89 protein-coding genes are annotated in these 104,919 nt (G+C 51.1%); 44 read left to right on the plus strand and 45 right to left on the minus strand.

Features of this window, described 5'->3' with window-relative positions; genetic code table 11:
- Nucleotides 1-252: 252 nt before the first annotated feature.
- The 5 genes from yqaB (at nucleotide 253) to OGV77_RS23510 (ending at nucleotide 5,257) form a co-directional block, all read left to right on the plus strand.
- Nucleotides 253-819: a fructose-1-phosphate/6-phosphogluconate phosphatase gene (gene yqaB, locus OGV77_RS23490; RefSeq protein ID WP_043017322.1), complete on the plus strand. Its 567-nt coding sequence runs from the start codon at nucleotides 253-255 to the stop codon at nucleotides 817-819.
- On the plus strand, nucleotides 816-1,244 hold the full coding sequence (locus OGV77_RS23495; protein ID WP_003825961.1) for a YqaA family protein: 429 nt from the start codon (nucleotides 816-818) through the stop codon (nucleotides 1,242-1,244). The genes yqaB and OGV77_RS23495 overlap by 4 nt, the downstream gene beginning before the upstream one ends.
- Before the next feature lie 77 nt (nucleotides 1,245-1,321).
- Entirely contained in the window at nucleotides 1,322-2,878 is a 1,557-nt protein-coding gene (gene gshA, locus OGV77_RS23500; RefSeq protein WP_016154161.1) for a glutamate--cysteine ligase, read from the plus strand.
- A gap of 149 nt (nucleotides 2,879-3,027) precedes the next feature.
- The gene (gene luxS, locus OGV77_RS23505; RefSeq protein ID WP_016154160.1) at nucleotides 3,028-3,543 is read left to right on the plus strand and encodes an S-ribosylhomocysteine lyase; all 516 of its coding nucleotides are present in this window, start codon (nucleotides 3,028-3,030) and stop codon (nucleotides 3,541-3,543) included.
- A 346-nt stretch (nucleotides 3,544-3,889) separates the two neighbouring features.
- Nucleotides 3,890-5,257 (plus strand): carbohydrate porin, encoded by a 1,368-nt coding sequence (locus OGV77_RS23510; RefSeq protein WP_047409242.1) that lies wholly within the window; start codon nucleotides 3,890-3,892, stop codon nucleotides 5,255-5,257.
- Between the two features lie 48 nt (nucleotides 5,258-5,305).
- Here OGV77_RS23510 and emrB read toward each other — a convergent pair whose 3' ends face one another.
- The 14 genes from emrB to OGV77_RS23580 form a co-directional block, all read right to left on the minus strand.
- Nucleotides 5,306-6,844, minus strand: coding sequence for a multidrug efflux MFS transporter permease subunit EmrB (gene emrB, locus OGV77_RS23515; protein ID WP_043017320.1), 1,539 nt, complete (start codon nucleotides 6,842-6,844; stop codon nucleotides 5,306-5,308).
- A gap of 15 nt (nucleotides 6,845-6,859) precedes the next feature.
- Complete coding sequence (gene emrA, locus OGV77_RS23520; RefSeq protein WP_043017319.1) at nucleotides 6,860-8,032, minus strand: multidrug efflux MFS transporter periplasmic adaptor subunit EmrA; 1,173 nt, start codon at nucleotides 8,030-8,032, stop codon at nucleotides 6,860-6,862.
- 130 nt (nucleotides 8,033-8,162) lie between these two features.
- On the minus strand, nucleotides 8,163-8,693 hold the full coding sequence (gene emrR / locus OGV77_RS23525) for a multidrug efflux transporter EmrAB transcriptional repressor EmrR (protein ID WP_003037300.1): 531 nt from the start codon (nucleotides 8,691-8,693) through the stop codon (nucleotides 8,163-8,165).
- Between the two features lie 90 nt (nucleotides 8,694-8,783).
- On the minus strand, nucleotides 8,784-9,119 hold the full coding sequence (ygaH, locus tag OGV77_RS23530; RefSeq protein ID WP_043017318.1) for an L-valine transporter subunit YgaH: 336 nt from the start codon (nucleotides 9,117-9,119) through the stop codon (nucleotides 8,784-8,786).
- Nucleotides 9,109-9,846, minus strand: a complete 738-nt coding sequence (locus OGV77_RS23535) for an AzlC family ABC transporter permease (protein WP_047409251.1) — start codon at nucleotides 9,844-9,846, stop codon at nucleotides 9,109-9,111. The genes ygaH and OGV77_RS23535 overlap by 11 nt, the downstream gene beginning before the upstream one ends.
- Before the next feature lie 122 nt (nucleotides 9,847-9,968).
- Nucleotides 9,969-11,153, minus strand: a complete 1,185-nt coding sequence (locus OGV77_RS23540; RefSeq protein WP_080626193.1) for an MFS transporter — start codon at nucleotides 11,151-11,153, stop codon at nucleotides 9,969-9,971.
- A gap of 192 nt (nucleotides 11,154-11,345) precedes the next feature.
- Nucleotides 11,346-12,341 carry a glycine betaine/L-proline ABC transporter substrate-binding protein ProX gene (gene proX / locus OGV77_RS23545; RefSeq protein WP_043017315.1) on the minus strand — a complete coding sequence of 332 codons (996 nt, stop codon included), beginning with the start codon at nucleotides 12,339-12,341 and terminating at the stop codon, nucleotides 11,346-11,348.
- A 189-nt stretch (nucleotides 12,342-12,530) separates the two neighbouring features.
- The gene (proW, locus tag OGV77_RS23550; RefSeq protein ID WP_043017314.1) at nucleotides 12,531-13,595 is read right to left on the minus strand and encodes a glycine betaine/L-proline ABC transporter permease ProW; all 1,065 of its coding nucleotides are present in this window, start codon (nucleotides 13,593-13,595) and stop codon (nucleotides 12,531-12,533) included.
- A complete protein-coding gene (gene proV, locus OGV77_RS23555; protein WP_003037282.1) occupies nucleotides 13,588-14,790 on the minus strand; it encodes a glycine betaine/L-proline ABC transporter ATP-binding protein ProV in 1,203 nt (400 codons plus the stop codon). The genes proW and proV overlap by 8 nt, the downstream gene beginning before the upstream one ends.
- Nucleotides 14,791-15,144: 354 nt before the next feature.
- Nucleotides 15,145-16,104, minus strand: a complete 960-nt coding sequence (gene nrdF / locus OGV77_RS23560; protein WP_075145744.1) for a class 1b ribonucleoside-diphosphate reductase subunit beta — start codon at nucleotides 16,102-16,104, stop codon at nucleotides 15,145-15,147.
- A 10-nt stretch (nucleotides 16,105-16,114) separates the two neighbouring features.
- Nucleotides 16,115-18,259 (minus strand): class 1b ribonucleoside-diphosphate reductase subunit alpha, encoded by a 2,145-nt coding sequence (nrdE, locus tag OGV77_RS23565; protein ID WP_087050843.1) that lies wholly within the window; start codon nucleotides 18,257-18,259, stop codon nucleotides 16,115-16,117.
- Complete coding sequence (gene nrdI, locus OGV77_RS23570; protein ID WP_047409260.1) at nucleotides 18,232-18,642, minus strand: class Ib ribonucleoside-diphosphate reductase assembly flavoprotein NrdI; 411 nt, start codon at nucleotides 18,640-18,642, stop codon at nucleotides 18,232-18,234. The genes nrdE and nrdI overlap by 28 nt, the downstream gene beginning before the upstream one ends.
- Nucleotides 18,639-18,884, minus strand: a complete 246-nt coding sequence (nrdH, locus tag OGV77_RS23575) for a glutaredoxin-like protein NrdH (RefSeq protein WP_286502987.1) — start codon at nucleotides 18,882-18,884, stop codon at nucleotides 18,639-18,641. The genes nrdI and nrdH overlap by 4 nt, the downstream gene beginning before the upstream one ends.
- Before the next feature lie 279 nt (nucleotides 18,885-19,163).
- Entirely contained in the window at nucleotides 19,164-19,595 is a 432-nt protein-coding gene (locus OGV77_RS23580) for a carboxymuconolactone decarboxylase family protein (RefSeq protein ID WP_043017309.1), read from the minus strand.
- A 90-nt stretch (nucleotides 19,596-19,685) separates the two neighbouring features.
- On the opposite strand from OGV77_RS23580, the gene pdxR reads away from it, so the two are divergent.
- Nucleotides 19,686-21,020: a MocR-like pyridoxine biosynthesis transcription factor PdxR gene (gene pdxR / locus OGV77_RS23585; RefSeq protein WP_043017308.1), complete on the plus strand. Its 1,335-nt coding sequence runs from the start codon at nucleotides 19,686-19,688 to the stop codon at nucleotides 21,018-21,020.
- Nucleotides 21,021-21,143: 123 nt separating this feature from the next.
- Nucleotides 21,144-21,494 carry a DUF2002 family protein gene (locus OGV77_RS23590; protein ID WP_016154145.1) on the plus strand — a complete coding sequence of 117 codons (351 nt, stop codon included), beginning with the start codon at nucleotides 21,144-21,146 and terminating at the stop codon, nucleotides 21,492-21,494.
- A gap of 36 nt (nucleotides 21,495-21,530) precedes the next feature.
- Here OGV77_RS23590 and alaE read toward each other — a convergent pair whose 3' ends face one another.
- Nucleotides 21,531-21,980, minus strand: a complete 450-nt coding sequence (gene alaE, locus OGV77_RS23595) for an L-alanine exporter AlaE (RefSeq protein WP_016154144.1) — start codon at nucleotides 21,978-21,980, stop codon at nucleotides 21,531-21,533.
- A gap of 547 nt (nucleotides 21,981-22,527) precedes the next feature.
- Here alaE and stpA point away from each other — a divergent pair.
- Nucleotides 22,528-22,929: a DNA-binding protein StpA gene (gene stpA / locus OGV77_RS23600; RefSeq protein ID WP_047409266.1), complete on the plus strand. Its 402-nt coding sequence runs from the start codon at nucleotides 22,528-22,530 to the stop codon at nucleotides 22,927-22,929.
- A 36-nt stretch (nucleotides 22,930-22,965) separates the two neighbouring features.
- On the opposite strand, the gene OGV77_RS23605 is transcribed toward stpA, so the two are convergent.
- The 3 genes from OGV77_RS23605 to OGV77_RS23615 all read right to left on the minus strand — a co-directional run bounded on the left by OGV77_RS23605 (nucleotide 22,966) and on the right by OGV77_RS23615 (nucleotide 24,062).
- Complete coding sequence (locus tag OGV77_RS23605) at nucleotides 22,966-23,145, minus strand: GDFGVC terminal motif YodC-like protein (protein WP_043017306.1); 180 nt, start codon at nucleotides 23,143-23,145, stop codon at nucleotides 22,966-22,968.
- A gap of 80 nt (nucleotides 23,146-23,225) precedes the next feature.
- Complete coding sequence (locus OGV77_RS23610; protein ID WP_043017305.1) at nucleotides 23,226-23,753, minus strand: rhodanese family protein; 528 nt, start codon at nucleotides 23,751-23,753, stop codon at nucleotides 23,226-23,228.
- 9 nt (nucleotides 23,754-23,762) lie between these two features.
- Entirely contained in the window at nucleotides 23,763-24,062 is a 300-nt protein-coding gene (locus tag OGV77_RS23615) for an ArsR/SmtB family transcription factor (protein ID WP_006687216.1), read from the minus strand.
- A gap of 184 nt (nucleotides 24,063-24,246) precedes the next feature.
- Here OGV77_RS23615 and OGV77_RS23620 point away from each other — a divergent pair, with 184 nt between their 5' ends.
- A complete protein-coding gene (locus tag OGV77_RS23620) occupies nucleotides 24,247-24,405 on the plus strand; it encodes a YqaE/Pmp3 family membrane protein (RefSeq protein ID WP_003037242.1) in 159 nt (52 codons plus the stop codon).
- A gap of 96 nt (nucleotides 24,406-24,501) precedes the next feature.
- Nucleotides 24,502-24,951, plus strand: coding sequence for a peptidoglycan-binding protein LysM (lysM, locus tag OGV77_RS23625; RefSeq protein ID WP_087050844.1), 450 nt, complete (start codon nucleotides 24,502-24,504; stop codon nucleotides 24,949-24,951).
- A 12-nt stretch (nucleotides 24,952-24,963) separates the two neighbouring features.
- Here the strand turns inward: lysM and csiR are convergent, their stop codons facing one another.
- From csiR to OGV77_RS23670, 9 genes are all read right to left on the minus strand, one after another.
- Nucleotides 24,964-25,650 carry a DNA-binding transcriptional regulator CsiR gene (csiR, locus tag OGV77_RS23630; protein WP_043017304.1) on the minus strand — a complete coding sequence of 229 codons (687 nt, stop codon included), beginning with the start codon at nucleotides 25,648-25,650 and terminating at the stop codon, nucleotides 24,964-24,966.
- Between the two features lie 44 nt (nucleotides 25,651-25,694).
- Nucleotides 25,695-27,095, minus strand: coding sequence for a GABA permease (gene gabP / locus OGV77_RS23635; RefSeq protein WP_043017303.1), 1,401 nt, complete (start codon nucleotides 27,093-27,095; stop codon nucleotides 25,695-25,697).
- A 144-nt stretch (nucleotides 27,096-27,239) separates the two neighbouring features.
- On the minus strand, nucleotides 27,240-28,523 hold the full coding sequence (gabT, locus tag OGV77_RS23640; protein ID WP_043017302.1) for a 4-aminobutyrate--2-oxoglutarate transaminase: 1,284 nt from the start codon (nucleotides 28,521-28,523) through the stop codon (nucleotides 27,240-27,242).
- A 25-nt stretch (nucleotides 28,524-28,548) separates the two neighbouring features.
- Nucleotides 28,549-29,997 carry an NADP-dependent succinate-semialdehyde dehydrogenase gene (gene gabD, locus OGV77_RS23645; protein ID WP_075145752.1) on the minus strand — a complete coding sequence of 483 codons (1,449 nt, stop codon included), beginning with the start codon at nucleotides 29,995-29,997 and terminating at the stop codon, nucleotides 28,549-28,551.
- A 23-nt stretch (nucleotides 29,998-30,020) separates the two neighbouring features.
- Complete coding sequence (gene lhgD / locus OGV77_RS23650; protein ID WP_075145753.1) at nucleotides 30,021-31,289, minus strand: L-2-hydroxyglutarate dehydrogenase; 1,269 nt, start codon at nucleotides 31,287-31,289, stop codon at nucleotides 30,021-30,023.
- 19 nt (nucleotides 31,290-31,308) lie between these two features.
- On the minus strand, nucleotides 31,309-32,286 hold the full coding sequence (glaH, locus tag OGV77_RS23655; protein WP_043017299.1) for a glutarate dioxygenase GlaH: 978 nt from the start codon (nucleotides 32,284-32,286) through the stop codon (nucleotides 31,309-31,311).
- Between the two features lie 240 nt (nucleotides 32,287-32,526).
- Nucleotides 32,527-33,240, minus strand: a complete 714-nt coding sequence (locus OGV77_RS23660; protein WP_043017298.1) for an MgtC/SapB family protein — start codon at nucleotides 33,238-33,240, stop codon at nucleotides 32,527-32,529.
- Between the two features lie 31 nt (nucleotides 33,241-33,271).
- Nucleotides 33,272-34,507, minus strand: coding sequence for an MFS transporter (locus OGV77_RS23665; protein WP_043017297.1), 1,236 nt, complete (start codon nucleotides 34,505-34,507; stop codon nucleotides 33,272-33,274).
- An 11-nt stretch (nucleotides 34,508-34,518) separates the two neighbouring features.
- Nucleotides 34,519-35,343: an MBL fold metallo-hydrolase gene (locus tag OGV77_RS23670; protein WP_043017296.1), complete on the minus strand. Its 825-nt coding sequence runs from the start codon at nucleotides 35,341-35,343 to the stop codon at nucleotides 34,519-34,521.
- A gap of 338 nt (nucleotides 35,344-35,681) precedes the next feature.
- Between OGV77_RS23670 and OGV77_RS23675 the strand changes: the two genes are divergently transcribed.
- Nucleotides 35,682-37,856 carry an extracellular solute-binding protein gene (locus OGV77_RS23675; RefSeq protein WP_170928014.1) on the plus strand — a complete coding sequence of 725 codons (2,175 nt, stop codon included), beginning with the start codon at nucleotides 35,682-35,684 and terminating at the stop codon, nucleotides 37,854-37,856.
- Between the two features lie 43 nt (nucleotides 37,857-37,899).
- Here OGV77_RS23675 and OGV77_RS23680 read toward each other — a convergent pair whose 3' ends face one another.
- On the minus strand, nucleotides 37,900-38,502 hold the full coding sequence (locus OGV77_RS23680; RefSeq protein ID WP_087050847.1) for a short chain dehydrogenase: 603 nt from the start codon (nucleotides 38,500-38,502) through the stop codon (nucleotides 37,900-37,902).
- 98 nt (nucleotides 38,503-38,600) lie between these two features.
- Here OGV77_RS23680 and OGV77_RS23685 point away from each other — a divergent pair, with 98 nt between their 5' ends.
- Nucleotides 38,601-39,491 carry a LysR substrate-binding domain-containing protein gene (locus OGV77_RS23685; RefSeq protein ID WP_087050848.1) on the plus strand — a complete coding sequence of 297 codons (891 nt, stop codon included), beginning with the start codon at nucleotides 38,601-38,603 and terminating at the stop codon, nucleotides 39,489-39,491.
- Nucleotides 39,492-39,532: 41 nt separating this feature from the next.
- On the opposite strand, the gene OGV77_RS23690 is transcribed toward OGV77_RS23685, so the two are convergent.
- Genes OGV77_RS23690 through OGV77_RS23700 form a run of 3 tightly spaced genes read right to left on the minus strand, consistent with a single transcriptional unit; the run spans nucleotide 39,533 to nucleotide 42,484 of the window.
- The gene (locus OGV77_RS23690; protein ID WP_043017292.1) at nucleotides 39,533-41,047 is read right to left on the minus strand and encodes a tripartite tricarboxylate transporter permease; all 1,515 of its coding nucleotides are present in this window, start codon (nucleotides 41,045-41,047) and stop codon (nucleotides 39,533-39,535) included.
- A 10-nt stretch (nucleotides 41,048-41,057) separates the two neighbouring features.
- The gene (locus OGV77_RS23695; protein ID WP_087050849.1) at nucleotides 41,058-41,492 is read right to left on the minus strand and encodes a tripartite tricarboxylate transporter TctB family protein; all 435 of its coding nucleotides are present in this window, start codon (nucleotides 41,490-41,492) and stop codon (nucleotides 41,058-41,060) included.
- Nucleotides 41,493-41,506: 14 nt separating this feature from the next.
- Nucleotides 41,507-42,484 carry a Bug family tripartite tricarboxylate transporter substrate binding protein gene (locus OGV77_RS23700; protein ID WP_087050850.1) on the minus strand — a complete coding sequence of 326 codons (978 nt, stop codon included), beginning with the start codon at nucleotides 42,482-42,484 and terminating at the stop codon, nucleotides 41,507-41,509.
- A gap of 153 nt (nucleotides 42,485-42,637) precedes the next feature.
- Between OGV77_RS23700 and tctD the strand changes: the two genes are divergently transcribed.
- From tctD to OGV77_RS23765, 13 genes are all read left to right on the plus strand, one after another.
- Entirely contained in the window at nucleotides 42,638-43,312 is a 675-nt protein-coding gene (gene tctD / locus OGV77_RS23705) for a transcriptional regulator TctD (RefSeq protein ID WP_003826032.1), read from the plus strand.
- On the plus strand, nucleotides 43,299-44,711 hold the full coding sequence (locus tag OGV77_RS23710) for a sensor histidine kinase (protein ID WP_087050851.1): 1,413 nt from the start codon (nucleotides 43,299-43,301) through the stop codon (nucleotides 44,709-44,711). The genes tctD and OGV77_RS23710 overlap by 14 nt, the downstream gene beginning before the upstream one ends.
- Before the next feature lie 441 nt (nucleotides 44,712-45,152).
- Entirely contained in the window at nucleotides 45,153-46,568 is a 1,416-nt protein-coding gene (locus OGV77_RS23715) for an undecaprenyl-phosphate glucose phosphotransferase (RefSeq protein ID WP_043017288.1), read from the plus strand.
- The gene (locus OGV77_RS23720) at nucleotides 46,558-47,844 is read left to right on the plus strand and encodes an outer membrane beta-barrel protein (RefSeq protein WP_047409304.1); all 1,287 of its coding nucleotides are present in this window, start codon (nucleotides 46,558-46,560) and stop codon (nucleotides 47,842-47,844) included. Before OGV77_RS23715 ends, OGV77_RS23720 begins: the two co-directional genes overlap by 11 nt.
- A gap of 1 nt (nucleotide 47,845) precedes the next feature.
- Nucleotides 47,846-48,403, plus strand: a complete 558-nt coding sequence (locus tag OGV77_RS23725) for a polysaccharide biosynthesis/export family protein (RefSeq protein ID WP_043017286.1) — start codon at nucleotides 47,846-47,848, stop codon at nucleotides 48,401-48,403.
- Between the two features lie 2 nt (nucleotides 48,404-48,405).
- Nucleotides 48,406-50,535, plus strand: coding sequence for a GumC family protein (locus tag OGV77_RS23730; RefSeq protein WP_087050852.1), 2,130 nt, complete (start codon nucleotides 48,406-48,408; stop codon nucleotides 50,533-50,535).
- Nucleotides 50,532-51,743 (plus strand): lipopolysaccharide biosynthesis protein, encoded by a 1,212-nt coding sequence (locus OGV77_RS23735; RefSeq protein WP_087050853.1) that lies wholly within the window; start codon nucleotides 50,532-50,534, stop codon nucleotides 51,741-51,743. Before OGV77_RS23730 ends, OGV77_RS23735 begins: the two co-directional genes overlap by 4 nt.
- Complete coding sequence (locus tag OGV77_RS23740; protein WP_043017283.1) at nucleotides 51,740-53,110, plus strand: hypothetical protein; 1,371 nt, start codon at nucleotides 51,740-51,742, stop codon at nucleotides 53,108-53,110. Before OGV77_RS23735 ends, OGV77_RS23740 begins: the two co-directional genes overlap by 4 nt.
- Nucleotides 53,111-53,114: 4 nt before the next feature.
- Entirely contained in the window at nucleotides 53,115-54,104 is a 990-nt protein-coding gene (locus tag OGV77_RS23745) for a glycosyltransferase family 2 protein (RefSeq protein WP_087050854.1), read from the plus strand.
- Between the two features lie 14 nt (nucleotides 54,105-54,118).
- Nucleotides 54,119-55,330, plus strand: coding sequence for a glycosyltransferase family 4 protein (locus OGV77_RS23750; RefSeq protein ID WP_080626199.1), 1,212 nt, complete (start codon nucleotides 54,119-54,121; stop codon nucleotides 55,328-55,330).
- A 1-nt stretch (nucleotide 55,331) separates the two neighbouring features.
- Entirely contained in the window at nucleotides 55,332-56,444 is a 1,113-nt protein-coding gene (locus OGV77_RS23755; RefSeq protein WP_087050855.1) for a glycosyltransferase family 4 protein, read from the plus strand.
- Between the two features lie 2 nt (nucleotides 56,445-56,446).
- A complete protein-coding gene (locus OGV77_RS23760; protein ID WP_043017279.1) occupies nucleotides 56,447-56,854 on the plus strand; it encodes a hypothetical protein in 408 nt (135 codons plus the stop codon).
- Between the two features lie 31 nt (nucleotides 56,855-56,885).
- The gene (locus OGV77_RS23765) at nucleotides 56,886-58,277 is read left to right on the plus strand and encodes a DUF4832 domain-containing protein (protein ID WP_080626200.1); all 1,392 of its coding nucleotides are present in this window, start codon (nucleotides 56,886-56,888) and stop codon (nucleotides 58,275-58,277) included.
- A 46-nt stretch (nucleotides 58,278-58,323) separates the two neighbouring features.
- On the opposite strand, the gene galE is transcribed toward OGV77_RS23765, so the two are convergent.
- The 6 genes from galE to melR all read right to left on the minus strand — a co-directional run bounded on the left by galE (nucleotide 58,324) and on the right by melR (nucleotide 65,226).
- A complete protein-coding gene (gene galE / locus OGV77_RS23770; RefSeq protein WP_087050856.1) occupies nucleotides 58,324-59,340 on the minus strand; it encodes a UDP-glucose 4-epimerase GalE in 1,017 nt (338 codons plus the stop codon).
- Nucleotides 59,341-59,402: 62 nt separating this feature from the next.
- Nucleotides 59,403-60,341 (minus strand): glucosamine inositolphosphorylceramide transferase family protein, encoded by a 939-nt coding sequence (locus OGV77_RS23775; RefSeq protein WP_286502993.1) that lies wholly within the window; start codon nucleotides 60,339-60,341, stop codon nucleotides 59,403-59,405.
- A gap of 207 nt (nucleotides 60,342-60,548) precedes the next feature.
- A complete protein-coding gene (locus OGV77_RS23780) occupies nucleotides 60,549-61,184 on the minus strand; it encodes a carbonic anhydrase (protein ID WP_043017275.1) in 636 nt (211 codons plus the stop codon).
- Nucleotides 61,185-61,338: 154 nt separating this feature from the next.
- A complete protein-coding gene (locus OGV77_RS23785) occupies nucleotides 61,339-62,511 on the minus strand; it encodes a MalY/PatB family protein (protein ID WP_087050857.1) in 1,173 nt (390 codons plus the stop codon).
- 122 nt (nucleotides 62,512-62,633) lie between these two features.
- The gene (gene nhaC, locus OGV77_RS23790) at nucleotides 62,634-64,094 is read right to left on the minus strand and encodes a Na+/H+ antiporter NhaC (RefSeq protein ID WP_181634378.1); all 1,461 of its coding nucleotides are present in this window, start codon (nucleotides 64,092-64,094) and stop codon (nucleotides 62,634-62,636) included.
- Nucleotides 64,095-64,287: 193 nt separating this feature from the next.
- A complete protein-coding gene (melR, locus tag OGV77_RS23795) occupies nucleotides 64,288-65,226 on the minus strand; it encodes a transcriptional regulator MelR (protein WP_043017272.1) in 939 nt (312 codons plus the stop codon).
- Between the two features lie 556 nt (nucleotides 65,227-65,782).
- Between melR and OGV77_RS23800 the strand changes: the two genes are divergently transcribed.
- The 4 genes from OGV77_RS23800 (at nucleotide 65,783) to OGV77_RS23815 (ending at nucleotide 70,358) form a co-directional block, all read left to right on the plus strand.
- On the plus strand, nucleotides 65,783-67,120 hold the full coding sequence (locus tag OGV77_RS23800) for an MFS transporter (protein ID WP_075145764.1): 1,338 nt from the start codon (nucleotides 65,783-65,785) through the stop codon (nucleotides 67,118-67,120).
- A 43-nt stretch (nucleotides 67,121-67,163) separates the two neighbouring features.
- On the plus strand, nucleotides 67,164-67,904 hold the full coding sequence (locus OGV77_RS23805) for a glucosamine-6-phosphate deaminase (RefSeq protein WP_080626204.1): 741 nt from the start codon (nucleotides 67,164-67,166) through the stop codon (nucleotides 67,902-67,904).
- A 10-nt stretch (nucleotides 67,905-67,914) separates the two neighbouring features.
- A complete protein-coding gene (locus tag OGV77_RS23810; protein WP_043017269.1) occupies nucleotides 67,915-68,943 on the plus strand; it encodes an N-acetylglucosamine-6-phosphate deacetylase in 1,029 nt (342 codons plus the stop codon).
- Between the two features lie 239 nt (nucleotides 68,944-69,182).
- Complete coding sequence (locus OGV77_RS23815; protein WP_043017268.1) at nucleotides 69,183-70,358, plus strand: ROK family transcriptional regulator; 1,176 nt, start codon at nucleotides 69,183-69,185, stop codon at nucleotides 70,356-70,358.
- A 12-nt stretch (nucleotides 70,359-70,370) separates the two neighbouring features.
- Here the strand turns inward: OGV77_RS23815 and OGV77_RS23820 are convergent, their stop codons facing one another.
- Nucleotides 70,371-70,625, minus strand: coding sequence for a hypothetical protein (locus OGV77_RS23820; protein ID WP_080626207.1), 255 nt, complete (start codon nucleotides 70,623-70,625; stop codon nucleotides 70,371-70,373).
- A 610-nt stretch (nucleotides 70,626-71,235) separates the two neighbouring features.
- Between OGV77_RS23820 and evgA the strand changes: the two genes are divergently transcribed.
- Nucleotides 71,236-71,850, plus strand: a complete 615-nt coding sequence (evgA, locus tag OGV77_RS23825) for an acid-sensing system DNA-binding response regulator EvgA (protein ID WP_043017266.1) — start codon at nucleotides 71,236-71,238, stop codon at nucleotides 71,848-71,850.
- A 4-nt stretch (nucleotides 71,851-71,854) separates the two neighbouring features.
- Nucleotides 71,855-75,097: an ATP-binding protein gene (locus tag OGV77_RS23830; protein ID WP_087050860.1), complete on the plus strand. Its 3,243-nt coding sequence runs from the start codon at nucleotides 71,855-71,857 to the stop codon at nucleotides 75,095-75,097.
- 74 nt (nucleotides 75,098-75,171) lie between these two features.
- Here the strand turns inward: OGV77_RS23830 and OGV77_RS23835 are convergent, their stop codons facing one another.
- The gene (locus OGV77_RS23835; protein WP_043017264.1) at nucleotides 75,172-75,798 is read right to left on the minus strand and encodes a YfdX family protein; all 627 of its coding nucleotides are present in this window, start codon (nucleotides 75,796-75,798) and stop codon (nucleotides 75,172-75,174) included.
- 280 nt (nucleotides 75,799-76,078) lie between these two features.
- Here OGV77_RS23835 and OGV77_RS23840 point away from each other — a divergent pair, with 280 nt between their 5' ends.
- A complete protein-coding gene (locus OGV77_RS23840) occupies nucleotides 76,079-76,675 on the plus strand; it encodes an HdeD family acid-resistance protein (protein ID WP_043017263.1) in 597 nt (198 codons plus the stop codon).
- A complete protein-coding gene (locus tag OGV77_RS23845; RefSeq protein WP_043017262.1) occupies nucleotides 76,675-77,022 on the plus strand; it encodes an HdeA/HdeB family chaperone in 348 nt (115 codons plus the stop codon). Before OGV77_RS23840 ends, OGV77_RS23845 begins: the two co-directional genes overlap by 1 nt.
- Before the next feature lie 202 nt (nucleotides 77,023-77,224).
- Here the strand turns inward: OGV77_RS23845 and OGV77_RS23850 are convergent, their stop codons facing one another.
- The 4 genes from OGV77_RS23850 to OGV77_RS23865 all read right to left on the minus strand — a co-directional run bounded on the left by OGV77_RS23850 (nucleotide 77,225) and on the right by OGV77_RS23865 (nucleotide 83,471).
- Nucleotides 77,225-80,341, minus strand: a complete 3,117-nt coding sequence (locus OGV77_RS23850) for an efflux RND transporter permease subunit (RefSeq protein WP_087050861.1) — start codon at nucleotides 80,339-80,341, stop codon at nucleotides 77,225-77,227.
- Between the two features lie 28 nt (nucleotides 80,342-80,369).
- Nucleotides 80,370-81,527: an efflux RND transporter periplasmic adaptor subunit gene (locus OGV77_RS23855; RefSeq protein WP_080626212.1), complete on the minus strand. Its 1,158-nt coding sequence runs from the start codon at nucleotides 81,525-81,527 to the stop codon at nucleotides 80,370-80,372.
- A 279-nt stretch (nucleotides 81,528-81,806) separates the two neighbouring features.
- Nucleotides 81,807-82,373, minus strand: coding sequence for a Slp family lipoprotein (locus tag OGV77_RS23860; protein WP_075145769.1), 567 nt, complete (start codon nucleotides 82,371-82,373; stop codon nucleotides 81,807-81,809).
- Nucleotides 82,374-82,616: 243 nt separating this feature from the next.
- Nucleotides 82,617-83,471: a MurR/RpiR family transcriptional regulator gene (locus tag OGV77_RS23865; RefSeq protein ID WP_043017258.1), complete on the minus strand. Its 855-nt coding sequence runs from the start codon at nucleotides 83,469-83,471 to the stop codon at nucleotides 82,617-82,619.
- A gap of 293 nt (nucleotides 83,472-83,764) precedes the next feature.
- Here OGV77_RS23865 and OGV77_RS23870 point away from each other — a divergent pair, with 293 nt between their 5' ends.
- The 10 genes from OGV77_RS23870 to iolB all read left to right on the plus strand — a co-directional run bounded on the left by OGV77_RS23870 (nucleotide 83,765) and on the right by iolB (nucleotide 96,946).
- Nucleotides 83,765-85,270 (plus strand): CoA-acylating methylmalonate-semialdehyde dehydrogenase, encoded by a 1,506-nt coding sequence (locus tag OGV77_RS23870; protein ID WP_087050862.1) that lies wholly within the window; start codon nucleotides 83,765-83,767, stop codon nucleotides 85,268-85,270.
- A gap of 11 nt (nucleotides 85,271-85,281) precedes the next feature.
- Nucleotides 85,282-87,207: a 3D-(3,5/4)-trihydroxycyclohexane-1,2-dione acylhydrolase (decyclizing) gene (gene iolD / locus OGV77_RS23875; RefSeq protein ID WP_087050863.1), complete on the plus strand. Its 1,926-nt coding sequence runs from the start codon at nucleotides 85,282-85,284 to the stop codon at nucleotides 87,205-87,207.
- A gap of 344 nt (nucleotides 87,208-87,551) precedes the next feature.
- Nucleotides 87,552-88,538 (plus strand): inositol 2-dehydrogenase, encoded by a 987-nt coding sequence (gene iolG / locus OGV77_RS23880; protein ID WP_075145772.1) that lies wholly within the window; start codon nucleotides 87,552-87,554, stop codon nucleotides 88,536-88,538.
- Between the two features lie 38 nt (nucleotides 88,539-88,576).
- Complete coding sequence (locus tag OGV77_RS23885) at nucleotides 88,577-89,506, plus strand: sugar ABC transporter substrate-binding protein (protein ID WP_043017254.1); 930 nt, start codon at nucleotides 88,577-88,579, stop codon at nucleotides 89,504-89,506.
- Between the two features lie 60 nt (nucleotides 89,507-89,566).
- Nucleotides 89,567-91,114 (plus strand): sugar ABC transporter ATP-binding protein, encoded by a 1,548-nt coding sequence (locus OGV77_RS23890; protein WP_087050864.1) that lies wholly within the window; start codon nucleotides 89,567-89,569, stop codon nucleotides 91,112-91,114.
- Between the two features lie 11 nt (nucleotides 91,115-91,125).
- Nucleotides 91,126-92,154: an ABC transporter permease gene (locus OGV77_RS23895; protein ID WP_003826102.1), complete on the plus strand. Its 1,029-nt coding sequence runs from the start codon at nucleotides 91,126-91,128 to the stop codon at nucleotides 92,152-92,154.
- Between the two features lie 8 nt (nucleotides 92,155-92,162).
- Nucleotides 92,163-93,296, plus strand: a complete 1,134-nt coding sequence (locus OGV77_RS23900; protein WP_047409368.1) for a Gfo/Idh/MocA family protein — start codon at nucleotides 92,163-92,165, stop codon at nucleotides 93,294-93,296.
- A gap of 12 nt (nucleotides 93,297-93,308) precedes the next feature.
- Complete coding sequence (locus OGV77_RS23905) at nucleotides 93,309-95,213, plus strand: bifunctional 5-dehydro-2-deoxygluconokinase/5-dehydro-2-deoxyphosphogluconate aldolase (protein ID WP_043017251.1); 1,905 nt, start codon at nucleotides 93,309-93,311, stop codon at nucleotides 95,211-95,213.
- Nucleotides 95,214-95,227: 14 nt separating this feature from the next.
- Complete coding sequence (iolE, locus tag OGV77_RS23910; RefSeq protein ID WP_043017250.1) at nucleotides 95,228-96,118, plus strand: myo-inosose-2 dehydratase; 891 nt, start codon at nucleotides 95,228-95,230, stop codon at nucleotides 96,116-96,118.
- A gap of 9 nt (nucleotides 96,119-96,127) precedes the next feature.
- Complete coding sequence (gene iolB, locus OGV77_RS23915) at nucleotides 96,128-96,946, plus strand: 5-deoxy-glucuronate isomerase (protein ID WP_043017249.1); 819 nt, start codon at nucleotides 96,128-96,130, stop codon at nucleotides 96,944-96,946.
- Between the two features lie 129 nt (nucleotides 96,947-97,075).
- Here the strand turns inward: iolB and OGV77_RS23920 are convergent, their stop codons facing one another.
- Together OGV77_RS23920 and OGV77_RS23925 are read right to left on the minus strand one after the other, a co-directional pair.
- Nucleotides 97,076-97,588 carry a hypothetical protein gene (locus tag OGV77_RS23920; protein ID WP_043017248.1) on the minus strand — a complete coding sequence of 171 codons (513 nt, stop codon included), beginning with the start codon at nucleotides 97,586-97,588 and terminating at the stop codon, nucleotides 97,076-97,078.
- Nucleotides 97,578-98,348, minus strand: coding sequence for a winged helix-turn-helix domain-containing protein (locus OGV77_RS23925; RefSeq protein WP_043017247.1), 771 nt, complete (start codon nucleotides 98,346-98,348; stop codon nucleotides 97,578-97,580). The genes OGV77_RS23920 and OGV77_RS23925 overlap by 11 nt, the downstream gene beginning before the upstream one ends.
- A 974-nt stretch (nucleotides 98,349-99,322) precedes the next feature.
- On the opposite strand from OGV77_RS23925, the gene OGV77_RS23930 reads away from it, so the two are divergent.
- A partial coding sequence (locus tag OGV77_RS23930) for an ESPR-type extended signal peptide-containing protein (protein ID WP_502873707.1) occupies nucleotides 99,323-104,919 on the plus strand: 5,597 nt, incomplete at its 3' end.

The following is a 104,919-nucleotide window of genomic DNA, read 5'->3' on the forward strand; positions in this document are numbered from 1 at the left end:
CCGTAGCTCAGCTGGATAGAGTACTCGGCTACGAACCGAGCGGTCGGAGGTTCGAATCCTCCCGGATGCACCATCTTCTCCGAGATAACAGCGAAACTGTTTTTTCATGGTCTGCGAGATAATCGCCAGCACCATCTTCCCCCTTTCGAATCATTTCCTCATACTCCCGGAACACCCCTTAATTCGCTGTCAGCGACAAAATCAATCAATTACGATAAAATAACGTCTGGTCAATCGGCTTGTGAGAAGACGATGTACGAACGTTATGCGGGTTTGATTTTTGATATGGATGGCACCATCCTGGATACCGAGCCTACGCACCGTAAGGCGTGGCATGAGGTATTGGGGCATTATGGGCTACGTTTTGATGAACAAGCCATGGTCGCCCTCAATGGCTCCCCAACGTGGCGTATTGCCCAGTCGGTAATTGAGTTGAATCATGCCGATCTTGACCCACATGCCCTGGCACGTGAAAAAACCGATAAGGTGAGAAGCATGCTGCTGGATAGCGTCCAACCTTTGCCATTGGTTGACGTCGTGAAGGCCTGGCATGGTCGCCGTCCTATGTCGGTAGGTACGGGGAGTGAAAGCGCGATTGCAGAAGCTCTGCTCGCTCATCTTGGGCTGCGTCGCTATTTTGATGCTGTAGTCGCAGCCGATCACGTTCAACGCCATAAACCTGCTCCTGATACGTTTTTGCTCTGTGCTGAACGTATGGGCGTTGTTCCGGCGCGCTGTGTGGTGTTTGAAGATGCTGATTTTGGACTGCAGGCGGCGCGTGCCGCGGGAATGGATGCTGTGGATGTCCGGTTATTGTGAGTGATGGACTATCGCTCCTGTCACTGTTTGCCAGCAGTTTTCTCAGCGCTACGCTATTACCCGGTAATTCTGAGGTTGTTTTAGTTGCTTTGCTGGTTTCTGGGGTAAGTCATCCCTGGGTCTTAGTCTTAACAGCAACAATGGGTAATAGCCTTGGAGGGTTAACTAACGTTATCCTTGGGCGTTTCTTTCCATTGCGTAAAACATCGCGCTGGCAAGAAAAAGCCACTGGCTGGCTGCGGCGCTATGGCGCTGTCACACTATTATTAAGCTGGATGCCGGTTGTGGGTGATTTACTGTGCCTGTTAGCTGGATGGATGCGCATCTCGTGGGGCCCGGTACTCTTTTTCTTATGTCTTGGCAAGGCGCTGCGCTATGTTGTTGTCGCAGCGGTTACGACGCAAGGCATTATGTGGTGGCACTAATTGTGTTGTGAGATAGCCTACAGGGTAACCAATACCATTATGCTAATTAAAACGATTTTGACAGGCGGGAGGTCAATTTGATCCCGGACGTATCACAGGCGCTGGCCTGGCTGGAAAACCATCCTCAGGCGTTAAAGGGGATTCAACGTGGGCTGGAGCGCGAAACGCTGCGCGTTAATGCAGACGGGTCATTAGCAACGACAGGTCATCCTGAGGTGTTAGGCTCAGCGCTAACGCATAAATGGATAACCACTGACTTTGCCGAAGCGCTGCTGGAGTTTATTACGCCTCCTGGCGACGATATTGAGAAAATGCTCACGTTCATGCGCGATCTGCATCGTTATACCGCCAGAAATCTGGGCGACGAGCGTATGTGGCCATTGAGCATGCCTTGCTATATTGCCGAAGGCCAGGATATCGAACTGGCGCAGTACGGTACGTCGAATACTGGTCGTCTGAAAACGCTGTACCGTGAAGGCCTCAAAAACCGCTACGGCGCGTTGATGCAAACTATCTCTGGCGTACACTACAATTTCTCGCTGCCGATGGCTTTCTGGCAGGCGAAATGCGGCGTAACGGACGGTGAAGATGCGAAAGAGAAGATCTCCGCAGGTTACTTCCGCCTGATCCGCAACTACTACCGTTTTGGTTGGGTTATCCCGTATCTGTTTGGTGCCTCTCCGGCCATTTGTTCCTCCTTCCTGCAAGGAAAACCGACAACCCTGCCGTTTGAAAAAACCGACTGTGGGATGTATTACCTGCCATACGCGACGTCGCTGCGTCTGAGTGATTTAGGCTATACCAATAAGTCGCAAAGCAATCTCGGAATTACGTTTAACGATTTGCATGAGTATGTGGCAGGATTAAAGCGCGCGATTAAAACTCCTTCCGAGGAGTATGCGGCGATCGGTCTGGAGAAGGATGGTAAGCGTCTGCAAATCAACAGCAACGTTCTGCAGATTGAAAATGAGCTGTATGCGCCTATTCGCCCGAAACGTGTCACTCGTCGTGGTGAAACACCTTCTGACGCGCTTCTGCGCGGTGGTATTGAGTACATCGAGGTTCGCTCGCTGGATATCAACCCGTTCTCACCGATTGGCGTAGACGAGCAGCAGGTGCGCTTCCTCGATCTGTTTATGGTCTGGTGTGCGCTGGCCGATGCCCCGGAAATGAGCAGCGATGAATTGCTGTGTACGCGTAAAAACTGGAACCGTGTGATCCTCGAAGGGCGTAAGCCTGGGCTGACGCTAGGTATTGGCTGTGAAACAGCCCAGTTCCCGCTGCCGAAGGTAGGTAAAGATCTGTTCCGCGATCTGAAACGCGTTGCACAAACGCTGGACAGCATCGATGGGGGAGAGGAGTATCAGAAGGTCTGTGATGAACTGGTTGCCTGTTTTGACAATCCTGAACTGACTTTCTCTGCACGGATCCTACGGTCTATGATTGATGAAGGCATCGGTGGCACGGGCAAAGCGCTGGGTGAGGCTTACCGAAATCTACTGCGTGAAGAGCCGTTAGAAATTTTGCAGGAAGCTGAATTTATTGCTGAAACCGAGGCTTCAAAGCGTCGTCAGCAGGAGATCGAAGCGGCGGATACTGAGCCGTTTAGCGTGTGGCTGGAAAAGCACGCTTGATACAAAAGAAAAAGGCCACTCGGGAGTGGCCAAAATTTCATCTCTGAAAACAGGGATGATGATAACAAATGCGCGTCTTTCATATACTCAGACTCGCCCCGGAACAAAGAGTTCAGATTATTTTTAAAAAATTTATCGGAGGTGGCTAAATGCCGTTGTTAGATAGTTTTACTGTCGATCACACCCGGATGGAAGCTCCCGCGGTCCGGGTTGCAAAAACGATGAACACCCCGCATGGCGACGCAATCACCGTGTTTGATCTGCGTTTCTGCATTCCGAACAAAGAAGTGATGCCTGAGAAAGGTATCCATACGCTGGAACACCTGTTTGCAGGTTTTATGCGTAATCACCTCAACGGTAACGGCGTTGAGATTATCGATATCTCTCCGATGGGATGCCGCACCGGCTTTTACATGAGCCTGATTGGTACGCCGGACGAGCAGCGAGTTGCCGACGCGTGGAAAGCAGCGATGGCGGACGTGCTGAAAGTGCAGGATCAAAACCAGATCCCAGAACTGAACGTTTACCAGTGTGGTACGTATCAGATGCACTCGCTTAGCGAAGCGCAGGATATCGCTCGTCATATTCTGGAGCATGATGTGCGCGTTAACAGCAATGAAGAGCTGGCGCTGCCGAAAGAGAAACTGCAGGAACTGCATATTTAGCCTTACTAATTAGCTGTTTCAGTATTTAAATTAACCCCGGTTTGTAGCCGGGGTTTTTTATTGCTTAACATAATTTGTATTTATTATATTTGTGGAGGAAATACATCACGTATTAACTAAAGCATAGCCAGAGAAATAATAAAATGTGATCTGGTATACAGAAAGTGGCGGATGATTAACGATGCCAGACCGCATTGATCACATAAATTAAAAAACATAAATAATTAAAAGAAAAACATAATGGAATGCACCAGATATCCGGGTAATAACAAGACTCTTTTAATAGCCGGTGGATGAGGTTTTTATCAAATCTTATCTGGTATACATTTAACTTTAGGGATAAAAAATGAAGGTGAAATATTTAGCGCTAGTGGTCGGCGCTTGCTTTTCGCATAACCTTTGGGCAGCGAATACCGCTATTGAGCAGCGTCTTGCCGAACTGGAGCAGCGTGTGATTAATGCCGAGCAGCGGGCTGCTGATGCCGAGTCGCAAATCCGTTCGCTGAAGCAACAGCAGGTAGCCACAGCACCGACCGTACAGGTGCAGTCAGCTGAGCCCGTCGCCGCTACGGAAAACCCACCTAAACTAACATTATCCGGTTTTAGCGATATTAAATTCTATGGTGATGTTGAATTTAATATGGACGCAGCAAGCCGTTCCGGCAGCCTGACATCAACGAGAACCTCTGCGAATAAAGATTGGGCGCCAGGAACAAATGAGCGTTGGGATATCAACGGTCGTATTTTGCTGGGTTTTGATGGTTACCAACGACTGAATAACGGTAATTTTGCCGGGTTCTCGGTCCAGCCCCTGGCAGACCTGACAGGAAAAATGAACCTCGATGATGCAGTATTCTTCTTTGGACAAGAAAAAGACTGGCAAATTAAGGTTGGACGCTTTGAAGCTTACGATATGTTCCCGCTGAATCAGGATACCTTTATTGAATATTCAGGTAATACGGCGAATGACCTGTACAGCGATGGCTACGGTTATATATATATGATGAAAGAGGGCCGGGGGCGTAGCGACAGCGGTGGTAACTTCCTGATCAGCAAAACCATCGATAACTGGTATTTCGAAGTGAACACATTGATGGAAAATGGCAGTACGCTCTATACCGAGAAGCAGTACCACGGAATGGACTTAACCAACGATAAAAACGTGGCCTATGTGCGTCCGGTGATAGCCTGGCAAAGCGGACGCTTCTCGACGGCGGTGGCGATGGAAAGTAACGTCGTCAACAACGCCTATGGCTATTATGAGAATGGGAAGTGGATCGATCAGTCCGATCGTACAGGCTATGGTTTTACTATGACCTGGGATGGTCAGAAAACCGATCCAGAAGATGGTGCGGTGATTAACCTGAACACCGCCTATATGGATGCGACCGACGAGACCGATTTTACCGCCGGGGTGAATGCGTTGTGGCACCGGTTTGAGCTGGGTTATATCTATGCGCATAACAACATTGACGCCTTCAACGCCACTAATCTTGAAGCCGTTTGCGAGGAAGATTGTTGGATAACCGATCCTGGCAGTTATGATATTCACACCATTCATGCCTCATATCTGTTCCCCAACGTACTGGATATGAAAAACTTTAACATCTACCTCGGTGCCTATGCCTCATGGGTTGAGGCCGATCCGAATAATGGCGATAACAGCGAAGATGCACGCTACGGCGGGCGCCTGAGATTTAAATATTACTTCTGATCGCGAGTCTAATAAAAAAGGGATCCGCAGATCCCTTTTATCAGAAGCTTAGTGTGCGCCGCCGCCACCACCGCCTGCGCCGAAGGGCGGTTTGGCAAACCACACCAGGCCAAGCAAAACCAGGAAGATCCCCGCCGACATCCAGAAGATTTCGTTGGCGGAAATAATCAGACCCTGATTGGTGATCTGCTGAGCTATCCAGCCTGACGCCTGCTGCTGCGTCATCCCTAAATCCTGCAGCTTATCGTACATGGCCTGAGCATTTGGGTTGTAGGGGTTTACGGATTCCGTTAACTGCGCATGGTGCAGCGACTCGCGGTTCGTCCACATCGTTGTCGTAATCGACGTGCCGATAGAACCTGCCAGCGTTCGCGTAAAGTTCGACAAACTTGATGCTGCGGCCAGACGCTCAGGCGGTAAGCCGGACAGCGTGATGGTCGTCAGTGGCATAAAGAAGCAGGCTACCGCGAACCCCTGAATAAACTGCGGCCAGGCTGATGCGCCAAAGTCCATACCCGGTTCGAACGTCCACGCACGCCAGTAGAAACAGACGGCATACATAATAAAACTGAACGTCACCAACCTACGCATATCCAGCTTGTGCGCAAAGCGGCCGATAATTGGCGACAGGATCACCGGAATGATCCCTACCGGCGCGGACGCCAGACCGGCCCAGGTTGCCGTATAGCCGTAAACCTCCTGCAATAGCTGCGGCAGCAGGACGATTGCGCCGAAGTAGAGCATATAGGCCAGGCTGATACACAGGCAGCCGATGGTAAAATTACGCGACTTAAACAGCGAGAGATCGACGATGGGGTGCTCGTCGGTAAGCTCCCAGACGATCAGGAAGCTGATAGCGACAACCGCGACCACCGTCAGGATGATAATCTCCTGCGAGGCGAACCAGTCCAGCTCTTTGCCGCGGTCGAGCATAATCTGCAAACTGCCGATACCGATGACCAGCAGAGCCAGACCAATGGCGTCGATGCGCCGCTGCTCGGTTTTGGTTTCCCGTCCGCGCAGGGTTTGCAGGGTCATCAATACCACCGCAGCACCGATTGGCACGTTGATGAAAAATATCCAGCCCCAGTGATAGTTGTCGCTGATATAGCCCCCAAGAATAGGGCCACATATCGGAGCAACAATTACCGTCATCGACCATAGCGCGAGGGCGATGGAACGCTTGGCGGGAGGATAGTTATTCAGCAACAGGCTCTGTGACAGAGGAATTAATGGACCGGCGACAATCCCTTGTATCACGCGGAAGAAAATGAGCATGTTCAGGCTGGTGGACATCCCACATGCCCAGGACGCAATGACGAAGGCAATTGTGGACCACATGAAGAGCCTGACTTCGCCAAAGCGCTTTGCCAGCCAGCCGGTGATCGGAATAGAGATAGCGTTCGCCACCCCGAAAGAGGTGATCACCCAGGTTCCCTGGCTCAGCGAAGAGCCCAGGTTCCCGGCGATAGTGGGGATCGCCACGTTAGCAATGGTGGAGTCCAGCACCTGCATGAATGTCGCCAGGGACAGCGCGATCGTCATAATGACGAGCTGCGCGCCTTCCAGCGGTTTTTGCTGTTGCATCACACGCACCTTTAATTAGCCCGCGTTGGCCCGCACGATCTCTTCGATCATCTTATTGACCGGAGCAAGGTCGATTTCACGTGCATTACTTTCTGCTACCGGCGTGGTGCGAACCTGGCTTGCCAGAATCTGCCCGTCACGATTAGCGGTATCAACGGTTACCAGCGTAGACAAACCAATACGCAGCGGATGCTGCGCCAGTTGCTGCGCATCCAGTTCGATACGTACCGGCAGACGCTGGACGACTTTGATCCAGTTACCGGTCGCGTTTTGCGCTGGTAACAGGGAGAAGGCGCTGCCCGTACCCATATCCAGGCCGACTACTTTACCGGTGTATTTCACGTCATCGCCGTAAATATCACTGATAACGGTCGCCGGTTGGCCGATACGCATGTGCGCGAGCTGTGTTTCTTTAAAGTTAGCATCCACCCACAGATTAGTGGCCGGAACAACTGCCATCAGCGGCGTGGTTGGGCTAATTTGCGCGCCAGGCTGCACGGCACGACGGGAAACATAGCCGGTCATTGGGCTGACAATTTTAGTACGTTCCAGTGCCAGCCAGGCATTGCGCACTTCAGTGGCAGCCTGTTGCACGGCGGGCTGGTCTTCCAGCTTGCTACCCAGAATCATCGCCTGGTTAGCATTATATTGTTGAATTGCGACATCAAGCTGGGCCTGCGCGCTGGCGACAGCATCACGCGCATGTTGCAGTTCTTCGCGGCCAATCAGGTTGGCGTTGCCCAGTGGAACACGGCGATTAAAGTCGCTTTGCGCCTGCGCCAGTGCGGTTCTCTGCACTTCAATGCTGGCCTGCAACTGCTTGCTGTTGATCATCAACTGGTGCGTCTGACGCACGCTGGAAGCCAGCGCAGTTTTGGCTTTTTCAAATGCCTGTTTTGCGTCCGTCTGATCAAGGGTGACCAGTACATCGCCTTGTTTTACAAAGTCAGTGTTATCAGCCCAGACTTTCGTCACGCTGCCTGATACCTGCGCCATGATTTGAACCTGGTTCCCTGCCACGTACGCATCGTCTGTCTCTTCGACATGACGCAGTACTAAAAACCAATAAATCCCATATGCCACGGCAATGATAATAAAGAGCAAGGTCAGAAGGAGCAGCGTACTTTTACGTTTGCCATTCTTCTTGACCGGTTGCTGCGGGGTTTGAGTCTCCGCATTTGCGCTCATGTTGTTCTCCACGATCTTCTTTTTTTTCACATCGGCTGAGCCGACCTGTTTATCAGACAGGCCAGCAGTGTGCGTGCTGGCCTGTCGGTTTTTTCATTTATAAATCTGGATTTCTGAGCGAGTCGGCGCCTTAGCGCAGCGCTTCTAACACCGCACCATCCTGCTCCATCTGATCAAGACGGGTCAGAAGTTTACGGGTAATTTGCTCGAGCTGATCTTTTTCGGTGGTGCTGAGAGACGACCAGAGCTGATGCAGGCAGTTGTGCTGAGGCGGTAATACCTCTTGCAAAAATGCATGGCCTTTCTCGGTCAATTGCAGATGCAGACAGCGGCGATCGTTATCGCTTTCGCGACGTTCGATCCAGCCACGTTTTTCTAACTCATCCGCGATGCGGGTAGCGTTAGTGCGTGACGAGCCGAGCGCGCAACTCAGTTCAGAGGGCTGAATACTGTGGTTTTCCTGAGACTCCAGCGTAATCAACGCCATAAACAACGTCTCGTTAATCCCTTGAGCTTTCAGCATCTTATTGCGGTTTTCCAGCAGCTTGCCCTGCATGTGCATGCAGAGACGAGTCAGAAGCACTTCCTGATAAGGGAACTCTTCGTAGCGGCTGGCGCGAAATTTTAGCATTTGTTCAATGGGCGTAAACGAACTATCCATTTGGGTATAACCTCATTAATTTCAGCCGATATAGTAACGACAGTGACAAATAAAGTAAATGTATTATTTATTTAAATTGATTTCTTTTATCTATAAGCCAACCAGCATTTTCCAGGCTAATCCGTAGCCCAGAGCACTCAGTAAGGTTGGAATGATGATGCTGCGGGTCTTATAGAAGCTTGCGCCCAGTATGACAAACCCCACCAGCGTCGGTACGAACCGACGAGCGTCGTGCATCACTTCTGGCGCGGTAGACACCACCAACAGGGCGCAAATTGATGCTATGCCAATGGTGTCGAGTAATATGCCCGTTGCGCCGCGCCTGGTCGGGCGAACATTACCCACTCGAAGGCGCAGCGGTAAATAGCGAAAGCAGTAGTTCACGCAGCCGACCAACAGGCCAAGCAGCAGGACCTCATAGCTCATCAGGACCCCCCTGCCAAAATGACTGGATGAGTGCCGTCAGGCATCCGCAGACAATGCCGGCAAGGATGGCGGCAGGAATAGAAAACAGCATAACGCCAGCCAGCGCCCCGGCTAGCGCCGCAGTGACGCAGAGCGCCTGCTGACGCTGGAAAGAGGCCAGCAGGAAGCTCATGAACAGCGCCGGGAGCATGAAGCCCAGCGCCGCCTCAACGGCCGGGTAATCCTTAAGTAAACCGCTGCCGGAAAACGCGCCGATCACCGTGCCAAATACCCAGGAGGCCCATGAGCATAGCGCAATGCCAATCATCCAGTTCTCACTCCAGCGCCGGTTATCCCGTACCAGCTTTGCGGTTGCGGCGGCAAAGACTTCATCGGTGAGGCCAAAGGCCCACAGCGCACTTTTGGGTTTGCTCAGTCGCTGGGCGATTCGGCTACGCAGGGAAGGGCCGTACAAAACATGGCGTACATCCATGGCCATGACGGTCAGAGCGGCAACCCACAGAGAACTGCCTGCAGCGAGCATCGTGGTGATGACAAACTGGCTGGCTCCCGCATAGATAATGCAGGAGAAAAAGACGCTTTCAACGGGAGAAAAGCCAAGGCGAGTGGCATTGAGACCAAATGCAAAAGCGACCGGAATATAGCTAATGACTATTGGCAGGCTGTCTTTGAATCCTTCAGTTAGCGTTGCAGAACTGGGTTCAGACTGGGGTATAGGGCTTTCCATAGGGTTATAGGTTTCATTACCGAAATTAATATAACTTGGTTCAATGAGTTATAACCTTAGCAGACTGATGGGCTCCTTAACACCCTGTGGAGCCCAATCAGCGGTAAACATGCACTATACGCTTAATTTACGGCTTCCTGACGGTGAAAACCTCGCCACCAGACCAACAGATTGAGTAGGGCAACGGTCGTACCGGCCAGACAAACGCCAGCCCACCCGGCATGCTGCCAGGCGGAGGCTGAAATCAGCGACCCTGCCGCTCCGCCAATAAAATAGCTGGTCATGTATCCGGCGGTCAGGCGATTACGCGCGTCCGGATGAGTGCGATAGATAACCGTCTGGTTGGTGATATGTACGCCCTGAACGGTGAGATCCAGCACCAGAATGCCGATAATCAGCATGGGGACGGAAGCGTGCCCAAACCAAATAGCTAGCCAGGAGAGCAGCAGCAATAACAGCCCAAGGGTGGTGGTCAGGTGAGATTTACCTTTATCGGCAAAACCGCCCGCCGGACGCGCGCCTAATGCCCCGGCGGCCCCCGCCAGGCCAAACAGACCAATCATGCCTTCTGAATAGTTAAACGGCGGTGCGGCGAGCAAAAACGCCATTGATGTCCAGAGGATACTGAAATTGGCAAAGGTCAGACAGCCCAGCATCGCGCGGGTACGCAGCAGTTTATCGTGGATAAACAGGCTGAATACCGACCCCAGAAGTTGCGGGTAGTTAAGATGCGTTTCTGATTTCATCTTCGGCAGACCGCGCCACAGCGCAATCGCCATCAGCGCCATTAATACCGATGCCACCCAAAACACGGTGCGCCAGCCGCCCAAATTGGCCAGTAATCCCGCTACGGTGCGCGCCAGCAGAATGCCCAACAGCAGGCCGCTCATAATCGTGCCGACGACTTTACCGCGCTTGTCTGGCGTGGCAAGTGTCGCCGCCAGCGGAACTAAAATCTGTGCGACTACCGAGAACAACCCGGTCAGGGCGGTGCCGAGGATCAGCATGCCCAGCGACTGGCTGCTGGCGGTAATCAGCATGCCGCCTGCCGCTAACAGCGTCATGGAGACGATCAGCATCCGACGTTCGAACATATCGCCAAGCGGGACTAAAAACAGCAGGCCAGCGGCATAGCCGAGTTGGGCCGCGGTGACGATAAACCCTGCGGTACTGGCAGATAGTGAAAAGTTACGGGCGATGGTGTCGAGCAACGGCTGAGCATAATAGTTACTGGCGACGGCGAGGCCGGTGGCGATAGACATTAACAGGATCAGCGAAGGGCTAAGTCCCTGAGTGGTTTTCGTCATTGTTTTCAACTGAGTAATGGGTTGCAGAAAACAATCATAACGGAAGTGATTAAATGTTGCTGATTTGTTGGGTGATGAATTGTGCGATTGGGGGGAGGGCGTCTATGCCGGATAAGGCGCATCGCGCCACCATCCGGCATTGGTATGGTTACAGTGCCTGATGAAACTACGCTCATCAGGCCTGCGAGCCGGTTATTTCTGCGCGGCCAGCGCTTCGTTCACCCAGCCGTCAAACTGCTGCTGGTGGGCTTTGATCCAGCCGTCAACGTGACCCTGCACGTCGGCTTCAGACGCTTTACCGTCATGCATCATCGCGTTCTGCGCGTTGATATCCGCCAGCGGCAGCTTCATGATGGCAAACAGTTTCGCTGCAGCCGGGTTTTTCTCCGCCCAGGCTTTATTGGCGACAATATGCATCGTGTTCACCGGGAAGCCGTAGTTGGCGCCGTTTGGCAGCTTGGTATCAATATCTTTCTGCTCGCCTGGCAGGGAAGAGAACGGTACCTGCAGCCAGACCACATCTTTACCCGGCTTCATGACGTCGCTGACCCAGTACGGTGTCCAGGTGTAGTAAAGAATGGGTTTGCCTTCTTTAAAGCGGGTAATGGTGTCAGCCATCATCGCCGCATAGTTACCGTGGCTGACCTCGACGGTTTTTTCCAGATCGAAAGCTTTGTTCTGGTGGTTGATAACTGCTTCACAACCCCAGCCCGGTGAACAGCCCATCATATCGGCTTTTCCGTCACCGTTAGTGTCAAAGATTTTGGCGATCTTCGGATCTTTTAACTGAGCGATGTTAGTGATTTTGTACTGCTCAGCGGTTTTTTTGTCGATCAGATAACCCTGTGCGGCACCCGTAACGAATACCCCCTCGCGATAAAACTTTTTGTCTCCGCCCGCAGCGGCGTACATATCATCATGCAGCGGCTGCCAGTTCACGGCGGTGAAAGTTGCATCGCCAGAGGCAATGGAGGTATAGCCGACGTTGTAATCAACTTCGCTTGTTTTGTTAACGGTGTAACCCAGCTTCTCCAGCGCGCGGGCAACAAGCTGCGTCTGGAAGGATTCTTCAGAGATTGTGCTCTGAATTGGCTGTACGGTGATGCCTTTGCCCGGCAGGTCGGCAGCGAAAGTGCTGGTGGAGACAAGGGTGGCAAACGCTGTGGCAATAATTATTTTCTGTCGCATCGTTGTTCCTTATTACACTTCATCCTTCAAGCTGCCTCTTTGTTGGCTGCACTCATGCACCCCAGTCACGTACTACTTGTACGCTCCTGGGGATACATTCGTTTGCCGCCGCGATGCAACTTGAATGATTTTGTGTAAGTTAATGAATTGTAGGCCCGGTAAGCAATGCGCCACCGGGCAACGGGTGAATTATTTCGTGAAAGGGCGAGTGATAAGCCCAACGGGACCAGTGGTGTACCAGCGACGGTTGCCACGACTACGCGAGTCGCGACCAACGGCCTGCGTCAGGCGATCCAGGATGATGGCGAGGATTACAATCCCAACCCCACCGACGGTGGCAAGCCCCATATCCAGACGACCGATTCCACGCAGCACCATCTGACCCAGCCCGCCGACGGCGATCATCGACGCGATGACGACCATTGAAAGCGCCAGCATCAGCGTCTGGTTGACCCCGGCCATAATAGTGGGCATCGCCAGCGGGAGCTGCACTTTAAACAGCATCTGACGCGGGCTGGCGCCAAACGAACGCGAGGCTTCAATCAGATCGGCTGGCACCTGGTTAATCCCCAGAATGGTCAGACGTACGATTGGCGGCAGGGCGAAGATAATCGTCACCACCACGCCCGGGACGTTACCAATACCGAACAGCATGACAATCGGCACCAGATAGACGAACGCTGGGGTGGTTTGCATGGCGTCCAGCAGCGGGCGAACAATTTTTGCCGCCCGCGGACTGCGTGCTAACCAGATCCCCATCGGCAGACCGATCACTACGCAGAACAGCAGAGCGGTCAGTACCAGCGCCAGGGTTATCATGGCCTGCGACCACGCACCGATGGCACCGATGGCAATCAAGGAAATCAGCGTAGCAACGCCCATTCCGACACCGGATATCTGCCAGGCAATCAGGGCAAACAGGATAATCGCCACGGGCGCTGGCATACCTAACAGAAGCTGCTGGAAGCCGTTGAGAATGTAATCCACCGGAACACGAATGCCCTGGAAGACCGGACGGAAATGGGTAACAACCCAGTCGATCCCTTCGGTGACCCAACTATCCAGCGGGATCAGTGTTTTATGGAACGGATCCATAATATTGAAATGTTCTGGCGCCGGCGCAGGGGCGCTGGTCAGCCAGTCTGCGCTACCGCCGTCAGTGGGCGCACCAGATGGCGTGCTCCAGGCATCGGCAGTTTGTGCGGCGCTGTCGGCCGCTGGTGTGGTATCCCACGGATTAGTTTGATCAGCCATTGTTTACCCCCTCACGATCTAAAGCCTGTAACAGCATGCGTTTTGAAATGACGCCCACATACTGCTGTTCCTCATCAACAACCGGCACCGCGCACGGGGCCTGGCCGACATGAGAAAGCAACTCGCTGAGAGGAGTTTGTGCATCTACGGCTAACGGCTCATCGATCAATGCCGCTTCAATACCTTGCGCCTGACTTAACGCTGTTTTTAAGGAGTCGATTGAAACAACGCCAACGAATTTATTGCCGCGTTCGATCACGTAACCATATTCGCGATCTTTGTCCTGCAATAATTGCAGCGCTGAACGTGGACCCACCCCGGGCGTTTTACGAATTAAACCTTCGGGGCTACGGCGTGAAATATCTTTCGCACTGAAGACCTGGCTAATATCAACGCCGCGGAAGAAGGTGCGTACATAATCATTGGCTGGATTATTCAGGATTTCATCCGGCGTGCCGACCTGGACCACTTCACCGTTTTGCATAATGGCAATTCTGTCGCCAATACGCATAGCTTCGTCGAGGTCATGCGATATAAAGACCACGGTGCGTTGATGTTTCGCCTGTAGTTTTACCAGTTCATCCTGCATCTCAGTACGAATTAATGGATCGAGGGCTGAGAAGGCCTCATCCATTAATAAGATGTCAGGGTTAATGGCTAATGCACGGGCGAGGCCCACACGCTGGCGCATTCCCCCGGAAAGTTCATCCGGGTATCCGTGAGCATAATTCTCCAGACCAACCTGACGTAGCGCATCTAACGCTTTTTCACGACGTTCATCCGCGCCGACACCGGCTAATTCCATGCCGAATGCCGTATTGTCCAGCACCGTCATGTGCGGCATCAGGGCAAAGGACTGGAACACCATCGCAATCTTTTTTCTGCGCACCTCGCGAAGCTCGGCATCGGATATGCGGGCGATGTCTACGCCGTCAATCAATACCTGTCCGCGGGTGGGTTCAATCAGGCGATTGAGAAGGCGTACCATTGTGGATTTACCCGAACCGGATAATCCCATGATGACAAATATCTCGCCTTCTTCAATGGCCAGACTGGCGTTCTTTACGCCAAGCGATAGCCCTGTTTTATCCAGAATTTGCTCTTTTGAAAGTCCTTTTTCAATATATTTGAAGGCTCTCTGGGGATGCTCTCCAAATATCTTATAGAGATTTTTAACTTCTAATTTAATTGCCATGCAATAGAATGATTCCTGTTATTTGTTTATATCGATATATTACCTGATGGAAATAGTGACCTTTTTCTACCCTAACATACTGAGAATCTGAGACAACCCTGAATTTGGTTGTGGCATGAATATTGCCGAAGGCCAGGCGGCGGGACTTCCCGTGATATAAGGGCTGAGCGCGAATGCGGGCTGGTTAATATTTTTTGTAAATGCCAATGAAAAATCGCCTGAATTGCTGGAATGCAGGCGAATAATGCGGCTGATATTGAGTGTAGATCACACAATTATATTTGCACGACAAAAGTGTGATCCTGTTAAAATATTTCCGCGAAAAATGTACGGTATTTCCCGCAGAAATGATTGCTAGAAATTCCAGTCGTCGTCTTCGGTTTCGACCGCTTTTCCCATCACATAGGATGAGCCAGAACCCGAGAAGAAATCGTGGTTTTCGTCAGCGTTGGGCGACAGCGCGGCAAGGATTGCCGGGTTAACCTCGGCCATTTCAGGTGGAAATAGCGCCTCATACCCCAAATTCATCAATGCCTTATTGGCGTTGTAGCAAAGGAAGGCTTTGACGTCATCCACCCAGCCTGTTTCTGCATACAATTCTTCCGTATAGCGCGCTTCGTTATCATACAATTCCATCAGCAGATCGAAGGCAAAGTTCTTTAACTCCTCGCGTGCGGACTCGGAAATATGCTCCAGACCTTTTTGATATTTATAACCAATGTAATACCCATGAACGGCCTCATCACGAATAATCAGGCGAATAAGATCGGCTGTATTGGTCAATTTGCCGCGGCTGGAAAAATACATCGGTAACCAGAAGCCGGAATAGAACAGGAAGGATTCCAGAAACACGCTGGCAATTTTCTTCTTCAACGGTTCGTCGCTGGCGTAATGTGCCAAAACGATCTGCGCCTTGCGCTGGAGTGGGGTATTTTCTTCACTCCAGGCGTAAGCTGTATCCACATCTTTGGTCTGGCAAAGGGTGGAGAAAATAGAGCTGTATGAACGGGCGTGTACCGCTTCCATAAAGCTGATATTCGACAGCACCGCCTCTTCATGCGGCGTTAACGAATCGGCCATTAACGCGGGTGCTCCGGCAACATTCTGAATGGTGTCGAGCAGCGTCAGCCCGGTAAAAACGCGGATGGTCAACTGCTGTTCGGCGGCGTTCAACGTTTGCCAGGCCGGGATGTCATTGGAGAGCGGGACCTTTTCCGGTAGCCAGAAGTTACTGGTCAGGCGGTTCCATACCTCGAGATCTTTATCATCCTCAATCTTGTTCCAGTTGATGGCGCTCACGCGGGATAATGTCATTTTCTCCTCCTTACAGCGCGCATGACACGCAACCTTCGATTTCGGTTCCTTCCAGCGCCAGTTGACGTAGTCGGATGTAGTACAGCGATTTGATGCCCTTACGCCAGGCGTAAATCTGCGCTTTGTTGATATCGCGCGTGGTGGCGGTATCGGGGAAAAAGAGCGTCAGTGAAAGCCCCTGATCGACATGGCGCGTTGCTTCCGCGTAGGTATCAATGATTTTTTGTGGACCAATCTCGTAGGCATCCTGATACAAGGCCAGATTCTCATTGGTCATAAACGGGGCAGGGTAGTAAACGCGTCCGGTTTTACCCTCTTTGCGAATCTCCACTTTTGACACGATCGGGTGAATGCTTGACGTGGCATGATTGATGTAGGAGATAGAACCGGTGGGCGGCACCGCCTGTAAATTCTGATTATAAATGCCGTAGCGCATCACATCTTCTCGCAGCCGCGACCACATTTCGCGCGTCGGCAGCGTAAGGCCGCTGGCAGCAAACAGTGTGCGAACCTTGTCGGTTTTAGGCTGCCAGTCGCCCTGCAGATACTGGCTAAAATACTCGCCGCTGGCGTAGCGGGATTGTCTGAATCCGGCAAAGGTTTGACCGCGCTCGCGGGCGATCTTCATTGACGTATTCAGCGCATGCCAGGTGATGGTATAGAAATAGAGATTGGTAAAATCCAGCCCTTCCGGCGAACCATAGGCGATCCCTTCCCGCGCCAGATACCCGTGCAGATTCATCTGCCCAAGACCAATCGCGTGCGACGCGCTGTTCCCGGCTTCGATCGAAGGCACGCTGCGGATGTGGCTCATGTCCGAAACGGCGGTTAAGCCGCGAACCGCCGTTTCCACTGTACGACCAAAGTCCGGTGAATCCATGGTATGGGCAATGTTCAACGAGCCGAGATTGCAGGAGATATCATGCCCGGTCTGTGCGTAATTGAGGTTTTCATCGTAGGTGGAGGCGCTGTTAACCTGCAAAATCTCCGAGCACAGGTTGCTCATATTGATCCGACCGGCAATCGGGTTGGCGCGATTCACCGTGTCTTCAAACATGATGTAAGGGTAGCCAGACTCAAACTGGATCTCTGCCAGCCGCTGGAAGAAATCGCGGGCGTTAATGTATTTTTTGTGTACGCGTTGGTCAGCAACCAGTTCGTCATACCGCTCGCTCACGGCGATATCACCGAATGGTTTGCCGTAAATTCGTTCTACGTCATACGGTGAAAACAGCGCCATCCGGGCGTTTTCTTTCGCCAACTGGAAGGTGACGTCCGGGATCACCACGCCAAGCGAGAGCGTTTTGATGCGAATTTTTTCGTCGGCATTTTCACGTTTGGTATCAAGAAAACGCAAAATATCCGGATGGTGCGCGTGCAGATACACAGCCCCCGCGCCCTGACGCGCCCCGAGTTGATTCGCATAAGAAAACGCATCTTCCAGCATTTTCATTACCGGGATCACGCCGGAGGACTGGTTCTCAATGCGCTTAATGGGCGCACCTGCCTCGCGCAGGTTAGAGAGCAAAAATGCCACGCCGCCGCCGCGTTTAGAGAGCTGTAGCGCCGAGTTTACCGCCCGACCAATTGACTCCATATTGTCTTCGATGCGTAACAGGAAGCAGGAGACCAGCTCGCCGCGTTGCTGTTTACCGCAGTTTAAGAAGGTTGGCGTGGCGGGTTGAAAGCGCCCGGAGAGCATTTCATTAGCCAGTTGCATTGCGAGCGCTTCATCGCCCTGCGCCAGCGTGAGCGCCACCATCGTGACCCGATCCTCAAAGTCTTCGAGATAGCGCTTACCGTCGAACGTTTTCAGCGTATAGCTGGTGTAGAACTTCCATGCGCCGAGGAACGTCTGGAAACGGAATCCGCTGGCGTGGGCGTGGGTGAATAGCTTCAGCACGAACGCGCGATTGTAGCGGGCTAACACGCTGGCATCGTAATAGCCTTCATCTACCAATGTGTCCAGGCGCTCCTGCTGGCTGGCAAACGCCACCGAGTTGGGGCGGACGTGGGCGGCAAAGAAAGCCTCCACCGCCTGATGGTCTTTGTCGAACTGAATGCGTCCGGCTTTATCGTACAGATTCAGCATGGCATTCAGGGCATGGTAATCCAGCGTTGGCTGCATTACGCGTTCTGCGGTTGTCGTTGCCAAAATTCGCTCACTCCTTTCCGAACGTTGTCGATATCGCTTTGGGTGCCCATCAGCTCAAAGCGATAGAGCCACGGCACGCCGCATTTTTGTGAGATCACATCACCCGCGCGACCATAAGCATCCCCGAAATTGCGATTACCGGAGGCGATCACTCCACGGATTAACGCCCGGTTGTGCGTATCGTTTAAAAAGCGGATCACCTGTCTTGGGACCGCGCCAGCCGTACCGCCGCCGCCGTAGGATGGCACGATTAATATGTAAGGTTCGTCTACCCGGATCCGCTCGCGTTCGTTAAGCGGAATGCGGATGGCAGTCAGCCCCAGACGCTGGATAAAGCGGTGCGTATTTTCGGAGCTGCTGGAGAAGTAGACGAGCTGGCTCATGCGCTGGCCACTTGGGGTTCCGGGCGCAGACGGTTGATCATGTCCGGGCGAAATCCTGACCAACTGGCTTCCCCTGTGACCACGACCGGTAACTGGCGAAAGCCTTGCTCGCGCAGGCTATCAGCCAGATCGGGCTGTAAATCGACGTTCACCATCTCGAAGTTAAACCCGCGGCTTTCCATCGCCCGCCTGGTGGCGTGACACTGAACACAGTTGTTGCGAGTGTAAATAACAATGCGCATGATTCGTATTTCCGTTTATAAGTAAAAGATCGACGCGATAGAGGGCGTCGGGTTGTGTGCGTCTTGATACAGAAGATACTAGATGTAGTTTTAAAAAGATTCAACCATACAAGATATGGGAATTTTAGATTAATGAGGGCCGGGTGAGGAGCGTGACGGGGGAAGTGATATGTATCATCGCAGGTTGCTGGATGGCGGCACGTCGCGTCTAATCCGGCCTACAGGAAAGGACTTCCCAGGCCGGATAAGACATTTATGCTGTCATCCGGTAGCGCAGAATCACATACGCATCCCTACCGCCAGACGGTTAAAGCAGTTCATCAGGCTAATGGCAAACGTCAGGTCGCTAATTTCTTTCGCGCTAAAATGGGCGAGCAGCGGCAGATAAACGTCATCTTCGGCATGCGTACTGGCGATATGGGTGACGGATTCAGCCCACGCCAGCGCCGCACGTTCCTTTTCGCTGAAGTGGTGACTCACCCGCCAGCCTGCCAGTGCGTCCAGTTTGGCCTGCGCAACACCGGATTTACGCAGCGCCTTACTGTGCATTTCCAGGCAAAAGGCGCAGCCATTGATTTGCGAGACCCGTAAGTAAATCAGTTCCGTCAGCGTAGGTTCCAGCGCGCAGTTTTCCAGCGCTTTGCTTGCCTGAACCAGGGCGTTATAGATTTCAGGACTGAGTTCATAATAGGGCTGGCGTAACATTGTCATGGTATTTCTCCTCGTTTGGCTGACCCGCAATGTAGCACTATAATGGACTGCTAAAGAGAGCCATATTGTTGCAAAAAAAGCAGACCATAAATGCCGCGCTATCAGCAAATCGCCCGTCAGTTAAAAAACGCAATTGAGAACGGTGAACTCAAGCCAGGTACCAGATTACCTTCCAGTCGGACCTGGGCCCAGGAGCTGGGCGTATCACGCTCGACGGTGGAAAACGCCTATGCAGAGCTGGTGGCGCAGGGCTGGCTTGCGCGACGCGGACAAGCAGGAACGTTTGTCAGTGAACAACTGCGGCCTCAAAGCGCGCCAGCATCACCTGCCATCTTCGCCGGAGAAAAACCCAGACCGCAGCTTTTTCAGATGGGATTACCCGCACTCGATCTCTTCCCGCGCGACGTCTGGGCGCGGGTAATGGGGCGGCGTTTACGCACCCAAACGCGTTTTGATCTGGCGGTGGGCGATGTTTGCGGCGAACGGGTATTACGTCAGGCGATTGTTGATTACCTGCGCGTTTCACGCAGTATTGAATGCCAGCCGGAACAGGTTTTTATTACTTCAGGTTACGCAGCATCAATGACGTTAATTCTGCGCGCTTTGTCTCAACCCGGTGAGGGGATGTGGGTCGAAGATCCTGGCTTTCCGCTGATTCGCCCCGTGGTCGCTCAGGAACGCATTGAGCTGATGCCGGTGGCGGTTGATGCTGATGGTCTGGACGTCTGCGCTGGGATCCGCGATTTCCCGCAGGCGCGTTTTGTACTGCTCACGCCCGCACACCAAAGCCCGCTGGGCGTGGCCTTGTCATTAGACCGTCGCCACCGGTTGCTGGAATGGGCGACTCGCGCGCTGGCGTGGGTAATCGAAGATGACTACGACAGCGAATTTCGCTACCACGGTAAACCGTTGCCGCCGCTAAAAAGTCTGGATGCGCCCCAGCGGGTGATTTATGCCGGAACGTTCAGCAAATCTCTGTTTCCGGCTTTGCGCACGGCATGGCTGGTGGTGCCTCTGACTCAGGTCGAACATTTTCGTCAGCAGGCGGCGCTAACGGCCTGTAGCGTTCCGGTTTTATGGCAGCAAACGCTGGCGGATTTTATGCAAGACGGCCACTTCTGGCGACACTTAAAACGCATGCGTCAGCATTACGCCTTGCGACGACAATGGATGGAAAACGCCCTGACCGAACAAGGATTTAGCGTCATTCCTCAGGAAGGTGGGATTCAACTGGTAATGAGTGTAGATGGAGATGATGTTGCGCTGGTGCGCAAAGCGAATCAGGCTGGACTGGCGGTTCAGGCGTTAAGCCGCTGGCGAATAACTTCAGCAGGAAAGGGAGGAATATTGCTGTCGTTTACCAACATTAGCTCGCTGGAAATGGCGCAGCAGGCGGCATATCAGCTGCGGCTGGCGCTGGCCTGAATCAGCACGGTTCTTAAGATATTCGTCCCACCATCGCCACTCGTTTATGGACTTTTCTGAAAGCGTTGCTAATGCTGAATCAGGTAAGGTAAGCCCGCAGTAAAAGATAACGAGGAAAAGAATATGTATTTACGACCAGATGAGGTGGCGCGCGTACTTGAAAAAGTGGGCTTTACCGTTGATGTTGTGACGCAGAAAACGTACGGCTATCGTCGTGGCGAAAATTATGTGTACGTTAACCGTGAAGCACGCATGGGACGTACCGCATTAGTCATCCATCCCACGCTAAAAGAGCGCAGCTCTTCGCTGGCGGAACCTGCTACGGATATTAAAACCTGCGATCACTACCAGCAATTCCCGCTGTATTTAGCCGGAGAGACCCATGAACATTATGGTATTCCACACGGCTTTAGTTCACGAATTGCACTTGAGCGCTATCTGAGTGGGTTGTTTGGCGACGTTAGCTCAAACTAATAATGCGACTGGCAGGGCCAGTCGCAAAGAATCGTATCAAGCTTTAGCCTGGTGATAGCTGCTGACCTTAAACAGGCGGCGGCAATAATCAAGAAAGTAGCCATAGACAGCGCCCATCAGCATTGACACCACGATGTTCGAACTTACTGCAGCCGTAATCTGGTGCCAGTCTGCGCCAACCGTTAACAGAATAATCACATATACCGGCGACTGGAAGGTGACGTAAGCCAACACGTCTGCCAGGTTTTTCCCCCATCCTGCCTGCGTGGCTTTCCGCGCCGCACGCATAAATAAATCGCGGTACATGCCGTAAGGCCATGCGATCAGGATGTTGACGGGGATAGCCACCAGTCTGGAGTACAGTGACTGTTCGAAGCTCATTCCTGAAAGGAATATTTCGATCAACATGTTCACGACAGAACAATAAACAACCATCGCGAACGTGTCTGCTACTGCATGACGCAAGCGTGACTGCGGAGAGAACATGTTAATGCTCCTTGTAAAAAGGGAAAAAAAGGTTTTGAATGCCTTCTTGCTAGTGATTTGTCTTGCTGCTTTCGCGTTTGAATAGGATATCTGTCTGGATAATAACTGGCAACTAGCTTAAAATTTTTATTTATAACCTTTTTGTCGATAAAATGCTCTGCAGTGGTCTGTTTTTTGTTCGTTTTGGTATTTTCGTTGCTGTGTTAATTAAAGGTATTTTAGATCAATGGGTTATAGGAATTTGTTTTTCTGAATTTTTTGCGCTCCTTTTCTGAATGTTGACCAATGTGCAATATGTAGACGAGTTGTCCCGTGCGATGCCGTGGTCTGTTTCTCAAGTGACGTGCAGAGATAGCTTGCAGGTATATTCCTGGCAGCTATCCGGTAATGGAATATATTGCATGGACGATAGCAAAATAGATGCTATAAATACCAGGGTTGGCTATTTGTTTAATAACTCTCGAAGAAATTAGACTGGAAATATAATAAGCAGTTGCATACAATATTTAGCGTAATACTGTTTTTACGTTAAAGAGGTTTTGTTAATATGAGTTCAATGTTAAAAAACTTAAATAATATCCGCTCGCTGCGTGCAATGGCTCGTGAATTTTCCGTTGATGTACTGGAAGATATGCTTGAAAAATTCAGGGTAGTGACCAAAGAACGGCGCGATGAAGAAGAACAACTGCAGCGCCAACGTGCAGAACAGCAGGAAAAAATTAGTGCCTTGCTGGCGCAGATGCAGGCAGATGGGATCAGTCCGGAAGAGCTGTTGAGCATAACGCCTGCGACGGCACGTTCAGTTAAAAAACGTCAGCCACGCCCGGCGAAATATCGTTTTACCGATTTCAATGGTGAAACGCAAACATGGACCGGACAAGGTCGCACACCGAAGCCAATTGCTCAGGCGTTAGCTGCCGGTAAATCTCTTGATGACTTTTTGATCTAATTACGACGGCGGTGAGGGTGTCCTCACCGCTTATTTTCAGCAAACGCCGAAATCACCTTCTTCGGTATATCGCGTCACATCAGCTGCTTTCAGCGTAAATTTATCACCGCTTTCATTACTGGCTTGTACCGCCACAATTTGATCGCCATTGACTTCGATAACTTTCAGTTTGGGTCCGCCCATGCGCGGTTGAACCAGATCGCCAGGTTGAAACATATTGCTCTCCTTTATTTATCGCAGAACTCACCATAGATCACGTCATTCAACGGGTACAGCGCTGTTTCAATGATTACCGCTTAATGAGTACGTCGGTTCCAGGGCATGATATTCAGTACTCGCGCCATGCCGCAAAAGCCGGTCACGCCAGCGAGAATCAGCCCGGCACCAACAAAACCGCTCAGCAGGAAGAACGCGCTGTTAACGGCGTAACCCAGAATGACGCCAAGTAAAGCAAGGCTGCCTGCGGCTATCTGTACCTGACGCATCAGTGGTAACGGTTGTGAACTGTCTTTCGCCACCGGCAAACCAGCGGCTTTCCAGCCATCAATTCCGCCTTCCAGCAACCAGACCTGCGCAGGCGCGGCAATGGCGCTCAGTTTTGTCGCTGCGTTTTGTGTACGTTTGCCGGACTGGCAGTGAAAAATTACCTGACCGGCGCGTAAATTCTCAGGCAGCACTCCGTGCTCAAGCGTGGGTAACGGCACCAGATGCGCCTCAGGAATATGCTCGTACAGATACTCATCAGCATCGCGGATATCAATCAGTTTTGCACCTTGTGCGAGGCGCGTCTGCGCCTCGCGCGGGGAAATCGTCCCAATGGTCATGATGGCTCCTTATGGGCAATACAGTGTTTTTAATGTGGCGATCAGCGAATTCACGGCCGCATTTTTAATGGAGTAGAGGATGCGCTGGGCATCGCGCTGGCTGTCTATCAGACCTTCTTCGCGCATACGCGCCAGATGCTGGGAGGTGGCGGAAGGGCTCAGTCCGGTAGCACGGGCTAACTCGCCTGCGCTGGTACCGGGCGAACCGCAGAGCATGCACAAAATCAGCAACCTTTTCGGGTTACTCATCGCTTTGAGCAGGGCGGCAGCCTGTTCAGCGCTGGCCTGGAGTTGTTCAAGTTCAGTCATATGTATTTAAGCATGATCTAAATTAAGTATATTCTAAAATAAACGACCAACGTACGCCAGCGTAAAGAGCGTAAAAGAGGGTAAAACAACAGGGGAAGGCTGGCAGATTTGAGTAGAATGACTACTCTTAGAGATAAAATCTCTTTTTAAACAATGATTAACTTTTTGCTTGTAGGGAGTGTGTATGGGTTTCTGGAGAATCGTTTTTACTATTATTCTGCCCCCGCTTGGCGTGCTGCTGGGGAAAGGATTCGGCTGGGCATTTATCCTCAATATCGTTCTGACGCTGCTGGGCTACATCCCCGGTTTGATCCACGCCTTCTGGATACAGACGCGTAACTAATCCTCCTTCTGCTACGGCGCTTTGGCGCCGTTTTCTTTGCGTCTCGTTCTCCTCTGCTACACTTTTGGGTGTTGATTGTTAATAACCGAGGTGGATATGGGACTTTTCAATTTTGTAAAAGATGCGGGTGAAAAACTGTGGGATGTGGTCACTGGAAACCATGACACAGCCGATCTGGCAAAAAAGGTGCAGGAACACCTGAATAAAACCGGCATCCCGGATGCGGATAAAGTGAACGTGCAAATTAACGAAGGCAAAGCCACCGTTTCTGGCGATGGTTTAAGTCAGGAAGCGAAAGAAAAAATCCTGATTGCGATCGGTAATATCTCCGGTATCGCCAGCGTAGACGATCAGGTTAAAACCGCTGCGCCCGCGAGTGAAAGCCAGTTTTATACCGTAAAATCTGGGGATACCCTGAGCGCTATTGCCAAACAGGTTTACGGTAATGCCAACCTGTATAACCAGATATTTGAAGCGAATAAACCGATGTTGAAAAGCCCGGATAAAATCTATCCTGGGCAGGTTTTACGTATTCCGGAACAGTAATATTATTCAGGCTTATTCCGTCAGTAATTTGCCGGACATCGCCTGTTGAATAATCGGAATTGGCGTCAGCAGGTGCTGGCGCATTAATTCGCTGGCGCGCGCGGTATCGCGTGCCAGAATTGCTTCGGTCAGCGTCTTGTGTTGATCGTGTTTATCTTCCAGCATTTCAACTGACAACACCGTTTTACGCAGCCAGATAAACCGGTAGCGCGCCGCCAGAGAGAATAGACGTTCGCGCATTTGCAACAAGTATTGTGAACCGCAGCCGGCGACAATCGCCGAGTGAAACGCCTGATGGCGCTGATCCCACTCGTCGAGCATCTGTTCACTGGCGTCAATGGCTTCAAGTTTGCTGAGCATATGCGCCCGCGCCAGAATTTCAGCTTCCCAGGCGTCATCGCCGCGTTCAATCGCTAGCGCGACCAGCATGGCTTCCATATTGGCGCGGGCATCGAAAATATCGAGCAACTCTTGTTCTGACATCGGGGCGACACGATACCCTTTCTGATTAACCACCGTCACCAGCCGCTCCGCGACCAGCTGCGAAAGCGCTTCACGCAGCGGTCCCACGCCAAGATCGTAGCGCGAGGTCAGCAGACTCATACGCAGTTTTTCATCAGGCTGATAAACACCGCGAATAATGTCGTTCTTCAGCCAGCGGTATCCATCAATGGCCGTCGGTTGGGGAATGGCGGTCATGGTCTTACTCCTGAACGGATCCCCGGCCTGCGCCGGGAACAGGTTTAATGCGTATTTTGCAACGGTGCTTTTTGCCACGATAGCAGTTTTTTCCAGCGTGACATAATGGGCACGGTACAAATAATTCCTATGGCTAACAACCCGGTAGAGATAACTTCCAACTGTTGTGCTGGCCGAAATAACATGACTACCAGTACAAAGATAATAAACGCGATGACCAGCCAGGTAAGCCACGGATAGAGCCACATTTTCAGTTTAATTTCGCCGCCTTGCGCCAGTAGGATTTTGCGCATCCGTAGTTGTGAAATCGCAATCACCAGATACACCAGCAGCGCGATGGCACCGGAGCTGTCGATCAGGAATTTAAACACCTTGGCTGGGGCGTAATAGTTGACCACCACGGTGAGGAACGCGGCCCCCGTAGACAGCAATACCGCCACATAAGGCGTTTTACTGCGGTTTGTTTTACCCATAAAGGCGGGCGCATCGCCACGACGGCTCAGGGAGTAGAGCATACGCGAGGACGTATACAGCGCGGAGTTCAGACAGCTGGTCACCGACAGCAAAATAACGCAGTCCATGATCAGTTTCGCGTGCGGGATATGCAGTAACTCCAATACCGAGCGGTACGAACCCACCTCTTTCAGTCCCGGCATATTCCATGGGATCAGTGCCACCACCACGAAAATGGAGCACAGATAGAAGATGGAGATACGCCAGATAACTGAGTTGGTGGCTCGGACGATATGTTTGTCCGGTGTGTCGGACTCGGCGGCGGCGATGGTGACAATCTCCGCCCCCATAAAGGAGAACATGGTGATTAGCATCGCACTGAGCACTGCGCCAAAACCGTTGGGCATAAAGCCGCCCTGATCCCACAAGCGTGAAACGCCGCTGACGTCAGCATAAGGGTAGAAACCGCTAATTGCCGCCGCACCGAGGGTAATAAACGCCAGAATGGCAATCACTTTGCACAGCGCCAGCCAGAATTCGAACTCACCGTAATTTTTGACGCTCAGCAAATTACTGCCAGTTAATGCCAGCGTGATAACCAGAGAAAACAGCCAGACAGGAATGCCCGGCACCCAGGAGTGTAGAATGATGGCGGCGATATTCGCCTCCAGCGGGATAACCAACACCCAGAACCACCAGTACAGCCAGCCGATGGTATAACCTGCCCACGGACCGATGGCCTTATCGGCATAGGTGGAAAAGGAACCGGTATCTGGGGTGGCGACGGCCATTTCGGCCAGCATGCGCATAATCATCACCACCAGCAACCCGGCGAAAAGATAGGCTAATAATACCGCGGGGCCGGCTTCTGCAATCGCCACGCTTGAACCAACAAACAAACTTGCGCCGATAACCCCGGCAATAGACAGCATGGTGACGTGGCGTGATTTCAGCCCGCCCCCTAAATCATGTGATTGTGACACTTGCCCCATCTTTTAAACCTCTCGAAAGTATTTCACTTGGGAGAGCACCCCGGCATTCCCGCGCCGGGGCACGCGTATTATTGTTATTGACCCTGTTTGCCGGATGGCGGCTCCGCCTTATCCGGCTTAAAATTCCCCGTTCGGATACAGGGCTTAACCCTGCTTCGCCTCGGCAAAACACTGAGCGATAATGTCCAGCCCCTGGCGGATTTGCGCGTCTTCAATGGTCAGCGGAACCAGAATGCGCAGCACGTTGTAGTAAGGTCCGCAGGAGAGCAGGATCAGCCCTTTATCGCGTGCACGCGCCACCACTTCCGCAGTCAGTTTGGCGTCTGGCTTCGTGCGATCGCCGTCTTCAAACAGTTCGATAGCGATCATCGCGCCCAGTCCGCGCACATCGCCAATCTCGCGGTGGGTTTCCGCGATAGCCAGCAGGCCTTCGCGCAGGGTTTGTCCCAGCTCGTTGGCTTTTTGCAGCAGATTTTCCTGTTCGAAAATGTTCAGTACCGCCAGCGCGGCGGCACAGGCAATCGGGTTACCGGCATAGGTACCGCCCAGCCCGCCCGGTGGGATAGCGTCCATCACTTCGGCGCGTCCGGTCACTCCGGCCAGCGGGAAGCCGCCGGCGATGGATTTGGCGAAGGTGGTAAGATCGGGGGCGACGCCCATCTGCTCCATAGCGAACAGCGTACCGGTACGGCCCGCGCCGCTCTGTACTTCATCGGCAATCAGCATGATCCCGTGCTCGTCACAAATGGCGCGCAGACGTTGCATAAATGCAGGTGAGGCAGCGTAGAAACCACCTTCGCCCTGGACGGGCTCAATCACGATGGCAGCAACATCTTCCGGTGCGGCATCGTTTTTGAAGATGCGGTGAATGCTGGCGATAGCATCGTCGTCACTGATGCCGTGCAGCGGGCACGGATATAGCGCGCGATACACGTGGCCTGGCATCAGCCCCATTCCGGCTGAGTAGGGATTGACTTTCCCGGTCAACGACAGGGTGTAGTGCGTACGACCGTGGTAAGCGCCGCTGAAAGCGATCGTGCCGGTTCGCTTAGTGGCGGCGCGGGCGATTTTTACCGCGTTTTCCACCGCTTCGGAGCCAGTCGTTACCAGCAGGGTTTTCTTGGCAAAATCACCCGGCACTTTCTTGTTCATGATTTCGCACAGCTCAAGGTAAGGCTCATAGGCCAGCACCTGGAAACAGGTATGGGACAGCTTTTTCAACTGCGCTTCTACCGCAGAGACGATCTGCGGATGCAGGTGGCCGGTGTTCAGCACCGCGATACCGCCAGCAAAATCGAGGAATTCACGGCCTTCAACGTCCCACACCCGACAGTTTTCTGCCCGCTCGGCAAAAATTGGGTGGATCTGTCCAACGCCACGGGGAACGGCGTTGCTGCGACGTTGCATAAGTTCTTTGTTGGTGCTCATCAGGTGTTCTCCAGTATTTATTTTATTAAAGGCCGATGCACATATATTTGATTTCTAAGTAGTCTTCGATGCCGTATTTCGATCCTTCACGGCCAAGACCGGAGGCTTTGATCCCACCAAACGGGGCGACTTCGTTGGAGATAATGCCGGTGTTAATCCCGACGATGCCGTACTCCAGCGCTTCGCCAACGCGGAAGACGCGGCTCAAATCACGGGCGTAGAAATAGGCGGCCAGACCAAACTCGGTGTCGTTGGCCTGAGCGATGACGTCAGCTTCGTCTTTAAAACGAAACAGCGGAGCCAGCGGGCCGAACGTTTCTTCTTTGGCGACCTTCGCGTTATCAGGCACATCCACCAGAATGGTGGGTTGGAAGAAGTTCCCGCCGAGCGCGTGAGGTTTACCGCCCGCGATAATGCGCGCGCCTTTATCCAGGGCATCGGCGATGTGTTCCTGCACTTTGGCTACCGCTTTCTCGTCGATCAGTGGTCCGGTGGTGACGTCAGGTTGCAGACCATCGCCGAGGCGCAGCTTGCTTACTGCCTGCTCAAGTTTTTCGGCAAAACGCTCATACACGCCGTCCTGCACGTACAGGCGGTTGGCGCAAACGCAGGTTTGCCCAGCGTTACGGAACTTCGACGCCAGCGCGCCTTCCACGGCTTTATCGAGATCGGCATCGTCAAAAACGATGAACGGCGCATTGCCGCCCAGTTCCAGCGACACCTTTTTGATGTCTTTGGCACATTGCTGCATTAGCTGACGGCCAATTTCGGTTGAGCCGGTAAATGACAGCTTGCGCACCAGCGGGTTGCCGGTCAGCTCGTTGCCGACCGCGCCCGCAGAACCGGTCACCACGCTGAAAACGCCTGCTGGGATCCCTGCGCGATTGGCAAGCTCTGCCAGCGCCAGTGCGGAGTATGGGGTTTGGCTGGCGGGTTTAAGCACCATGGTGCAACCTGCCGCCAGCGCCGGGCCAGCTTTACGAGTGATCATCGCCGCCGGGAAGTTCCACGGTGTAATCGCGGCGGTAACGCCGATCGGCTGTTTGATGACGATCAGACGTTTATCAGCCTGATGGCCGGGGATCGTATCGCCGTAAATGCGCTTACCTTCTTCGGCAAACCACTCAATAAATGAGGCGGCATAGGTGATTTCACCTTTGGCCTCTGCCAGCGGTTTACCCTGTTCCAGGGTCATCAGGCGGGCGAGATCGTCCTGATGCTCAATCATCAGGTTGAACCAGCGACGCAGGATGTTGGCCCGCTCTTTGGCGGTCAGCGCACGCCATGCGGGCAGAGCGCGGTTAGCAGCGTTGATCGCTTCGCGGGTTTCATCCGCCCCCATTTTCGGTACGCTGCCCAATTGCTGACCGTTGGCGGGGTTGGTCACCGCGAGGGTTTCGCCGCTGTTGGCGTCACGCCAGTTGCCGTCGATCAATGCCTGCTGGCGAAATAAGGTTGGATCGTTAAGTTGCATGGTTGCTTCCTGTCTTAATCGGTTTAACGGGTGAATGCGGCGTGTAATGTCTCCACGCTACGTGCCGCACGCAGCGTGCGTCCGGGATTACTCTGGTTCTCCAGCAGCGCATGAACTTTGCTGACAATATGCGCGCCGATAGGGATCGCCGACGTTGCCGCCGGAGATGGGGCGTTACAGGTGTGAATTGAGCGTGGCGTGGTGACAAACAGGAAATCGTCTATTAGCTTGCCATCAGGTGACACCGCCTGCGCCCGCACGCCCGCAGGCCAGGGCTGCAGATCGTTCTGCGTCAGACTCGGGCAGTACTTTTGCACCAACCGCAGATAGCCGCTTTTGCACAGCGAATTCTTCATTTCGCCAAGCCCTGAACGCAGGTTGTTTTGCAGCACGCGGCGAATGCCGGAAGAACCGAGGATCTCCAGCGTATCGCTGAGCGAGAAGTCGCGTTTACGATAGCCTTCACGCTTAAATGCCAGTACCGCGTTGGGGCCCACGGTGACGCTGCCGTCAATCATCCGGGTCAGATGAACGCCGAGAAACGGCATCGCCGGGTCGGGGATGGGGTAGATCAGATGGTTAACTATCTGGTTGTGTTCTGACGCCAGGCGGAAATATTCGCCACGGAATGGACAGATGATAAAGCCGGGTTCAACGCCGAGCATTTTCACCAGTCGGTCCGCCATCAGACCAGAGCAGCTAATCAGCGTTGCCCCCTCAAATTCCTGCCCCTGGCGGGTATGGACGATCACGCCTGCAGCGTGCTCCTTTAGCGCGCTGACCTCGGCGTTGTAAATAATCTCGCCGCCTTTGGCCTGGAAAATCTTCGCCATCGCGGCGGTCACTTCACGGTAGCTGACGATCCCGCTCGACGGGACGAAAATGCCGCCCAGCCCGGTGATATTGGGTTCACGCTCACGTAGCTCCTGCGCATTCAGCCATTCGCGCTCCAGGCCGTTAGCGGCGGTGCGATCCCAAAGCGCCCGCATGCGCTCCATTTCCAGTGAGGAGGTGGCAACCAGCATTTTTCCGCAGACGTCGTAGCGGATGCCGTTTTGGTCGCAAAAGGCTTTTGTGGCGCGATTACCGGCCAGGCAAAATTGCGCCTTCAGGCTGCCGGGGGTGTAATAGACCCCGGCATGAATTACGCCGCTGTTATGGCCCGTCTGGTGGCAGGCCGGACCGGACTCTTTTTCCAGCAGCGCTATTCTGGCGTCCGGATAGACATCAATCAGTTGCATGGCGGTCGACATGCCGATAATGCCGCCGCCAATAATCACAAAATCATACATCCGCTTTTTTCCTTCGCGCTTACTGATGAGTCTGGTAGTGGTTTGTCGCGTAAGCAAAATAACCACGTTGGCGCATCAGTTCGCGGCGCAGGTCAGGATGCGAGGTGAAGCGGTCACGACCATGCAGCCAGAACAGGTTGTTGATCAGCAGGAATTTACCCACTGGAACCGGAACGGAAATAATGCTCTTACTGGTTTCCAGCGCATCGGACAAATCGCTCAGCCAGACGCCTTCTTCATAGTCTTTAGGCTGGACGAACTGGTCGATGTAACGCATTACCGGACGCCCCTGCTGGTCAACGTCAAACACCGGATGGAACACTTCCTGGCTGACGTTTTTGCTCGGCGGCGCGGCAAAACGCATCGCGCGACGCGCCAGTGGATGGGTAAAGTAGTGATCCAGATGTTCCCAGTCGTCGAGGTGCAGCAGCAGCGAGTTACCACCGGTCATGTTCTGTTCGTCAATCTTCATCATCAGCACATAGTCGGTGATCTCTTCGAGGTAGGTTCCGTCGTTATGCAGCTCCATGACACGGTGCGGTTGGCGCAGGTAGCTGTCTGAGTTATCAACGTTTTTCACCACAAAACGCGCATAATATTGCCCACTCATCGCATCAAAATTGGAGCGTCCGATCAGATGTGCCACCGCCGTCGCCAGCTTAACCATCTCTTCCGCCTGCGCGACATCATCTACGCCGACGGCATTGATCAACAGCGCGCCTTCGGCACGATCGAGCAACGTTTTCAGCAGCACAGGCTGCAACTGATTACCGCACAGATCATCGAGGATTTTGCCCACTTTGAAGCGCAGGAAGGATTTGTATTCCAGGGCCTGTACCGGCCACTGCGCAACGGCCTGTATAAATTGTTCAGTGGTCTCAGCGGAAAAAGTCAGCTCCAGCAGACGTGGGGACTGGGCTGATGGTTTCAGCGTGAAACCGCTGTAGTGCTGGGCAGGATCTTCAGCGTTCTGTTTTACGGCAGTCAGTGCGTTCATCAAATCGTTCCTCTCAGTAGATTGTCAGGGAGATATGGCGCAGCTCGTTTCGTAGCCATAAATTAAAAATATCTACATTTTTGAAAAACGCGCACAGAATGAGCTTGTTTGTTTATTATTTGTGATCAAAAACAACAATTATTTAACATTGCAAAAGGTGAGGATTTAGAGGCTGGATGGATACTGAGTGGCTATTTCAGGGGCGAAAACCCCTGATTTTAAAGAGGAAGATAAGGTGTATTAATGTTCCAGAGCGATGGCGCAGACGTGTTCCACATGGGTCAGATCGTGGTATAAGTCGGGCAAGGTCATCTTTTGACGAATTACGATTTTGAGATTGACCTCAATTTTGCCCTTCTTGATATCCCTGATCGTGATGTTTTCGATAATGTTTTTCTGTTGATGAATGCGGGTTATCAGACTTTCAAGAGCGTCTCGTTCATCAAGAATAACCCGCACTTTAACTTTTCCGGGAAACTGGTTTCTGGTCTGTAAGAAAATTATGAATGGGCTTAGTTTGATCGCTAATAAAAATAAAGCCGTGGCAAAAACAGCATGCAAATAAAAACCGGCTCCGCAGGTAATTCCCACCCCTGCAGATGCCCAGACAATTGCCGCAGTAGTGAGACCAGAGATAGCATCGTCGTGTCGGTGCAGAATGACTCCCGCACCGAGAAAACCAACGCCGCTGATAATCTGCGCCGCCAGGCGCATAGGATCGCTACGGATATTCATCGAAATTTCAGCATAGTATTCAGCAGATTGTATTGATACGACAGTTAACACACAGCTGGCTACGGATAAAATAACGCAGGTTTTGAAGCCGACCGGTTTCCCTTTCGATTCTCTTTCCAGGCCAATAATGCCACCCAGAATAAATGCAATACTGATTTTGATGATCGTAGTTAAAGGCAACAATCCTTGCTCATTGATGATGGCGGCCAGATTATTCATGCAATTACCTTAATAAGAGAGTCTTTAACGATCAGGAGTTTGCTTTTTTCAATGTGAGGTCCGTTTTGCGTTTCGAAATATCGTCCCGGAAGAAAATCAGGAAGAATACGCTGACCACTGCAGCAACGCCTGCTGAAACTAGCCAGAATGTCTCCCATTGTGGCAACGCCTCTGGACCTTGTTCCGTCACGGTGTTGTTAAAGATTTGCCCGCATACGGTGGAAGCAAATAGCAGACCAACGCCGTTGGAGACGATAAATCGCAAGCTTTGGGCTTGTGCTTTAATCTCTGGCGCTGCTTTACGGTCAACATAAATGTCGCCCACGGTAAAGAAAAAGTCCCAGCAGAATCCTTGTAACATCAGGCCGATCAGCACAAACATCATGTTGGCATCCAGCGAGGCATTAGCAAATAATAGTGTGCGGATAATCCAGCAAACGGCGCCTAACATCAGCGTGATTTTGAAGCCAGCTTTCAGTAAGAAGAACGACAGCAGGAACATGAAAATGACTTCACAGGCGATGCCAACCTGCATCATTGAGGCGGCGTTATCGAATCCAAGCGCTTTTAAAAAGACCGGGATATAGGCGGAATAAGCCGTTTTAGGGATCATCAGGACAAAAATACTGAGCATCAAAACCGAGAAACTGCGGTCTTTGAAGAGCGCCAGAGCATCCAGACATAACAGATCGCGAAGCGTAAACACACTTCCTTTTGCTTTCGGTGGGGTATTTGGCAACGTAAAACAGTACAGGCCGAGAACGACACCGGAAGCCGACGCGATATACCAGGTGATGGTATTTCCAGAATAACCCATTTCACCAATGATAAAGCCGATGACCATAAAGCCAAATGTGCCGAATACACGAATAAATGGGAAGTATTTTACCCCGTTAATGTGGCTGAAACTGATACTGTTCGCCAGCGCAGTTGTAGGATAAAACAGCAGACCAACCAGGAAAATCATGGTTAACGTCATACCTGTATTTTGTGCCTCAATAAATTGCGGAACAAACAACAGTACACCAGCATTAATTAAATGCAGGATCGCCATGACTTTTTGTGACGAAAAAAAGCGGTCGGCGACCATGCCAATAAATAGCGGGGAAAGAATAGTCGCCAGGCCAAGCAAAGCATAGGATGAGCCAATAATTGTCGCCATACCATAGGTGCTCAATACCAGCCCCATGGTCATATTCCAGGCACCCTGCATGAAATATTGTATGAACATCATAATCAACAGGCGTGGTGTTTTATTAAGGTCCATATTGCATATCCTTATTGGTTGATGCTCAGGTTAAGCCCGTCCCAGGCGACAAGAATGTTCTCTTTGTCGCATGCCGCAACGAGATCGTCGTGCAGCAGACCTCCGCTGTGTGAAATATGCGAGACGATAAGTTGGCTATTTTTCTCGAGGCAACCGAGTTCCGCAAGCCTGTCTCTGGCGGCGAAGACGGTTTCCAGGCTCATGTGGTTATTCGTACGATTATCACCATTAAAACCGTAGGTGCACTCCAGGACAGCCAGATCGATTTTTTTCCCTTTCAGCCACTGCCATGTGAGCTCAGGAAACCAGCCTGAATCATGTCCGTAGAAAATTGACTGGCCTTCTTTTTCGATAAACCAGGTATAACAAAGCTCCCACTTGGCATGGTTAGCCAGCAGCGGAGTGATGCGGTATCCGCGAGTTTCAACGGTCACGAAAGGAACCAGACAATGAAAAGCAAATCTTTCAGCGCTGTAGCCCGGTAGCACTTCCGCGGCACCGTTAATTGCACGGTCATTACCAAAAATGTGCAACGGATGAGTAATTTCAAATCCATACCCTTCCATTCGGCTAAATAGATCGCCGACGTTGAAATGATCGGGATGAGTATGTGTGAACAATAGCGATCTGATCTCTGTTGCGTCCAGGCCATCTCGCAGCAGTTGTTGGCTGAATTCAGGCGCCACGTCAATGAGCAGTTCATCGTCGATAATCGCTGAAGAGTGTGTGCGTAAGTCTTTGCCTTTCCGAATGCGGGCTTGCTGGCAGTGCTCACAACGGCAAAAAGGATTGGGGATCCCTTCAGATGCAGCGGTTCCCAGAAAATGAATCTTCATGTTTCCCTCTTAATGACAAATGTGATCGTTGTTTTTTTAGGCAATAATGTAATAAAACGTAATTGGAACGTGTCAATTATGATTCCGGCGTTTTATATGAACAACGATCTTTTTCTTCAGAAGTGATCCTCTTCAAGTATTATAAAATTTATACTTATATTTCATTGTGTTAGTGTTTTTATGTTATGAGACTTGTCTATCAACAACATCAGGCTTTTTTATTATGACATGTTTATAAAATGCACTTTTTAATATTGTAACGTTCAAATTTAAGTGCTGAAGATAGTTTCCTGATGAGCGCCGTGCTAGCATCAAAGCATCAGGGGAAGGATGTAAAAATGCCAACTATCAAAGACATAGCAAGAATTGCCGGTGTGTCGCATGGAACTGTCTCGAATGTGCTCAATGGCAGAGGGAATGTAAGCGTCGAGAAGATTGAAGCGGTTCAACGTGCAGCCCGAGAAGTTGGCTATCAGTTGAATGCGCAGGCGCAATCGTTGAGAGCCAGCAAAAGTCAGGGAGTGGCACTGATTCTGCCCGACATCAATGCCGAACAGTACTTTCAACTCTATCGGGGATTGCATCAGGTTTGGCAGCCTTCATTAAGCGAACCGATTGACCTTTACCTGACCAACGATCTGCCCAATCTTGAGCTGGAGATTCTGCAAACGCTGGCGGCAAAGTCCTACCAGGCTGTTGTCTCGGTCAGTTGCCTGAATGACAGTCAGCCCTATTACGACTTGCTCAGGCTCTCCCCGGAAAATGTTCTGTTTGCATATCGCCAGCCTGTCGGCGCAGTTTGTTATTTTAGCCTTGACTATGTGACTGCAGGCGAAGAAACAGCGAGGAGGGCGCTGGCGCAGCAGCCGGGCCATATTGGTATATTCTGCGAACGTCTGGAATTTTCCCATAGCGCGAGCTTTACTCAGGCGATACAGGAAACCTGCCGGGAATTAAGTCCGCATACGAAGCTAACGATTTTACCTGCACATGCCAGTGAAGCTAACACCGTCGCTTTTGACTTTTTTCGCGGGGCAATTCCCGATCTGTTTATTGTCCAGGACTCTGAGAGAACGCGAGCACTGACGCAAGCAGCCTGGTTTGGTAGCTCCCAGTCCTGCCCGCCGATATTGCAACTGAGTGATAATCTTCCTGCATCCTTCGACGGGATCACAAGCTACCAGATGGATTATGGTCGCTTGGGGACAACTATTGCCTCCAGTATTCGCCTGCCCAAAAGTAAAGAAAAGCATCGTATTCTGACGAATTGCGGTTTTTCCTGGAATGGACAGTACGTGCCGCCGCCTGAAACCGAGGCGACGCTGAATATGTTAATTTTACCAAGTCCTTCGACTGATGCGTTGAAGAAACTGTTACCCCACTTTTATCGCCAGACCGGTATTAAGGTTAATCTGGCGGTTTATCCCTATGATGAAGTTTTTGAAATCCTTTCCCATCTTCATCTACATCCTTATTACGATTTATTGCGAATCGATATGGCGTGTTTTCCCTGGTTTGCTGAGAAAGCACTATTGCCGCTGGAATCCGTCTCTTCTGAGCTTCCGCTGCTGTTGGAAAATTTCTCTGAGCAAATTCAACAGCACTTCAGCATGGTGAATGGGACGGCATGGGCAATACCCTTTGATGCCAGTATGCAGCTTCTGTTTTATCGACGAGATCTGTTTGAAGACGCGACGATTAAACGGATGTTTTATGAAGCAACGGGAAAAGAGTTAACGCTGCCGCAGAGTTTTGCACAATTTGATGAGATAGCGGCTTTCTTTAGTCAGTTACATCAGCCAGAAAACAGACAGCGCCCGATGGGAACTGCGGTGACGCTGGGAAGCTCGGGGCTTATTGCTACCGAGTATCTGCTGCGTTACTACGCGCTCGGTGGGCGTTTAGTGCGTGAAGGCGAGCCGGTACAACTCGAGCCTTCACTTGCCGCAACTGCACTCGAACAATATCTACAACAGCTTTCTATCGCCGTGAATCTCCCCGGTGAGTGGTGGAGTGACGCGGTAAAACAGTTTGAGCGTGGAAATCTTGCCATGCTGATCATGTATCTCAATTTGTTTAACGATGTGGCGCACACGGCCATAGCGCCCACTATCGGCTATGCTCCCGTTCCAGGGCAACTTCCACAATTGGGGGGCGGTTCCATTGGAATGTCCCGCTACAGTAAAAAGAAAAAACAGGTTGAACAGTTCTTTCATTGGCTTTATTCCGATGAAATTGCGCGCCATCTGGTTTTGTTGGGAGGAAATAGCGCCTGGTCTGGAATATGTCACGATCAAAACGTTCTCAATCTCTACCCGTGGTTTAATTTATTGAATGAAAAAGGCATGACGGGAATAAGGGAGTCTGAGGGAAGTAAAGGTGAACCTTTCAACCTGCGCCAGGCAGAGATTATTATCGGGCAAGGTGTGACGAATGCAATTAACGGCATTATGAATGTCACTGAGGCCGTGGAATATATCAATGTGCGAATAAGAAACGAAACGGGTGCCTGAGCCTGCCTCTTCCTGATGACGTAAGAGGCAGGGTAATGCTTTGTCAGTAACCGACTTTATAAATACGCCCGGTTTGGATGCCTTCCACACTGCGGCGATAGGCGTTGGCGACGGTGGCGGCGGGCACACTTTCAAAGCCCGGGAAGAAATCGTCGTAAGCTTCGGCGGACTCACTGAGCACGGTTGGGCTTATCAGGTTAATACGCTGACCACGCTCTAATTCGCAGGCCGCGGCGCGAACAAATCCTTCCAGACCGGCATTGATCGTTGCCGCATTCGCTCCTTGTGTGATGGGTTCATGGGCGATGATGCCGCTAATTAGCGTAATTGAGCCGCCATCATTGAGAAAATGCTGCCCGGTTAGTGCCAGACGAATCTGGCCTAACAGCTTATCCTGTAACCCCTGATTAAAGTCCTCATCGGTCATCGTCGACAGCGGCCCAAAGAACAGATTGCCGGTGGCGGAAATGATCGCATCTATCCGACCGACTTTTTCAAACAATGCCTCGACACTCTCCTGCGAGGTGATATCAACCTGGTAATCTCCCTGCGTGCGACCTACGCGGATCACCTCATGTTTACGGCTTAACGCTTCTGTGACTGCGCGCCCCACTGTGCCGCTGGCACCAATAATGACGATTTTCATAACCACCTCCGCAATAGTGTGAGCCGCTATTCTTTAATGAAAATGAAATCGGATAAACTGGCTAAAAGTTAGATGATTACTAACCAGGGGTTTGTAATATGGATAAACTGCGCGGCATGGAAACGTTTATCGCCGTGGTGGAGAGCGGGAGCTTCACCGTTGCAGCAACGAGACTCGAAATGTCTGCGGTGATGGTGGGTAAATATATTACCCAACTGGAAGCGCAGCTTGGCACGCGTCTGCTGGAGCGTAATACGCGCCGCCAGAGCCTGACCGATGCCGGGCGAGTCTATTTTGAAGAAGCCCGCCGCGTGCTGGAGCAGGTGTCGATAGCCGAACGTTCGGTAGAGCGTTTGCGGCTGGCACCGGCGGGGACGCTACGCATTAGCGCGCCCACTTCTTTTGGCGCTTGCGTGATCTCGCCGCTGGCCGCTGCATTTTTACAGGCCTGGCCAGAGGTGCGCATTGAGCTGGATCTGACCAACCGGATGGTTGATCTGGTGAATGAAGGCGTTGACCTGGCAATCCGTATTGGCGATATCCATCAGACTGACGTGGTGGCAAAATACCTGTGTCCCTACCGTATGGCAATCTGTGCTTCGCCAGAATATCTTGCCCGCTATGGTACTCCCCGGACGCCCGCGGAACTGGTGGACCATCTGTGCCTGTCCCATACCGTGTGGACGGCTCGCAACGAGTGGATACTGCCTGGCGTGACGGGTGAGGTCAGATGGAAACGCGATGCGATCCTGCGCTGTAACGATGGCCACGGCCTGCGTATGGCGGCGGTCGCGGGGGCCGGACTGTTATTGCAACCGGAGGTGTTGCTGGCGCAAGAACTGGCTACGGGGAAATTGATTCGGGTGCTGGAAGGGTTTACGCCGCAGCCGCGGTCGATTCATCTTCTTTGGCGACAGGATTTGCGTCCTCTGCCCAAACTCACAAGGTTTGTTGAGCACGTGCTGGAAGGAACGCGAAGTTTGCGTTGAAGATGAAAATGCCGGATGGCGCTACGCCATCCGGCTTAATACTAACCGATATCCACCTGCGGTTTGCTGTTACGTTTGCGGATCAGTCGCAGCACTGGCGGGACTACGATAACCAGTACCGCCAACACCAGCAGCACTTTCGCCACGCCGCTGGCCCACAGAATATCCATATTACCGTTACTGATAGACAGCGCCCGGCGCAGGTTCTGCTCCAGCATTTCCCCGAGAACGAAGCCTAAAATCAGCGGCGACATCGGGAAGTGCATTTTACGCAAAATGTAGCCCAGTACGCCGAGGGCGACCATCAGCACCAGATCGAAGGTGGTGCTATGGACGGCATACACGCCAACCGCGGAGACTGCCGCGATAGCCGGTACCAAAAACCACAGTGGGATGGTCAGCATACGGGTAAACAGGCCGATTAGCGGGATGTTCATTACCAGCAGCATCACGTTGGCAATCAGCAGCGCCGCAATCAGCCCCCAGACGATATCCGGTTGTTCGGTAAACATCGCCGGGCCCGGGGTGATGTTGTACAACGTCAGCGCGCCCATCATCACCGCCGTGGTGCCGGAGCCCGGTACGCCGAGCGTCAGCATCGGGATAAAAGATCCGCAGGCCGAGGCGTTGTTGGCGGCTTCGGGGGCCGCCACGCCGCGAATATCACCCTTGCCAAAGCTGTCGCTGTTGCCGCTGAGCTTTTTCTCGGTCATGTAGGTGATTGCGCTGGCAATGGTCGCGCCAGCGCCAGGCAGAACGCCGACGAAAAAGCCAATCACCGATGAACGCAGGGTTGCGCCAACGCACTGCGCACCTTCTTTGGCGTTAAATAACATGCGGCCCGTTTTACGCACCAGCGTCTGGCCACTGCTGGTATGTTCCAGCATTAACAGTATTTCAGAGACGGAGAACAGCCCAATCACCACCACGATAAACTGCACACCGTCGGAGAGATGGACGCTGTCAAAGGTAAAGCGATAAACCCCGGTATTGGCGTCTACGCCGACGGTCGCAAGGCCGAGACCGATAAGCGCTGCCAGAAATGATTTCAGCGGATTTTGCGCCATCATACTGCCGAGGCAGGCAATAGCGAAAACCATTAAGGCGAAGTATTCCGCCGGACCGAAGGCCAGCGACCATTGGGCTAACGCTGGGGCAAACAGAATGATGCCGCCGATAGCGATAAGCGAACCAAAGAAAGAACTGACCGCCGAGATAGAGAGTGCGACGCCGCCGCGGCCTTGCTGCGCCATCGGATAGCCATCGAGCGCGGTCATAATCGCCGCCGCATCGCCGGGAACATTCAGCAGGATGGAGGAGATACGCCCGCCGTATTCACAACCAATGTAGACGGTCGCCAGCAGGATCAGCGCAGATTCTGCGGGCAGATGCAAAGCGAATGCCAGCGGCAGCAGGATCGCCACGCCGTTAATGGGCCCAAGTCCAGGCAGCAGTCCGACAATAGTACCGACAAAACAGCCAATCAGGGCGATGACCAGGTTTTCCGGTGTCATTGCCACCGCGAAACCCTGAGAAAGATAAATCCAGGTATCCATCGTTTCTCCATTAACCCAGCCAGGCGCCGAGTGGTAAGGTGACGTCAAGCAGTCGGTCAAAGGCATACCACAGCAGAATGCCAAGCACCGCGCCGGAAATACCCGCAGCCGGGATGGTTGCGCCGAACAACATGCCGATCACCACGGTGAGAATGGCGGTGGCGATGGGAAAACCGAGCCATTCGAAACCCCAGGCATACATCAACAAAACAATCACCATCGTCAGCAGCTTTTGCAGCACGTGGCGACGAGGCCAACTGATGGTATCGGGATGGCGCAACAGCAGCGCCACGGCGCAGACCAGCATCAGGCTGATAATGCCAAGCGGGAAGGGACGCGGCCCAACCGGTTCATAGCTGTATTCGCTGGTGATTTGCCAGGCCACGAACAGCCCGGCTATGCAGAGCAACAGCCAGATACCTGCAAAAATACGATCGCTCATCATCTTTGCCTCTGTGCTTATTTCGCCAGACCGAAGGCTTTCGCCTGCTCACGATAACCCGTGACCTGTTTTTTCACGTAGTCGTCGAGCTGTTTGCCGCTCATGTTGAATTCAAACAGACCGCGCAGATCGCGCTGCTTTTTAAATTCATCGGTCTGCTGGAGTTTGTTAAAGGCATCAACCCACCACTGATATTCGGCGTCGCTGACTTTGGGGCCCACGTAGAAGCCGCGAATGATAGGCCACACGAGGTCATAACCCTGCTCTTTGGCGGTTGGCACGTTGGCTAACTGGCCCGGCAGGCGTTCTTCCGAGAACACCGCGAGCACGCGAATTTTGTCGCCGCTGAGATAAGGCACCATTTCACTGAGATCGCCGGAAACCACCTGCACGTGATTTCCCATCAATGCGGTAACCGGTTCGCCGCCGCCTTCAAAGGCGACGTAGCGCATCTTATGCGGATCAACGTTGGCTTTTTGCGCCAGCAGCGCCGACTTCATCCAGTCCTGGCTACCGATAGAGGCACCTGCGCCAATGACCACGCTGTTGGGATCTTTCTCCATTGCCGTTAGCAGGTCTTTCAGCGTTTTCCACGGAGAGTCCTGGCGTACGGCAATCATGCCGTAGTCGGTACCCACGCTTGCCAGCCAGCGGACATCATCCACGCCGTAGCGACCAAACTTGCCTTGCGACAGATTCAGCAGGGAGCCGCCGGAGAAGGCCACTACGGTTCCCGCTTCAGCCGGGCGTTGAGCGACGATCGCGTTATAGGCCACGGCGCCAACGCCGCCGGGCATGTAGGTTACGCGCATCGGTTTTTCGATCGCGCCAGTTTCCATCATGCTCACCTGGATCAACTTACAAGTGAGATCGAAACCACCGCCGGGTTTAGCTGGAGCGATACATTCCGTGCGCGATGGCGCTTGTTCGGCCAGAACAGAGGTACTCATCAGTAAAATGCTTGCAGTAAGGGTACGAAGTAACTGTTTTTTCATTGTTTATCCTCACGCCGGAAAACCGGATTTTCGGGTACGGAAGAAGATTTTTGTGATTATGTGAGCCGATGTGTAGCAGTTAGGTTGCGTGATTGTTAAAACATTAACCTTTCAATTCCCTTTCAATGCGGCAGAAACTTTACAGGATGTGATATGCGTCTCTTATTAGCGGAAGATAACCGTGAGTTAGCTCACTGGCTGGAGAAAGCGCTGGTGCAAAACGGTTTTGCCGTCGACTGCGTTTTTGATGGCCTGGCGGCCGACCATCTTTTACATAGTGAAACGTACGCGCTGGCGGTGCTGGACATCAATATGCCGGGGCTGGACGGCCTTGAAGTCGTTCAGCGGCTGCGCAAACGCGGGCAGACGCTTCCTGTCCTGCTGCTGACGGCGCGCAGCGCGGTGGCCGATCGAGTGAAGGGGTTGAATGTCGGGGCCGATGATTATCTGGCAAAACCGTTTGAAATCGAGGAACTGGATGCCCGACTGCGGGCCTTGCTACGCCGTAGCGCGGGGCAGGTGCAAGGTATACAGCAACTGGGGGAACTGGCCTTTCACGATGAAGGCTATTTTCTGTTGCAGGGGCAGCCCCTGGCGCTCACTCCGCGCGAACAGGCATTGCTGACGGTGCTGATGTACCGTCGATTACGACCGGTTTCGCGCCAGCAGTTGTTTGAACAGGTTTTCAGTCTGAGCGATGAGGTCAGTCCCGAAAGTATCGAGCTGTATATCCATCGCTTGCGTAAAAAACTACAGGGAAGCGATGTGCGTATCGCCACGTTGCGCGGCCTCGGCTATGTGCTGGAGCGTAGCGATGAAGTGGGCTAAACCCCAATCGTTGTATCTGCAACTGCTGATGTTTCTGGGCCTGCCGCTCATGTTGCTGTGGGGACTGTCTGCATTTAACAGCTATGTCAGCGCGCTACAGGCGGCGACGCAGGCATATGACCGAACGTTGCTTTCGTCCGCGAGGACTGTCTCCGAACGACTGGTGGTGCGCAATAAACAGCTGGAAGTAAATGTGCCGTGGGTGGTGCTGGACAGCTTCGAACTCAACATGAACGACAGGTTGTATTACAAGGTGGTCGATCCGATGGGGAAGGTTATCTCAGGTTATGACGATTTACCGGCGATGCCGCCTGCAACCTCGCGTACGCGGCTATATCCGGCGCTGGCGTGGTTTTATCACACTGAATATCGCGGCGAGGCCATTCGCGTGGCGCGTCTGCTGCAGCCCGTCAACGAGGGCGGTATTGCCGGCATGGCGGAGATTTATGTCGCTGAAACGCTGCAATCTCGGCGTTATCTGGCGCGACAGTTGCTGTTTTCCTCATGGGTTTCACAAGGTTTGCTGGTGCTGCTCACGCTGGTGCTGGTTGGCTGGCTGCTGCGTCGGGTGTTGCGTCCGATGCGCCAGTTATCATCGTTGATGGTGCGTCGTGAGCCAGGCCTGTTGACGCCGTTGCCAGAGCTGCTGCCGTGGTCGGAAACCCGTCTGCTGATTGTGGCATTCAATCGTTATCTGGACCGACTTCGCGGCCTGATCTCTCGCCAGGAACGCTTCAGCGCGGATGCTTCACATCAGCTTAAAACGCCGCTGGCGGTGCTGAAAACCCAGGCCTCGGTGGCCCTCGCCAGCCAGCAGCCGCAGCAGTGGTATGAGAGTCTGCAAGCCATGAGCGCCACGCTGGATAACACCATTCAACTGACTGAAAGGCTGTTACAGCTGTCGGCGGTGAAGCGCAAAGAGCAAGGAGAAAGGCACTTCTCGCCGGTTAATTTGTATGAGGTGGTGCAAAGCAGCTGTTTTACCCGGCTGGCGCAGGCGCGTAGTAAAGGGATCGATCTGGGCTATGAAGGAGAGCAGGACGCGGTGTGGATTGAGGGGGATGAAGTTCTGCTCGGCGAACTGAGCGGAAATCTGCTGGATAACGCACTGAAATATACGCCGCCGCATGGTGTGGTGACTGCCCGATTGCTGCGAGAAGGAGAGGTGGTGGTGCTGGTGGTTGAAGATAGCGGGCCGGGTATTGATGAGCAGATGGTGCATCAGGCGCTGCTGCCGTTTCATCGTCTTGATAACGTCGGTAATGTTCCCGGTGCCGGGATCGGACTCGCGCTGGTCAACGATATTGCTCGTCTGCACCGCACGCACCCTCAGCTCTCACGGAGCGAAGCATTAGGCGGGTTAAGCGTGCGGGTGCGATTTTTAAGCGTAGCGAGCTGAAATATCTTTTTGATGATGCGAACGGTATTAATATAATTAAAAGTAATTAATTGTATTGTTATTGTAATTTTAAATTTCGCCGCGAGGCCGTGAATTATATTTTACTTGCTGTATTTAACAGCAATTTAGCGTCAATTAAACTAAACTTTTGCGTTATTTATCATACATAAATCACTTTTCATAGACCACGAATTGTTACCTGTCAATAGCAAAAGTGTTGTTAAAAGTCATCTTTTTTGCTGAATTGGCTAAAACTTTTCTTGACTCAATCATCATCAAAATCATATAGATATGATTGTGCTCGGGATATTTATCACAGTAAGAGACATTATTTTTTACATTTACTGACAATGTGCCATTGCGTTTTTTAGACTTGTGATATAATTAGCAACATAAATGAGAAAAAAAACAATTAAAGATCAATAAATAATGGGCTGAGATATGCTTAAAAAATCGCTAAAGATTAGCAGCCAAGGATATCCAGTCTTTTTAAAACTGGTCGATTTCATTGTAATCAATGCGACGTTGGTTTTTAGCGCCCATCTGTTAGGTCTGGCGCCATTTAACACCATTGCCATTCTGAGTATTCTCTTCTCAGTCTTTTTCTTGCTGTTTGCTGAATACATAAAAATGTATCAGCAAAAGATCAAGACGATCGGTCTACGTAATCAAAAACGGTTGGTTTTTTGTACGCTGTTGGCGATTTTTTTTAACGAACTGGTCAGCATGACGGTGGCTGAACCCGAATCACTCGGCTACCTCGACAAACTGCCTTCACCATTTTATTCAGCCATTATTTACTGGTACTTTATCCCATTACCTTTTCTTTATTACATTCGCTTTTTCATTTTTAAATATTCAACGAAAAAGAGTATGCGCGTGGCGATTATTGGTCTGACCGACAATGGCCTGGCTGCAGAAAACGCGTTAATGAATGAATACGCCAATATCACACTCGATCTGGCGTTTTACGATGAGCGCGCCTTATCCCGCTGCGGCGATATCGTAGATAAGGTGAAAAGCCCCTTCCGTGGCCCGGTGATCAATCTGGTTGAGGAAGCCCGGCAGGGAAATATAGACGAAATCTACATCGCCTTACCGATGGTCGCTTTACACCGTATTCGTCATTTTTTAGCGATGATGTCGGACACCACTGTAGACACCTATATTGTTCCTGACTTCTATACCTACAGTAACAACATGTCCAAGCTGCGCTCCATTCACAACCTGCAAACTATCGGAATCTTTAGTTCGCCGTTTGAAGGGGCGGGTTCATTTATCAAGCGGGCGGAAGATTTGGTGCTTGGCAGCATCATTATGGTGATGATTTCTTCGCTGATGTTGGCAATTGCCATTGGAATCAAACTCACTTCCCGCGGGCCGGTGTTTTTTAAACAAGATCGGTATGGTCTTAGCGGACAAAAAATTAAGGTCTGGAAGTTTCGCTCAATGCGCGTCATGGAGAACGCCGACACGGTTATTCAGGCTACGAAAAACGATCCACGGGTAACCAAATTCGGGAGCTTTTTACGCCGAACCTCGCTGGATGAACTGCCGCAATTTATCAACGTATTGCAGGGAAGTATGTCGATTGTTGGCCCCAGACCTCATGCGGTTACGCATAATGAGCAGTACCGCAAACAGGTCGAAAATTACATGATCCGCCATAAAGTTAAGCCTGGGATCACCGGGCTTGCGCAGATTAACGGTTTCCGCGGGGAAATCGATGCGCTTTATAAGATGGAAAAAAGGGTTCAGTACGATATTGAGTACATTCAAAACTGGTCGTTATGGCTGGATATAAAAATTATTATTAAAACTATTTTCAAAGGATTTGTCGGTAAGAATGCATACTAAATTACTCGTTATTACCGGAATCGTGATATCGCAGCCCGCATGGGCTGATTTAACACCGAAATCACACATTGGCTTTGCAGGGATCGACTTCCAGAGCAAGGTCGCTGTGGACTATGGTTATAATGATAACGTGACTTATCAGCCACATAGCAGCGATGCTATCGGTTCCTCGTTTCAGAGCGCGGCGCCCGTTCTGAGTATGAGCGGAGAACGCGGTCAGGATAAGTATTTGCTGATGTACTCCGGAGATTATCGTAATTACTCAAGCGATTCCGCGGATAACTATAACGACCATTTTTTTCGTTTTAACGGCGCCTGGCGGTATGGGCTCAAGCATGGCTTAACCCTCAATCTGGAGGATACGCTTGGGCATGAGTCCCGCGGTCGTGGTATCACCGAAGGTTTTCTCCCTGGGCAGTTCGAGCAGTATGGGATTAAATCTCCGCTGACGACGAATTTTATCAACAGTGAATTGCGCTACAGCTACGGCGCACCCGATGGGCGCGGAAAAGCGGAACTGGCGTTGTTGTACAAAAAACTGACCTTCGGCAATACGTCTGATGTCCAGGACAGTAGTGAAGATTTCTACAATTATATTCAGGAACAGGAATGGCACGAAAATAGCCTGGTGGCAGAAATTTTTGATCAATACACATCCAAAACGCGTTTTCGCTATAGCTTTATTACTAACCAGCGTCGCTATGATAACAACTCAGAAAAAGACACTAATGAGTATTATTTGCTGTATGGCCTGAAGTCGCAGTTGACGGGCAAAACCAATGTCGACATGAATATTTCATGGCTGTACAAGACATTTGAAAACAACGCAAACTCGCATGATTTTAATGGTCTAAACTGGGACATAAAAGGGGAGTGGAAACCGTTACAACAGTCTGTTTTCACGGTTCACTCGGCGCAAAGCATTAAAGACCCATCGGAAGTTGGGGGTTATATTTTAGTGACCCAGTATGGTCTTTCTTATCAACATTTCTGGTTAGGCAACCGTTTTTCTACCTTGCTGGATTACTCATACACTTCAGAAGACTATAAAAAACAGAATAAGGATCGGCATGATAAAGATGGGGTATTTAGCGTAACCATGAGCTATGACTACACGCCGTCAGTTAATTTTGAGATTAAATATCAAATAGATACATTGAATTCGAATAAGGATACTGATTCGTTTTATATCGGTCCCAACGACAATCAGGAAGTCATTAGAACGTTGGGTTATGATAATTCTATGATTATGCTTAAAGCTAAGGTTCAGATCTAAAATGAAAATAATAGAACTGTGCGCGGTTTTGCTATTCAGTATCCTGATGGTCGGATGCACAACGTCCAGCCCGAGATTAATGGACGATCCTGCTACTGTTCAGCAGGATTACCGACTTGGGGCAGGGGATACTGTCAATATCGCTGTTCATGGTCAACCCGATATGACGATGAGATTTATTTTGGATAAGAGTGGGGAGATCAATTTCCCGTTTGTTGGCGCTCTTAAATTAAAAGATAAAACTGTCGATCAAGTGACCAACGAATTAACTCAACGCCTGACCGGAGATTATTTTACAACTCCGATGGTGACGGTGAGTATTGCCGAGTTCCGTAAATATTATGTTTCTGGCGAGGTGAAAAGTCCGAATGGATTCGCCTGGGAGCCAGGACTTACCGTCGAGAAATCTATTGCGCAGGCGGGCGGATTTACAGATCGTGCTGACCGAAAAGATATCAACATTCGTCTGTCAGGTAGCAATCAGCTGCTGGAGAATGTTGATTTAACTCACTCTGTTCATCCTGGGGATGTCGTGATTATTGGCATGGGGTTCTTCTGACGATGAAACTATCAATAGTGGAAAACGGCAAAAAACGAGAAAGCACGGTCGAATTCTCCCGCTTTGCCAAAGAGCTGAAAAAGAACGCCTGGAAAATCGCGCTGGCCGGTATTGTAGCCGGGGTTGTGGCTTATCCGTTAATCAGCATGATGTCCTCAAAGTATGTTTCAACGGCGACGGTGCTGATCAAAGCGCAGGCCGATAACGTTTCTCCGTTTCCACAGGTTGATGGGTTCGATTCAACGCGCAGTGGTTACTACGAAACGCAATATGCGTTGATGCATTCGCGGATTGTGCTTGAGCAAGCCGTGCGCGATATGAAGCTGGATGAAAACCCGGAGTTTACCGGGGAAAAAGCCGGTGCTCAGGGGGCCGATAGCAGTGAAGGTCGGCAGCTGAGAATGGAGCAAGCGCTGAAAACGTTATCGAAAAACCTGAATGTCATCGGTATTCGCACGACGAATCTGGCTTCCATTACCTATGAATCAACTTCGCCTCAGGTTGCGGCTGATATTGCCAACGGCGTCGCGCAGGCTTTCATCAACTATACGGTGGAACAAAAGCGTCTGAAAGCAGAGAAAGCCCGCGAACTGAATTATGAAAAAATGGAAGAGATTCAGAAGTCGATAGCCAAGCAAAAAGAAGAGATGGACAGCTATCTGAAAAACGCCGGGCTGCTGACCTTCCGCGGTATTGATGGTTTTGAAACCGAACAGTTAAGTATCGTGACCAATCGCCTGGCCGATGCGACCCAGCGTCGTGTTGCGGCTGAATCCGTCTATAACGAGGTGAACGGGGGAGGGAAGTCCGTTGAGAGCGTTATCTCACTGCCTTCAGTCTCTAACCACGCTCAGATCCAGGATTTGCGCATTGCGTTGATTCAGGCGCAGCGTACCTTGTCTGAACTACGCAAAGTGTATGGGCCAAAAAACCCCGCTATTTTAAAAGCCGAGGCTGATGTTCAGTCGATCCAAAGCCAGACCGGACGGGTGTTGGGAGAGCTGAAAGTCGGTTTGCGCCAGCAATATCTGGCGGCGCTGGCGGATGAAAAGAACTATCAGCAGCAGGTGGCGCAGCAGAAAGAGGTTTTCCAGAAAATGGCGTCTAAGCGGGATGCTTATAACAGCCAAAAACTGTCGTTAGATAAAATGGAAGACCTGTATAAATCGCTTTATCAGCGTACTCAGGAGCTATCGCTGTCCGGCGTGAGTGCCGATGCGGTGTTATACGACCCTGCCGTACCCGCGCTAAAACCGGCGAAACCGAATAAATCACTGCTGTTGGTGATGGTGGTCATGCTGGTGGTCGTGTTCAGCATCATGTATTTCATTGTCAAAGCGGCGATGGATAACTCAATCGCAACCCTGAGTCGCATGAAAAAACGGCTCAATGTTGCTCCGCTGGGTGAAATCCGTCGTTTTAGCGGAACGTCTGGGCGCGCGCAGGTGCGGGACATGATCATGAAGAACCCGCTAAATGCCGATATTGTGCACGGTATCCGTACCCGGATTATGCTGGATAATCGACCATTACAGACGCTCGCCGTGGCGTCGACGGAGCATGGCGATGGGCGTTCTTTGTTAGCGAATCTGTTAGCGAACTCCTTTAGCTTCGACCAGAAAACGCTGCTTATTGATGCGGATTTCTTTAACACTGGCGGGCTCTCTTCAGAGCTGGCATCAGCCACATCCGCAGGCGTAGCGGAACTGCTGCGCGGGGAGACTGAGCTTGAACAGGCGCGGATCACGCTCAGTGATAATCTCGACTTTATCCCGCACGGCAAGAGCACCATCTCTTCTTTACTGATGCTGTCGTCGGAGCACGTTGAACCCTTAATGCGCGAGCTGAAATCGCATTATCAGCGCATCATTATTGATGTTGCTGCTGTGAATCAGAGTCAGGATGTTCAACTGATCAAACGTGCCGTCGATGGGGTTGTTTTCATTGTGAAAGCCGGGGCCGGATCGGCGGGACAAATCGCCAACGCGCTGGATAAGATCGAGGAAAATAACGGTGTTGTGATTGGCGCGGTGCTCAATGCAGTTGAAGAAAAAGATCTTGAGACGCAAGAAGGTCTGCGTTCACTCAACTTCAGTACCGATCAACTGATGACGACGCCAGGCCGCGTATGAGTCTACTGAAGAGCGCTTCCACGATAGCCGGTTCATCAGTCATCTCGCAGTTGATTGGTGCGCTGTCTATCTGGTTGATTTCACACAAGTACGATATGGCTGAAGTGGGGCTTTATGCGCTCAACTACAGCATCGCCGTGGTGGGCGCTCAGGTATGTACCTTTGCATCGCAGCTTTTAATTCCAAAACAGCACGACGACGAACTGGTACAAAACGTTGTATTTTGCCTGCTCCAAAGCACGATCATTGCCTTACCGTACGCTGTGCTCACCGCGTGGCTGTTTCATCAGAACATCTTGTTCCTCTATCTGCTGACGCTGGCAACAGCATGGGTTTTAATCTCGGAAAACCTGTCGCTACGCACGGCCAATTTTCGTTTTCTGATTTTCCAGCGCATTTCTGTCTCGGTGGTGGTATTACTTTCGGTTCTGGCTACGCATCATGTGCAACTGTTTTATTGGTCATGGGCCTGTGCAACGATGGCGCTGACCATTAGCTGTATTTTGCACTCGTTTGATATTCGGGCGGTGGAGGCCCGACATCTGCGACCCGCCAGTAATTGGCATTTTTTCAAACAGAATATTCATCACATTACCAAAGTGGGCAGTGCGGAAGTGCTGGCGATGGCCAGCAGCAATTTGCCGGTTATGCTGATTAACTTTTGGTTCTCGGCGCTGACGGCGGGTTATTTTTCCGTGGTTAGCCGCTTTTGCCTGGCGCCGGTGGTGATCATTGGCAACGCGGTGCGCAATACTATTTTTTCCAAGTGGTCTATCGATTTCAGAAATAACACCTTTAATTATCAGGAATATACCAGGGTGCGGATGCTGCTGTTGGTGCTGGGTGTCATCTGTACCCTTGGGGTGTTTATTTTCTATCCGATAGTGATGCGTCTGGGCTTTAGCGAAGACTGGATTAACTCCATTGAAACGTCGCGCTACATGTTGCCCTATTTGTTCCCGGCACTGGCGATAAGCCCTCTGACGGTGATTGAACTTATTTTTGGCTCCCACCGCTATTTTCTGCGCATCCAACTGGAACAGCTGGCGATCGTGTTATTCGCTTTTGTCGTCATCCCCTATTTTTATAAAGATTATGCCACGTCGGTTATCCTGTTTTCTTCACTGACATTTATTCGCTACGCCTTCATTTATCTGAAAATGAATAAGCGAGCCAATCTCCTGAAAGATAAGCCGGTGATACTATGACGCTGAATACCGGATACTATTTGCAGGTTTATACCTTTGTCACGCTAATCCTGTGTGGTCTGGTGCAATACTTTACCGGCATGCAGTCGGTGCTGTGGATCCCCTTTTTCCTGACCCTGTTGATGGTGGGATTATTGGTGATGCAGACGCGTGATAGCTCGCTGCAACTGGATGCGCAGGAGACGATTGTCCTGGCGTTGTATTTCTCGTTCCTGGTGCTGGCTGGAACATCGACGCTGATTCAGGGCGGGATCACCGTCGCGATTGTGGCATTTAAAAACGAAATTGCATTGTCGCTGGTGATGATCTGTTTGCTGCTGGGATTTTGCCGGGAATCGCAGATTTATCGGGCAACGCGCTATCTGTATTGGGTGTTTTACGCGCAGATCCCGGTAATGATTTATCAGGTTTTACTGGTCGTTCCCCAGCGCGTCGCGGTGCGTGGTGAAGATGAGAAATGGGACTCCGTGGTTGGCACGTTTGGCGGAGACCCCATGGGGGGCGGTAACACTGCCGCGATGGGCCTGTTTTGCCTGTTGATAATGTTGTTAAAAGTCTCTGAGTATAAGCATGGGCTGACCACGTTTAAGTCAATGGCGTTGCACATTGTTCTGGGGATCGGGCTTTGTATCATTGGCGAAGTGAAGTTCGTCATTCTGCTTTCGCCTCTGTTTCTGGCGTGGGTGTGGATCTCACCGAGCTACGTCAAAGACGTTAGTAAGGTCAATCTGAAGACGCTGTTGGTTATTGTGGCAGGTATGTTACTGCTGATTAGCTTGTCGATCGTGATCCTCGCGTACTATTATTCTTCCGCGTTTGGCGGCGATCCCTCGAAAAGCTCGCTAAGCATTTTCATCGACTCCTTAAGCTATATTTTTGACCCGAACTACATTATGTCTACCGGGGAGTTAGGGCGTTTTACGACGTTTTTGTTCTGGTTGAAAAATAACGATCTGTGGGGGCTTTCAGGAACGTTATTTGGTTACGGGCTCAACGCCACTAACAGCGGGAGTACGGTGTCGCCGGGCTTTTTGAATATCATCTATAACTTAATTCTCGACTCGACTTCCCTGAGTATGCTGCTGTGGGAAGTTGGGGTGATCGGCACGTTACTCTTTATTAGCTTATTCATTTATATCCTGAAAGTTTGTCAGCCAAAGCCATTACTGACGCTTGAACAACTGGACCAGCAGGACCTCCAGTTATTGAGCTTTGCACCGGCGTTTAACGCTTTTGCTATCAGTTGCTTAATTAGCTTACCTTACAGCCAGATACTGATGATTACACCGATGTTACAATTCCTGTTCTATTTATCACTAGGATCAAGTTTAGTGATTCGTCGAACCGTCCTTCGCTGTGTAGGGTAATTGTATGGACCAAAAACCGTTTATTTCAGTGAGTATTAAAACACTCAATGAATCTGAATGTATTGAGAAAACGATCGACAGTATTCGCCGGCAGCTTGTTGATTATCCACATAAAATTATAGTGGCAGATAGTCTGTCAACGGATAACACCCAACAGCTTGCTATCGATAAAGGGGCGACTGTGGTGTCCTTAACTAACCCAGACGATCGCTGCTGCGGCGTCGGGCATCAGTTAGGTTACCTGTATAGTGAAGGGGAATATCTGCTACTGATGGATGGTGACATGGAGCTGGAAGAGGGCTTTGTGGATCAAGCTGTCGCATTTTTGCAGACTGAGCCGGAATATGCAGGCGTCGCGGGAACCGTTGAAATGGACGATGCCGTTAACTATGAATTTAAATCGCGTAAGCAGCGTATTAATAAAATTTATCCGCTCGGGGATAGTGACCATTTAGGCGGTGGCGGGTTATATCGTCGATCTGCAATTGAAAAAATTGGTTATCTAACCAACCGTAATTTGCACGCTTATGAAGAAGCCGAACTGGGCCTGCGTTTGCTCGATGCGGGTTATAAACTGCGTCGTCTGAATATTCCGTATTTTATTCATACTTCCCATACTATGCCGACCTTTCAGATGCTCAAGCACCGCTGGAAAAGCGGATACTATCAGGCTCCGGGCGAGCTTTTACGTTGTGCCTGGGGAAAACCTTATTTCGGCAAAGCGTTAAAAATGGTCAGGAACGAGGCGATTTTTTCTGTTTATTTGATTGCTTTGTTCATTGCGGCGGTGACCTTCAATCTCGAACTTTTCGACATTGCATTTTTGCCGTTGCTTGCGTTTATTGTCCTGAAAACCGTGCAGAATCGATCGTTATTGAACGGATTGCAGAGCGTAATGAACCTGGCCGTGCTTTCTGCCGGACTGGTTAAAGGCTTGACTAAACCAGTACGCGATCCGTTGACTCCGCCTGACAGTAAAATCATTCATGAATAACTAAGGCTGGCGCAATGAAAGTTTTATTAGTGAATAAGTTTTTTTTCATTAAAGGCGGCGCGGAAACGGTTTATTTTCAAGAGCGCGATATGCTGAAACAGGCTGGTGTGCAGGTTATTGATTTCTCGATGCAGCATGAGAAAAATTTCCCTTCAGACTATGCGGATTATTTCGTCAGCAATGTGGACTATCACAAAGAAAGCAATCTGCTGGGCGGGCTCAAAACGGCGGTTAACTTTATTCATAATTCGCAGGCCTGCAAAAAGATGCTGGCGCTACTACAAAAAGAGCGTCCGGATATCGTCCACTTTCATAACATTTACCATCAGTTAACGCCGGCGTTGATTAAAGTTGCCCGCAATTTTGGCTGCAAAACGGTGCTGACCGCGCATGACTATAAGATAGTCTGTCCCGCCTATTCCATGCTGCGCGACGGCAAGGTGTGTGATTCCTGTATCACCGGAACGGTTTTTAATGCTTTCAGGTATCGTTGCCAGGAAGGGTCTGCCTCAAAAAGTCTTCTGCTCTCTTTGGAGGCGACCTGGCAGTATATTGCGCAAAATTACCAGGCTCTGGATGTGATCGTTTCGCCAAGCGTCTTTTTACGTGGGGTTTTACTGCGTACGCTGCCGAATTCGCGTATTGATGTCATCGTCAATGGCGTTGATGACAGCCGTCCCCTGGATGAGGTAAGCGACGAGGGTTATATGCTGTACTTCGGTCGCCTGAGCCGTGAAAAAGGTGTGGCAACGCTGTTGGCGGCGCATGAGAAAATGCAGAACAAAGCGCCGCTGAAAATTGTGGGTCACGGTCCGCTGCACGATGAGTTAGCCGCCAAATACCCGGACGTTGAGTTTTTAGGTTATGTGCAACAAGGGGAAGCCCTCGACAACCTTATTAAACATGCGCGGGCGGTGATCCTGCCTTCAGAATGCTATGAAAACTGTTCAATGGCGATATTAGAGGCGATGTCCTTAGGCAAGCCGGTTATTGGGTCGCGCATTGGCGGCATCCCCGAACAAATTCGTGACGGTATCGAAGGGATTTTATTCGAACCGGGCAATGCGCAGGAGTTAGCTAATGCGATGGATGCCCTGGCCGACTCGCCAGAGAAAGCGCGGGTCATGGGCTTACTTGGTCGTGCGCGGTTGAGTGAAAAATATGCGCTGAGTAAACATATGGATACCCTCCAGGCGCTCTATAAAGAACTGCTGAGCAGGCCATAGTATGAGTAAAAAAATAACGGTTTTTGGAACGCGTGGTATTCCCGATGTATTGGGCGGTGTAGAGACACACTGTCAGAATCTATATCCTGCCATTAAGCAGCAGTTCGACGTGGATATTTGCGTGATTGCTCGCTCGCCATATGTAAATTACAAACGATCGGTATATAAGAAAGTTGAAACCTACGCGCTGTGGGCGCCCAAAAAGCGCTCGCTGGAAGCGATTGTCCATTCCGTTTTAGCGGCGTTTAGGACAAGTATCGACCATTCGGATATTGTGCATGTCCATGCTATTGGACCAGGCCTTGTGATCCCATTATTACGCGTGTTAGGGAAGAAGGTGGTTTTTACCCACCATGGGCCCGATTACGATCGGCAGAAATGGGGTTTCGTTGCCAAAAAAATATTGCTACTCGGTGAGCGTTGGGCGGTGAGATATGCCAACGAAGTGATTGTGATTTCTGACGTTATTAATCAACTGATCCAGAAAAAACATGGTCGCTATGATGCACATTTAATTCACAATGGCGTAAACGAGCCGCGATTGTTATCTGATCTGACCATCGACAATACGCTCTCCCGCTTTGGGCTGCAGCCGAAAAACTACCTCGTGGTGGTTGGGCGATTTGTGGAAGAAAAAGGGATGCATGATGCCATCGCCGCCTATCAGCGCAGCGGTTTGACCATGCCGTTAGTGTTAATTGGCGATGCGGATCATCCGACCGAATACAGCGTGCGCCTCAAAAAGCTTGCCGCGGACACGCCAGGCGTCGTGATGACCGGTTTCTTACGGGGTGATGAGCTGCAGGCGGTATTTTCGCAGGCCAGGCTGTTTGTGATGCCTTCATACCATGAAGGATTGCCCATTGCGCTACTGGAAGCGATGTCATTCTCTCTTCCTGCCGTCGTCAGTGATATTCCGGCTAATCTTGAAGTTCAACTACCCGCCGAGGCCTATTTTAAGGTGGGGGATGTGGCCAGTCTGGCCGAGAAATTAACCCAGTGGGCGACAACCAATAGCGTGGACTATCGTGTATATTTACAAAACTACAATTGGCATGAAATCGCCAAAAAGACGGTTAACGTCTATCACTCCATTGATAAAGATATAGGTTAATTTTGACCAGTCCTCAAAATCGTCCTCCCGTCATCGAACGATTTTATTCTCATCTTGATGAGTCGATTGTTGAGGGGTTGACCCCTGAACAAAAGGAAGGGGTGGAAAATGCTATCCTGGCATCGACGCTGGCTTCGCGGCATCAGATCGATATTCGCCGAAGCTTTCCTTTTTTCAGTAAGCGTTATTATCTGGTTTTTTTGTTTGGCAGAGATTTACGCCGCCAGCACCGCCAGGAATCGACCCTGTCGAGAATGTTGCTCACTTTTTTGCTGCTGATTGCCGTGTTGTTCGTCACCTGCTGCGTATTGCTGACGCTGTATATGATCAAATCCGCGTTAGGTATTGATGTGTTCCAAAATTTTCATGTAGGTATCTGGGACTGGTGGTTAAGCCTGAAAGACCGCTAGCGTTAACAAACCTGTGGAGGGCGTCACTGCGATGAAGTGTAAATGGGTTTCTGCGCTGTTGTTGATGTCCTTTCCGTTGACGGTCATTTCCGCATTAACGACCGTTACCCCCAAAGCATTGACTGGCCCGCTGACCAATCCAGGGATTGGCGTGGCAAGTTTTCATCAGGGATACGGTGAAACGCTGGGGCTGGCTGATTATCCCAATACCGGGTTTGAGTACGAGCGGTTTTACTGGCGAGACCTGGAGCCCATTGAAGGTCAGTATAATTTTGCGCTGGTGGATGATGCCTTCAAATACGCGGCGGCGCATCGTCCCGCGATGAACGTTGGACTGCGGTTTATGGCGCTAGCTGACCCGGGGGATGGTACAAAAATTCCCGACTGGCTGATTAAAAAAGGCGTGAAAGGCACCTGGACGCCCGATAACAAAACATTTATTCCAGATTTAGACGACCCTCTGTTTATTGAGTACAGCCAGCGTCTGCTTAACGCATTCGGAAAACGCTACGACGGCAATGAGAATCTTGCGTTTGTGGATATCGGCATGGTGGGGGCATGGGGTGAATGGCATAACAGCAATTTCTCTAATCTGCAGCCACTGCTGGAACGGTACACCACCGCGCAGTTGGACCGCTACGTCGCAATGCATTTTTCTGCCTTCCCTTCGACGCCGAAAATTATGTTAATGAGCGGTGGGCAAAGCCTGGCGAATGCGGTGGCGCGCGGTGCGGGATGGCGGGCGGACTGCTGGGGCGATCTGCGCGTATTTTCAAACACCTGGAACCATATGGCTGATGATTATCCGCAGCGAATATTGGCCGCGCAGCAGAGTTATTCAGGGTTTAATGACGCCTGGAAACGTGCGCCGGTTAGTCTGGAAATCTGTTCATATATGCAGGACTGGAAGAATACCTTCCACTATACGCGCGCCGAAGTGCAGGGCATTTTTGACTGGGCGATCAAGCAGCACGCCAGCACTATTAACCTGAAATCGAGGGCGATTCCCAGCGATTATCGACCGATTGTTGACGATGCGCTGAGTAAACTAGGCTATCGGTTTCGCTTAGCGTCTCTAAGCCATGAATCCGTGTGGGACGGCGGACAAACGCTGACATTAAACAGCACGTGGTATAACGAAGGTATCGCCCCGATTTATCTGCCCTACACGCTGGCATTTCGTGTGGTGGATAACGCTAATAAAGTGGTGGCGCAGGGGAATGCGGCGGATGATATACGACGTTGGCTCCCGGGTGTTTATCAGGTCAGCTATGCCTTGCCCATGCCGGGAGGACTGGCGAAAGGGCAATACGCGATTGAGGTCGCGATGCTGGATAAATCCGGTGCGCCGAGAATTAACTTCGCCAACCAGGGTAAGCAGAGCAGCGGCTGGTATCGCGTATCAACGATAACGGCACGCTAACCCAGCACGGCAACGCGCCTGGCGGTCAGGCGCGTTGCCGCATACATCAGATGTGATACCCATTCGGGTTATTTTTTTGCCAGTTCCACGTGTCACGCATCATTTCATCAAGGTTATAGATGGCCTTCCAGCCTAACTCTTTGTATGCCAGTGACGGGTCAGACCAACATTCGGCAATGTCGCCGGGTCTTCTGTCGACAAACTGATAGCTTATTTTTGTCTGCGCCGCTTTTTCAAACGCCTCAATCAGATTAATTACGGAATAACCGACTCCGGTACCGAGATTAATCACCTTGTAGGCAGCGCCTTTGTTCTGGCAATCCAGTGCGGCTAAATGGCCGGTCGCTAAATCCATTACGTGGATATAATCACGCACGCCGGTGCCGTCGGGAGTGGGATAATCATTACCGTACACCGACACGGTTTCCAGCTTACCAATCGCGACCTGGGAGATGTACGGAACCAGGTTATTAGGGATACCGTTAGGATCTTCACCAATCCGACCCGATGAGTGGGCACCGACCGGGTTGAAATAGCGCAGGCAGGTAATGCGGAAATCGGGTTGCGCGCGTGAGAAGTCGGCCAGAATTTGTTCGACCATTAATTTAGAGGTGCCGTACGGATTGGTGGTTCCGCCCGTACGCGATTGCTCGCTCAGCGGTACGCTTTCCGGATTGCCATATACCGTAGCTGATGAGCTAAAAATGAATCGATTAACGCCTGCGGCCAGCATCTCATCCAGTAAAACCAGCGTACCGGTGACGTTGTTTTCATAGTAGGCGAGGGGGGCTTTTATCGACTCTGAAACCGATTTTAGCCCGGCAAAATGAATGACATCGGTGATGTTATGGTTGGCGAAAATATTTTTCAATGCCTGTCTGTCGAGAACATCGGCGATATAGACAATGGGTTCTCTTCCGGTGAGCTCCGCGACCCTGTCCAGCGAGATTCGGCTCGCATTCGCCAGATTATCGATGACTACGACATCATCGCCTCTTTCCAGTAGCGTTAACACAGTATGTGAACCAATATAACCTGCACCACCAGTGACAAGAATTGCCATACAGACTCCAGAAAAATGCTATCAAAATGGGCATTAATTCACGTCACTGCCCTGGAAGAAGGTTATGGGTGACGCCTGGTAAGATAATAGTTACGATACCTCACCATACACTTGTAAGATATTTTTTTAAGTATAGATAAAAAGCTGAATTTGTTTATTTTTGTATCATAAGCAATAAAGTTACTTGAGAAATTCAGCGTGTGAACACCGTCACTGTGGTTGATCGACGAGTTGATTTGTTCGATCAGATTCTCATCAAAATTAGCGTTATTCAGGGTGACTAATTCCTTGATGTAGATAGATTTTCCATAGGTTTCAGGCGTGCATTCCTGGGTGAGGAAATACATTTTGTTATCGACAAGATAAGGAGCGCCCGCTCCACGGTGATGAGGGTTGCTCACTTTCAAGGCAGGAGTAATTCGCTGCCACTGTCCGTAAAGATGCTCTGCTGAATGAATAATTATTTTATTATCCATGGTGGTGGACATCAGATAGCAGGTCTCATTCATTGAAAGAAAAATGTTATCGGTTACTTCGGTATCAGAGATTAGAACTTTAATTTGCTTCCAGCGAGCTGGAAATTCTACCGACTGAAACAGTATTACTTCTTTTCTTTCTGATGACTCAGGAATCATGAAGAGCTGATCGTTGATATTAATCAGGAAAGGAAATGACAAGTGACACATCAGGTCGTCAAAACCTTCGAGCTTCACATCATCAATTTCAGTCAGTTCACGATCAAGAATGCGGCATCGGAGCGTGCCTTTCGAGTTGCGAAAGCTAAAAGCTTCATAAAAAACATAGAGTTTGTCGTCTTTTTCAATAAGAAAAGGATCGGCCTGAAACGTATATTTCTTTTTTAACTGCTGTGCGGCTGATTTACTTAATATTTCCAGCGTATTATTTGGGAATAAGTGTGTGCCGTGAACCTTAATAATCATGATATCCCACGACTCATGATAGAATAACATATTTATTATTCTTTTTATTTTTGCTTGCATTCGTACCGGCTCCTTTTATCGCCTGCACCATGTATGAACGGCCGTTTGCGACTCAGTGCATGAGACCTGCCGCAATGTTATATTAATGTGCGAAAACCGATGTGGGAACACCAGTGGCTATTTTAAAGCTAGTCGCAAGTGTGTTTTTTGTCTATAGCACAAAAGTAGGTAAAAGCTATCCAGAGCATCCTTGCTCCAGTGAATGATTTACTCGAAATGCACCTGCGGGTTATCTGCAAGAGAAACGTAGGTTTTGCTGTTTTTATCCAGGGTACGGATTTCACCGCTTTCGATGTCATAAACCCATCCGTGCAGACGAAGCGCGTTGTTTCGCAAGCCAACCGCGACACAAGGATGCGTTTTAATGTTGTTGAGCTGTGCGATAACGTTCTCTTCCACCATGGCGTTAACTTTATCGATTGGGTTATCCCAGGTTTTCTTATCGACCACGGCTTTCGCGGCATCGGCATAGTGCAGCCAGTGAGCGACAGCAGGCATCGGATCCAGAGGCTGGCTATCGGCAATGGCTTTCATCGCGCCGCAGTTGGAGTGCCCGCAGATGACGATATCCGTCACGCCAAGTGCCACTACCGCGTATTCAATAGTCGCGGAAACGCCGCCTGGTTCCGGTCCAAAAGACGGTACGATATTCCCGGCGTTACGGATAACGAAAAGCTGTCCGGGCTCTTGCTGAGTAACGAGTTCTGGCACCAGACGGCTATCGGAACAGGAGATGAAAAGCGCTTTAGGATTCTGGCTGGACGCCAGGCTGCGAAAGAGTTCCTTACGTTGAGGGAAAATCTCTTTTTGGAAGTTGAGGAAGCCCTCAATGATATGTTGCATAGCAGTGTCTCTTTTCTCTGTTTAAGCAGGTTATGATGAAGATCACACTTTCCAGTTTAACACCAGCCGACGGAAGGGAAAGAGTTTATAGCAGTTCTGCAACATCTTTGGATAATTTTGCCCCACCGTAGTGGGGCGAATAGTTTGCTGTGCGTTATGCTCTCTGCCGTTTTTGGTACGCCGCTTTAAGCCGGTTCATCGCTTCTACCAGTACCGGGCGCGGGCACCCAACGTTGAGTCTCATGTGACCCTCGCCGCCGGGGCCATATTGCGCGCCGGGCGACAGACCAAGCTTTGCTTCATGCACAAAAAAAGCGTTTAGCTGTTCATCGCTAAGATTCATCTCTTGTGCGTTCAGAAACAGAAGATACGATGCGCCGCCATACACAATTGAGATTAAAGGGCAGTGCTGTTCAAGTTCACTTTTAACAAATGCCACATTGTCGGCCAGGTAGGCTAATAATTTCTGGTGCCAGTCGCCGCAATGGGTAAAGGCGCTGTAAATGGCTGCCTGCTGTAAGGAATGCGTCTCGGCAAGGTAGCAGTTATCCAGGAAACCATAAAACTGATGGCGTAATTCATCATTTTTAATAATGGCTATTCCGCCCTGGATCGCAGCGGTATTGAAGGTCTTGCTGATAGAGGTCAGCACGATTGATTGGCTGCCTGCCGCTTCGTCGAGAGTAAAAAACGGCAGATGGCGCTTGCCGGGCAGCGTTAAATCACTGTGCACTTCATCAGACAGAATAATGACGCCAGCAAGCTTGCAATAGTGACTGACTTTTTCCAGCGTTTCTCGCGACCACACCATACCGCCCGGATTATGCGGCGAAGGGAAAAGAAACATTTTGCACTGCTTGAGCTTCTCGCTGAAATCATGCCAGTCAAATTCGTAATGACCGTCTTTTTCAATGAGGCGCGTTTGAATCAAATTCCTGCCGCTGGTTTTTACCAGATTAGGATAGGGGTCATATATTGGCGTACAGGTTAAAATATTATCGCTCGGACGGGTAAGCGCCATTAAAGAGAGTACGATAGTTTTTATGACACCGGGAATAAAATGTAACCAGTGTGCCTTGATGTCAGTATCATACTGTTGTTTATACCAATCGATAACGGACTCTTTCCATTGTGGATAATCCATGTTATAGCCTTGTACCGGTTGTGACACCACCGAACGCAACGTGCTCATGATTGGCTCTGGCGTTACAAAATCCATATCTGCAATCCACAGCGGTAATACATCGGTGGTACCGTACATCTGTTGTAATTGTCCGTATTTACGGCAATTCACATCCCTTGTGACAATATCATCAAACAAAGACATTGCTGACTCCTGGAAAGTCTCTGAAAATAATTTAAGCAACGCAATACAGCGAAGAATGTTTATGTATATCTAATAGATATAGTAATTAACCCTGGTGGTGGTTAATTTTAGCGATTAATAACCTATGACTTTTGCTCCACCATATGCTCTGTAGATTCGTTGGGTTCATATTTAGCAATGCCAATACCGGTTGCTGCCCACAACAAAGCAAAGATAACCCCGCTGTAGCAGAGGATTGCCCATGGCAAATAATCAAGTGTTGCCACGCCCAGCATCGTGGCGCAATAAACACCCGAGGCAGACCAGGGAATAATCGGTTCGACAACGGTTCCGGCATCTTCGGTAGTACGCGAAAGATTCTTTGTCGCAAGCCCTCGTTTTTTGTACTCCTCTTTAAAGGCATCACCACACAGCAGCAATGGCAAGGTCCCATTTGCCGTGCAGGCACAAATGGTGACCGTCGTTACAATTGTGGTAGCCACCAGGCGAAATGTGGATTTCACGCCTTTAGTAAGCGCGTTTATCACGGTGTGTAGAGAGCCTGTCGCACTCATTGCTCCGGCAAAGCTGAAGGCGCTGAAAACGGTAACGAAGCTGCTAAACATTGAAATGGCGCCGCCGCGTTCCAGTAAGCGAGAAACATCGGAAGACAGTGTTGGCAGATTATCTCCGGTGAGCATCGCGAGCTTAAAGCCGCTGACCACGGATTCACCGACCGAAGATGCGGTAAATTGCTGAAAGACTAACGCCAGAATCATTGAGACGATTGTGGATAAAAAGAGCATCGGGATTGGTGGTCTTTTTGATAGTGAGCCATACAAAACGATGATCGGCGGCAGCAGTAGCAGAATGTTGAAGTGATAAATCTGACCGATTGAGTTCATCAGGCTTGTGATATTTGCCGGCGCGCTGGACGAAGCATCAATGCCCATGCCCATATAGCTGTAAACAACGCAGCAAATAATAAAGCCCGGGCCGGTGGTCCACAGCAGATGGCCGATATGCGAGTACAGGTTTACCCCGGCAGCCAGCGCCGCCATGTTGGTTGAATCAGAAACCGGCGAGAGCTTATCACCAAACCAGCAGCCGGAGACAATAGCGCCAGCAGCAATCGGCAGCGAAACATTCAGGCCAATTGCTACGCCAATCATGGCAATCCCGACGGTGCCGATGGATCCCCAGGAAGTGCCGGTACATACTGAGATCAACGCTCCCAGCATAAATGCTGAAATATAGAAAAACTGCGGATTAATCCATTTCAGACCATAATAAATCATCATTGGAATAGTGCCTGACACCATCCAAGCGCCAATTAAGAAACCGATACTGGCAACAATTAATATAACAGGCAGCGCTTCAGATATTTTATTACAAATAGATTGTAGAATGTCATCCCACGTGTAGCCGTGCGCGATGGCGATAAACGAGGCGGTTGCCGTTCCCATCAGGATCATGGGTTCAGCACGAATATTAAAGATAAAATACCCGATGCTAATTCCGCCCAACATGACAACCATCGGTAAAACTGACCAAAAGAAAGACAATGGCTTTCTGTTGTTAGCGGTGCAGCTATTTAATTCCATAATTCCATCCCAATCGTTAATGGTTGAACACGTCAAATAAATACCTGCTACAGGTCACTCATGTCTGAGTAACATAGTTGCCAGAGCTCATGGCTGAACCCTATTTTATTAACTGCAGCAGATTATCTGTTTTGACCTGCTATTCTGGTGCTTATATTTTGGTAGTAAGGTAAGAGAGAGTCTGGCGAATAAATTACCCCTCGGCATAAGGTGAATGATTTCGGCGTTGTTGGCTCAGTTTGCGATACTGCTGCGGCGGCATGCCGACGTATTTATGAAACGAGCTGTAAAAACGGCTGCTGGAGCGAAAACCTGCAATCGTCGCGATATCTAAAATTGTTTTATCCGTGTCGCTGAGTAAAGCCCGCACATGGTTGATGCGCATTGCGGTAATGTACTGTTTCATGGTTAGTTGCATCACCCGGTGAAAAATACCCATCGCGTAATTGGGGTTGAGCTTAACGTGTTCGGCAATAGCATCGACCGTGAGTTGTTTGTCGCAATTGGCGGCAATAAACTCCAGCATCTGGCTAACGTAAAATTGTGAATGCCGTGAAATGCTGTTTTTCTGGGTGCGTGACGTCTTGTTACCCAGTACCGGCCGCCAGCCAGCGAGGCTAAATCGCTTGAGCATCAGGGCGATTTCATCAATGGCTAACTGACGAATTTGCTCATTGTCGCTGTTGAGTTCACCCTGCCAACGCTGCACTTCAAATGCGCTCAACTGCTGCGAAACAAGCGAAGTGATCACCATTCCGTGCGTTACGTGGTTAATCAGTTCCCTGTCCAGCGGCCAGGACAAAAACAGATGCATCGGTAAGTTGAAGATGGCCATCTGTTTACAATGCCCGGCATCCGTCAACTGATGAGGTGTGCAGGCCCAGAACAGAGTAATAAATCCCTGTTTGCTCTTCACCACTTCGTCATTGAAAAGGTACTCCACATCGCCATCAAACGGCACATTCACCTCAACCTGACCATGCCAGTGGCTATAGTTCATGGCCAGCGGCGCCCGCAGCTCGACGTCCATACGCTGATACTCAGAGTAGAGTGCCAGCGGACTTCGCGACTTTTTTTCATAGCTGCGACACATATGTGGGTCGAGCGGCAGCTGCGGGGTACTTTTTGCCATTATGGGTGGGTTCCTGAATAGTGGATCTGACCATGGGTAGCGCCAAAGCATGAACATAGCTTAACTGAAAAAAAACGCCGTTTTCTCTCCATTTTCGCGAAGTTATTCCCAAAAACTCAGATCCTGTGCCTGCCGCTTGCCGATCTGAGTTAACGGGAAAGGGGAGTTTTAATCTTAAAAACGGTCAGACATAGGAGGCTTTGTTTTACCTGCCGGATGGCGGCGCTGACGCCTTATCCGGCCAACTAAAGCTTGTAAGCCGTAGCCCTGATAAACGAAGCGTCATCAGGCTGTGCCGATCTCCAGCCCTGTTACAGCCTGTTTTTTGCTCTCATCCTGTCCCCTCAATCATGCGTTTTGGTATCCGATTTTACCCCTTGAACCCTAATCTCATGACCGCTGTCACATTTATAACCTGATTTATGAACGATCATGTTCAAAAATTATTTTTAGAGTGATAACGTCAGATTGTGCGAGGTTGATGTCCGCTTGTTACCCAGCTCATGCAATTTTTTATTGCATGAAAACAATTAGTTAAAGAAATTCAGGGGGAGCAATGAGTGAAGCCAATTTAGACAGAGTAAGCCAACTGGATGTCCCGGAAGAACGGGGTGCCAGTAAGAAAACGATCCGCAAAGTTATGTTCGCCAGCATTTCAGGAACCGTTATTGAATGGTATGACTATTCGCTGTATGGAGCTGCTGCTGGACTGGTTATCAATAAACTCTATTTTCCAAATCTTTCGCCAACCATTGCCACGCTGGCCGCTTTTTTAACCTTTGCGGTCGGCTTTGTCTCTCGTCCTTTAGGTGGGGTAATTATTGCCCATATTGGCGATCGTTATGGACGTAAACCGGCCTTGATTTTTGCTGTGGTATTAATGGGCATCGCCACATTGGCGTTGGGACTGTTACCCACGTATCACCATATTGGTATTTGGGCGACAATTGCGCTGGTGGTTATCCGCCTGATGCAGGGATTTGGTTCGGGCGCGGAGCTTGCGGGGGCGCAAACCTTTGTTGCTGAATACGTACCGGTTAAACAGCGTGGTTTTTATACCTCGCTGATTAATGCCTCTACCGGGGTCGCTATTCTTCTTTCATCGCTGGCGTTTTTTCTGGTAACGCAATTGCCGGATGAGGCCTTTATGAGCTGGGGGTGGCGCGTTCCATTCTTGTTCTCCATTGTATTGTTTATTGTGGCTATTTATATCCGTAAACATCTGGATGAAACCCCTGAATATGTAAGATCAATGGAAAAAGCTGAAAGTAATAAGAAAACCCAGTCTGTCCCTATTAAAGCGTTGATCGTTAACAGCCCGAAAAACCTCATCTGCGGCTTCTTCAGCCTGGCAGGCCATCAGGCAAATGGGTATTTGCTCAGCGTTTTTAGTATCAGTTATCTGACTAATACGCTGGGGATGGCGAAATCTGAGGGTTTGATGGCGCTGATGATTGCCGTGACGGTCAATACCATTATGACGCCGATAATGGGAAAAATGGCCGATAAATATGGTACTACCGTGGTCTTCTCTTTTGGCGCGATTTTCCTCGGTGCTTTCGCTTTCCCATTATTTTGGTTTCTTGATAGCGGTAATATCGTGCTGGCAACCATCGGAATGTGTATTGCTTACGGTATTGGGCATGGCGCGACGTCTGGGGCGCAAGGCGCATTCCTTGCGAATCTCTTTCCAACTCAGTACCGCTACTCTGGTATCGCTTTATCACGGGAGCTTAACAGCGTTATTTTTGCCGGTTCGACCCCCGTTATTGCCGCAGCGCTTATCACCTTTGGCGATGGTGAGCCAACTCTTTTAATTTGCTATCTCATGTTTTGCAGTTTGTTGACTTTAGTGGCCGTACAAATGGCAAGGGGATTAAAAGAACATCATTAATGGACGTTCAGGGAATAGCGTAAAATTCACTAATGAGGTAAAGATGAAAATTATCATTGCAGAAAATAAAGATATTTTAGGTCAGAAAGCCGCTGAAGCAGGTATCCTTGCCATGCAACAAGCATTGGCTCAGAAAGAACACATTGCCATTATTCTTGCGACCGGTGCCAGCCAATTCCAAATGCTGGAAAATCTCATTCAGGCGGATATTGACTGGTCCCGAGTGACGATTTTCCATCTGGATGAATACATTGGTTTAAGTGACGATCATCCGGCAAGCTTTCGCCGCTATCTGCGTGAACGCGTAGTTGAAAAACTCCCTACATTGAAGCAGTTTGTCGGCGTTAATGGTTCTGCTGAAGATATCGATCTGGAGATTGACCGTCTGAACAGGTTGATCGGCGCACAGGCTATTGATGTTTGCTTCGCAGGTATTGGTGAAAATGGACATCTGGCCTTTAACGATCCGCCAGCTGATTTTACTACCACTGTTCCCTATTTACAGGTTGCACTGGATGATGCGTGCCGCCAGCAACAGTTAGGCGAAAAATGGTTTAGTTGCATAGAAGAGGTTCCGTCCAGGGCTATTTCAATGAGCATAAGCCAGATTATGTGCTCCCAAGTGCTGATCCTAAGTATCCCTGACAGCCGTAAAGCTCAGGCAGTAAAACAGGCCCTGCAAGGCCCTGTGATAAATACGGTTCCAGCCTCTATTGTTCAGCGTCATCCCGCATGCCAGATATTTCTGGATAATGAATCCGCATCGCTAATGACTGAACGGTAAGGGATGAAAGATGAAAGTCACTCCAGGTTTGTTTGATATACAGGTAAATGGGTTTGCCGGCATTGATTTCAATGATGAAAATATTGATGCCGAGATGCTGGACTCTGCGCTAGAAGCTATGCTGAAAACCGGCGTGACCTGCTGTCTGCCAACGCTGATCACAGCATCTAAAGCTGTATTGATGAAACGCTTTCAGGCGCTCGATAAAGCGGTTGCTAACAGTGAGCTCGGTGCGTTAATGGTTCCGGGATATCATCTGGAAGGACCTTTTCTGAACCCGGCAGACGGATATGCCGGGTGTCACCCTGCGGAAGATATGACGCCACCTGACCCCCAGTTCATTGCTGACCTCGAACACGGCCTTTCAAGACCGATTCTGCTGGTCACCTGCGCCCCTGAATTTGATGAAGGAGGGGAATTTGTGCGAGGGCTAGCGGCAAGGGGAAAACGCGTTGCAGTCGGACACTCCAGTATTGGTCATGCCCAGCTTCAGATAGCAGTCAGTGCAGGTATCAGTTTGTGCACACATCTGGGAAACGGTATTCCTCAGGAATTGGCAAAGTTGGATAACACATTACAGGCGCAATTGAGTTGCGATGCGTTACATGCCAGTTTTATTGCTGATGGATTACATATTCCGCCGTTTGCGCTCAAAAACCTGCTACGGGCGAAAACGGTGCCCCGTTCAATTTTGGTAACGGATGCGATGAGCGCTGCAGCCTGTGAACGCCCGGGGATGTACCCTTTTGCCGGGGCAATGGTCGAACGCGCTGAAGACGGTACGGTTCGCCAGCCAGGGGCAAGCAATTTGGCGGGTTCCAGCCTGACGTTGGACAGGGCGGTGCGTAATCTTGTGACCTGGCAACTTGTCGGCTTTGATGAGGCCGTCGCGATGGCGAGCGTTCACCCCATGCAATTTATGCAAAAAGCCATGGCGCACCACCAGTGTGCAAACCTGGAGAGCAGAATCATTTGGGATGAAAACAATACCGTTATTGAATGCCGCATTGGCACTGCCTTAAGCAGGTGCTTTCATTAAAAAACGGGGCAGCAATGCCCCTGTAACATTCTTACCGTCTTTCCCTTATCTAGTAATATCTCTCAACGTTGTAACTCTTTGTTCCTGCTCATATGAAAAGGTAAATCAGGGTTGATCGATGCGTTGCCTTTCTGGATACTTCGTCAGGTAGCTCTGATGACAACATGTGCCTCTGCAGAGTTACTGTGGGGGAATGCGGCAAACTTCCCGGTCTGAACCCGAAACGTGTTAATAAGAGCATGAATAATAAACGCACAATAGACTTTCTTACCCATTTACCGATTACCCGCGGCTTGCTCAATGATAAGGAACGCGTGTTTCTTGCGGTTCTGAAGGGTGAGGTTAAAACCCGAAGTGAAGCCACGAAACGATTGAAGATTCGTTCAACGACGATCTCTGACTATGTGGCTGAACTTCTGGAGGCTCGCTTGTTAACGGAAGAACCCAGCGAGCATGTCGGACGAGGGAGGCCATCATTGACGCTTGGCGTCAATGCCAACAGAGTGGTGACGATTGTTTTTCAGGTGATTAGTCAGTCAGTGCACACATTTATGGTCAACCTGGCGGCGCAGATTATTGCACATGAGCATACCGAGGCGCCTCCTGGCAGCGACAATAAGGCTCTGGAAGCTATTTTTCGTCATCTTTATAACGACATTATTGCCAGGCGACCTGAAGATGCAGAAATAGCAGGCATTGTCTTTTCGCTGGGTGGGGTTTTTGATCGGACCACGAATCGCTGGATCCACACCTCTCGCTGGCCCAGGATGCACAACCTGGATATCAGCGCTGTTTTTCCAAAAGAAAGCGACTCAATCACGCTTTCTCGCACGCTGGACAATGAGCTATTGATTCATCTGCTCCAGCAAGATGAAAGTACATTGCTGTTACACTGGGGATACGGTGTTGGTTTTGCGTTTGGTCAGTCCGGGGACAATATTGTCGAAGGGGGGTATGCTTTTGGCGAAATTGGTCACTGGCATATCTCAGGACAAAATGCACCTTGCCACTGTGGACAAAAAGGGTGTCTGGAAACGGTTGCAGCGCTGTGGTCAATCGGACACGAAGTGCTCGGAAAAGAGTTTCAGGCGGGTGATGATGAAGAGAATATTGCTACTCTTCTGGCATCAAAGGATCTGGCAGATAACCCAGCAATACAGCAAGCGATTGATCAGATGACAACCGCAGCTTCAAACGTTTGTCGCGTATTCTTTCCTAAAAAGCTGATTGTTTCTGGCCCGTTCGTTAAAAATACCGGTATTTGGCAAGCGTTTTGCGCAGGGTTTGAGCAACAAAACAGCTTCTTTGGGCAGACGATCCAGCAATTGTCCGTTAGTCAGGTTAGCCGCGATCTCGGTGTCTACGGTGCGGCGATACCCATACTCGAACAAGGGCTCGCAAAGCTGTTACAGTGAAGACGCATTTCTTCATGGCCCGATCTGAATTTGCTCGAGAATTGTGCGGAGTAGCTGAATAGCGCGCCAGATGTCATCCTCTGTGTCACCATCCCACTCAGGAATGGTGACCAGTTCGGATTTAAACTGTTTCATCAGGATGTGCGCATCAGCAATCTCATCCCGACCGCAGCCCGTAGCAATGCGCGATATCGATTCTGCGGACAGGCTGGAGTAAGGGGTGAACTCCTCACGCTCTGCACTGATAAGCTTTTGTATTTTTCGCATGATACGTACGTGCTCAGAGTCTCTAAATCAACCGTTTAATTGAATTTTCCAGAGAAAATAATACAGGGTGTTCTAAACCGCAAAAATGAGAGGGTTTGTTGTTTTTATTTGCTATAACAGGAAAAACATAAATAACTTTATTTTTAGGGCAATATATATTTTTATATGGTTTAACACTTCGCTGTTTAATGGTCTGGCTTGTTGACAAATTCCCATGCGGTTTAATTTTCCGGGATAAGCCTTGTAAAATAGAAGAATATACGTCACGTAGTCCACTCTGTGATTTTTTTATACTCAGCGTACTGATTATTTTAACTTTTTCATTAAGAATGAGCCGTGATACATGAAAGGTTTGTCCTACATGTGTAGGAATATTCTCTTTGCTGCGTGTTAATGATTTGATGTCCGCTAAGTATCAAAGTTTAAATTTTGTAAACCAAAATGCTATTTTCATGATTTATTCACTTGAATTATGAAAAAATCATAAAATACGCGCATGGCTATGTTAGAATTTGCATCCTGAGTCTAATGATATATAAATCAATAATATTGCAGACTCACCTGCTCTATAGCCATCGCCTCTCTTTATTTATCGGGATTCTTAAACGCAATGAACGCGATAATCGTTGACGATCACCCATTGGCTCGCATAGCCATCCGCAACTTACTCGATACAAATGGTATTACCGTAACAACCGAGCTCGACTGCGGGGATCACGTGGTTCAAACCGTTGAAAAAACGAAACCGGAACTGCTGATTGTTGATGTGGATATACCGGGTATTAGCGGCATCGAAGTGCTGGAGCAGTTGAGAAAGCGGCACTATGCTGGTGTAATCATTATCATTTCAGCTAAAAATGAATATTTTTACGGTAAACGTAGCGCCGAATATGGCGCCAACGGATTTGTGAGTAAAAAAGAAGGTATGAATAATATTCTTGCCGCCATTGAAGCCGCTAAAAATGGTTACAGCTATTTCCCTTTTTCTCTTGAGCATTTTACGGGTTCATCTGTCAGCGAGCAGGATAAGCTTGATACATTGTCGACCCAGGAAATGAGAGTGTTGCGTTATATTCTTAACGGTATGGATTACAGCACAATTGCCAGCAAAATGAACATCAGCAATAAAACCGTAAGTACCTATAAAAGTCGTTTGATGGAGAAATTAGATTGCTCATCATTAATGGAAATATATGATTACGCGCAGAGAAATAAAATAGGATAGAGTAATGCTGGAACGCTTGTTTATTTTTTTGATGGTCATATTTACCATCGGGGTGTCTACGGATGTAAGCTCTGCCCGGCAAGTTGAGCTGAAAAGTAACTATAGTACCTCTGTACAAAATATCAGTCTGAACAGGGAAGAAACGAACTGGTTAGCGCATAAAAAAACCTTGGTTGTTGGCACCTGGTTACCGGAAGTCTCCCCCATTGTTTACCAAAATAGTGGGGAATATTACCGGGGAGTCAATGCGGATTATCTTGCGCTAATGCAAAAGAATCTCAATCTAAAAATTGTTATAAAGCAGTATGATAATGAGCAAGAAGCACTGGCCGCGCTCGCCAGTAACGATGTCGATACGCTGATAACCCAGCTTTCAAGGCGCCAGGATGTCGGCGGGAATTTATTGCGCACTTCGGCATTGCTGACAACGTGGCCGACGCTTGTGACCTCGCTAAAAAACACCATGCTGCCGCTGACCACGGACCATCAGGTTAGCGTCGCGTGTGTGCGTGATTGTCCTTTCCTTGATGTTATCCAGGATGCTTTTCCTGATGCTAAAGTCTCATTTTACGATGACGAATATCAGGCCATGGCGTCGGTTGTGAATGGTGATAGCCAATATTACATTGGTAACAATATCACCAGCAGTCATTGTATCTCCCGATATTTTTCACAATCACTGGTTATTACGCACTACTTTGATAAACAAGAGCAATATAATTATTTTGTGGTTAAGGAAGAACAGCCGGTATTAAGAAACATTCTTGATGGTTTCATTACATCAATCAGCAATGAAATTCATATGCAGGTCATGCAGAACTGGCTGAACCGCGGCAACCTGGCCTATCTGAATGCGCCGATTCCATTCACCGATCGGGAGAAAGCGTGGCTGAAGAAAAAACATACTATTCGTATTTTGATCAATCCAGATTACCCGCCCTATACGCTTGTTGATCGCAGTGGTGAATTACGCGGTATCCTTGGCGATTTGCTAAATATTATTCATCTGCAAACGGGGCTTGATTTTGAACCCGTTTTAGCTGATTCGAAAAGTGAACAGATGAAAAAAATAAGCGGCGAACAATGGGATATGTATCCCACCATCACCCTGACTAATCAAAATCAGCGCAATTCGACCTTTAGCGATCCGCTGATGAATGTCGCATTTGTGATTATCACTTCCCGCGAGGAAACGGCCGACTCGCTACTGAATAAACCGATCCGTATTGCGTTGCCCGCTGGACATGTGTTGGAAAGTGACCTGAGACAACGCTACCCCAAGGCCACCTGGGTGGATGCCGATACTGGTAGCGTCGCGATGACTATGCTCAGGGATGGCAAGGTTGACGCGGCAATCGCTACCGAATTGTCGGCAAGGTACATGGTCGATCATGACTACCAGAAAAATATGCACTTTTTTAGGCTTCCTGATATGCCGGGTGCCTCGGTAAGTTTTGCGGTCTCTCCTCACGAGCCCATGTTGAAGTCCGTAATGGATAAAGCGCTGCAGGCCATACCGCCACGTGAAATTTTGCAGATGACGGAGAAGTGGTCGAAAATTTCCAATACGCAGGTCGATATCTGGAGTCGATATAGCAAACAGTTCTATCAACTGGTGGTGTTTGCGCTGCTGCTGATAGCGATTAGCCTGATCTGGGGGATCTCACTTTCGCGTGAGGTCAATAAAAGAAAGCAATCGCAGCGTCTGCTGGAAGAGCAACTCCATCTTAAAGAAGCATTGTCCCAAGAGCTGGAGATCGAAAAGAACAAAGCAATTGAAGCGACCAAGGCCAAAAGTCGTTTTCTTGCGAGCATGAGTCATGAATTACGTACCCCTGTAAGCTCGATTGTGGGTTTTCTGGAATTACTGTCGAGTTCAGAACTCAGTCCGGCGCAGCGAAAGGAGGCGATTGCACTTACCGGGGCGACGGCCCAGTCATTACTTGGGCTGATTGGTAAGATTCTGGACGTGGATAAGATTGAGTCTGGTAAATACCAGGTTGTTCCTCAATGGACGGATCTCTCGCAGCTCATTGAATTGCAGTGTCACTCTTTCGATGCCTTAGCCAGACAGAAAGGCATTACGCTTGCCTGCGTTAGCCAGTTGCCGGCGAACGAGCGGGTCTTTGTCGATCAGCAGGCTTTACGGCAAATTCTCACCAATCTGGTGGGTAATGCGCTGAAGTTTACCGAGCAGGGCAGTATTCACGTGACGGCCCGTTTGACGCCTGACGAGGAGAATCACGGCAACCTGACCATCGCTATTAGCGATACCGGTTGTGGGATTAGTGAAGAGGAGCAGGCTGGGCTATTTCATCGTTATGCTCAGGGGCGCTGCGGGCGTCAACAAACGGGTTCCGGTCTGGGGTTATTTATCTGCAAAGAGCTGGTGACGCTGATGGGCGGTACGCTTGAACTGATGAGCGTCCCGTCGCAAGGAACCACGTTTACCATCACGTTGCCGGTTGAGACTGCCCGACAGTCAGTTGTTCCGGATGGCGACACGCCAGGCGCTCTGTTGCCGCTACCGTGCCTGTCTATTTTAATAGCAGATGATAACCCGACCAATCGTCTGCTGCTTAAGCGACAGTTGAACGCCATTGGTTACAGCGTGGATGAAGCGTGTGATGGCGAGGAGGCCGAAGCCAAACTGGTTAAAAAATCATACGACCTGTTGATAACCGATGTGAATATGCCGAAGAAGGACGGGTTTGATCTCGCGGCTTCATTGCGTCGTCAGCAGCCTCATTTACAAATATGGGGGCTAACGGCCAGCGCGCTCCCGCAGTCACGCGATCGGTGTCTGCAAAATGGGATGAATTTGTGTCTGTTTAAGCCCGTGTCGATTAAGACGCTGACGCATGAACTGAGCAAAATCGAAACCGGTTATTCGTCTCCTTGTTCGATCCGACATCTGAAATTCAATGTTCTGACGGAAAATACCGGCGGCGATCGTGCATTAATGAATGAGATACTCGAAACATTTCGCGAGGCAACGCTCAGCGATTTACAGGCGGCCGGAAAAGCCGTTTTGCAAGATGAACCTCAGCTGTTTTTGCGGGCTCTTCACCGGTTGCATGGTTCGGCGCAAATTCTGGGTATTACTGCTCTTCAGACGCTGTGTGAACCTTTTGAATCTATGCGACATGACTGTCTTCCTCTGGCTGTACGCCAGGAAGCATTACAGAAGATTGTGGCGGTCATGCGGGAAATTGAGATTGAGATCGACAGTCTGATTAGCCATTAACCCCCCCGATCGGGTAGCCGTAGCTGCCCGATCGGGAGAGAAAGTCCTGGTTCAACACTCCGTAGTGCTGAGTATTACTGGCCTGCGCCCAGCATCTCGCTATCGATAACAATGCCTTCTTCAGCACCCTTTAACACAAGGTTTGCCTCGTAGTATTTACCAGAAGACAGCAGTTTTTGTGCGCTGGCAACGGCTTTACGAGTCTGATTTAAAGGCATCAGGTATTGAGTCTGAAGTACGTTGATACCCGCCAGCTGTAAGGTATCCACCGCACCTTTCCAGTCGCCTTTGGCCATTTTGCCATTCGCTGTATTGATAGCGGATTCTTTGGCCGGAGTGGCAATGTAGTCTTCTGACAGCGCGACAGTCGCGTTAATAATCACGTACTGATCGTCAATCATTTTGGCTTTAGGCGCAGTTTTTACAAATTTCGCCCAGTCGTGGCTGTCACCTGCCAGCAGGGAAGCGGCGTCGTCGGTTAATTTTTTAGCACTGTCAGGCTGTCCATGAAACAGGGCCAGACGGGCAAGCTGAATATCACGCATCGCATTTGCACCTTGCACCGCGACCTGCATAATATCGGCAGCTTCTTTTTGTACATTGGCTGTAGCGGTTTGTGCCGGAGTGGTAGTGGTCGCTGCCAGTACCGGAGCTGAACCCATCATGGTTGCAAGCAGACCCGCAAGAATAATCTTTTTCATTACTTTCTCCTGAATAAAGTTGGCATATGTCACCAAACGAAATAAGCATATTAAATAAATTAAAAGAGTGGAATCAGAGCCAGGACAGAATAATGAGCGTTTAATCCTACAGGTGTCAGACGTCTGACGCGTGTAGGATTATACGGATAACGGCATTCCTTTTATCTTATATACGAACGCTGAGTGAAAGTCTTATCATTTCATTGTAAGTAATATGTATTAAGTGAGAATTATTCTTTAATTAGCAGGTTACATTGCGTTTCTATGTAACGGAGGATGTATGTTTGTTTTTAATCAGCGTAGCCTGAAAGCGTTTAATGAAAAAACACTAACTCATTATAAGAGACACGCCACAATCATGGCGGTGCTGTTGTTGGTTTGTGGCATCTGCTGCTTAATCTATCCAATCGCTGCGGGTGTTTACTTAAGCTACGCAACAGGTTTTATGTTTCTGGTGTGTGGTTTCTATTCTATCTATAGCTTGTTTAGCTCTGGTAAAAAGCAGTTGAAAGCCAAATTTACCTATGCCTTTTTTGCTATCGCGTGGTTACTGCTGGGATACTGTTTCCTCGAGAATCCTGTGATAGGCATGAATTCATTGGCAATGGTTTTTTGCTGCCTGTTTATTCTTGGCGGTATTTTTCGTGTTGCTTCCGGTGTCAAAATGTTCCGCAGTCCGGGTTATGGATGGAATATTTTCATCGGTATTTTTGATCTGCTTATTGCAGCCGTGTGGCTGAATATGGATCCCGACAGGTCATATGTGTTTACCTCAATATTTATTGGCGTTGAGATGATCTTTAGTTCTTTAGCTTTTATCAGTCTGCGCAGAAATACGACGTTGGTAGAAACTGATAAACTCGCCGATAAAAACTAATGCTACCTCTGGAGTGCATTGTGAATATTAAATTGGTTGTTTCTGCAGTTATTCTTATGACTTCTGTTATGGCGCCGATGAGCCGTGCTTTTGCTACGCAGGCAACGGAAGCTGCGCCACAGGATATGACCTGTAAAGAATTCGTTGATATGAGTCAGCAATACAAGACGGCAATTGCCTTTGTGATTGTTAATAAAAATTCGGACTTTAAAGGTGATGATTATGTTCCACTGCATCAGGTGGAAACGGAAGCTGTACCGAAAATGGTTAAAATGTGTCATCAGCATCCGAATATAAAACTGGGTGAACTGGCTGTAAATCTGAAAGGTTCCGGTCTGCACTATTAATTAACCGTTTTGATAGCCTGGCATTAGTTAGAATTGACAACCTCTGTACCTACCCCAGTTGTTCCCCTACAAGAAAATACCCGTGTAATGTTTACCTTGCTAGCCACGAGAAACTCGCTGGATAGCAAGGCCCGCTAATGACCGTAGATCTGACAAACAAAGTCCTATCCCTGGGATAAGATCCCAGGGATAGGACAACAAGTCAGCGTCGGGCTTTAAATCGCGCCAGCATGTTTTCAACGAGAACAAAGAATAGCGGGACAAAATAGATAGCCAGCACGGTTGCGGCCAACATCCCACCGATAACCCCCGTACCGACGGCATTTTGCGCGCCAGAGCCTGCGCCGTCGCTTATTGCCAATGGAATAACCCCCAGGATGAAAGCCAGTGAGGTCATTAAAATAGGACGTAAGCGCATTTGCGCGGCCTCCACCGCGGCTTCAAGCGGTGCTTTTCCTTCGTTTTGCATAATCTCGACGGCGAACTCGACGATCAGAATGGCGTTTTTAGCCGACAGCCCCATGGTGGTGAGTAGCCCGACCTGGAAGTAAACATCATTGCTCAGACCGCGCAGATCGGTAGCCAGCAAAGCGCCGACCACCCCGATTGGCACAATCAGCATCACCGAGAAGGGTATCGACCAGCTTTCATACAGCGCCGCCAGTGCCAGAAACACGACGATTAGCGAAATGCCGTACAGCATTGGCGCCTGGTTTGTGGACAGCGCTTCCTGATAAGACAGACCTGTCCAGGCATAGCCAACGCCTGCGGGCAGTTTATTAATCAGCGACGCCATAAATTTCATTGCATCGCCGCTGCTTTTTCCTTCGACCGGCTGGCCGAGAATTTCCATTGCAGGCTGACCATTATAGCGTTCAAGGCGGGGGGAGCCGTAGGTCCACTCGGTGGATGAGTAAGCGGAAAGCGGCGTCATTGCGCCAGAGGCATTACGTACGTACCAGTGATTGATATTGTCCGGCAACATACGAAACGGCGTATCGGCCTGTACATACACTTTTTTAACGCGCCCCTGGTTCAGGAAGTCATTGACATAGCGGCTACCAAACGCGGTGGAGATGGTCTGATTGATATCCGATAACGCAACGCCCATGGCTTCTGCCTTCCTGGCGTTGACGTGAATGCGGAACATCGGCGTATCTTCCAGACCGTTCGGACGCACCCCGTCAACCTCTCCTGACGACTGGCTGGCCAGCGCCAGAAGCTCGTTTCGGGCCTGCATCATTTTTTCATGCCCAAGGTTACCGTTATCCAGCAGCTCCATATCAAAGCCTGAAGCGGTCCCCAGTTCCGCGACTGCGGGTAAATTAAACGGATAAACGACGGCGTTATTAATGGTGCTTAAGGCCATCATCGCCCGTCGAATAATGGCGGTAACCGAGTTTTCCTCGCCAACGCGTTCTGACCAGGGCTTCAGGCTGATAAACGCCAGACCGTTGTTTTGCCCCTGACCGCTGAAGCCAAATCCGCCGACGGTGAAAACCGAAGCAACGTTTTTCTGTTCTTTCGTCAGATAGTAATCCGTTATTTCTCCGAGCACTTTGCTGGTGTTCACCATCGTTGAGCCGGAGGGTAATTGCGCCGTGGTCATGAATACCCCCTGATCTTCTTCAGGCAGAAAGGAGGTCGGGGTGCGTGAAAACAGCACGATCATGCCCGCGGCAATCACTAAATACACGACCATGTAACGGCCCGTGCAACGGAGAAGTTTACGGGTGCTGTCCGTGTAGTGCTGAGTACATTTCTCCATGAAGTGATTGAAACGGGTAAACAGAAAATGTGTGTTTACTTTTTCTCCCTCATGGGATTTCAACAGCATGGCGCAAAGTGCAGGCGTCAGGCTCATCGCCACAAACACCGACAGCAGCATCGAGGAGATTAAGGTGATAGAAAACTGGCGGAAAATCTCCCCCGTCGCCCCGCTCATAAATGCCATCGGCATAAATACAGCGGATAACACAACGGCAATACCGATCAGCGCTCTCTGGAGCTGGCCCATCGCTTTATGCGTCGCCGCTTTTGGTGACAAATGTTCTTCGGCAATAATGCGTTCTACGTTCTCAACCACCACGATAGCATCATCGACTAACAACCCTATCGCCAGCACCATGCCAAACATCGTGAGTGTATTAATCGAAAAACCGGCGACGTCGAGTATTGCAAAGGTGCCGAGGATAACTACCGGAACGGCGATTGTGGGGATAAGCGTTGCACGGAAACTCTGCAAAAACAGGTACATGACGAGGAATACCAGAATGATTGCCTCGATCAATGTATGAAAAACGCCCTGAATCGAAATCTCGATAAACGGCGTGGTGTCATAGGGATAAACGGTTTTCATACTGGCCGGAAACCAGGCCGATAATCTGTTCAGCTCTTGTTTGACCGCCTGGGACGTTTCCAGGGCATTGGCGCCAGCGGCAAGTTTAATCGCAATCCCGGCGGCGGGTTTGCCGTTGTAACGTGCAACCGTGGCATAATTTTCCGCACCCAGTTCAATGCGTGCGACATCGCGCAGCAGAACCTGGGAGCCGTCTTGCTGGACTTTGAGGAAGATCTGGCCAAATTCATCGGTAGTTTGCAGGCGCGTCTGGACGATGATCGACGCATTTAGCTGCTGATCGGCTGACTGAGGCATGCCCCCCAGTTGCCCGCCGGATATCTGATTGTTCTGAACTTTGAGTTGAGTAATAACGTCTTGCGGAGTGAGGTTATACTTGTCGAGCTTTTGCGGATCCAACCAGATGCGCATGGCGTATTGCGAACCAAACAACTGTACGCTTCCCACCCCGGCAGTGCGGCTTAGCGGGTCTTTAATATTTGAAGCCACATAGTCGGCAATATCATATTGGCTGAGACTGTTATTATCAGAGATAAAGCCGGCGACCATTAAGATGTTGCTGCTGGATTTATCAACGCTTATCCCTTGCTGCTGTACCTCCTGCGGCAGGGAAGGCATCGCCAGCTGTAATTTATTCTGTACCTGAACCTGCGCAATATCGGGTGACGTACCCGTTTTGAAGGTCAGGATAATCGAGGCATTACCTGCCGCATCGCTGGTGGATGACATATACATCAGGCCATCAAGACCATTCATATTCTGTTCAATCACTTGCGTCACGGAGTCTTCAACGGTCTTTGCGTCTGCCCCTGGGTAAGCGGCGCTGATGGTGATGGTCGGGGGAGCAATTTGTGGATACTGGGCGACAGGCAGGTTCATTATCGCGATACCGCCCGTAAACATCATGATAATGGCGAGTACCCAGGCGAAAACCGGGCGCTCAATAAAAAAGTTGGCCATGAAGAAAGTGTCCTTAATGCCTGAAATATTACTGTTCAGTTACCGCGTCAGGTGTGTTCAGTTTTGAATGGAGGACCCGGGCTTTGATTCCCGGACGAATCCTTTGTAGTCCGGACACAATGACCCGATCGCCAGGGCGTAATCCCGCGGTCACTAGCCATTGATTGCCAACGGCCTTCACGGCGTTTATTTCACGCAGTTGCACCACGTTTTCCGGGTCAAGGATTAGCGCGGTGGCTTTTCCTTGTTCGTTATGCGTAATCCCTTGCTGGGGAACCATCAACACGTTCTGCTGACTGCCTTCGTCCAGCAGCGCCGTGACGTACATGCCGGGTAAAATTTCACCCTCAGGATTGGGAAATACGGCGCGCAGGGTCACCGAACCGGTGGTCTCATCAACGGCGGGATCGGAAAACTCAAGCGTACCGGTATGGCGATAGGGCTTGCCGTTTTCCAGCATCAGTTCAACCGGAATTTTGCCTTGTTGTTGGGCGATTTGGCCGTTGGCTTTCTCTTCTTTCAGGCGCAGGAAGTCTTGTACTGACTGGGTTAAATCAACATAAATCGGATCCAACCGTTGAACGGTGACCAGCGCATTTTCCTGATTGGCAGTGACCAGGGCACCCACGGTCACGGAGGATTTACCGCTGATGCCCTCAATTGGCGAGGTGACATTGGCATAGCGCAGGTTGATAGTGGCTTGCTCAAGCTCCGCTTTAGCAACGGCGACATTGGCCTGTGCTTCATTAAGCTGTGAGCGCGTCGTGTCGTAGTCCTGGCGGCTGACGTAATTGGATTTTATTAACGCTGACTGCCGATTTAATGTCAGACGTATGTTATTGGCCGTCGCCATTGCCTTAGCCAGCGCACCTTTGGCTGAATCCAGTCGCGCCTGCAGCGGGGCAGGATCAATTTGATACAGTGATTCTCCTTTGCTGACTTTATCTCCTTCAATAAAGTTGCGCTTTATGATGATCCCCCCAACCTGAGGGCGAATTTCGGCGATCTCAAATGAAACTGCGCGGCCCGGAAGTTCACTTTTAATATTCACTGAGGAGGGCGCTAAGGTAACAACGCCGACCTCGGGCGCCATGGCGGTGGTTTTTACTGCAGGTTTATTATCGCAGGCGGTGATGATGGCGCTACTAAAGAATAATGGTATCAACAGTAAGCATTTTCTGTTCATTGTAATCCCTGAATAATGTGAAAACACAAAGGTTCTTTTATTGCATGCAGGGTGGGGGGATTGTCGGTAAATAACAAAAGATGGTCAGGCATGAGAAGGGTAAAGCCCATTTCTTCGCTAAAGAATTAGCGGTTAAAAATTATATGTAACAGGAAGAATACATGTTAAGCGAAGGATCTCATGAAGCTGGATGGCGCAATTAGATAAACGCGAGTTGATGTGGTGGGCGTTGGTTAGCGCCCGACTCCGGAATATATTAGCGCCATCTTACTACTGGGATTATTTCACTAGCTCCGGAGTTACCTGAGTTACTGTGTTGGCGTAGTAGGGGCCTCCCCATATGGGTTCAGGCCAGAACGCGCCATAGCCGTAATCCCACATATTATAGGTGGTGTTGACAGACTCAGTTAAATGCCAGACCTGAATACCCTGTAAATCAACTTTAACAAAGTTATACGGGACCTTGTTGATGAATCCTGACTCATCTCCTTGAATTGTTCCCAAAATAGTCACGAAATGGTTTCTGTAGTTTACCGGATCGAGAAAACCTTTCTGCTGGGCAAGAATTCGTCCCTGATAGCTCGCGTCTATTTGTGGCTTAGCAGAGTCGTTCAGTGGCAAAACGGCGATTTCCAGTAACGTATCCGTTTTGGTGTTAATCACATTGATGACTTTACCACCAAAGCGGGCCTGTTGACCGGTATATAATCCCGGCTGGTTATGCACGGAGATAAAGTTTTTTTGTATATCAGGTTGATTATTACCTTTGATATTCTCAGGAATGGAAGCACATGATGCCAGGGTGAAAGCAAGGGCAATAATCATCAACCCTTTTGTTTTTTTCATTTTTACTTTCCTGCTAAAAAAAGACAGGCCTATAGTAAACCTTTGCGCATTATTGTCAGCAAACGTGCTGTTGATTATCTAAAATTAATATAATTGTAGCTTATGGTAATAATAGACTGTGTTGTAGCTGGTCGCTGAATGAGGACTATATTTTCAACGACCATAAAAGCAACGCGTGCAATTGCTCTTGCGCCTCACGCTGGCGGGTGTTAATAAAGCGGGCGATCAATTTGCTGACCGCTATTACCCGACGGAATGACCGCGTTCATTACTCCCGTCACCCAGACGGTAAGCCAGCGCCACCACTAGCGACTGCACCAGGCACAGCGTTGCTGACTGGGAGCGAAACGCGTCAACCTGTGCCTCCTTCACCACAAAGCAGAGATCGCTGAATGTTGCCAGCGGGCTTATCTGGCTGTCGGTAATGACAATCTGGCGCGCGCCTGCATTGGCCGCGGTTTCGCTGACCATCACCGTTTCTTCCGCATAGGGCGAGAAGCTGATCGACACGACGATATCACGTGCTTTGATGCGGTTAATCTGCTCGCGCAGCATCCCGCCCATTCCATCGAGCAAAATAGGGCGACACTCGAGATGGCTCAGGGCATAGGTGAGATAGGCCGCCACGCTAAACGAACGACGCAGACCGGCGATGTAGATGGTGTCGGCTTCTGCCAGTAATTGTACCGCGCGTTCCAGCATTTCTGGTTCGGCACGGGCTGCCAACTGCTGTAGGGCCTGAGTATTCGAACGGGCGAATTCCTGCAAGATATCGAGCGGCGTTTCCGGCACGGCTTCGCTTTCCATCTCACGGAACAGGCGTGCGCGGTCGCTGTAACTGGCAGTTTCCTCCACCAGATTCATACGAAACAGCTGTTTCATTTCGTTAAAGCCGGTGAAATCAAAAGCATTGGCAAAGCGGATCAGCGTCGAGGGAGGCACTCCGGCACGTTCGGCAATGACGGCAACCGTATCAAAGGCCACGCTATTTGTATTATCCAGCACATAGCGGGACACCTGCTGCAGCCTTTTGCTCAGGCCATCGTAGCGATCGCGGATCTGCTGCTGCAGCTCGTTCAGGCTGGTTGCTGTCGTCATTTTACCTCCTGTTGCATAGTTTTATGATTCTAAACGCAAAACCGCGTCTTTGAAATGTCACGCATTCATCTGGCCGTAAAAACGAAACAAAAGCTTCAGTCTAATCGCTTGCTGAAACATTCTGCCAGTACACGTTAATCATGCGATTCCGCTTGTTAACATAAAAATCCATCCTTGATCACATTAATCATTATTTATTTTATTTCAACTTAAAATGGAATGTTTGTTTCATATATAGTACACAGATAACGGCGTTCAGGTAACAATCACGTATCAACAGCGAGAGGTTAAGGATGGAGACAGTAGCGAATTTTATTCATGGCGAATGTGTCACCGGTTCAGGCCAGCGCGTTCAGGCGATCTTCAACCCGGCCACCGGTGAGCAGATCCGCCAGGTGGTGATGAGTTCGACACGGGAAACCGAACAGGCCATCGCGGCAGCGCACGACGCATTCCCCGGTTGGGCGCGGCATTCTCCGCTAAAACGTGCGCGAGTGATGTTCCGCTTTAAGGCGCTGCTGGAACAGAACATGGAAAGATTGGCTCGCATCATCAGCGAAGAGCACGGCAAGGTGTTCTCTGACGCTGTCGGTGAACTGACGCGCGGCCTGGAAGTGGTGGAGTTTGCCTGTGGCATCCCGCATCTGCAAAAGGGCGAACACTCCGCCAACGTAGGTACCGGCGTCGATAGCCACTCTCTGATGCAACCGCTTGGGGTTTGCGTCGGGATCACGCCGTTTAACTTTCCGGCGATGGTGCCGATGTGGATGTTCCCCATCGCGCTGGCAACCGGAAATTCCTTCGTGCTGAAACCCTCCGAAAAAGACCCTTCTCTCGCGCTGGCGCTGGCGAAACTGCTGCAAGAGGCGGGATTACCGGACGGCGTGTTCAACGTGGTACAGGGAGATAAAGAGTCCGTTGACGTGCTGCTTACTGACCCGCGCGTGCAGGCCGTAAGCTTCGTCGGCTCAACGCCGATTGCGGAATATATTTATCAGACGGCCTCGGCTCACGGTAAGCGTTGCCAGGCGTTGGGTGGCGCTAAAAATCACTGTATTTTAATGCCGGATGCTGACATGGATATGGCAACCAACGCCATTATGGGCGCCGCTTACGGCGCGGCGGGTGAACGCTGCATGGCGCTTTCGGTTGTGCTGGCGGTGGGGGATAAAACCGCGGATGAGCTGTGCTCGCGACTGGAAAAACAGATTGCGGCGCTGCGCGTCGGACCGGGGCTTGATCAGACGCCGGAAAACGAAATGGGGCCGCTTATCTCCTCGGCGCACCGTAATAAAGTACTCGGATACATCGACAGCGGGGAATCACAGGGGGCCAGCCTGCGTGTGGATGGTCGGCGTTTTAGCGTTAAAGGCCATGAGCAGGGCTATTTTGTCGGGCCAACCCTGTTTGATAACGTCACGCCGGAAATGACCATCTATAAGGAAGAGATTTTCGGGCCGGTACTTTCTGTGGTGCGTGTAGCCGATTACAACAGCGCGGTGGAACTGATTAACCGCCATGAATATGGTAACGGCACGGCGATTTTCACGCGCGACGGCGGCTGCGCGCGTCGCTTCTGCGAAGAGGTGCAGGCGGGCATGGTGGGCGTAAACGTGCCTATTCCGGTGCCGATGGCGTTCCACAGCTTCGGCGGCTGGAAGCGTTCGATTTTTGGAGCGCTCAACGTGCATGGTAACGATGGCGTGCGCTTCTACACCCGCATGAAGACCGTCACCGCACGCTGGCCGGAGATGCTGCAAGACACAGGGGCCGCGTTCTCCATGCCAACGCTGGGCTGACAGGAGGGGTTATGCAAACCGAACGTATGACCATGGCTCAGGCGCTGGTCAAATTCCTTAATCAACAATATGTCTGTGTCGATGGTCATGAAACGCCCTTTGTTGAGGGCGTTGCCACCATCTTTGGTCACGGTAATGTGCTCGGTATCGGCCAGGCGCTGGAGCAGGAACCCGGTCATCTGCAGGTAATGCAGGGATGTAATGAGCAGGGAATTGCGCACATGGCGACCGGGTTCGCTAAACAGCATCGACGCCAGCGTATTTTTGCCGTGACGTCGTCGGTTGGACCGGGGGCGGCGAATATGGTGACCGCCGCGGCGACCGCGACGGCGAACCGTATTCCGCTGTTGCTGTTGCCAGGCGATGTCTACGCCAGCCGTCAGCCGGACCCGGTATTGCAGCAAATTGAGCAATTCCATGAGCTTGGCATTAGCACCAACGACTGCTTCAGACCGGTCTCGCGTTATTGGGATCGGATTAATCGCCCGGAGCAGTTAATGAGCGCGATGCTGAACGCGATGCGAACGCTCACTGACCCCGCAGACACTGGCGCAGTTACCCTCTGCCTGCCGCAGGATGTGCAGGGAGAAGCCTGGGACTATCCGCTGAGTTTCTTTGCGCGCCGCGTCCATCTGATCGAACGTCGCCCGCCCGACCCGCAGCGTCTGGCGATGGCGCGGGCGCTGATTGCCCGCAAACGCCGCCCGCTGGTGGTGTGCGGTGGCGGGGTACGATATTCCGGCGCGCATGAGGCGTTGCGTGCGTTTGTTGAAACGCTGCAACTACCGTTTGCTGAAACTCAGGCTGGAAAGGGGGCGCTGGTTAGTGACCACCCACTTAACCTCGGAGGCATTGGGGTAACCGGCGGGATGGCCGCCAACCAGCTTGCAACCCAGGCCGATCTGGTGATCGGCATCGGCACGCGACTCACCGACTTTACCACCGGTTCGAAAGCGCTGTTTTCCCATCCTGAGGTTGAGTTCCTGCTGCTGAACGTGGCGGAGTTTGACGCACTGAAGCTTGATGCCACCGCGCTTATCGCCGACGCCCGTACCGGGCTTACGGCATTAACTGAAACGCTGCAAGACTACCGCAGCGATTGGGGGGGCGAGATCGCACAGGCGCAGGCGGCCTGGCGTGATGAGTGCCAACGTTTATGGGATCGCGACTGGCATCCTGACGATGTTCCCGAAGTGGCAGGGCATCTTGACGCCCAACTGGCGGAATATGGCGACACGCTCAACACGCGGTTGACCCAGACGCGGGTGCTGGGGCTTATCAATCAGCACATCGAAGATAACGCGATTGTCGTGGGCGCCGCCGGATCGCTGCCTGGCGATTTACAACGCATCTGGCAGGTCAAAACCCCGGACAGCTATCACCTGGAATACGGTTATTCCTGCATGGGCTATGAGATTGCGGCCGCTATTGGGGCCAGGCTGGCGAAGCCGCAGCAGCCGGTGTATGCCATGGTGGGGGATGGCTCATACATGATGCTGCATTCCGAACTACAAACTGCCGTTCAGGAAGGGATAAAAGTCACTATCCTGCTGTTTGATAACGCCAGCTTCGGGTGCATTAACAATCTGCAGATGGGGCACGGGATGGGGAGTTTCGGCACGGAAAACCGTCACCGCAACCCGCAAACCGGGAGGCTGGATGGGCCGCTGGTGAAAGTTGATTTTGCCCAGAATGCCGAGAGCTACGGCTGTCGTGCCTGGCGGGTGCATGATGAAAAAAGCCTGCTGGCGGCGCTGGAAGCCTCTCGTGCGCATCCTGGCCCGACGCTGCTGGATATTAAAGTCCTGCCGAAAACCATGACCCACGATTACGCCGCCTGGTGGCGAACCGGTGATGCGCAGGTGGCTGATTCACCGTCGGTGCGCAAAGCCGCTGAGCAGACGTTTGAACAGGTGAAAAACGCTCGTCAGTACTGACGCTGGGTAATGCCGGATGTCGCTGCGCTTATCCGGCCTACAACTACTTCTAACCTGTAGGCCGGATAAGGCGTTCGCGCCGTCATCCGGCAACCTGCAACAACGAAATTTTCATTTCATTTTTCCTGCCCCTTCATCCTTCGCCTCCTTCCTGAACGGAAGGGGGCTAATTCCTTCATCTTTCCTGTCTTTATGTTGTGATATTGATAACAAATTTTATCTCGTTCATCTCAAAAGTGTTAACTTGCACTCAAAAACATAATTTTCACTATTTATAAAAATGAAATAAATGTTTTATTTAAGGGGTCGTTAGTTCATCGCATTCACCAACACCGGGAGCCGTTATGTTTAACATTGCTTTACTGGGCGCTGGCCGAATTGGCCAGGTACATGCAGCTAACATTGCCAGTCACAGTGCCACCACCCTCTGGTCCGTCGTCGACCCGAATCAGGAATTTGCCACCCGTCTTGCCACTCAGTACCAGGCTCGTCTGCAAAGCCTGGATGAGGCGATGGCGGATCCTAATGTTCACGCCGTGCTGATCGCCTCCGCGACCGATACCCATGCGGATCTGATTGAACTGGCCGCTCGTCATGGCAAAGCCATCTTCTGTGAAAAGCCGGTCCACCTGGATCTGGCCCGCGTACGCGACTGTCTGAAAGTGGTCAAAGAGTACGACGTACCGTTGTTCATCGGCTTCAACCGCCGCTTCGATCCACAGTTCCGCCGTGTGAAAACGGATGCACTGGCCGGGCGTATCGGTAAGCCGGAATCGCTGCTGATAATCTCCCGCGATCCGTCGCCGCCGCCTGCGGAATATGTGCGCGTGTCCGGCGGTATGTTTCGCGATATGACCATCCACGATTTTGATATGGCGCGCTTTATCATGGGCGAAGAGCCGGTTTCTGTGTATGCCCAGGGCAGTAACCTGGTCGATCCGGCGATTGGCGAGGCGGGCGATATCGACACCGCGTTCATCGTACTGAAATATGCCTCCGGCGCGATGGCGACCATCGTCAACAGCCGCCGCTCCTCCTACGGCTACGACCAGCGCCTTGAGCTACACGGCTCTGAAGGGCTGCTGTGCGCGGGCAATATTCTCGAAAACCAGGTGCAACACTACGCGAAGACAGGCTGCACCAGCGCGTTACCTGAACACTTCTTCTTGCAGCGTTATAAATCGGCCTATGCCGCGGAATGGGAACACTTTGTTGCGGTTCTGCGCGGCGAAGCAGTCCCTGATTGCAGCGGGGACGATGGTGAGCGTGCGCTGTATCTGGCGGATAAAGCGCTGGAGTCACTGCATAGCCAACGTGAAGTTCTCCTCTGATTGTCACCACAACCTACCCTACACAGAGAGACATAATAATGAAAAAACTGATCTTAGCTGTCCTCATCGCCATGACATCCGGGGCAGCCATTGCTGAAAATGAGCAAATTGTTTTCAGTACGCCAAACCTGGCGATGCCATTTGAAGTTCACATGCAGCGTACGGCGGTGAAAGCCGCAAAAGAGATGGGCGTGAATTTACAGGTCCTGGACGGGCAAGGTAGCTCGCCAAAACAGGTCGCTGACCTGGAAAACGCCATCACCCGTGGCGCACAGGGTTTTATCGTTTCGCCGAACGATGTCAACGCGGTGTCCAGTGCGGTAGATGAAATTCAGGATGCGAAACTGCCCGTTGTTACCCTCGACCGCTCCGTTGACAGCCAGAAAAAAGTGCCGCACTTCGGCGCGAACAACTACAAAGGCGGCCAGGCGATTGGCGACTTTGTCAAAACCAAATTCCCTGACGGGGCGGACATCATTCTGCTGACCGGCCAGCCGGGCTCCTCCTCCAACATTGAACGTACTAAAGGCATTCGCGACAGCCTGAAGGCGGGCGGTGAAAAGTACAAGATTGTCGCCGATCAGACCGGAAACTGGATGCGTTCTGAAGGGATGCGCATTGTCGAAAGCGTGCTGCCTTCGCTGCCGAAACGTCCGCAGGTGATCCTCTCAGCTAACGACGATATGGCGCTGGGCGCGATTGAAGCATTGCAAGGACAAGGGCTGAAACCGGGTGAGGTTCTGGTTACGGGCTTCGATGCCGTGCCGGAAGCGCTGGCGCGCGTGCGCGAGGGCTGGCTGGCGGTGACGGCGGATCAGCGTCCGGGATTTGCGGTGAAAACGGCCATGACCCAGTTGGTGAATAACGTACGGGAGAAGACCGCGATAACCGGGGCTGACTATCCGCCAACGCTTATCACCAAAGAGAACCTGCAGCAGGCCGAGCGTATTAGTGAGGCCGGTAACTGATTCAGTGTATTTTCGCAGCCGCCGCGTAAGTGGCGGCTCACTATGAGGAGGAGCAGACCGATGTCGCAACCCTTACTGAAAGTGACTGACCTGGCGAAAAGCTTTTCCGGCGTCTGGGCGCTGAGCAGCGCGCAACTGACCGTCGGAGCAGGCGAAATTCATGCGCTGTTAGGTGAGAACGGCGCCGGAAAATCGACTCTGCTGAAAGCGCTGGCGGGTGCGCAGCCGCAAACGCGCGGGGATATCTGGTTTAACGGCGAAACGTTGCCGGTAGAGGACTCTCCGGTAGAGCGGCAGAACAAGGGCATTATCACTATTTATCAGGAATTTAATCTGCTGCCGAATATGACCGTCGCCGAGAATATGTTTCTCGGGCGTGAACCGCGCAAACGCAATCTGATTGTTGACGAAAAGGCGGTGAATCAGGAGGCGCAGGTAATTCTGGATTATCTGCAACTGAACGTTGCGCCAACCACGGCCGTGGCCCGACTGAGCGTGGCGCAGCAGCAAATGGTGGAAATTGCGCGGGCGCTGACGTTGAACGCAAAGCTGATCATCATGGATGAACCTTCCGCCGCGTTGAGCGACAGCGAAGTAGAAAGTCTGCACCGGGTGGTGCGGGAACTTAAAGGGCGTGGCGTGAGCATTATCTATGTGACCCATCGCCTGCATGAAGTGTTTCAACTCTGCGACCAGTTCACCGTTTTCCAGGATGGGCGTTTTACCGGAAACGGCGCAGTTGCGCAGACCACCGTTGAACAGCTGATCCGCCTGATGGTTGGGCGCGATGTGGCCTTTAATCGCCGCCCGGCCAGCGAAACTCATCATGAAAATAAACCTGTGCGTCTGGCGGTGAAGGGGCTTAGCCGTGAAAAGCCGCCGCTGGATCCGCATGGTATCGCACTCCATGACATTAGCTTCCATGTTCATGCCGGAGAAGTGTTAGGCATCGCCGGGCTGGTTGGCGCCGGGCGTACCGAAGTGGCCCGCTGCCTGTTTGGCGCCGATGGTTTTACTTCCGGCAGCTTTGAACTTGATGGCGTGCCCTATCAGCCGCGCGATCCGCTGTTTGCGCTGGATCAGGGGCTGGCGCTGGTACCTGAAGATCGTAAAAAAGAGGGCGCGGTGCTTGGGCTGTCGATCCGTGACAACCTGTCGCTCTCCAGCCTCTCGTCACTGCTGCACTGGCGCTGGTTTGTGAACACCCGTAAAGAGGATGCCCTGATCGAATCTTACCGCCAGGCGCTACAAATCAAAATGGTCAACAGCGCGCAGGAGGTACGCAAACTCTCCGGCGGAAACCAGCAAAAAGTGATCCTCGCGCGCTGCATGGCGCTTAATCCTCGGGTGTTGATCGTGGATGAACCGACGCGCGGCATCGATGTTGGCACCAAATCAGAAGTCCATCAGGTGCTGTTTGATATGGCGAAAAAGGGCGTGGCGGTGATCGTGATCTCCTCCGATCTGCCGGAAGTCATGGCGGTTTCCGATCGGATCATCACGCTGAGTGAGGGCCGGGTGACTGGCGAGATCCACGGTGACGACGCCAATGAAGAGCGGCTAATGACGATGATGGCCATCAACCACAACGCCCTGAATGCGGCATAACGGAGTGATTCATGACGCAGATTATTTCTAAAACGCAGGTTCCTGCCAAACGCGGCGGACGTCTTGATCCCATTGCCTTTTTTGAGCGCTTTGGGGTACTGATTTTCATGATCCTGCTGCTGATTTTCTTTCAGTTGCAGAACAGCAACTTTCTTTCTGAACGCAATATTTTCAACATCCTGACCGAAGTCTCCATCTACGGGATCATGGCTGTGGGGATGACGTTTGTCATTCTGACCGCTGGGATCGATCTGTCGGTGGGTTCCATCCTGGCGGTCTGTGCTATGACCGCCGCGTATGTGATTAAGGGCGACAACTTCACTACCGTTGACCCGAATGCCTGGGGCGGCATGAGCTGGCTGATTGGCCTTGGGATCTGTATGGCTATGGGGACCGCGATTGGTTTCCTGCATGGCCTCGGTGTGACCCGCCTGCGTCTGCCGCCGTTTATCGTCACCCTCGGTGGGATGACTATCTGGCGCGGCCTGACGCTGGTGATTAACGACGGCGCGCCGATTGCCGGTTTTGACGCGGGCTACCGCTGGTGGGGGCGAGGCGAACTGCTCGGTATCTCTATTCCAATCTGGATATTCGCGTTGGTGGCCGTAGGCGGTTATCTGGCGCTGCATAAAACCCGCTGGGGGCGCTTCGTGTACGCCATCGGCGGCAACCCGGAGGCGGCGCGTCTGGCAGGGGTCAACGTGAAGCGCGTGCTGGTGAGCGTCTACGTGTTAATTGGCTGTCTGGCTGGGCTGGCGGGCTTCATTCTCAGCGCGCGGTTGGGCAGTGCGGAAGCAGTGGCCGGGATCTCGTTCGAGCTGCGCGTCATCGCTTCGGTAGTCATTGGCGGCACCTCGCTGATGGGCGGCTACGGGCGTATCGGCGGCACCATTATCGGCTCGATCATCATGGGCATCCTGATTAACGGTCTGGTGCTGATGAACGTCTCGGCTTACTACCAACAAATTATTACCGGCTTAATTATCGTTCTGGCGGTGGCGTTCGATACCTACGCCAAGAGCCGTCGCGGCGCACTGTGAGGATCATGATGAAAGAGGTTCGTATTGGATTGATTGGCACCGGGTATATCGGCAAGGCGCATGCCATCGCCTATGCCCAGGCCCCGACGGTGTTTAACCTGCGCGGCAAATTGGTGCGTGAAATGGTGGCGGAAGTCTCGCCGGAGCTGGCGGCCGAGCGGGCGCAGGCGTTTGGCTTCAATCGCTCAACCGGAGACTGGCGTGCGCTGGTGGCCGACCCGGCAATTGATGTCGTTGATATCTGCTCACCCAACCATCTGCATAAAGAGATGGCGCTGGAAGCGATTCGCCATGGCAAGCATGTGTACTCAGAAAAGCCGCTGGCGCTGAACGCCCACGACGCACGTGAAATGGTTGAGGCCGCAAAACGGGCGGGGGTGAAAACGCTGGTGGGATTCAACTACATGAAGAACCCAACGGCGCAACTGGCGAAAGAGATTATTGCGCGCGGTGAGATTGGCGAGGTGATCCATTTCTACGGCACCCACAACGAAGACTACATGGCCGATCCCCTTGCGCCGATCCACTGGCACTGTTTTAAAGAGACCGCCGGACTTGGGGCGCTTGGCGATCTGGCGGCGCATATCGTCAATATGGCGCAGTACCTGGTGGGGGATATTCAGCAGGTCTGCGGCGACCTGAAGATTGTGGTGCCACAGCGTCCAGCGCAGGTTGGTTCCTCGCAAATGGTGACGGTAGAAAACGAAGATCAGGCTCACGCAATGGTGCGCTTCGCGGGCGGCGCGCAAGGGGTGATTGAAACCTCCCGCGTGGCTTGTGGCCGCAAGATGGGGTTGTCGTATGTGATTACCGGGACCAAAGGGACTATCAGTTTTACCCAGGAGCGTATGGCCGAGCTGAAGCTCTATCTGCATGACGATCCGGTCAACCGCCAGGGATTTCGTACTTTGCTGGTTGGCCCGGCACACCCGGACTACGGCGCATTTTGCATGGGGGCCGGGCATGGTATCGGTTTTAACGACCAGAAAACCGTGGAAGTACGTGACCTGGTGGACGGTATTGCCGCCGATGCGCCGCTGTGGCCGGACTTTGAAGAGGGCTGGAAGGTGTCGCGCGTGCTCGACGCTATCGCACTCTCGCACCAGGAAGGCCGCTGGCTGAACGTGAACGACATTGTCTGAAGAGGTATCAACGTGGAAAAGCAGTTTGATGTGATATGCATGGGCCGCGTGGCGGTTGACCTCTACAGTCAGCAAATTGGCGCGCGCCTGGAAGATGTGTCGAGCTTTGCCAAATATCTTGGCGGCTCGTCCGGCAATGTGGCTTACGGCACGGCACGCCAGGGATTGCGCTCCTCAATGCTGGCGCGGGTTGGCGACGAACATATGGGGCGTTTCCTGCGTGAAGAATTAAGCCAGGTAGGCTGCGATACCAGCCATCTGATCACCGATAAAGACCGCCTGACGGCGTTGGTACTACTCGGCATTAAAGACCGGGACACCTTCCCACTGATTTTTTACCGTGATAACTGCGCGGATATGGCGATTACCGCCAGCGATGTTGATGAACAGTACATCGCTTCTGCTCGTTGTCTTGCCATCACCGGGACGCATCTCTCTCATCCACAAACCCGCGAGGCGGTGTTGACGGCGCTCGCTTACGCCCGGCGTCACGGCGTGCGTACGGCGCTGGATATCGACTATCGCCCGGTGCTGTGGGGACTTACTTCCTTAGGCGACGGCGAAACACGTTTTATCGCCGCCGATCAGGTCACTCGCCAGTTACAGGAGGTGTTGCATCTTTTTGATGTGATTGTCGGCACTGAAGAGGAGTTTCATATCGCGGGCGGCAGTACCGATACGTTGCAGGCGCTGGCGCAGGTTCGCGGCGTGAGTCACGCGACGCTGGTCTGCAAGCGCGGTGCGCTCGGCTGCTCGGTGTATACCGACGCGATCCCGCCCCGACTTGACGATGGCCTGACGGTGACAGGCGTGCGCGTGGAGGTGCTGAACGTGCTGGGGGCGGGGGATGCGTTTATGTCCGGTCTGCTGCGCGGCTATCTCAACGATGAGGGATGGGAGCAGGCATGCCGCTATGCCAACGCCTGCGGTGCGCTGGTGGTGTCGCGTCACGGCTGTGCGCCGGCGATGCCGAGCAAAGTTGAGCTTGATGATTATCTTTCTCGCGCTGCAGAGGTTCCACGTCCGGATCTCGATCCGCATCTTAATCATTTGCATCGCGTGACGACCCGTCGCCGCGCATGGCCGGAACTGTGCGTGATGGCCTTCGATCACCGCAGTCAGCTTGAAGAGATGGCGCTGCAGTGCGGCGCATCCCTGAAACGTATTCCGGCATTGAAACAGCTTATTTTGCAGGCCAGCCGTGAAGCGGCCAACAGCGCCGGGCTGGAGGGCAAGGCCGGGCTGCTGTGCGATGGTACGTTTGGTCAGGATGCGCTGAATTCGATAACCGGAGAGGGATGGTGGATCGGTCGCCCTATCGAACTGCCGGGATCGCGCCCGCTGGAGATGGAGCACGGCAATATAGGTTCGCAGCTCATCAGTTGGCCGCAGGAGCATGTGGTGAAGTGTCTGGTCTTTTTCCATCCGGAAGATGCCCACGCGCTGCGTCTGGAACAAGAACAGAAAATTACCGAAGTGTACCGCGCCTGCTGCCAGTCCGGGCATGAACTGCTGTTGGAGGTGATTTTGCCCGCCAGTATGCCGCGCAGTGATGAACTGTATTTGCGCGCCATTTCCCGCTTCTACAACTTAGGTGTTTACCCGGACTGGTGGAAACTCCCGCCGCTCACTTCTGCTGGCTGGAGCTCGCTGAGTGAAATTATCGCGCGACGCGACCCGCACTGCCGTGGAGTGGTGATCCTCGGGCTGGATGCTCCGGCTGAGCAACTGCGCGCTGATTTCAAAGCGGCTGCGGGCCACGGGGTGGTGAAAGGGTTTGCTGTGGGACGCACGCTGTTCGGCGACGCTTCCCGCGCGTGGTTGAAACACGATATTGACGATGCGCAGCTGGTGGCGCGCATTAAAGATAACTACCTGCAGCTTATCGCCTGGTGGCGCGAGCGCGGACAAGCATAATTCAGGAGAAGATGATGACGGTACAATTAGGTATTAATCCACTGACATGGACGAATGACGATCTTCCTTCACTGGGCGCTGAGACGTCGCTTGATACGTGTCTGAGCGAGGGCAAAGAGGCCGGATTTGCCGGTTTCGAACTGGGCAATAAATTCCCGCGCGAGGCGCGACTGCTTGGCCCCATTTTACAGCGTCACGACCTGCAACTGGTTTCCGGTTGGTACTCCGGACGTCTGCTGGAACGCAGCGTGGAGGAGGAGATTGCCGCCGTACAATCGCACCTGACGTTACTGCGCGAACTGGGCGCGAAGGTGCTGGTATTTGCCGAAGTCAGTGGCTGCATTCACGGCGAGCAGCAGACGCCGGTGCATCTGCGTCCGCGTTTCCCGCAGGCACGCTGGCAAGAATACGGTGAAAAACTCACCGAGTTTGCGCGCTACACCCAGCAGCAGGGAGTGCAAGTTGCTTATCACCATCATATGGGCACGGTGATTGAGTCTGCTGAGGATGTGGATAATCTGATGACGCATACCGGTGATGAGGTTGGGTTACTGCTCGACACCGGACATTTGACCTTCGCCGGGGCCGATCCGCTGGCGGTGGCGCGGCGCTGGGCATCGCGTATCAACCATGTTCACTGCAAAGACGTGCGCGCCGACGTGCTGGCGGATGTCAAAAATCGCAAAACCAGCTTCCTTGATGCGGTACTGAGCGGGGTCTTCACCGTGCCGGGCGACGGCTGCGTTGACTATCCGCCGATCATGGCCTTGCTGAAGGAGAATCGGTATCAGGGTTGGTTAGTCGTGGAGGCGGAGCAGGATCCGGCTATCGCGCACCCGCTGACGTATGCGCGTCTGGGTTATAACAACCTTAGCCGTCTGGCGCGTGATGCCGGGCTTATCTGAGGAGGTGACATGTCACGTTTATTATCACGCTGGCAGCAGCCGGACGCGCAAGGGTGTACGCAGTCGGTGACGCCTGAAGGCGCTGGCTGGGGATATGTCGGCTTTAGAGCGTATGAACTGGAGGAAGGGCAGCAGTTGACGTTGCCTGCTGTCAGCGAAGAACGCTGTCTGGTACTGGTCGCTGGACGCGCGACCATCACCACGTCGGGCGCAACCTTTACGGATATCGGCGAGCGGATGAGCCCGTTTGAACGCATCAAACCATGGGCGGTGTATGTCACTTCTGGCGAGGCAATACAGGTCCAGGCGGTGACCAGACTGGAGCTGGCAGTTTGTGCTGCACCAGGAAAAGGAACCTACCCGACGCGGCTGATTGCACCTAAGGATATCGATGGTGAAGCGCGCGGCAAAGGCCATAACCAGCGTTACGTGCATAACATCTTACCGGAAGATAAACCTGCTGATAGCTTGTTGGTGGTGGAGGTGTGGACCAATGAAGGCTGCACCAGTTCTTACCCAAGCCACAAGCATGACACCGATAATCCTCCTCACGAAACGTATCTGGAAGAGACCTACTACCATCGGCTCAACCCGCCGCAGGGATTTTGTATGCAGCGGGTATACACCGACGACAGGTCGCTCGATGAGTGTATGGCGGTCTACAACCGCGACGTGGTGATGGTGCCAAAAGGGTACCACCCGGTGGCAACCCTGGCGGGATATGACAGCTACTACCTTAATGTGATGGCGGGTCCGGTACGCAAATGGATGTTTACCTGGGAAGACGATCACGCGTGGATTAACAGCGATTATCCGGTTGAGAGATAGGATGAAAGCGTGTGGCGACAGTGAATCGCCACACGTGGAGTCAGGGCCCGTGCGTTGCCGTGGCGCTACTCTGGTTCAGCAGTAGGAACAGGGTAAGAGGGGAAGTCGATGCTGGATGGCGGCTCACTCCTACAATTTACTGACGCAGACGTTTGTGGGCGAAAAGGTATTGCCTAACAGATAGGCATTATTCATTTTATACATTTGCGCACGTTTTCCGGGCGTGAACGGATCGTAGATATTATGGGTAAACATCTCATCCGACACATTATCCAGACTGTGTTTACTCATTTTCATGTCTTCCAAAAACACAACGCCTTTGTCTCCTATGCGGTAATTAAAACTGACGGAGCGTTGCAGGATAAGCCGATGTCCTGGACGGTTGTCTGCTGGTGGCGTCGTGGTAATAATTCCAGAAAAATCAAGGACGCCGGTGTTATCTTTTTGCAACTGGAGCATCAGGCTACCGTCGTATTTCCCGCCCCCGGGTAGTTCGGGGAGTGAGAGTGTTGAAACGCAATGCACGCTTATCCCCTGATTAACTGTAATGAGCGCAATTCCATTCGCGCTCAACAAGGCGCTGACGGCGACCAGAACGGCGGCTCCTGCAAGTAATATCTTAGTTTTATATTTAGTATTCATGGATATAAAGGTCCTTGCATCCAGCAAACTTTGTTTTTTCTACATTATTGAAAGTGCAGCGGGATAAAAATACACGACCTTTTTCGCCGTAGACGTACAGATCGTCAGGCTGGAAAATAAACAATGCGCCAGCCAGACACTTCAGGTGTAAATCAGCCATTTTTTGTGCTTTTTCAAGCTTTGCGGTCGCTACTTCTCGCGAGCTTTCAAAAACGGTATAGACCGGACAGAGGTCGATATTGCCAAGTTTATACAGGTGTACATCGGGAAGATTGGTTTTAGCGCTGTTAAACAATGTGTTGACTGGGTAAAGAAGCATGATTAAGGAGATGCTCCCGGCAGCTAACAACATCATTTTTACGCGTTTAGACAGGGAAGGCGTGGCTTTCGGCGGTGCAAGGGAAGTCACGGTAACTGAAGGCGGTTCTTCAATGGTGGCTACCAGCCCTTCAGCGATGAAAAAGCCGACCCGCGGCACGGTTTGAATAATCTCATGTTCACAACCGAGTTCCTGTAATCCTTTACGAATCAAAGAAATATATTGGCTTAACGAATTATTTGAGGCCTGCAGACCATTTTTGTCCCAGACATTGGTAAACATCTCTTCTCTCGAGACCACTTTTCCTTCCTGCTCGAGGAGATAGGTGAAGATCCTGTTTGCTGTAATAGACAGGGTAAGGGCGTTATCCGACGGATTCAGACTGGCCAAAACGCCATCATCAGTTCTGAATGTAACTTCATTGTTAATTAGATATTTCATTTTTTCATCATTAACAGAGTATTACTTAATTATAAACCATAGTGGTATTTCTTCTTCACTACAGGAGCGCGGATGTTACAAGTCCGATGCAGGAGGCGGGGCGTTTCATTTTAGCATCGTAAAGGACACTCCTGGCATAAAAAACCATGAAATTACTCATTTTAAGTATAAATACCTGCTTCATTTTGATGAAATTATAAGAGCGCTACTATTTTCAGATAGACCACTATATTCATTCACCGGTTTGATAACTCCGTAATTCTGGGTCGCTAGTTGATTTACAAATTGTCGGTAGCTTAGTAGATGGCAATTTTTATAATGAGAAAACGATAAATTACTTAAGTAAAATAATCGAAAAATAGTATGGTATCAAGAGTCTTAAACAATAATTAGAAACGGGTTGAGATTTTTAACTTATTACGGTCAATTCCTGATGGTACAGATTTCCCGGAACTTGCTTATCGCGAAGTTGTGTTTTTTGATTGACTGTAACCCTCTTTCTCGCTTTCATATTTAACTAACTCCAATGAGTTACGTTTATCAAATAAATCTTACAATGAGATTGCTCTTATAAGTTGTTTGTTATTTCAGAACTGTGCTGATAAGTAATTTTTTTACGGGGCGCGAAATAAATTAATATGCGTTTTACTTAATTTGAAATGTTTGTTAGTTGTATCAGAGATGGATTTGTCACATTACATTGTTTATGCAATTCATTAACACTCATCTGTTCGTTTTTTCAGCTCCATCAAAAGTTAAACCTATAATCAAATTGAATCATGGATAAATCATCTATAAATTGCGAATTTATCAGTATAAATAGACTGTTGGTTGGTGCGGCCATATCATTCGTCACGTACAAGTTGCTCAATGTTTCAGCGGGAAAATCTCCAGAGAAGAGGTACCTGACCGCTGGGTAATTACGAGCATCCCATAATGCTATGTGACCACGAATTTTACCAGGAAGGGTAATCGTGGAATTATTCGGAATGGTAATGATGAACAAGATCTTTAAAGTGGTATGGAGTGTTTCGCACTCGTGCGCTGTTGTTGTTTCTGAACTGGCAAAGCGTTGCAGCGCTTCTATAGAAACCAATAGCTCAGGTAGTATTGAATCTAAAACGCATAAATTCAATATTTCAAAAATAGCGCTAAGCATAATCGGTGCCGTACTGGCTACGCATTCCATATATGCTTTTGCCGCCGACTACGTCTTGCCAGATTACTTACCATCGACTAACGCTAATGGCGCAGGGCAACTTGTTGTCGGTGACGGTGAAACTATGAATATTATCACCGGTACCAAAGGATATGGCAGCATTGCCTCAGGTGCATCGGGCTTTAAAACGATGACGATTCAACAGGCAATGGATAATGGGTATATTTCGTCAGGGAGTGAAAATATAAACCTGACGCAGACGACTTTAGGTGGCCGAACCCACAGCATTCAATATGTTGACCCCATCACCGGGGCTTCGCGTACACTCCAGGTGTATGACAGCAATAATTTTGCTGCAAATAGCGTTGGCGATCTGACGACTTATCTGGGGGTCGGCGTCGGTGATGGGCAGTATGTAAACATGAAGCTGGCGACGGTGACATCAGGCGGTACGCTGGATGTGAATGTCGGTTCAACGGGAAGCGACTGGGCATCAAACCCGGCAAATATCTTCAATGCTGTCACGAAGGTCTCTGGAGTTTATAACGTTGAGAGCAGCGCCAGCGATACAAAAGACGCGGTACTGAATTACAACGCCAAAACTATCGTGCAAAGCGGTAGCGTTGGCAATGTCGCGAACAATGCCGGTAAAGATTATAACTTTGACACCGCAACCTACAACGGCACCTTCTCCAGCTCGCTTGGCGAGTATACGGTCAATAATCTGGATGATTTAAAAAACTACAATGATGCTCTGGTGAAAGCCGTAGAGGCTGGCCAACTTTCGCCCGCGGACTACGAGGCTGAGCTGCATAAAGCCTACACTACAGAACAGAAAAACATTCACTTTGACACCAATATCCCGGACGGCGATGCGGTGTTGCAGGCTGCAAATCGTGATGTGAACAGCTTTATTAAAGCGTCCGGGGCGCGCTCTGTCGTCAATATTTCTGCTGATGCCAATATTCAGGCGGTGTTCAGTGATACTTCCGTGGTGACGCTAACCGACGGAGCCACGCTCAATAACAACGGTACGCTGGGGGCTGCAGCCGGCGCATCTGGTGGTGATTATGTCGTTTCCGCGCGTGATAGCATCGTAAATAACAACGGGATTATTGACGCGGGAACCAGTCGTGATGTGAAAAATGCGTGGGTTGGCGCTCATACCGGGATTCTCGCGACCGGAACGACGAAGGTACAGAGCGACGGCGTTATCAACCTCGCCTCGCACCAGGATATCTATAACGCTTATGGCGTGCTGATGAATGACACGGCAACCTTTATTAATAACGGGGTAATGAATATTGCCACCGGAGGCGAGCCTGCGAAATCTTCCGATAGCGTCTATACCTACGGCGTATTTGTGCAGCGTAATGCTGTTGCTACCAATAACGGCACGATTTACATCGGACGTACTGCGCAAGCGGTAAAAGATGAGGCGACCAGCGAGGTACAGGTCACTCTTCCGGCCATTGGTATGTATGTGAAGAGTGGGACCATCACTAACACCGGTAACATCACGATTGGCGAAAAAGTCGAGAATGCTGTTGCCATTCAGGCCAACGGTAGTACGTCTCCTGGCGCAATCAACGTTACCCAGGACGGCGTCATTGATATCAATGGCACCGGTTCTGCGCAAAATATTGGCTTGATGGGAATTAACGGTGCAAAAGGGCTGGTGAACAGCGGCACGATTAACCTCAATGGGTACAGTGCCAGCGGCATTGAGCTGCAGGGAGGGAGTCAGGCGCTGCATTCGGGCACGATAAATATCACCAATGGCAGCACAACGGACAATTCGTTAAAAAATATTGGCGCCTGGGTCGAAGGGGCCGGGTCTCAGCTTACGATGAGTGGGAGCGTGAACCTTGCCGCAGATAACGCCATTGGTCTGCACGTTCGTGACGGCGGTGTTATCGATATTACCAATACGGGCAATGTCTCATTTACCAGCGGCAAGAACCAAATTGGCTATTTTGTTTATGGTGCAGGTTCAAAAGTTAACGCTTCTTCTACTAATACGCAGGACGTCTCGACTGAAGGCTCAACGTTATATCGCATAGAGGGTGGCGCGACTTTTGATGGTAGCGGGTCGTCTGGTACGACAATGATGGCATCAGGCACAAACAGCACAATTCTGCAGGTGACCGGGGCGGGGAGCCATTTTGATTCCGGCTCGCAATCGCTGAGTATTACCGGGGACGGTGCGACCGGGATTAGGGTTGAAGGCGGAGCGGATGGGGTTATCACCAAAGACGCGGTGATCGTGAAACTTTCCGGTAAAGACACCACAGCCGGGATTGTTGATGGTAATTATTATGACTTGTCCGGGAATGTTGATGAGAGCCAGAAAGGCGACTCAACCCTGACCAGTTACGCCACGCTGAATACCAGCAATACGGCGGATGGCGCTTTCGGCTACATCGCTCGTAACGGCGGTACGCTCAACCATAAAGGTAAAATCGACTTTGATCAGGCGGGCAGCACAGGCGTGCTGGTTTCCGGCGGTACGTTGAATAACGACGGCGACATCAAGGTTAATGGCGTGGCGGTCAGCATTGAAGGCGCTGATTCCGTTGTGAACAACAATGCGACGGTTAGCGCGACGGATGGCACCGCAGCCTATCTCGTCGGCAATGATGCGTCATTAAGTTTGACGGGTTCGGGAGAAACCAAAGCATCAGGAGACGCGCACGGTATCTTGCTGGCCGCTGGCGCGCAAGGTCTGCTGGTCGATGGAGCCACTATCACCATGGACAGCACGGGTAAAGGCAGCTCCATTGAAAATGTCGCCAACATCGCGGGTATTCAGCTAAAAGATACAACCATCAGCGTGGGGAATGGTATCGGTATTCATACCGGGGCATCCCTGGCGCAGACCAACTCCGGAACGATTAACGTGACGGGGAGCGGTACGGGGATCTTGTTTGAAAATATCGACGGCAGCGAAACGAATCAAACGCTGGATATGTCTGACTCGCGCGCTCTGGTTATCAATGTTGAGCAGGCTGCGGGGAAAGGGATCGTCACCAATGCGTCAACTGACCTGAAAACGGGCGTCAGCGTTAACGTGCTCGACGCTAACGGTGGTGAAGCGTTGATTGTTGGTGGCACGACCAAAAATGTTGAACAGGCTGGTGAGCTGACGTCGAAATCGACCAGCCACGCGGTGGTGAATGTTGATAACGGTTCTCTGGAAACGTTTATCAATAAAGGCGTTATTAAAGCGCTGGATGCGTCGCAAAAAGCGGTAGAAATGCTCTCGGGGGCAGGCATCGCGTTTACTAACGCGGCGGGCGCCAGCATTGTTGGTCAGGTTAACCTGATGAGCGGTGATAACACCGTTATGCTGGAGTCTGGCAGTACCGCAACCGACATCCAGACGGGTAGTGGTAACGATCTGTACGTCCTGAAAGATGTCAAAGAGACAGAAACCTCGCTGTTTACCAGCCTCAATGGTGGTGACGGGGAGGATACACTTCAGCTGAATAATGCACAGTACATCCTCAATCGCGCCGATGCTATTACCGGCATGGAGCATATCGATCTCACCGCGGGTTCAGTATTTACCGTTAATAATGTTGATTATGCGTTGGGTGATAGCCAAAACGATGCGATCGGTACGGGTTACAATATTGATGCGACCAGCACCTTGACGCTGAATTCTGACGCTGCGCTGGCCTTTAACAGCCATCTGGCGGGAACGGGAACGGTCGCCGTTGATGCCAGCGGTAATGCGTTTGATTTTACCAGCAACAATGCGGCTGATGGATTCAAGGGGACGCTGACGCTGATGAACAGCACCTTTGAGCTGGCCGGATTAAATACCCAGGCGCTGAGCCAGGCAACATTAAATATCGGCGAGGGGAGCGTCACCCACGTAGGCTCCGGTGAGCAGAATATCGGCGGCGTGGCGTTTAACGGCGGCACCGTCAGCTTTGACGGTGTGACGCCGGGGCAGAGCAGTGCCGCAGGAACAATTCATGCTGGCGCGATGGATCTCTCCGGACGCGGAACCGTGCAGGTTGATACCGGCACGATTACCAACGATCGGCCGCTGGCTGATACCACGCTGTCACTTCTTGAACAGGACGATGCGCAGTCGCTGATCCAACTGGCGACATCAGATACTGCCGTCTCTGGCGGTGCGGGCAATCTGACGCTAACCGATAGCAATGGCAATATCATCAGCGATGGGGTTGAAGCCGGCATCAGCCAAAATGGCGAGATTGTTGCGAACGGAACCTATGATTATCGCCTTACCGGCGGGGAAAACGATGATGGACTGTATATTAGCTATGGTCTGACGCAGGTCGAACTGCTGGCCTCCGGAGACAATGCACTGGTCCTGGATGCGAACGGTAAAGCTGGTAATGCCGCAGATCTCAGCGCCCGCGTGACAGGCACTGGCGATCTGGCGTTTGACAGCGCCAGAGGGCAGACGGTATCGCTGTCGAATATGGATAACGATTACACCGGTATCACCGATGTACGCAGCGGCAACCTGCTGATGAAAAACGATAATGTTCTGGGACAGACCAGCGAACTGCGCCTGGCCGCTGATACCGGTTTTGACATGAACGGTTATAGCCAGACTGTCGGTAAGCTGACGGCGGCGGCTGACTCACTGCTGAACATCAATGGCGGTAGCCTGACCCTGCAGCAGGGTGGCACAGCTGATGGAATATTGACCGGAAGCGGCGCGCTGAACATCAATGGCGACACGCTGACCATCACCGGTGAAAACAGCACGCTGACGGCAAAAACGACCATTGCAGAAGGCGCGCGCGTGCTGATGAACACGACGCTGGGCCTTGGCACCGGCGATATTGTGGCGGCGGGGACGCTGACGATGAGCAAGGCCGCAGGCGCGCTTTACAACAGCATCAGCGATGCCGGACGGGTTGAAGTCAGCGAAAGCGATGTCGCGCTGGTGGGCAACAACAGCGCCTTTACGGGGCAATTTGCTGTGGATGCGGATTCCCGGCTCACCGCGTTCACAGCAGAAAATCTGGGCAGCGCAGAGGTGAGCAACAGCGGTTCACTGGTGCTGAACAGTAATACCGACTGGCAGCTTAATAACGAGGTTTATGGTAGCGGCGATGTGACCAAGCTGGGAGCCGGCTCCATTACCGTCGGCAATAACGCCGCCTGGACGGGCAAAACGGAGATTGAGCAGGGCGGCCTGGTACTGGGGGACGGTACATCTCCGGTCACGCTGGCCAGTAGCGAAGTCAACATTGCGGCTGCGGGGATGCTCTCGGGCACGGGGGGCGTTGCAGGTCATGTGAATAACGCCGGTGTGCTGCAGGTGGGAACCGGGACCGGCGACAACCTCCTGTTCACGGTGGGGGGCGACCTGGTTAACAGCGGTACCCTCGCAACCGGTGTGAATGGTCAGCAGGCCGGTAA

It is taken from the genome of Citrobacter sp. Ce129, assembly GCF_030334545.1.
Taxonomy (GTDB): domain Bacteria; phylum Pseudomonadota; class Gammaproteobacteria; order Enterobacterales; family Enterobacteriaceae; genus Citrobacter; species Citrobacter europaeus.

What these genes read in the sequence shown, in the direction of transcription:
- yqaB (WP_043017322.1), top strand. Translation starts at nt 253, where the DNA reads ATGTACGAACGTTATGCGGGTTTGATTTTTGATATGGATGGCACCATC.
- luxS (WP_016154160.1), top strand. Translation starts at nt 3,028, where the DNA reads ATGCCGTTGTTAGATAGTTTTACTGTCGATCACACCCGGATGGAAGCT.
- OGV77_RS23510 (WP_047409242.1), top strand. Translation starts at nt 3,890, where the DNA reads ATGAAGGTGAAATATTTAGCGCTAGTGGTCGGCGCTTGCTTTTCGCAT.
- emrB (WP_043017320.1), bottom strand. Translation starts at nt 6,844, where the DNA reads ATGCAACAGCAAAAACCGCTGGAAGGCGCGCAGCTCGTCATTATGACG.
- emrA (WP_043017319.1), bottom strand. Translation starts at nt 8,032, where the DNA reads ATGAGCGCAAATGCGGAGACTCAAACCCCGCAGCAACCGGTCAAGAAG.
- emrR (WP_003037300.1), bottom strand. Translation starts at nt 8,693, where the DNA reads ATGGATAGTTCGTTTACGCCCATTGAACAAATGCTAAAATTTCGCGCC.
- ygaH (WP_043017318.1), bottom strand. Translation starts at nt 9,119, where the DNA reads ATGAGCTATGAGGTCCTGCTGCTTGGCCTGTTGGTCGGCTGCGTGAAC.
- OGV77_RS23535 (WP_047409251.1), bottom strand. Translation starts at nt 9,846, where the DNA reads ATGGAAAGCCCTATACCCCAGTCTGAACCCAGTTCTGCAACGCTAACT.
- OGV77_RS23540 (WP_080626193.1), bottom strand. Translation starts at nt 11,153, where the DNA reads ATGACGAAAACCACTCAGGGACTTAGCCCTTCGCTGATCCTGTTAATG.
- proX (WP_043017315.1), bottom strand. Translation starts at nt 12,341, where the DNA reads ATGCGACAGAAAATAATTATTGCCACAGCGTTTGCCACCCTTGTCTCC.
- proW (WP_043017314.1), bottom strand. Translation starts at nt 13,595, where the DNA reads ATGGCTGATCAAACTAATCCGTGGGATACCACACCAGCGGCCGACAGC.
- proV (WP_003037282.1), bottom strand. Translation starts at nt 14,790, where the DNA reads ATGGCAATTAAATTAGAAGTTAAAAATCTCTATAAGATATTTGGAGAG.
- nrdF (WP_075145744.1), bottom strand. Translation starts at nt 16,104, where the DNA reads ATGACATTATCCCGCGTGAGCGCCATCAACTGGAACAAGATTGAGGAT.
- nrdI (WP_047409260.1), bottom strand. Translation starts at nt 18,642, where the DNA reads ATGAGCCAGCTCGTCTACTTCTCCAGCAGCTCCGAAAATACGCACCGC.
- nrdH (WP_286502987.1), bottom strand. Translation starts at nt 18,884, where the DNA reads ATGCGCATTGTTATTTACACTCGCAACAACTGTGTTCAGTGTCACGCC.
- OGV77_RS23580 (WP_043017309.1), bottom strand. Translation starts at nt 19,595, where the DNA reads ATGACAATGTTACGCCAGCCCTATTATGAACTCAGTCCTGAAATCTAT.
- pdxR (WP_043017308.1), top strand. Translation starts at nt 19,686, where the DNA reads ATGCCGCGCTATCAGCAAATCGCCCGTCAGTTAAAAAACGCAATTGAG.
- OGV77_RS23590 (WP_016154145.1), top strand. Translation starts at nt 21,144, where the DNA reads ATGTATTTACGACCAGATGAGGTGGCGCGCGTACTTGAAAAAGTGGGC.
- alaE (WP_016154144.1), bottom strand. Translation starts at nt 21,980, where the DNA reads ATGTTCTCTCCGCAGTCACGCTTGCGTCATGCAGTAGCAGACACGTTC.
- stpA (WP_047409266.1), top strand. Translation starts at nt 22,528, where the DNA reads ATGAGTTCAATGTTAAAAAACTTAAATAATATCCGCTCGCTGCGTGCA.
- OGV77_RS23605 (WP_043017306.1), bottom strand. Translation starts at nt 23,145, where the DNA reads ATGTTTCAACCTGGCGATCTGGTTCAACCGCGCATGGGCGGACCCAAA.
- OGV77_RS23610 (WP_043017305.1), bottom strand. Translation starts at nt 23,753, where the DNA reads ATGACCATTGGGACGATTTCCCCGCGCGAGGCGCAGACGCGCCTCGCA.
- OGV77_RS23615 (WP_006687216.1), bottom strand. Translation starts at nt 24,062, where the DNA reads ATGACTGAACTTGAACAACTCCAGGCCAGCGCTGAACAGGCTGCCGCC.
- OGV77_RS23620 (WP_003037242.1), top strand. Translation starts at nt 24,247, where the DNA reads ATGGGTTTCTGGAGAATCGTTTTTACTATTATTCTGCCCCCGCTTGGC.
- lysM (WP_087050844.1), top strand. Translation starts at nt 24,502, where the DNA reads ATGGGACTTTTCAATTTTGTAAAAGATGCGGGTGAAAAACTGTGGGAT.
- csiR (WP_043017304.1), bottom strand. Translation starts at nt 25,650, where the DNA reads ATGACCGCCATTCCCCAACCGACGGCCATTGATGGATACCGCTGGCTG.
- gabP (WP_043017303.1), bottom strand. Translation starts at nt 27,095, where the DNA reads ATGGGGCAAGTGTCACAATCACATGATTTAGGGGGCGGGCTGAAATCA.
- gabT (WP_043017302.1), bottom strand. Translation starts at nt 28,523, where the DNA reads ATGAGCACCAACAAAGAACTTATGCAACGTCGCAGCAACGCCGTTCCC.
- gabD (WP_075145752.1), bottom strand. Translation starts at nt 29,997, where the DNA reads ATGCAACTTAACGATCCAACCTTATTTCGCCAGCAGGCATTGATCGAC.
- lhgD (WP_075145753.1), bottom strand. Translation starts at nt 31,289, where the DNA reads ATGTATGATTTTGTGATTATTGGCGGCGGCATTATCGGCATGTCGACC.
- glaH (WP_043017299.1), bottom strand. Translation starts at nt 32,286, where the DNA reads ATGAACGCACTGACTGCCGTAAAACAGAACGCTGAAGATCCTGCCCAG.
- OGV77_RS23660 (WP_043017298.1), bottom strand. Translation starts at nt 33,240, where the DNA reads ATGAATAATCTGGCCGCCATCATCAATGAGCAAGGATTGTTGCCTTTA.
- OGV77_RS23665 (WP_043017297.1), bottom strand. Translation starts at nt 34,507, where the DNA reads ATGGACCTTAATAAAACACCACGCCTGTTGATTATGATGTTCATACAA.
- OGV77_RS23670 (WP_043017296.1), bottom strand. Translation starts at nt 35,343, where the DNA reads ATGAAGATTCATTTTCTGGGAACCGCTGCATCTGAAGGGATCCCCAAT.
- OGV77_RS23675 (WP_170928014.1), top strand. Translation starts at nt 35,682, where the DNA reads ATGCCAACTATCAAAGACATAGCAAGAATTGCCGGTGTGTCGCATGGA.
- OGV77_RS23680 (WP_087050847.1), bottom strand. Translation starts at nt 38,502, where the DNA reads ATGAAAATCGTCATTATTGGTGCCAGCGGCACAGTGGGGCGCGCAGTC.
- OGV77_RS23685 (WP_087050848.1), top strand. Translation starts at nt 38,601, where the DNA reads ATGGATAAACTGCGCGGCATGGAAACGTTTATCGCCGTGGTGGAGAGC.
- OGV77_RS23690 (WP_043017292.1), bottom strand. Translation starts at nt 41,047, where the DNA reads ATGGATACCTGGATTTATCTTTCTCAGGGTTTCGCGGTGGCAATGACA.
- OGV77_RS23695 (WP_087050849.1), bottom strand. Translation starts at nt 41,492, where the DNA reads ATGATGAGCGATCGTATTTTTGCAGGTATCTGGCTGTTGCTCTGCATA.
- OGV77_RS23700 (WP_087050850.1), bottom strand. Translation starts at nt 42,484, where the DNA reads ATGAAAAAACAGTTACTTCGTACCCTTACTGCAAGCATTTTACTGATG.
- tctD (WP_003826032.1), top strand. Translation starts at nt 42,638, where the DNA reads ATGCGTCTCTTATTAGCGGAAGATAACCGTGAGTTAGCTCACTGGCTG.
- OGV77_RS23710 (WP_087050851.1), top strand. Translation starts at nt 43,299, where the DNA reads ATGAAGTGGGCTAAACCCCAATCGTTGTATCTGCAACTGCTGATGTTT.
- OGV77_RS23715 (WP_043017288.1), top strand. Translation starts at nt 45,153, where the DNA reads ATGCTTAAAAAATCGCTAAAGATTAGCAGCCAAGGATATCCAGTCTTT.
- OGV77_RS23720 (WP_047409304.1), top strand. Translation starts at nt 46,558, where the DNA reads ATGCATACTAAATTACTCGTTATTACCGGAATCGTGATATCGCAGCCC.
- OGV77_RS23725 (WP_043017286.1), top strand. Translation starts at nt 47,846, where the DNA reads ATGAAAATAATAGAACTGTGCGCGGTTTTGCTATTCAGTATCCTGATG.
- OGV77_RS23730 (WP_087050852.1), top strand. Translation starts at nt 48,406, where the DNA reads ATGAAACTATCAATAGTGGAAAACGGCAAAAAACGAGAAAGCACGGTC.
- OGV77_RS23735 (WP_087050853.1), top strand. Translation starts at nt 50,532, where the DNA reads ATGAGTCTACTGAAGAGCGCTTCCACGATAGCCGGTTCATCAGTCATC.
- OGV77_RS23740 (WP_043017283.1), top strand. Translation starts at nt 51,740, where the DNA reads ATGACGCTGAATACCGGATACTATTTGCAGGTTTATACCTTTGTCACG.
- OGV77_RS23745 (WP_087050854.1), top strand. Translation starts at nt 53,115, where the DNA reads ATGGACCAAAAACCGTTTATTTCAGTGAGTATTAAAACACTCAATGAA.
- OGV77_RS23750 (WP_080626199.1), top strand. Translation starts at nt 54,119, where the DNA reads ATGAAAGTTTTATTAGTGAATAAGTTTTTTTTCATTAAAGGCGGCGCG.
- OGV77_RS23755 (WP_087050855.1), top strand. Translation starts at nt 55,332, where the DNA reads ATGAGTAAAAAAATAACGGTTTTTGGAACGCGTGGTATTCCCGATGTA.
- OGV77_RS23765 (WP_080626200.1), top strand. Translation starts at nt 56,886, where the DNA reads ATGAAGTGTAAATGGGTTTCTGCGCTGTTGTTGATGTCCTTTCCGTTG.
- galE (WP_087050856.1), bottom strand. Translation starts at nt 59,340, where the DNA reads ATGGCAATTCTTGTCACTGGTGGTGCAGGTTATATTGGTTCACATACT.
- OGV77_RS23775 (WP_286502993.1), bottom strand. Translation starts at nt 60,341, where the DNA reads ATGCAAGCAAAAATAAAAAGAATAATAAATATGTTATTCTATCATGAG.
- OGV77_RS23780 (WP_043017275.1), bottom strand. Translation starts at nt 61,184, where the DNA reads ATGCAACATATCATTGAGGGCTTCCTCAACTTCCAAAAAGAGATTTTC.
- OGV77_RS23785 (WP_087050857.1), bottom strand. Translation starts at nt 62,511, where the DNA reads ATGTCTTTGTTTGATGATATTGTCACAAGGGATGTGAATTGCCGTAAA.
- nhaC (WP_181634378.1), bottom strand. Translation starts at nt 64,094, where the DNA reads ATGGAATTAAATAGCTGCACCGCTAACAACAGAAAGCCATTGTCTTTC.
- melR (WP_043017272.1), bottom strand. Translation starts at nt 65,226, where the DNA reads ATGGCAAAAAGTACCCCGCAGCTGCCGCTCGACCCACATATGTGTCGC.
- OGV77_RS23800 (WP_075145764.1), top strand. Translation starts at nt 65,783, where the DNA reads ATGAGTGAAGCCAATTTAGACAGAGTAAGCCAACTGGATGTCCCGGAA.
- OGV77_RS23805 (WP_080626204.1), top strand. Translation starts at nt 67,164, where the DNA reads ATGAAAATTATCATTGCAGAAAATAAAGATATTTTAGGTCAGAAAGCC.
- OGV77_RS23810 (WP_043017269.1), top strand. Translation starts at nt 67,915, where the DNA reads ATGAAAGTCACTCCAGGTTTGTTTGATATACAGGTAAATGGGTTTGCC.
- OGV77_RS23815 (WP_043017268.1), top strand. Translation starts at nt 69,183, where the DNA reads ATGAATAATAAACGCACAATAGACTTTCTTACCCATTTACCGATTACC.
- OGV77_RS23820 (WP_080626207.1), bottom strand. Translation starts at nt 70,625, where the DNA reads ATGCGAAAAATACAAAAGCTTATCAGTGCAGAGCGTGAGGAGTTCACC.
- evgA (WP_043017266.1), top strand. Translation starts at nt 71,236, where the DNA reads ATGAACGCGATAATCGTTGACGATCACCCATTGGCTCGCATAGCCATC.
- OGV77_RS23830 (WP_087050860.1), top strand. Translation starts at nt 71,855, where the DNA reads ATGCTGGAACGCTTGTTTATTTTTTTGATGGTCATATTTACCATCGGG.
- OGV77_RS23835 (WP_043017264.1), bottom strand. Translation starts at nt 75,798, where the DNA reads ATGAAAAAGATTATTCTTGCGGGTCTGCTTGCAACCATGATGGGTTCA.
- OGV77_RS23840 (WP_043017263.1), top strand. Translation starts at nt 76,079, where the DNA reads ATGTTTGTTTTTAATCAGCGTAGCCTGAAAGCGTTTAATGAAAAAACA.
- OGV77_RS23845 (WP_043017262.1), top strand. Translation starts at nt 76,675, where the DNA reads ATGCTACCTCTGGAGTGCATTGTGAATATTAAATTGGTTGTTTCTGCA.
- OGV77_RS23850 (WP_087050861.1), bottom strand. Translation starts at nt 80,341, where the DNA reads ATGGCCAACTTTTTTATTGAGCGCCCGGTTTTCGCCTGGGTACTCGCC.
- OGV77_RS23855 (WP_080626212.1), bottom strand. Translation starts at nt 81,527, where the DNA reads ATGAACAGAAAATGCTTACTGTTGATACCATTATTCTTTAGTAGCGCC.
- OGV77_RS23860 (WP_075145769.1), bottom strand. Translation starts at nt 82,373, where the DNA reads ATGAAAAAAACAAAAGGGTTGATGATTATTGCCCTTGCTTTCACCCTG.
- OGV77_RS23865 (WP_043017258.1), bottom strand. Translation starts at nt 83,471, where the DNA reads ATGACGACAGCAACCAGCCTGAACGAGCTGCAGCAGCAGATCCGCGAT.
- OGV77_RS23870 (WP_087050862.1), top strand. Translation starts at nt 83,765, where the DNA reads ATGGAGACAGTAGCGAATTTTATTCATGGCGAATGTGTCACCGGTTCA.
- iolD (WP_087050863.1), top strand. Translation starts at nt 85,282, where the DNA reads ATGCAAACCGAACGTATGACCATGGCTCAGGCGCTGGTCAAATTCCTT.
- iolG (WP_075145772.1), top strand. Translation starts at nt 87,552, where the DNA reads ATGTTTAACATTGCTTTACTGGGCGCTGGCCGAATTGGCCAGGTACAT.
- OGV77_RS23885 (WP_043017254.1), top strand. Translation starts at nt 88,577, where the DNA reads ATGAAAAAACTGATCTTAGCTGTCCTCATCGCCATGACATCCGGGGCA.
- OGV77_RS23890 (WP_087050864.1), top strand. Translation starts at nt 89,567, where the DNA reads ATGTCGCAACCCTTACTGAAAGTGACTGACCTGGCGAAAAGCTTTTCC.
- OGV77_RS23895 (WP_003826102.1), top strand. Translation starts at nt 91,126, where the DNA reads ATGACGCAGATTATTTCTAAAACGCAGGTTCCTGCCAAACGCGGCGGA.
- OGV77_RS23900 (WP_047409368.1), top strand. Translation starts at nt 92,163, where the DNA reads ATGAAAGAGGTTCGTATTGGATTGATTGGCACCGGGTATATCGGCAAG.
- iolE (WP_043017250.1), top strand. Translation starts at nt 95,228, where the DNA reads ATGACGGTACAATTAGGTATTAATCCACTGACATGGACGAATGACGAT.
- iolB (WP_043017249.1), top strand. Translation starts at nt 96,128, where the DNA reads ATGTCACGTTTATTATCACGCTGGCAGCAGCCGGACGCGCAAGGGTGT.
- OGV77_RS23920 (WP_043017248.1), bottom strand. Translation starts at nt 97,588, where the DNA reads ATGAATACTAAATATAAAACTAAGATATTACTTGCAGGAGCCGCCGTT.
- OGV77_RS23925 (WP_043017247.1), bottom strand. Translation starts at nt 98,348, where the DNA reads ATGAAATATCTAATTAACAATGAAGTTACATTCAGAACTGATGATGGC.